At 33.4% G+C, this 115,343-nt stretch carries 97 protein-coding genes, 1 riboswitch and 1 other annotated feature (2 of these 99 running past the window's edge); of the genes, 88 read left to right on the top strand and 9 right to left on the bottom strand.

The genetic code is table 11. The features are described from left to right. The 7 genes from EDD66_RS00940 to EDD66_RS00910 form a co-directional block, all read left to right on the top strand. A protein-coding gene (locus EDD66_RS00940; protein WP_123607669.1) for a sugar ABC transporter ATP-binding protein crosses the window boundary here: on the top strand, positions 1–1,311 show its 3' portion. Its footprint begins 192 nt before the window's first position; 1,311 of the gene's 1,503 nt are visible here — the last part of the coding sequence; the start codon falls outside the window, past its left edge; the stop codon is at positions 1,309–1,311. Continuing rightward, positions 1,311–2,312 carry an ABC transporter permease gene (locus tag EDD66_RS00935; RefSeq protein ID WP_123607668.1) on the top strand — a complete coding sequence of 334 codons (1,002 nt, stop codon included), beginning with the start codon at positions 1,311–1,313 and terminating at the stop codon, positions 2,310–2,312. Before EDD66_RS00940 ends, EDD66_RS00935 begins: the two co-directional genes overlap by 1 nt. Before the next feature lie 23 nt (positions 2,313–2,335). Continuing rightward, complete coding sequence (locus EDD66_RS00930) at positions 2,336–3,262, top strand: sugar phosphate isomerase/epimerase family protein (protein WP_123607667.1); 927 nt, start codon at positions 2,336–2,338, stop codon at positions 3,260–3,262. Between the two features lie 25 nt (positions 3,263–3,287). Continuing rightward, positions 3,288–4,301, top strand: coding sequence for an inositol 2-dehydrogenase (gene iolG, locus EDD66_RS00925; RefSeq protein WP_123607666.1), 1,014 nt, complete (start codon positions 3,288–3,290; stop codon positions 4,299–4,301). Between the two features lie 15 nt (positions 4,302–4,316). Next, entirely contained in the window at positions 4,317–5,210 is an 894-nt protein-coding gene (iolE, locus tag EDD66_RS00920) for a myo-inosose-2 dehydratase (RefSeq protein WP_123607665.1), read from the top strand. Between the two features lie 184 nt (positions 5,211–5,394). Then, the gene (locus tag EDD66_RS00915; protein WP_123607664.1) at positions 5,395–7,383 is read left to right on the top strand and encodes a methyl-accepting chemotaxis protein; all 1,989 of its coding nucleotides are present in this window, start codon (positions 5,395–5,397) and stop codon (positions 7,381–7,383) included. Positions 7,384–7,435: 52 nt separating this feature from the next. Beyond that, a complete protein-coding gene (locus EDD66_RS00910) occupies positions 7,436–8,182 on the top strand; it encodes a sulfite exporter TauE/SafE family protein (protein WP_123607663.1) in 747 nt (248 codons plus the stop codon). A gap of 5 nt (positions 8,183–8,187) precedes the next feature. Here the strand turns inward: EDD66_RS00910 and EDD66_RS00905 are convergent, their stop codons facing one another. Continuing rightward, positions 8,188–8,952, bottom strand: coding sequence for a DeoR/GlpR family DNA-binding transcription regulator (locus EDD66_RS00905; RefSeq protein WP_123607662.1), 765 nt, complete (start codon positions 8,950–8,952; stop codon positions 8,188–8,190). 321 nt (positions 8,953–9,273) lie between these two features. Between EDD66_RS00905 and EDD66_RS00900 the strand changes: the two genes are divergently transcribed. The 3 genes from EDD66_RS00900 to EDD66_RS00890 all read left to right on the top strand — a co-directional run bounded on the left by EDD66_RS00900 (position 9,274) and on the right by EDD66_RS00890 (position 12,882). Next, positions 9,274–10,116: a class II fructose-bisphosphate aldolase gene (locus tag EDD66_RS00900; RefSeq protein ID WP_123607661.1), complete on the top strand. Its 843-nt coding sequence runs from the start codon at positions 9,274–9,276 to the stop codon at positions 10,114–10,116. A gap of 47 nt (positions 10,117–10,163) precedes the next feature. Then, complete coding sequence (gene iolC / locus EDD66_RS00895) at positions 10,164–11,180, top strand: 5-dehydro-2-deoxygluconokinase (RefSeq protein WP_123607660.1); 1,017 nt, start codon at positions 10,164–10,166, stop codon at positions 11,178–11,180. A gap of 205 nt (positions 11,181–11,385) precedes the next feature. Beyond that, a complete protein-coding gene (locus EDD66_RS00890) occupies positions 11,386–12,882 on the top strand; it encodes a CoA-acylating methylmalonate-semialdehyde dehydrogenase (RefSeq protein ID WP_123607659.1) in 1,497 nt (498 codons plus the stop codon). Positions 12,883–12,990: 108 nt separating this feature from the next. On the opposite strand, the gene EDD66_RS18780 is transcribed toward EDD66_RS00890, so the two are convergent. Further along, positions 12,991–13,125 carry a hypothetical protein gene (locus EDD66_RS18780; protein WP_279232873.1) on the bottom strand — a complete coding sequence of 45 codons (135 nt, stop codon included), beginning with the start codon at positions 13,123–13,125 and terminating at the stop codon, positions 12,991–12,993. A gap of 230 nt (positions 13,126–13,355) precedes the next feature. Here EDD66_RS18780 and EDD66_RS00885 point away from each other — a divergent pair, with 230 nt between their 5' ends. Together EDD66_RS00885 and EDD66_RS00880 are read left to right on the top strand one after the other, a co-directional pair. After that, positions 13,356–13,790 carry a hypothetical protein gene (locus EDD66_RS00885; RefSeq protein ID WP_123607658.1) on the top strand — a complete coding sequence of 145 codons (435 nt, stop codon included), beginning with the start codon at positions 13,356–13,358 and terminating at the stop codon, positions 13,788–13,790. 177 nt (positions 13,791–13,967) lie between these two features. Next, complete coding sequence (locus tag EDD66_RS00880) at positions 13,968–14,411, top strand: hypothetical protein (protein ID WP_123607657.1); 444 nt, start codon at positions 13,968–13,970, stop codon at positions 14,409–14,411. A gap of 169 nt (positions 14,412–14,580) precedes the next feature. Here EDD66_RS00880 and EDD66_RS00875 read toward each other — a convergent pair whose 3' ends face one another. Together EDD66_RS00875 and EDD66_RS00870 are read right to left on the bottom strand one after the other, a co-directional pair. Further along, a complete protein-coding gene (locus tag EDD66_RS00875) occupies positions 14,581–16,827 on the bottom strand; it encodes a DNA gyrase/topoisomerase IV subunit A (RefSeq protein ID WP_123607656.1) in 2,247 nt (748 codons plus the stop codon). 12 nt (positions 16,828–16,839) lie between these two features. Then, complete coding sequence (locus tag EDD66_RS00870; RefSeq protein ID WP_123607655.1) at positions 16,840–18,771, bottom strand: DNA gyrase/topoisomerase IV subunit B; 1,932 nt, start codon at positions 18,769–18,771, stop codon at positions 16,840–16,842. 894 nt (positions 18,772–19,665) lie between these two features. Here EDD66_RS00870 and EDD66_RS00865 point away from each other — a divergent pair. The 37 genes from EDD66_RS00865 (at position 19,666) to EDD66_RS00690 (ending at position 56,560) form a co-directional block, all read left to right on the top strand. Further along, on the top strand, positions 19,666–20,835 hold the full coding sequence (locus EDD66_RS00865) for an FprA family A-type flavoprotein (RefSeq protein WP_123607654.1): 1,170 nt from the start codon (positions 19,666–19,668) through the stop codon (positions 20,833–20,835). 207 nt (positions 20,836–21,042) lie between these two features. Next, complete coding sequence (gene flgM / locus EDD66_RS00860) at positions 21,043–21,321, top strand: flagellar biosynthesis anti-sigma factor FlgM (RefSeq protein WP_123607653.1); 279 nt, start codon at positions 21,043–21,045, stop codon at positions 21,319–21,321. Positions 21,322–21,344: 23 nt separating this feature from the next. Then, positions 21,345–21,860 (top strand): flagellar protein FlgN, encoded by a 516-nt coding sequence (locus tag EDD66_RS00855; RefSeq protein WP_123607652.1) that lies wholly within the window; start codon positions 21,345–21,347, stop codon positions 21,858–21,860. A gap of 21 nt (positions 21,861–21,881) precedes the next feature. Beyond that, a complete protein-coding gene (gene flgK / locus EDD66_RS00850) occupies positions 21,882–23,696 on the top strand; it encodes a flagellar hook-associated protein FlgK (protein WP_123607651.1) in 1,815 nt (604 codons plus the stop codon). A gap of 24 nt (positions 23,697–23,720) precedes the next feature. Continuing rightward, positions 23,721–25,589, top strand: a complete 1,869-nt coding sequence (gene flgK / locus EDD66_RS00845; RefSeq protein ID WP_123607650.1) for a flagellar hook-associated protein FlgK — start codon at positions 23,721–23,723, stop codon at positions 25,587–25,589. A gap of 15 nt (positions 25,590–25,604) precedes the next feature. Further along, positions 25,605–27,101, top strand: coding sequence for a flagellar hook-associated protein FlgL (flgL, locus tag EDD66_RS00840; protein ID WP_123607649.1), 1,497 nt, complete (start codon positions 25,605–25,607; stop codon positions 27,099–27,101). Positions 27,102–27,162: 61 nt separating this feature from the next. Continuing rightward, positions 27,163–27,630 (top strand): flagellar assembly protein FliW, encoded by a 468-nt coding sequence (gene fliW / locus EDD66_RS00835; protein WP_123607648.1) that lies wholly within the window; start codon positions 27,163–27,165, stop codon positions 27,628–27,630. A gap of 1 nt (position 27,631) precedes the next feature. Continuing rightward, positions 27,632–27,853, top strand: coding sequence for a carbon storage regulator CsrA (gene csrA / locus EDD66_RS00830; RefSeq protein ID WP_123607647.1), 222 nt, complete (start codon positions 27,632–27,634; stop codon positions 27,851–27,853). A 200-nt stretch (positions 27,854–28,053) separates the two neighbouring features. Next, positions 28,054–28,440, top strand: a complete 387-nt coding sequence (locus EDD66_RS00825; protein WP_123607646.1) for a flagellar protein FlaG — start codon at positions 28,054–28,056, stop codon at positions 28,438–28,440. 34 nt (positions 28,441–28,474) lie between these two features. Further along, on the top strand, positions 28,475–30,748 hold the full coding sequence (fliD, locus tag EDD66_RS00820) for a flagellar filament capping protein FliD (RefSeq protein WP_123607645.1): 2,274 nt from the start codon (positions 28,475–28,477) through the stop codon (positions 30,746–30,748). Positions 30,749–30,907: 159 nt separating this feature from the next. Continuing rightward, on the top strand, positions 30,908–31,303 hold the full coding sequence (gene fliS, locus EDD66_RS00815) for a flagellar export chaperone FliS (RefSeq protein WP_123607644.1): 396 nt from the start codon (positions 30,908–30,910) through the stop codon (positions 31,301–31,303). 23 nt (positions 31,304–31,326) lie between these two features. After that, the gene (gene flgN, locus EDD66_RS00810) at positions 31,327–31,809 is read left to right on the top strand and encodes a flagellar export chaperone FlgN (protein ID WP_123607643.1); all 483 of its coding nucleotides are present in this window, start codon (positions 31,327–31,329) and stop codon (positions 31,807–31,809) included. A gap of 210 nt (positions 31,810–32,019) precedes the next feature. Continuing rightward, positions 32,020–32,838, top strand: a complete 819-nt coding sequence (locus tag EDD66_RS00805) for a flagellin N-terminal helical domain-containing protein (protein WP_123607642.1) — start codon at positions 32,020–32,022, stop codon at positions 32,836–32,838. Positions 32,839–32,922: 84 nt separating this feature from the next. Then, positions 32,923–33,234, top strand: coding sequence for a hypothetical protein (locus EDD66_RS00800; RefSeq protein ID WP_123607641.1), 312 nt, complete (start codon positions 32,923–32,925; stop codon positions 33,232–33,234). Positions 33,235–33,268: 34 nt separating this feature from the next. Further along, on the top strand, positions 33,269–35,095 hold the full coding sequence (locus EDD66_RS00795) for a motility associated factor glycosyltransferase family protein (RefSeq protein ID WP_123607640.1): 1,827 nt from the start codon (positions 33,269–33,271) through the stop codon (positions 35,093–35,095). A gap of 30 nt (positions 35,096–35,125) precedes the next feature. After that, entirely contained in the window at positions 35,126–36,754 is a 1,629-nt protein-coding gene (locus EDD66_RS00790; RefSeq protein ID WP_123607639.1) for an HAD-IIIC family phosphatase, read from the top strand. Between the two features lie 7 nt (positions 36,755–36,761). Continuing rightward, positions 36,762–36,980, top strand: coding sequence for an acyl carrier protein (locus EDD66_RS00785; protein WP_123607638.1), 219 nt, complete (start codon positions 36,762–36,764; stop codon positions 36,978–36,980). 9 nt (positions 36,981–36,989) lie between these two features. Then, positions 36,990–37,544: a UDP-4-amino-4,6-dideoxy-N-acetyl-beta-L-altrosamine N-acetyltransferase gene (gene pseH / locus EDD66_RS00780; protein WP_123607637.1), complete on the top strand. Its 555-nt coding sequence runs from the start codon at positions 36,990–36,992 to the stop codon at positions 37,542–37,544. 1 nt (position 37,545) lies between these two features. Further along, positions 37,546–37,956, top strand: coding sequence for a VOC family protein (locus EDD66_RS00775; protein WP_123607636.1), 411 nt, complete (start codon positions 37,546–37,548; stop codon positions 37,954–37,956). Positions 37,957–37,972: 16 nt separating this feature from the next. Next, positions 37,973–38,707 carry a cytidylyltransferase domain-containing protein gene (locus EDD66_RS00770; protein ID WP_123607635.1) on the top strand — a complete coding sequence of 245 codons (735 nt, stop codon included), beginning with the start codon at positions 37,973–37,975 and terminating at the stop codon, positions 38,705–38,707. A gap of 16 nt (positions 38,708–38,723) precedes the next feature. Continuing rightward, entirely contained in the window at positions 38,724–39,779 is a 1,056-nt protein-coding gene (gene pseI / locus EDD66_RS00765) for a pseudaminic acid synthase (RefSeq protein ID WP_123607634.1), read from the top strand. 39 nt (positions 39,780–39,818) lie between these two features. After that, positions 39,819–39,962: a hypothetical protein gene (locus tag EDD66_RS18330; protein WP_170164201.1), complete on the top strand. Its 144-nt coding sequence runs from the start codon at positions 39,819–39,821 to the stop codon at positions 39,960–39,962. A 194-nt stretch (positions 39,963–40,156) separates the two neighbouring features. Next, positions 40,157–40,648, top strand: a complete 492-nt coding sequence (locus EDD66_RS00760; RefSeq protein ID WP_170164200.1) for a TylF/MycF/NovP-related O-methyltransferase — start codon at positions 40,157–40,159, stop codon at positions 40,646–40,648. A gap of 42 nt (positions 40,649–40,690) precedes the next feature. After that, positions 40,691–41,815, top strand: a complete 1,125-nt coding sequence (pseC, locus tag EDD66_RS00755; RefSeq protein ID WP_123607632.1) for a UDP-4-amino-4,6-dideoxy-N-acetyl-beta-L-altrosamine transaminase — start codon at positions 40,691–40,693, stop codon at positions 41,813–41,815. 27 nt (positions 41,816–41,842) lie between these two features. Continuing rightward, positions 41,843–42,730, top strand: a complete 888-nt coding sequence (locus EDD66_RS00750; RefSeq protein WP_123607631.1) for a class I SAM-dependent methyltransferase — start codon at positions 41,843–41,845, stop codon at positions 42,728–42,730. 40 nt (positions 42,731–42,770) lie between these two features. Continuing rightward, positions 42,771–43,802, top strand: coding sequence for a UDP-2,4-diacetamido-2,4,6-trideoxy-beta-L-altropyranose hydrolase (pseG, locus tag EDD66_RS00745; RefSeq protein ID WP_123607630.1), 1,032 nt, complete (start codon positions 42,771–42,773; stop codon positions 43,800–43,802). Positions 43,803–43,884: 82 nt separating this feature from the next. Then, positions 43,885–44,877 carry a UDP-N-acetylglucosamine 4,6-dehydratase (inverting) gene (pseB, locus tag EDD66_RS00740; RefSeq protein ID WP_123607629.1) on the top strand — a complete coding sequence of 331 codons (993 nt, stop codon included), beginning with the start codon at positions 43,885–43,887 and terminating at the stop codon, positions 44,875–44,877. Between the two features lie 40 nt (positions 44,878–44,917). Continuing rightward, positions 44,918–46,597, top strand: a complete 1,680-nt coding sequence (locus EDD66_RS00735; RefSeq protein ID WP_123607628.1) for a motility associated factor glycosyltransferase family protein — start codon at positions 44,918–44,920, stop codon at positions 46,595–46,597. Positions 46,598–46,930: 333 nt separating this feature from the next. After that, positions 46,931–47,908 (top strand): LacI family DNA-binding transcriptional regulator, encoded by a 978-nt coding sequence (locus tag EDD66_RS00730; protein ID WP_123607627.1) that lies wholly within the window; start codon positions 46,931–46,933, stop codon positions 47,906–47,908. 223 nt (positions 47,909–48,131) lie between these two features. Beyond that, complete coding sequence (locus tag EDD66_RS00725) at positions 48,132–49,427, top strand: ABC transporter substrate-binding protein (RefSeq protein WP_207667734.1); 1,296 nt, start codon at positions 48,132–48,134, stop codon at positions 49,425–49,427. Positions 49,428–49,582: 155 nt separating this feature from the next. Beyond that, entirely contained in the window at positions 49,583–50,458 is an 876-nt protein-coding gene (locus tag EDD66_RS00720) for a carbohydrate ABC transporter permease (protein WP_123607625.1), read from the top strand. Beyond that, a complete protein-coding gene (locus EDD66_RS00715; RefSeq protein ID WP_123607624.1) occupies positions 50,458–51,294 on the top strand; it encodes a carbohydrate ABC transporter permease in 837 nt (278 codons plus the stop codon). The genes EDD66_RS00720 and EDD66_RS00715 overlap by 1 nt, the downstream gene beginning before the upstream one ends. Before the next feature lie 16 nt (positions 51,295–51,310). Beyond that, positions 51,311–53,593, top strand: a complete 2,283-nt coding sequence (locus tag EDD66_RS00710) for a glycoside hydrolase family 65 protein (protein ID WP_123607623.1) — start codon at positions 51,311–51,313, stop codon at positions 53,591–53,593. A gap of 110 nt (positions 53,594–53,703) precedes the next feature. Continuing rightward, positions 53,704–54,342, top strand: a complete 639-nt coding sequence (gene pgmB, locus EDD66_RS00705; protein ID WP_123607622.1) for a beta-phosphoglucomutase — start codon at positions 53,704–53,706, stop codon at positions 54,340–54,342. A 235-nt stretch (positions 54,343–54,577) separates the two neighbouring features. After that, positions 54,578–55,024 carry a hypothetical protein gene (locus EDD66_RS18325; RefSeq protein ID WP_170164199.1) on the top strand — a complete coding sequence of 149 codons (447 nt, stop codon included), beginning with the start codon at positions 54,578–54,580 and terminating at the stop codon, positions 55,022–55,024. Positions 55,025–55,092: 68 nt separating this feature from the next. Beyond that, complete coding sequence (locus EDD66_RS00695) at positions 55,093–56,112, top strand: glycosyltransferase family 2 protein (RefSeq protein ID WP_123607620.1); 1,020 nt, start codon at positions 55,093–55,095, stop codon at positions 56,110–56,112. Between the two features lie 13 nt (positions 56,113–56,125). Further along, complete coding sequence (locus tag EDD66_RS00690; protein WP_123607619.1) at positions 56,126–56,560, top strand: signal peptidase II; 435 nt, start codon at positions 56,126–56,128, stop codon at positions 56,558–56,560. A gap of 106 nt (positions 56,561–56,666) precedes the next feature. On the opposite strand, the gene EDD66_RS00685 is transcribed toward EDD66_RS00690, so the two are convergent. Then, positions 56,667–58,271, bottom strand: coding sequence for a CTP synthase (locus EDD66_RS00685; RefSeq protein ID WP_123607618.1), 1,605 nt, complete (start codon positions 58,269–58,271; stop codon positions 56,667–56,669). A gap of 355 nt (positions 58,272–58,626) precedes the next feature. Between EDD66_RS00685 and rho the strand changes: the two genes are divergently transcribed. From rho to EDD66_RS00640, 9 genes are all read left to right on the top strand, one after another. Beyond that, positions 58,627–60,060, top strand: coding sequence for a transcription termination factor Rho (gene rho, locus EDD66_RS00680; RefSeq protein ID WP_123607617.1), 1,434 nt, complete (start codon positions 58,627–58,629; stop codon positions 60,058–60,060). 113 nt (positions 60,061–60,173) lie between these two features. Continuing rightward, complete coding sequence (rpmE, locus tag EDD66_RS00675) at positions 60,174–60,383, top strand: 50S ribosomal protein L31 (protein WP_123607616.1); 210 nt, start codon at positions 60,174–60,176, stop codon at positions 60,381–60,383. A 75-nt stretch (positions 60,384–60,458) separates the two neighbouring features. Further along, positions 60,459–61,529, top strand: coding sequence for a DUF1385 domain-containing protein (locus tag EDD66_RS00670; RefSeq protein ID WP_123607615.1), 1,071 nt, complete (start codon positions 60,459–60,461; stop codon positions 61,527–61,529). 13 nt (positions 61,530–61,542) lie between these two features. Then, positions 61,543–62,367, top strand: coding sequence for a peptide chain release factor N(5)-glutamine methyltransferase (gene prmC / locus EDD66_RS00665; RefSeq protein WP_408632097.1), 825 nt, complete (start codon positions 61,543–61,545; stop codon positions 62,365–62,367). 41 nt (positions 62,368–62,408) lie between these two features. Then, the gene (prfA, locus tag EDD66_RS00660) at positions 62,409–63,485 is read left to right on the top strand and encodes a peptide chain release factor 1 (RefSeq protein WP_123607613.1); all 1,077 of its coding nucleotides are present in this window, start codon (positions 62,409–62,411) and stop codon (positions 63,483–63,485) included. 221 nt (positions 63,486–63,706) lie between these two features. Continuing rightward, the gene (locus EDD66_RS00655; RefSeq protein WP_123607612.1) at positions 63,707–65,080 is read left to right on the top strand and encodes a TrkH family potassium uptake protein; all 1,374 of its coding nucleotides are present in this window, start codon (positions 63,707–63,709) and stop codon (positions 65,078–65,080) included. Between the two features lie 30 nt (positions 65,081–65,110). Further along, positions 65,111–65,785, top strand: coding sequence for a potassium channel family protein (locus EDD66_RS00650; RefSeq protein WP_123607611.1), 675 nt, complete (start codon positions 65,111–65,113; stop codon positions 65,783–65,785). Positions 65,786–65,801: 16 nt separating this feature from the next. Further along, positions 65,802–66,587 carry a TrmH family RNA methyltransferase gene (locus EDD66_RS00645; RefSeq protein WP_123607610.1) on the top strand — a complete coding sequence of 262 codons (786 nt, stop codon included), beginning with the start codon at positions 65,802–65,804 and terminating at the stop codon, positions 66,585–66,587. 277 nt (positions 66,588–66,864) lie between these two features. Continuing rightward, positions 66,865–67,659, top strand: coding sequence for a hypothetical protein (locus EDD66_RS00640; RefSeq protein ID WP_123607609.1), 795 nt, complete (start codon positions 66,865–66,867; stop codon positions 67,657–67,659). A gap of 220 nt (positions 67,660–67,879) precedes the next feature. Here EDD66_RS00640 and EDD66_RS00635 read toward each other — a convergent pair whose 3' ends face one another. Continuing rightward, entirely contained in the window at positions 67,880–68,800 is a 921-nt protein-coding gene (locus EDD66_RS00635; RefSeq protein ID WP_123607608.1) for a DUF2156 domain-containing protein, read from the bottom strand. A gap of 1,021 nt (positions 68,801–69,821) precedes the next feature. After that, positions 69,822–71,651 (bottom strand): translational GTPase TypA, encoded by a 1,830-nt coding sequence (gene typA / locus EDD66_RS00630; protein ID WP_123607607.1) that lies wholly within the window; start codon positions 71,649–71,651, stop codon positions 69,822–69,824. A gap of 224 nt (positions 71,652–71,875) precedes the next feature. Between typA and EDD66_RS00625 the strand changes: the two genes are divergently transcribed. From EDD66_RS00625 to EDD66_RS00525, 20 genes are all read left to right on the top strand, one after another. Next, positions 71,876–72,508, top strand: coding sequence for a single-stranded DNA-binding protein (locus EDD66_RS00625; protein WP_123607606.1), 633 nt, complete (start codon positions 71,876–71,878; stop codon positions 72,506–72,508). A 173-nt stretch (positions 72,509–72,681) separates the two neighbouring features. Beyond that, entirely contained in the window at positions 72,682–73,170 is a 489-nt protein-coding gene (locus EDD66_RS00620; protein ID WP_123607605.1) for a cob(I)yrinic acid a,c-diamide adenosyltransferase, read from the top strand. A gap of 213 nt (positions 73,171–73,383) precedes the next feature. Beyond that, positions 73,384–75,408 (top strand): methyl-accepting chemotaxis protein, encoded by a 2,025-nt coding sequence (locus EDD66_RS00615; RefSeq protein ID WP_123607604.1) that lies wholly within the window; start codon positions 73,384–73,386, stop codon positions 75,406–75,408. Positions 75,409–75,664: 256 nt separating this feature from the next. Continuing rightward, positions 75,665–75,842: riboswitch (Lysine riboswitch) on the top strand. A 144-nt stretch (positions 75,843–75,986) separates the two neighbouring features. After that, positions 75,987–76,871 (top strand): 4-hydroxy-tetrahydrodipicolinate synthase, encoded by an 885-nt coding sequence (gene dapA, locus EDD66_RS00610; protein WP_123607603.1) that lies wholly within the window; start codon positions 75,987–75,989, stop codon positions 76,869–76,871. A gap of 17 nt (positions 76,872–76,888) precedes the next feature. Continuing rightward, positions 76,889–77,644, top strand: coding sequence for a 4-hydroxy-tetrahydrodipicolinate reductase (gene dapB / locus EDD66_RS00605; protein WP_123607602.1), 756 nt, complete (start codon positions 76,889–76,891; stop codon positions 77,642–77,644). 121 nt (positions 77,645–77,765) lie between these two features. Continuing rightward, positions 77,766–78,764, top strand: a complete 999-nt coding sequence (locus EDD66_RS00600) for an ABC transporter ATP-binding protein (RefSeq protein ID WP_123607601.1) — start codon at positions 77,766–77,768, stop codon at positions 78,762–78,764. Then, positions 78,761–79,624, top strand: coding sequence for an ABC transporter permease (locus tag EDD66_RS00595; protein WP_123607600.1), 864 nt, complete (start codon positions 78,761–78,763; stop codon positions 79,622–79,624). The genes EDD66_RS00600 and EDD66_RS00595 overlap by 4 nt, the downstream gene beginning before the upstream one ends. Positions 79,625–79,640: 16 nt before the next feature. Next, the gene (locus tag EDD66_RS00590; RefSeq protein WP_170164198.1) at positions 79,641–81,077 is read left to right on the top strand and encodes a GldG family protein; all 1,437 of its coding nucleotides are present in this window, start codon (positions 79,641–79,643) and stop codon (positions 81,075–81,077) included. A gap of 184 nt (positions 81,078–81,261) precedes the next feature. After that, positions 81,262–83,133 (top strand): SpoIID/LytB domain-containing protein, encoded by a 1,872-nt coding sequence (locus EDD66_RS00585; protein ID WP_123607598.1) that lies wholly within the window; start codon positions 81,262–81,264, stop codon positions 83,131–83,133. Between the two features lie 179 nt (positions 83,134–83,312). Then, positions 83,313–84,152: a YihY/virulence factor BrkB family protein gene (locus EDD66_RS00580; protein ID WP_170164197.1), complete on the top strand. Its 840-nt coding sequence runs from the start codon at positions 83,313–83,315 to the stop codon at positions 84,150–84,152. Positions 84,153–84,270: 118 nt separating this feature from the next. After that, positions 84,271–84,504 (top strand) — a binding site (T-box leader). A 192-nt stretch (positions 84,505–84,696) separates the two neighbouring features. Further along, positions 84,697–85,716, top strand: coding sequence for a phenylalanine--tRNA ligase subunit alpha (pheS, locus tag EDD66_RS00570; RefSeq protein ID WP_123607596.1), 1,020 nt, complete (start codon positions 84,697–84,699; stop codon positions 85,714–85,716). A 15-nt stretch (positions 85,717–85,731) separates the two neighbouring features. Continuing rightward, on the top strand, positions 85,732–88,170 hold the full coding sequence (gene pheT / locus EDD66_RS00565; RefSeq protein ID WP_123607595.1) for a phenylalanine--tRNA ligase subunit beta: 2,439 nt from the start codon (positions 85,732–85,734) through the stop codon (positions 88,168–88,170). A gap of 353 nt (positions 88,171–88,523) precedes the next feature. After that, positions 88,524–91,073, top strand: a complete 2,550-nt coding sequence (locus tag EDD66_RS00560; protein WP_123607594.1) for an Ig-like domain-containing protein — start codon at positions 88,524–88,526, stop codon at positions 91,071–91,073. 161 nt (positions 91,074–91,234) lie between these two features. After that, a complete protein-coding gene (locus tag EDD66_RS00555) occupies positions 91,235–91,717 on the top strand; it encodes a VanZ family protein (RefSeq protein ID WP_279232872.1) in 483 nt (160 codons plus the stop codon). Next, complete coding sequence (locus tag EDD66_RS00550; RefSeq protein ID WP_123607593.1) at positions 91,710–92,036, top strand: DUF6142 family protein; 327 nt, start codon at positions 91,710–91,712, stop codon at positions 92,034–92,036. Before EDD66_RS00555 ends, EDD66_RS00550 begins: the two co-directional genes overlap by 8 nt. Positions 92,037–92,486: 450 nt before the next feature. Further along, positions 92,487–93,188: a response regulator transcription factor gene (locus EDD66_RS00545; protein WP_123607592.1), complete on the top strand. Its 702-nt coding sequence runs from the start codon at positions 92,487–92,489 to the stop codon at positions 93,186–93,188. Beyond that, a complete protein-coding gene (locus tag EDD66_RS00540; RefSeq protein ID WP_123607591.1) occupies positions 93,178–94,401 on the top strand; it encodes a sensor histidine kinase in 1,224 nt (407 codons plus the stop codon). Before EDD66_RS00545 ends, EDD66_RS00540 begins: the two co-directional genes overlap by 11 nt. Next, positions 94,398–96,710 (top strand): hypothetical protein, encoded by a 2,313-nt coding sequence (locus tag EDD66_RS00535; RefSeq protein WP_123607590.1) that lies wholly within the window; start codon positions 94,398–94,400, stop codon positions 96,708–96,710. Before EDD66_RS00540 ends, EDD66_RS00535 begins: the two co-directional genes overlap by 4 nt. Continuing rightward, the gene (locus EDD66_RS00530; protein ID WP_123607589.1) at positions 96,710–97,645 is read left to right on the top strand and encodes an ABC transporter ATP-binding protein; all 936 of its coding nucleotides are present in this window, start codon (positions 96,710–96,712) and stop codon (positions 97,643–97,645) included. The genes EDD66_RS00535 and EDD66_RS00530 overlap by 1 nt, the downstream gene beginning before the upstream one ends. Beyond that, entirely contained in the window at positions 97,642–98,550 is a 909-nt protein-coding gene (locus tag EDD66_RS00525; RefSeq protein ID WP_123607588.1) for an ABC transporter permease, read from the top strand. The genes EDD66_RS00530 and EDD66_RS00525 overlap by 4 nt, the downstream gene beginning before the upstream one ends. A 467-nt stretch (positions 98,551–99,017) precedes the next feature. Here the strand turns inward: EDD66_RS00525 and EDD66_RS00520 are convergent, their stop codons facing one another. Next, a complete protein-coding gene (locus EDD66_RS00520) occupies positions 99,018–99,818 on the bottom strand; it encodes a hypothetical protein (RefSeq protein ID WP_123607587.1) in 801 nt (266 codons plus the stop codon). A 601-nt stretch (positions 99,819–100,419) separates the two neighbouring features. Here EDD66_RS00520 and EDD66_RS00515 point away from each other — a divergent pair. From EDD66_RS00515 to EDD66_RS00500, 4 genes are all read left to right on the top strand, one after another. Then, positions 100,420–101,316 carry a cell wall hydrolase gene (locus EDD66_RS00515; protein ID WP_243115273.1) on the top strand — a complete coding sequence of 299 codons (897 nt, stop codon included), beginning with the start codon at positions 100,420–100,422 and terminating at the stop codon, positions 101,314–101,316. Positions 101,317–101,761: 445 nt separating this feature from the next. Continuing rightward, complete coding sequence (gene thrC / locus EDD66_RS00510; RefSeq protein ID WP_123607586.1) at positions 101,762–103,249, top strand: threonine synthase; 1,488 nt, start codon at positions 101,762–101,764, stop codon at positions 103,247–103,249. A gap of 537 nt (positions 103,250–103,786) precedes the next feature. Next, on the top strand, positions 103,787–106,225 hold the full coding sequence (locus tag EDD66_RS00505) for an Ig-like domain-containing protein (RefSeq protein ID WP_123607585.1): 2,439 nt from the start codon (positions 103,787–103,789) through the stop codon (positions 106,223–106,225). 480 nt (positions 106,226–106,705) lie between these two features. Next, entirely contained in the window at positions 106,706–108,595 is a 1,890-nt protein-coding gene (locus tag EDD66_RS00500; protein WP_123607584.1) for a ComEC/Rec2 family competence protein, read from the top strand. Positions 108,596–108,714: 119 nt separating this feature from the next. Here EDD66_RS00500 and EDD66_RS00495 read toward each other — a convergent pair whose 3' ends face one another. Continuing rightward, positions 108,715–110,571, bottom strand: coding sequence for an O-antigen ligase family protein (locus EDD66_RS00495; RefSeq protein WP_123607583.1), 1,857 nt, complete (start codon positions 110,569–110,571; stop codon positions 108,715–108,717). 150 nt (positions 110,572–110,721) lie between these two features. Here EDD66_RS00495 and EDD66_RS00490 point away from each other — a divergent pair, with 150 nt between their 5' ends. The 6 genes from EDD66_RS00490 to rfbA all read left to right on the top strand — a co-directional run. Beyond that, positions 110,722–111,444 (top strand): DUF434 domain-containing protein, encoded by a 723-nt coding sequence (locus EDD66_RS00490; RefSeq protein WP_123607582.1) that lies wholly within the window; start codon positions 110,722–110,724, stop codon positions 111,442–111,444. A 157-nt stretch (positions 111,445–111,601) separates the two neighbouring features. After that, positions 111,602–112,219, top strand: a complete 618-nt coding sequence (locus EDD66_RS00485; RefSeq protein ID WP_123607581.1) for a sugar transferase — start codon at positions 111,602–111,604, stop codon at positions 112,217–112,219. Then, positions 112,188–113,081: an NAD-dependent epimerase/dehydratase family protein gene (locus tag EDD66_RS00480; protein ID WP_123607580.1), complete on the top strand. Its 894-nt coding sequence runs from the start codon at positions 112,188–112,190 to the stop codon at positions 113,079–113,081. Before EDD66_RS00485 ends, EDD66_RS00480 begins: the two co-directional genes overlap by 32 nt. 19 nt (positions 113,082–113,100) lie before the next feature. Continuing rightward, a complete protein-coding gene (locus tag EDD66_RS00475) occupies positions 113,101–113,853 on the top strand; it encodes a glycosyltransferase family 2 protein (protein WP_123607579.1) in 753 nt (250 codons plus the stop codon). Between the two features lie 46 nt (positions 113,854–113,899). Continuing rightward, positions 113,900–114,853, top strand: a complete 954-nt coding sequence (locus EDD66_RS00470) for a glycosyltransferase family 2 protein (protein WP_123607578.1) — start codon at positions 113,900–113,902, stop codon at positions 114,851–114,853. Between the two features lie 75 nt (positions 114,854–114,928). Beyond that, positions 114,929–115,343, top strand: partial view of a glucose-1-phosphate thymidylyltransferase RfbA gene (gene rfbA, locus EDD66_RS00465; RefSeq protein ID WP_123607577.1) — the start only. It continues 464 nt past the right edge of the window; the window shows 415 of its 879 coding nt (coding positions 1–415); the start codon lies at positions 114,929–114,931; the stop codon falls past the right edge of the window.

Raw genomic sequence — 115,343 nt, 5'->3', positions numbered from 1 at the left:
GATGGGGCAAAACAGATCTTTAAATCGCCAAATGATGCAAAAGCCGCAGGAATTGCTTGTGTATATCAAGAATTAAATATAATTAAATTACTTTCAATAACAGATAATATTTTTATTAACAAAATGATTCGTAAAAAAAATAGTAGGTTTTTAGATTACAATACAATGCATAAAAAGGCACATGAGGTTATGCTTTCCTTAGGTCAAGACGTTGACGAGAAAAAACCATGCGGAAATTTTGGTATGGGAATTATGCAAATGGTCGAAATTGCAAAAGCAGTCCTTATTGATGCAAAACTGATAATTATGGATGAACCAACCTCAAGTCTTGGTGAAAAAGAGGTTGAACAGCTCATGGCTACCGTTCGTATGTTGAAAGAAAAGGGAGTTGCAATTCTTTTTGTATCACATAAACTGGAAGAATTATTTGAACTATGTGACAGAGTAACTGTAATGCGTGATGGAGAACATATTATAACAGATGATATAACTAATATGGATAACGATAAATTAATTACAGCTATGGTTGGACGTACCCTGGATAATCAATATCCGAAGATAAAAGTGAAAAGGGGCCAGGAGGCACTCAAAGTAGAAAATTTGAATTCCACAGGAGTTCTTCGCGATATTAGTTTTACAGCTTACCATGGTGAAATATTAGGAATATCTGGATTGGTAGGAGCAGGTCGTACAGAAACATGTCAGGCAATCTTTGGAGCTTTTCCAATTGACGGAGGCAATATATATATTGATGGAAGAAATGTTGTAATTAAATCACCCAAAGATGCAGTAAAAAATAGAATTGCACTATTAACAGAAGACAGGAAAGGACAAGGCCTTGTATTATCCCTTGGAATTGATACTAATTTAATACTTGCAAATCTGAAAATATTTAAAAAAGGTCCATGGCTGAATAAAAATAAGATAAAAGAAATCGGCAGTAAGAACGTGGATGATTTTAAAATCAAAACTCCTGGGTTAAAAACAGTGGTTGGTCAGTTGTCCGGTGGTAACCAACAGAAAGTGGTTATTGGAAAATGGATTAACACAGATGCTGATATATTTATTTTTGATGAACCTACAAGGGGAATTGATGTTGGTGCTAAAGTAGAAGTATATAATATTATGAATAAATTAGTAGCTCAAGGTAAGTGTGTCATTATGGTTTCTTCTGAACTACCAGAAATATTAGGTATGAGTGATAGAGTTATTATAATGAGAGAAGGTAAGATTATGGGTGAAGTTGACAGAGACACTGAAAAATTCTCTCAGGAAAACATAATGAAGGCAGCATGGGGAGGTAAAATATAATGGAAAAGACAATAAATATCAAGAAACTTCTTGGGAAACTGGGTCCTTTACTTGCGTTGGTAGTGTTATCAATCATTTTATCAATTGCCAGTTCTAATTTCTTAACAATAAATAATGTTATGAATATATTAAGACAAACTGCAGTGAATGGTTTAATCGCATCAGGTATGCTTGTAGTTTTGATCACTGCAGGTATTGATCTATCCGTTGGTGCCAATGCAGTAGTATGTGCCTGTGTTATGGGTATGCTAATAGATAAGTTTGGCATTACAAACCCTATCGTGTTATTAGGCGCATGTTTAATAACAGGAACTGCAATCGGATGTGCAAATGGACTTCTGCTTACAAAACTTCATTTACCTCATCCATTCGTTTCAACCTTAGGTATGAAGAATGTACTTTGTGGTCTGGCATTATTTGTAGTTTCCACAAAAACAATCAGTGGTTTTCCTAATGCCGTAACATGGTTAGGATCCGCAAATATTTTTAAAGGTAATAATTTTTCAGGAATTCCGATTGCGTTTATTGCAATGCTGCTATTATTTGTAGGATTCCATCTATTATTAAATTATACAGCTCTTGGAAGAACCATATACTGTGTAGGTGGTAATCCGGAAGCAACAAGACTTTCTGGTATTAATTCAGATAATATATTAATTTTTGTATATTCTCTTTCTGGATTTGTATGTGCTATAGCAGGTATCGTGATTGTAGGCCGTTCTGGTGTGGCAAACCCATCTTCCGCTATTTCTCCTTATGACACAGATGCGATTGCAGCATGTATTATCGGTGGAGCCTCCTTTATGGGTGGAAAAGGAACGATATGGGGAACTTTAATCGGAGCATTGATCATCTCTATCATCAGAAATGGTTTAACACTATTAAATGCAGCAAGTGACGTACAATATATGGTTATCGGTATCGTAATCATTGCAGCGGTATTTATCGATGTAACACGTAACAGAATGGAAGCAAAAGCAAGAAGATTAGCTGGCAAATAAGCTTTGGAAAGGTTTGGTAGAGAATGCGATTAAGCTATATTCCGGATAGTTTAGGTTATATGAAATTAGAAGATATGCTTGATACGGTTCACTCTTTGGGAGTAAATGCAATTGAGTTTACAACAGGAAATTGGTCGCAGGCTCCCCATATTAATCTGGATGAGCTGGTATCAAGTCTGGAAGCAAGAAAATACCTGCAAGATAGTTTTGATAAAAGAGATATGGAAATCATTGCGTTGAATTGTTCAGGAAATCCTTTGGCTTTTCAAAAGGATATGGATGTGACATTAAAAACATTTCAACTTGCAGAACAGCTTGGAATTAAAAAAATAGTTATGATGAGCGGACTGCCTTCCGGCTGCAGGGAAGATAAGACACCGGTATGGATCACAACCAGCTGGCCTCCTATGACTCAGGATATTTTAAAGTATCAATGGGAAGAGGTAGCAATTCCTGCATGGAAAAAGTTAGTTGATCAGGCGAAACATTTTGGGATTGAGAAAATCGCTTTGGAAAACCATGCATGGCAGCTTGTTTATAATCCGGAAACTCTTTTCAAACTCAGAAATGAAGTTGGTACAATGATTGGAATGAATCTGGATCCAAGTCATTTGTTCTGGATGGGAGGAGAGCCGATTGAAGCAGCAAGAGAATTAGGAAGTGCCTTATACCATATTCATGGAAAAGACTCCAGGTTAGAACGAGGAAAAGTAGGACCCAACGGAGTTCTGGATACAAAAGTAATAGAAGAATATAAAAATCGTTCATGGAATTATGTAGCAATAGGCTGCGGACATGATGTTAAGTGGTGGAAAGAGTTTTTTTCAGTAGCGAGAATGAGTGGTTATGATGATGTAGTATCCCTTGAGATGGAGGATCTGACGATGGATGCTCTGACCGGAGTGAAAATGTCCATAAATACCTTAAAACAGGGGTTAGGCATAATATGAAAAATGTGAAAGGATGGATTTTATTATGATTAAAATTGGTATTATTGGTGCCGGAAGAATCGGTAAAGTACATGGCGAAGGTGTTACATATGGAGTGAAAAATGCAGTTGTAAAAGCAATTGCAGACCCTTACATGAATGCAGACACAGAAAAATGGGCAAAGGAGCTAGGTATCCTTCATTGCTATTCAGATTATCATCAGATTTTAGATGATCCGGAAATTGATGCGGTTATGGTATGCTCTTCTACAGATACTCATGCTGATATTTCAATAGAAGCAATTCGTGCAGGAAAACATGTTTTCTGTGAAAAGCCAATTTCTCAAGACCTTAACAAAATTAAAGAAGTTATGGAAGAATTAAAAAAATCAAATGTAAAATTCCAAGTTGGTTTTAACCGTAGATTTGATCATAACTTTAGAGCTGTAAAATCTGCTGTAGAGGCAGGAAAAGTAGGAGATGTTCATCTTATAAAGGTAACAGCCCGTGATCCTGAGGCACCTCCGGTTGAATATGTAAAAACTTCAGGTGGAATGTTCTTAGATATGACAATTCATGATTTTGATATGGTTTGCTTCTTATCAGGCAGTAAAGTGAATGAAGTTTATGCTGCAGGTGCAGCTTTAGTAAATCCTGATATTGCAAAAGTTGGTGATATTGATACAGCAATTATCACTATGAAAATGGAAAATGGAGCAATCGCAGTAATCGACAATTCACGTCAGGCTGTTTATGGATATGATCAAAGAGCAGAGGTGTTTGGTTCTAAAGGGCAAGTTGCTGTTGCAAATGATACAGGCTCTACTGCAGTTCTAAGTACAGTAGACGGAATCACCGGTGAAAAACCATTATACTTCTTCTTGGAACGCTATATGGAATCTTTCTCAAGAGAAGTTTCAGAATTTGTAGATGCAGTTGTAAATAATTCAGAAGTTCCTGTAGATATTAATGCAGGATTACAACCTATCTTAATTGCTGTTGCTGCGAAAAAATCATTAGATGAAAATCGTCCAGTGAAGATTTCTGAGATTCAATTCTAAGAAAGGGGTAATTCTATGTTGGATAAAAATAAAGTAAAATTAGGAATTGCACCAATAGCATGGACGAATGATGACATGCCTGATTTAGGAAAAGAAAACACATTTGAACAATGTGTAAGTGAGATGGCTTTAGCTGGTTTTACAGGTTCTGAAATAGGAAATAAATATCCAAAAGATGTTGATACATTAAAAAAAGCATTGGATCTTAGAGGAATGCAGATCTGTAACTGCTGGTTTTCATCTTTTTTAATCACAAAGCCGTTTGAAGAAACAGAGAAAGAGTTCATTAAACAAGTGGATTTCTTAAAAGCTATGGGAGCAAAAGTAATTGGTGTTGCAGAACAGGGTCATAGTATCCAGGGACTGGATAAATCAGTTTTTGATGATAAATATATTATGAACGATGAAGAATGGGAGAAACTTTGTACCGGATTGAATAAATTAGGTAAAATTGCAAAAGACAAGGGAATATCCTTAACTTATCATCACCATATGGGAACTGTGGTACAAACAGAAGAAGAAGTAGATCGTTTTATGGAAAGTACGGATCCAGAGTATGTAAGTTTACTATTTGATACAGGTCATTTTGCATACAGTGGAGTAGATCCATTGAATATCGTGAAAAAGTATGTAAAACGTATTAAACATGTACATCTAAAAGATATTAGACCAGACGTTGTGAAAAAGGTGAAAGAAGAACATTTAAGCTTTTTACAAGGGGTACGACTTGGTACATTTACAATACCTGGTGATGGATGTATTGATTTTGAACCTATATTTAAAGTGCTTGAAGAATCAGGATATGAAGGATATATGTTAGTTGAAGCAGAACAGGACCCTGCCATTGCAAATCCTTTAGAATATGCAATTAGAGCGAGAAAATATATTGCTGAAAAAACAGGACTATAATTTAGGAAAGAAATGTAATTAAGGGTATATCGCAAAACAAGTACTTTGATAACTAAAAGAAACTATATATTTCTAGGAATTTGTACACAAATTATCTGTGAAATATATAGTTTCTTTTACATATGCGGTAGATACCTATTTTTGCAATCATACCCTTATTTACAATTATGAGGTGAGTGAACAAATGAAAAGTATTAAATTAAAATTAATATTCAATTTTTCAATCTTAATTGTACTATCAACGGTCACAATTGGGGTTGCCGCCACGGTAATAGCCAGTAATTCTCTTACCAAAGAGGCAAAATCTGCCCTTACTACCATGGCAAATCAAGGAGCCACAGTAACGGAAAGCAGGATGAATACACAAAAGAGAACATTGGAAACACTGGTGCAACTGGAAGAGATTCAGAGTATGGATATGGAAATTCAAAAGCCGATCTTACAGAATCAATTGGAGGCTTCTGGTTTTACGGATATTGGAGTAATGAATATGAATGGAAAAGTATTCTATTCCAATGGGTTAATGCTTCAATTATCTGAAAACGATCCTGCCAGAAAGGCATTGGAAGGCAAAGAGGATGCTTTTAATTTTGCTTTTAATGAACAATCCCGTAAAGTAGATTTAATGTATGCAGCACCGATCTTAAAAGATGGAAAAGTATTAGGTGCGTTGGTGGGCCGCAGAGATGGAAATTCTTTAAGCGAAATCACCGATGATATGGGTTATGGCAAAAAAGGCACTACATTTATTATTAATTCCAGCGGAACTGTCATTGCAAGCCGTGATAGAGAATTGGTACTTAGCCAATACAATCCCATTAAAGGGGTAGAAAAAGATCCAGGGCTAACTTCGGAAGCGAATCTATATAAGAAAATTTTAGAACAAAAAAGTGGAATTCTAGAATTTTCTTCCGGGAAAGTGAGAGAATTTTTTGGATTTACGCCAATACCAGGCACGGAATGGATCATTATCTTTACGGCAAGTGAAGATGAGGTTCTGGCAAGTATTCCGGTACTTCGCAATACAAGTATATCCATTGTTGCAATTATCCTGCTCATTAGTGTTATATTAGCTTATATTATTGGTAATTCCATTGCAAACCCTATTGTAAAAGCAGTAAAGCATGTAAAAGAAATGGCAGATTTAGACATAACAAGAGATATACATAAAAACCAATTAAAACGGAAAGATGAGATTGGTGATCTATCCAGAGCCCTGCAAAACATTATAGACAACTTAAGAATGATTATTAAGGAAGTGAGAGAATCTTCAGAACAAGTAGCAGCAGCTTCAGAAGAATTAACAGCTACTTCTGAACAATCTTCAACTGCAGTTGAGGAAGTAACGAAAACAGTTGCTGAGATTGCAAATGGTGCTATGGAACAGGCGCTGAATACAGAAGAGGGCGCAAAAAAAGCGGACCTGTTAGGTGAATCCATTCATAGCAACCTTACTTATGTAAATGAACTGAATCAAGCATCAGATCAGGTATCCCATGCGGTATCGGAAGGGCTTGAAGAAATCGAGAATCTCTTTCGCAAAACAGAAGAAAATAATAAAGCCAATAAACAGATATACGATGTCATTTTGAAAACAAATGACAGTTCATTAAAGATTGGCGAAGCCAGTGATGTAATCAATTCTATTGCGGAACAGACCAATCTATTGTCTTTGAATGCCGCAATTGAAGCAGCAAGAGCAGGGGATGCCGGTAAAGGATTTGCGGTGGTTGCTGAAGAAATAAGAAAGTTGGCAGAGCAGTCCGCAACTTCTTCAAAAATCATTGGTGAAATGGTGGCAGAACTTTGCGGAAACTCTGAGAATGCAGTGCAAACTATGGAGCGGGTATCTGTTCTTGTAAATGAACAGACTCAAAGTGTAATTCATAGCAAAGACAAATATATGCTCATTGATGAAGCCAGTGGTAAAGTATCAGAAACTGCGGACCGATTAAGTGTTTCTGGAGAAGAGATGGATAAGATGAAAAATGAAATTCTATTTACAATGCAAAATCTGACTGCAATTGCACAGGCCAATTCTGCTTCTACAGAGGAAACTTCAGCTGCTATGGAAGAACAGGCAGCATCTATAGAAGAAATCGCAGATGCAAGTGATGGATTGGCAGGCCTAGCACAGAATCTATATACTGTGATCAGCCGATTTAAAATATAAGGACAAATCAATTTATATACAGTGATTCGTAAAGACAGGAAGGAAAGTTAATATGGATATCATGAATTTTGAGATAATACAATGGATTTGGATTATAATTTCAGCTATCTTAATTGGCTTTTCTAAAACAGGTGTGAATATAGTCGCTACACTTGTTATAGCCCTGCTTGCGAATATTTTAGGGGGCAGGGATTCCACAGGAATCATGCTCCCTATGCTGATTATTGGTGATATATTTGCAGTGTATTATTATAATCGCCATGCAGAATGGGACAAGATAAAAAAATTGCTCCCATGGGTAAGCGTTGGATTATTGTTGGGAGCAATTACCGGAAAACTTATTAATGATAAGCAATTCAAGATATTTATAGCGATATCCATCATCTTATGCTTGTTAATATTAATCTATATGGAAATTAAAAAAGGAAAACTGAAAGTACCCAAGAATATCTGGATATTTATTATAGCAGGAATTCTTACCGGTTTTACAACTATGATCGGCAATGCGGCAGGCCCCATTTTCAGCATTTATTTATTGGCTATGGGACTTGATAAGAATAAATTCATGGGTACCATGTCCTGGTCATTTTTTATTATTAATATAATGAAACTGCCATTTCAAATATTCTTCTGGAACAATATTACACCTACCACTATTTTAGTTGGCATTTGTTTAATACCAGTGATAGCAGTAGGTGCAATATTAGGCTCAATATTCATTAAAAGGATCAATGAGAAAATATTCCATAAATTAATTCTGTTTATGACAGCGGTGGCAGCTCTTCGCCTGCTTATGTAAGCGGATTATTCAGGGTCAGCCAGTATGATGCTGCAATTATTATTCTCCAATGCTTCTTTAAGATCAGCCCTTGGAATTTCATCAGTAATTACTGAATTGATATTATCAAAATTGGAAAATGTCATTAAAGAGATGATTCCGAATTTTGTGTGATCTACCAGAAGATAATTTTTCTGGCTTTTCATTAATGCAGTGCGTTTGATTTCTGTTTCTGCCGGGGAGGAATTAGATGCGCCCCCATTTGTGGATATGCCTGTGGCTGCCAAAAATGCCTTGCTTATATTAAAGTGACTTAAAACTTCAGCAGAACTGGAACCTGTAAAAGAGAGGGTCTTACGATTTAAGCTACCTGATAGGGAGATAACATTAATGTTTGGGTAGGGAATAGATCGTAAAATAACTTCAACACTATTGGTAATGATTGTGAGGTTTTTCTTGTCTTTAATATATTCAACCATATGCATTGTGGTCGTTCCGGAATCAATAAATATAATTTCATTATCATTTACCAGTTCGGCGGCTTTTCTGGCGATGATCTGTTTTGTCTGGAAATTATTAATATTACGCTCGTTAAAGGAAATCATTGGTTTATAGCCTTCAACGGTGACTCCTCCATAGATTTTTTTGATTTTTTCAGTACTTACCAGTTCATCAATATCACGACGAATGGTGTTTTTTGATACATTGAATTCTTCACATAATTGATCAAGAGTTACTGTTTTTTGTTGATAAATATACTCTTTGATACTATCCAGTCGTTTTGATCTCAATGAGATACACCTCGTTTCCCTTTATTCACAATTAGGATTTTTACTAACTAATTAACTTAATTATATCTAATTATTTACTAGAAAGCAAATACAAAATTAAAAACATTATCAAAATATGATTAAAACTTTACAATGATGTAATCATAATGAAAATATTGGATTTTCTTGTGGTTTCACAGAAAAATGATAAAGATGTGTCTAAAACTTAATAAATAATGCTTGACTATTGGTTATATTTATGTTATAAATTGAGTATATTATTAATATATTTGATAAAAGTTGAGTATATTACATATAAATATATAGAATGAGGTGATTAGTTTGCCACTTGTCAATATGTCAAAGTTATTAAAGGAAGCGGAAAAAGGAGATTATGGAATCGGAGCTTTTAGTGTTGCAAACATGGAGATGGTACTGGGGGTAATAAGAGCAGCAGAAGAGTTAAAATCTCCGGTTATTCTACAAGTTGCGCAAGTCAGGCTGCCTTATTCTCCACTCAAAGCTTTTGGACCCCTTATGATCGCAGCAGCAAAAGAAGCAACGGTACCGGTTGCAGTTCATTTGGATCATGGTCTGGATCTGGATACGGTAAAAATGGCACTGGAATTAGGTTTTACTTCTGTTATGATTGATGCCTCCAGCCTTCCAATCGTGGAAAACATCCAGATGGTACAAAAAGTAAAAGAACTGGCAGATCAATACGGTGCTGATGTAGAAGCAGAGGTTGGCCAGTTGGCTGGCAGTGAAGATGGAAGTGTGGATCATGAAATGTTATATTCTGATCCGGATGAAGTAGAGAAACTTTACCAGGAGACAAAACTGGATGCAATAGCATTATCTATTGGAAATGCTCATGGTTTATATAAAGACACGCCAAGACTTAATTTTAATATATTGGAGGAAGCACATAAAAGAGTCCCAGTCCCATTAGTGTTACATGGAGGGTCGGGAATCAGTGATGAAGACTTTAGAAGATGTATCGCTGGCGGCATCCGTAAAGTTAATGTGGCAACAGCCACTTTCCTTTCCGTAGAGAATGCAGTTCGCGAATATTGTAAAAGCGAGAAACACGATTATTTTGTAATGAGTGACACCATGGTAAAAGGCACTTATGAAAATGTATGCAGACATATAAAGGTATTCCAAAGCGATAATAAAGTGTGATAGATACTATTCAATTACCTTAATGATATATTAGAAAGGAAGATTATATGGGATATATTCATTTTGATCAGACAAAAGAATTTGATCTGATATTATTAGGAAGAGTTGCAGTGGATTTTAATCCGGTGGATTATTATATGCCTCTTTCTGAAAGTACTACATTCAAAAAATATCTGGGTGGATCTCCAGGAAATATAGCTGTGGGTATGGCCAGATTAGGTAAAAAAATCGGATTTTTAGGAAAGGTATCGGATGACCAATTTGGTGATTTTGTAACAGATTATTTTAATAAAGAAGGAATTGATACCTCCCACCTGACCAAATGTAAGAAAGGTGAAAAAATCGGTCTTACATTTACAGAAATTCTTAGTGAAACAGAAAGCAGCATATTAATGTATCGTGATGGCATTGCAGACTTACAGTTAGATGTGGCGGACATTGATGAGGAATACATACAAAAATCAAAAGCTATTTTAATATCAGGTACAGCTCTTGCACAAAGCCCTTCTCGTGAAGCAGCACTGAAGGCACTTGCATTGGCAAAGAAGAATAATGTTGTAGTAATCTTTGATATTGATTATAGACCATATAATTGGAAGAGCCAGGATGAGATAGGCATCTATTATTCTATTGTGGCAAAACAAAGTGATGTGATATTAGGTTCAAGAGAGGAATTTGATCTGACAGAACAGTTAATTGAGCAAGGCAGGACGGATGAACAGACAGCGAAATATTTCCATTCCATAGGCAGTAAGATAGTGGTTATCAAACATGGTAAGGACGGCTCAACAGCATACACTAATGATGGTAATAACTATAGCATTAAGCCATTCCCGGTAAAATTACTTAAATCTTTTGGGGGTGGGGACGGATATGCATCGGCTTTTCTTTATGGATTATTTGAAGGGTTGGAAATCATAGATTGTCTGGAATTAGGAAGTGCTTCTGCAGCAATGTTAGTTGCAAGTCATGCTTGTTCAAAAGATATGCCGACTGTGGAGGCTTTAAAAGGATTTATTACAGATAGTAAAAAACAGTATGGTGAAATGATTGCCAGAGTTTAACCTATCAAGGAAGTCTCCCGCCTCAGTAGGCGGGAGTTAGGCTTACTTGTTTCAGTGGAGGTTCAAGCCTCCGCTGAAATAGCAGCATAGCTGCGTAATAGGTTATGAGCATGTAGCAAAGCGGAATGCGAATATCTGCTTTGACATATTAAATAATCAAGGTAACATCAATAAAGTGATCATCTATTAGAAAAGGAGAAATAATATGGAAATTATAAAATATTTTGCAGGTGGAGAATACCGCGAATCTAAAACAACAAAATTTACTGATGTATATAATCCAAGCACAGGTGAAATAACAGCAAAAGTACCATGTTGTACACAGGAAGAAATCGAAGAAGTAATTGGGATTGCAAAAGAAGCATATAAATCATGGTCTAAAGTTCCGGTAATCAAACGTACTCAGATTATGTACAACGTTCGTAATTTAATAATAAAGTATATGGATGAACTGACATTGCTTGTAGCACAGGAACATGGTAAAGTGTGGGATGAAGCAAAAGGTGATGTTCTTAAAGCACAGGAGGGAACAGAACTTGCCTGCTCTATGCCAACATTAATGATGGGTGAATCATTAATGAATACATCTGTTGGATTTGATACAACACTTTATCGTGAATCACTTGGTGTTTTTGCAGGTATCACACCTTTTAACTTCCCGGCTATGATTCCAATGGGCTGGATGACACCTACATGTGTTGCTTCAGGTAACTGTATGATATTAAAAGTGTCCAGTTCAACACCAAGAACAGCATTAAGGTTTGCAGAAATTTATAAAGAGGCGGGTCTTCCTGATGGTGTTTTAAATATTGTTGCATGTAGTAGAAATGAGGCTGAGATCTTCTTGACTCATCCAGATATTAAAGGTATCTCTTTCGTAGGTTCTACAGCTGTAGGTAAACATATTTATAGTACTGCAGCAGCTCATGGCAAGAGAGTGCAGGCTTTATGTGAAGCAAAAAATCATGCACTTGTAATGAATGACGCGGCTATCGAACGTAGCGCAGCAGGGATTATCAATTCTGCATTTGGCTGTGCCGGCGAGAGATGTATGGCCCTTCCGGTAGTTGTAGCAGAAGACGGAATTGCAGACGCATTAGTAGCAAAATTGGTCGAGCTTTCAAAGAATCTTAAAATTGGACCTGCATATGATAAATCTTCAGGACTAGGACCAGTAGTAACACAAAAACATAAAGAAAATGTTCTGAAATGGATCCAAAAGGGAATCGATGAAGGAGCTGAAATGGTTCTTGACGGAAGAGATGTAACGGTAGAGGGCTTTGAAAATGGATTCTACCTTGGACCAACAATCTTTGATCATGTAACAGAAGATATGTCTATTGGAAGAGATGAGATATTTGGGCCTGTACTTTGTATAAAGAGAGTTAAGAGTTTTGAAGAAGGCTTAGAAATCATGAATAATAATCCATTTGCCAATGGATCAGTAATCTTTACACAAAACGGATATTTTGCCAGAGAGTTTGCTGCCAGAACAGATGGCGGTATGGTTGGAATCAATGTAGGTATTCCGGTTCCAGTAGGGGTATTCCCATTCTCCGGACATAAGGATTCCTTCTTCGGTGATTTACATTGTCTTGGTAAAGATAGTGTAAGATTTTATACAGAATCAAAATGTGTGACAACAAAATGGTTTGATGAAGATGAAAAGAAAAAAACAAGTGTAAACACTTGGGACAACTAATATACTTTCAACTGACATATAGTCATTATATATAACCCTGCCTCCCCAATTCCTTCTTAATATACAAAGCCTCCGGATAATTTATCTGGAGGCTTTGCTGATTAAATTTTATACATCATTATTCTTTATAGATTGTCTTTTGGCATTTTTATTTTTGTTTTGATTTTCTTTGGTTAAAGGTGTTTGTCCTTTTGCTTTTTCAACCCGGACATCTTTTTTATCTATTTGGCTGTCTTTTGGCATGGAATCCTCCTAATAAGAAAATTAGTTAAAGTAACATCACTATTTAGTATGGATTTTTAAAATATAAATATACTAAAAATTACTATATTTATTTTGTCTGATTTCTTGACAAATATTATGGATTTATTAGAATAGTATTATACATGCAAATTAAATTGAGAATTTATATATCCTTTTGTTATATACCGAAACTATTGATATACTTATTGAAGATGAAAGGAAAATAAATAATGAATAAAGAAAAGATATTAATCCTTGATAACAAGCCATACTTATGTACAAAATGCGGATCCAAATATGAATATTTGAGCATGGGCGTATATAAATGTTCCCAATGTGGATTTATCACTATGGATGACTATGGAAAAGTCCGTACTTTCCTGGATGAAAATGGACCTGCACCAGCAATTAAAATTTCAGCAGGCACAGGTGTTCCAATCGAAATTATAAATCGCTTCTTAAGAGAAGGGAAACTTGAAATTCCAGATGGTTCAGATAATTATATCAGGTGTGAAAAATGTGGAAAGGCCGAAATAAGGTATGGAAGGTTTTGCCCTGCCTGTGCCCTTGAATTATCTAAAAAGATAGAAAGTGCCCTGAAAATAGAAGATATAGGAGAAGTGCCCAAATATAAAAATGGAAAGATGTATTTCTTAGGAAAATAGAAATATAAGTCTGTAATTTTTTGTAATTTTTTCTGAATTATTTCTAAAAACATTGTTTATTTATTGACAATTATTAAATATTTGTTAAAATATTTAATATATTCATTATGTTAGTTTATTCTTTTATATATTGTAAAATTTATTGCTATATTAAGTAATTATAATGGGGGAAGCAATATGGAAGGGCTTGAGAGAGTAGTTTTTAATGATGAAAAGTATATATGTGAAGAATGCGGTGGAGAATATGAGTATATGAGCCTCGGGGAGTATAGATGTCGCAAATGCGGACATACGGATAAGGATGATTTTGGAAAAGTCCGTGCTTTTATAGAAGAAAATGGCCCATCCTCTTCATTAGTAATTTCAAAAGGGACTGGTGTATCTGCGTTAAAGATCAAACAATTTTTGCGTCAGGGAAGAATCGAAATCCCGGATGGTTCCAGCTCTTATATTAAATGTGAAAATTGCGGAAGCACCGATATTCGCTATGGTAGATTTTGTTCGGCGTGTGCAAGGGAACTGGCAAAAGAGTTTGAAGGGGCGTTTAAGACGGAATATGTGGGAGAAGAACCTAAGCATAACAATGCCAAAATGCATTTTTTAGATAAATTGGATAAGTAAATAAGATTATTACTTATGACTATTTCTACATATGTACATAATTAAGAAATTAATTTTAGATGATCAATATAATAAAAAGAACTGTCCCACTAACGATTGAAAAATCGTAGGTGGGACAGTTCTTTTATTATGGATTTTGTCATAAAATAGAAATAGCGCCTCTGTTCTATTAAAGTTGTGCATTCTGACCTTTTGCACCTCGTTTACGGTTACGGACCTTCTTTGCGTTTAACTCTTTTCCTTCAAATATAAAAATTTCGCTATTGGAATCTACCGTGGTTGCAAAAGATACATTGTCTTCTTTCTCAAGAGTGATACCTTTCACTCCCCGGCTGGTTTTTTTAAGTTCACTCACTTCTTCTAATGGGAAGCCTAAGGACAAACCTTTCTTAGTAAGCATAATAACTTTTCGATTACCTGCCAAGATATCATGAGCAGAAAGCATTGTCACGCTGACCAACTCATCATTTGTGTCTAATTTTGTGGAGCTTATCATGGAACGATTAGTTTCGAATTCGGCTCCGGATACTAATTTGATATAGCCATATTTTGTTGTAAATAATAATTGTGATTCAAAAAGTGATTCAAATGAAGTATAGGTCAAGATATCTTCTTTATCTACTTTACATAAATTGTGGATTAGAGTTCCTTTATCTTTGATTTTACATTTTGGAATACTGGATGCTTTTAATTGATACATATTTCCTTGTGCGGTGAAAAAGCAGAGTTTATCTGTGTTTTTCATACATATAATATGTGAAAATTCTTTTAGGTTGTCTTCCGATACTCTTGTGTAACTTGCAGAATCTAATGACTTGGTATATCCAAAACGATCAATAAGTATATAAATATCTTCGATTTTTACTTCTTCAACATATTCAGCATTTGTAGCATTGATAAGCATTGTTCTTCTTGGAGTATTAAATAATTTTTTATATTCTTTAAGTCGATTCTTAATTACTTTATAGAGCTCCTTAGTATCTCCCAACACCTTACGATACCCTTCAATATTATTCTTAAGTTCTTCATCTTCATTATGAAGTTTGAGAATTTCTAATCCGATTAATTTGCTAAGAGGCATAGCAAGGATCGCTTCTGCTTGCCTTTCAGTAAAATCCAAAGTACTTGCCTGTTTTTTAGACTCAGCAGATTTGAAATTAATATCGGTGATATCACCATGAATTAAACAGGCTTTTGCTTGTTTTAATGATGAACTTCCTCTTAGAATCTCAATAATTAAATCAATCACATCAGTAGCTCTGATTAAACCATCTACAATTTCAAGACGGCTGATTGCTTTCTCTAATAAATGATTATACTCTTTCGTATACAGTTCTTCCTGGAAAGCTACAAATTCACGTATTAACTTACGAAGAGGAAATAATTCCGGCTGCTGCTTATGTACAGCTAAGAAATTAGCACTATAAGTATCTTCTAATGTGGTTTTCTTATAAAGACCATTCATCAAATTGTTAATATCACGATCTTTTTTTACTTCAATAACAATACGGATACCTTCTTTGGAGGATTCATCCCGTACATCAAAGATTTCATCGAATACTTTATCCTTCATTAGGGCGACCAGACTTTCTACCAGCTTGGTCTTATTCCCTGCAACAGTATAAGGAATCTCAGTGACGATAATATTTTTTCTACCATTGTCGGATGGCTCTATTTCAGTCTTTGCACGGATTTTAACTTTTCCCTCTCCGGTGGCATAGAGCGTTGACATGTCATCCTGATTTACAATAAAACCACCAGTTGGAAAATCAGGGGCAGGAATATAGTTCATTAATTTTTCAGTGCTTATATCCGGGTTATCCATATATGCTATAACACCGTCAATTACTTCTCCTGCATTGTGAGGTGGTATATTTGTTGCCATGCCGACGGCAATTCCTGTAGTACCATTTATTAGAAGGTTAGGTATCATTGCAGGTAGTACAGAAGGTTCTTTTTCGCTTTCATCAAAGTTTGGGATGAATTCTACAAGTCCTTTTTCTAAATGATCTAATAAAGTCATAGCACCCTGAGAGAGGCGGGCTTCTGTATAACGCATCGCAGCCGCTCCATCACCGTCAATGGAACCAAAATTTCCATGACCATCAACGAGCGGAACAGATAAGGAATAGTCCTCTGTCATATGAACTAAAGCATCATAGATGGAGGTATCACCATGTGGATGGTATTTACCCATAGTATCACCAACGATACGGGCACTCTTTCTATGAGGCTTATCAGGAGAAAGACCAAGCTCTCTCATGGCATATAAGATTCTTCGCTGAACGGGTTTCAGTCCATCACGAACATCTGGCAATGCTCTTGCAATGATAACGCTCATTGCATAATCTCTATAAGAATTTTTCATTTCTTCTGAAAAATCTAAGTGAATAATATTTTCTGTTATGGTTGCCATATTCTTCCCTCTCTATATATCAAGTTTTGCATATTTTGCTTCTTCCATAATAAAAGCTTTTCTTGGTGGTACATTAGAACTCATTAAAGTTGTAGTAATTTCATCAGCCTCTACGGTATCACTGATTTCAACTCTTGCAAGAATTCTCGTCTCTGGATTGAGAGTGGTTTCCCAAAGCTGATTTGCATCCATTTCCCCCAGACCTTTGTAACGCTGGATATTAAGAATCTTATTGCCAGGTATTTTACGGAATTTGTCTAATTCAAAATCATTAAAGATATATTGGGACTCTTTTTTCTTCTTTGCTTTTTGTGTTGACTCATATTCAACCAGGTATAAAGGTGGAAGTCCGCGGTATATCTTCCCTTCTAATATTAATTCAGGCATAAATCGATAGAAAAATGTAAGTAATAAAGTACTGATATGTGCTCCGTCTACATCGGCATCTGTTAAAATGATAATTTTATCATAACGAAGTTTGGTGATATCAAAGTCATCCCCGATTCCACATCCAAATGAGGCGATCATTGATTTAATTTCATTATTTACCAGAATTTTCTCAAGATTTGCCTTCTCAACATTCAGAATTTTGCCACGTAGAGGCAGGACTGCCTGAGTCTTACGGTTTCTGGCGGTTTTAACAGTACCGCCTGCGGAATCACCTTCGACGATATAAACTTCACATTCTTCTGGTTTCTTAGAGGAGCAGGAAGCTAATTTACTTTTGGTATCTATATCAGATATTTGCTTTAATACAGCATTTCTGGCTTTGTCACCAGCTTTTCTTGCGTTGTAGGATTTCATCGCATTGTCAAGAATACTTTTTAAGATTTCAATATTCTTATCAAGATAAAGCTGAACTTCCGTACTAAATACATCTTCTACAGCACTTTTAGCATCTGTATTACCAAGTTTCGTCTTAGTTTGTCCTTCGAATTGTGGGTCTGGATGCTTAATAGAGATAATAGCAAGAAGGCCGTTACGAATATCCTTGCCATCCAGATTTTCATCTTTTTCTTTCAGAACATTAAGTTCTCTTGCATACAGGTTCATAACTCTTGTAAGTGCAGTTTTAAAACCGGTTACCAGAGTTCCTCCGTCCACTACATTGATCCTGTTACAATAAGCATTTATCTGCTCGGTATAATTATTGGTATATTGAAAGGCCACTTCTACTTCAATATCTCCGCTTTTTCCTTCAATATAGATAGGTTCTTCATGTAACACTGTATTTTCACGGTTCAAATAATTAACAAAACTTTTAATACCAAATTCTTCTTGATAAGTTTTAGTGATACCAGTTGTTTCATCTATAAAATTTACGATCAAGTTTTTATTTAAATAAGCAATCTCTTTTAACTTCTTTTTAATGGTTTCAGGTTTAAATTCTGTGGTTTCAAAAATAGAAGCATCAGGATAAAAAGTAACCTTGGTACCAGTATCTGACTTATTACATTTCCCTACGACCGGGAGCAGGCCATTTTCCAATTTAGTAACAGGATGTCCCCCGTTCTCATATTCATCGCGGTATATCTTACCGCCATGTTTGATTTCTACTATCATTTTGCTTGAAAGGGCATTCACAACAGAGGCACCAACACCATGAAGTCCTCCTGAGACTTTATATGCAGAACTTCCGAATTTACCTCCAGCATGTAATATAGTATAAACTACACGTACTGTTGGAATTTTCTTGGTTGGGTGAATATCTACAGGCACACCCCTACCATTATCTTTAATGGTGATTCCTCCATCTTTTTGCAGTATTACATCTACTGTAGTGCAGTAGCCTGCAAGATGTTCATCGATTCCATTATCAAGTATTTCCCAGATTAAATGATGAAGTCCGCGACTACCAGTACTACCAATATACATACCTGGTCTTTTTCTTACTGCTTCTAGGCCCTCTAACACAACAATCTGACTGCCGTTATATTGATCCATATTGTAAATATTCCTTTCTCATTAGTTACTTTTTGTTTTGTATTATACCAATCCTAAATGCAGATTAGGAGCTCAAAAACTGGGTTTTCTCCCTCGCGTTGCACTTATCCATAATAACCAGGATATTTTACCATGCAAGCATGGAAAAGCCTTGCCCTTATGGACGAATCCTAAATGCAGATTAGGAGCTCAAAAACTGGGTTTTCTCCCTCGCGTTGCACTTATCCATAATAACCAGGATATTTTACCATGCAAGCATGGAAAAGCCTTGCCCTTATGGACGAATCCTAAATGCAGATTAGGAGCTCAAAAACTGCGTTTTCTCGCTCGCGTTGCACTTATCCATAATAACCAGGATATTTTACCATGCAAGCATGGAAAATACCTTGGTCATTATGGACTAATCTGCCTATCGTGGATATTATACCATGATTTTTTTGGATTCGTAAAATAATATTTACCATGAAAGCATGGAAAAGCGTTGTCTTTATGGACGAATCCTAAATGCAGATTAGGAGCTCAAAAACTGGGTTTTCTCGCTCACGTTGCACTTATCCATAATAACCAGGATATTTTACCATGCAAGCATGGAAAATACCTTGGTCATTATGGACTAATCTGCTTATCGTGGATAGTATATCATATTCTTATAAATTTATCTAGTTTTATACAAACATACATTCTTATTGGAATTACAAAATATATACATGGATTCCCCAAAATATAGTATAATATAATTCGTGTCATTGTTTATATTTAAGAAGTGGCAATTGACAAGGCTATACTAAGGAAATATAATAACAGTAATTAATCCTATAATAGGTTAAACTATATATTTCATAATGATTAATTTAAAATATTATAATAATATAAATTACTAAAGGAGGAGCAAGAATGAAGGTTGTAGAATTAAAAAAAGGTATTTATTCAGTAGGTTCTGTTGATTGGAATGCCAGAAGTTTTCATGGATATAGCACGAATAGAGGTATCACTTATAATGCATATTTAATTATTGATGAAAAGATAACATTAATAGATGCTGTAAAAGCAGGATTTGCAGAGGATTTATTAGATAGAATAGCAGAAATTATTGACCCGGCAAAAATTGATTATTTAGTTTCTAATCACGTGGAAATGGATCACTCAGGTGCAATACCTGCAGTTATGGAGGTCGCTAAAAATGCAACAATTGTGACCTCAGCTCCTAGTGGCTTAAAGGGATTAAAAGCTCATTATGGTGAAGGGTATAATTATTTGGGAGTAAAACCGGGAGAAACATTGTCCTTAGGAAAAAGAACCTTGTCGTTTGTGCAGACACCTATGCTTCACTGGCCGGATAATATGATTACTTATTGTCCTGAAGAAAAGATTTTATTTTCAAATGATGCATATGGCCAGCATTATGCTACAAGTAAATGCTTTGACGATGAAGTAGATCTTTCCATTGCGTTAGAAGAAGCAAAAAAATATTATGCAAATATATTAATGCTGTATAGAGCTCAGGCTCAGAAAGCTTTGGAGGCCACAAAAGGATTAGATATTGATATGATTGCGCCAAGTCATGGTGTTATCTGGAGAAGTCATATAAAAGAGATATTGAAAGCTTACGAAGAATATACCAGTGAAGAAACCAATGAAGAAGCTGTAGTTATTTACGATTCTATGTGGCATTCAACGGAAAGTATGGCGTTATCAATAGTAGAGGGCTTTGCAAAAAGAGGCATTACTGCTCAGCTGTGTGATTTGAAAGTAAACCATATTTCGGATGTTATGACAATGTTATTAAAGGCGAAATATATTGCAGTTGGATCTTCTACACTGAATAATAATATGTTACCGTCAGTAGCAGCATTCCTGACTTATTTAAGGGGTCTGACACCTAAAGGAGATAAACGTAAGGCATTTGCATTTGGATCTTATGGCTGGGGCGGTCAAAGTGTCGGTTTGATTAATGATGAATTAGCAAACTTAGGGTATGAAATCATATTAGAACCAATAAAGATTAATTATGTTCCGTCCAAAGAACAATTAAGGGAAATAGAAGCTAAGGTTGCACAGTTTTAAATGAAAAAATAATTAATTAAGATACAAAAAGAGTGAAATTTTCCATGGGATTTTTCACTCTTTAATTTTTTCTGGAATCCCTCTAAAGAATTCCAGAAAATGTCCGATAAATAAATTATAGGAATGTTAATATACTAATTTAAGGATAGTTAGTACATAATATTTTAATACATAACAATTAGTAAATTATTATAGGTGGTGAATGAGATGAGAATTGATGCGATCAATAAAGTGAGTCAATTATATCAAGCAACGAGTACGAATAAGACAACCAGATCAGAAAAGGCAAGTGCGGCTGATAAATATGAGATTTCTGAAGTAGGTAAGAATTATCAGTTTGCAAAGCAGGCAGTTGCTACAAAACCAGATGTGAGAGAAGATTTAGTGAACGATATTAAGAATCGTATTGCTACAGGAACTTATAGTTTTGATTCAGAAGAAGTTGCAGATATGCTGGTTGAGAGATATTTTGATACAAAAGCATAACTGGGCAAAGTGAGGTTTAACGATTGGCAAGTTTAATTGAAGAACTAATTATTATATTAAAGCAGGAACAGGAACTTTATGAAAGTTTGATCCCGATTGCAGAAGAGAAGACCAGGATAATTATTAAAAATGATCTTGGATCTTTACAGGAGATTACTGAAAAAGAGCAGCATGCAGTGGAGAAAGTGAATACTCTTGAGAAAAAACGGGAAGAAACAATTACAAACATTGGGACAGTGATCAGCAGAGATCCAAGTGTCCTTAATATTCAAACAATCATAAAGTTTTTAGAAAAACAACCGAAAGAACAAAAAGAACTTTCTATAATTCATGATAATCTTAAAAAGGCCATCCACAGGTTGATGGAGATTAATAATCATAACAAATCGTTAATAGAACAATCCCTTGAGATGATAGAATTCAATATGAATTTTATTCAGAGTACACGGATGTCACCAGGGAATAACAACTATACTAAAGGCGCAGCATCAGTCTATGATTCTACCAATGGAAGAGGAATGTTTGATGCGAAGCAGTAAGAAAAGGCTAGGTGATAAACAGTGGCAAATCTGATGACAAGTATGTATACAGGCATCTCTGGGCTTAATGTAAGCCAGAATGCTTTAAACACAACTGCACATAACCTTACCAATGTCAACACCGCAGGTTATGTCAGGCAACAAGTAATTATAAAAGACTGGGGCTATGAAAATATTGGCCAGGCAGCCAACTATACCAACCAGATAGGTCTTGGAACAGCTACAGAAGTAGTAAAACAAGTCAGAGACCGTTTTTTTGATCAAAGATACCGTTTGGAATTTGGAAGACAGGGCTACTATGAATCTCAATATAAAGCAGTACAGGAAATAGAAGATATCTTTGGTGAATTAGAAGGTGTAACTTTCCAAAAACCTTTGAATGATTTATGGAATTCAATACAAGAATTGGCGAAAGAGCCAGATAGTATTGTAACAAGAACGACATTTGCCAAGAATGCGGAAAGTTTTATTGAAAGAGCAGAGACAATATATGAACAATTGCAATCCTATCAGATCAATTTAAACATTCAGCTGACAGATAAAGTCAACCGTATTAATCAACTAGGGAAAGAAATCAGAGATTTAAATGTTAAGATCCGCAGTTATGAAGCATCTGGACAAGAAAGAGCGAACGATTTACGTGATGCAAGGAATAATTGTTTAGATGAACTGGGTGGATTAATTGACATTACTTATAAAGAAGACGCACAGGGAATGGTTAATATATCAGCAGAAGGCGTTCCATTTGTGAATGATACTACAGTGTTTGAGATGGGATTAAAAAAAGAAAGTGAAACTTCTCAGATGCTAAAACCAATCTGGAAAAGTACGGATACAGATGTATTCAATTTTGATAGAGTGCCGTCGGCAGAATATAATACAGACATTGGATCATTAAAAGGACTTTTAGTTGCAAGAGGTTCTGATTCTGCCAATTATACAGATATACCTGTTAGAGAAGCTTACCCTACAGAAGAAGCTTACCAAATAGGTGTAAAAGAATATAATACTATGATAGAAGCGTCTGTTATGAGAACGATTCAAGCCCAGTTTGATCAATTGATTCATGGCCTTGTTACCGCGATCAATGATGTGTTTGCACCAAACAAAGGTGCTATATTGGCTGCTGATGTAACATTACCGGATGGCAAGGTTTTAACAGGAGATTCCAAAATCAAGATTCTTGATGAAGAGAATGCGCCAGTTGGCCAGGATGAGAACCATACCAAAGGGGAGGCAATGTTTAACCGAAAGGGAATGGATCGATATACGGTTACTACTGCAACAGTATATGTATTAGATGAAAATGGAGATAAGATAGTATTAGATGACACAGATCCATTAAATATTATATATCAGACAGAGACAAAAGAAATATATATCTACAATGAAGAAGACCCGGATAATAATTATTCACTCTTTACTTTAGGTGAAATTGAGGTAAATAAAAAGGTAATGCAGAATTATTCAATTTTACCACTAAGTAATGCTAAGACTCCCGCAGCTTATGATAATAAGGCGGTAGAAAAACTTATAAATTTATGGAACCAATCATTTGCAACGCTGGGTCCTAATAATTCTACCCATAACACATTTACAACGTATTATACAGAATTTATTGGTGAATTATCCAATCGTGGTTATACACTAAAAAATATTACAGAAAACCAGGAATTTGCAGTAAATTCTCTTGATACGGACAGGCAGAATATTATGGGAGTATCATCTGACGAGGAACTGGCGAACATGTTACGTTTTCAACATGCATATAACGCAGCTTCAAGATATGTGAATGTAATAAGCGAGATGCTGGAACACATTATTATGAGGCTATAGCAAAGGATAAAAGAGGTGAGATAAATGGGATCAACATTTTTTGGACTTAATATAGGTGTTACAGGTCTTTATACATATCAGGCACAACTTAATACCACAGGACATAATATTGCAAACGCAGGAACCGATGGTTACTCAAGACAAAGAGCAATTCAAAAAGCGGGTCAGGCACTATCTGTTCATGGTACTCATGGTATGGTTGGTACAGGTGTCAATATCATTGACATCGTTCAGGATAGAGACCTTTATTATGATATTAAATATAGAAATAACAATGCCATCGGAGGGGAATATTCAGCAAAATATCATTATACTACTGAGATAGAGAATTTCTTTAATGAACTTACTTTAGATGGCTTCCATAAAACTTTTAATTCTTTCTTTGATAGTTTGCAGGAATTATCAAAGAATGTTTCAAGTTTAGATACCAGAACTCAAGCAAATAATTATGCTCTCAGTATGGCAGAATATTTTAATCAGTTAAATACTAATATTGCGTCAATTCAGGAAGAAGCCAATTTTGAGATAAAGAATCAGGTAGATAAAATTAATTCTTTAGCGGATCAAATTGCAACTGTAACAAAGCAGATCAATATGATTGAGGTAAGTGGTAAACATGCCAATGATCTAAGGGATCAGAGAAATTTATTATTAGATGAACTATCCCAGATTGCATCCATTTCTGTGACAGAAACACAAGTTGGTGAAGCTTTTGGTGTAAATTCCTTCGTGGTGAAATTAGATAATCATACATTAGTGGATACAGATTATTATAATACCTTGCAGGTAGTGCCAAGAGAGCAAAAGATGAATATGAATGACATAGAAGGCCTGTATGATATTCAATGGACAACTGGTCAGGATTTCAATGCCCTGAGTCAGACGCTTGGCGGAACATTAAAGGCATTGATCGAAGTCAGAGATGGTAATAATAATGAGAATTTAAGAGGCACCGGAGTCACAGGTTCTACAGTTGTAGATGGTGATGGAGATTTCGCGAATATTGCCGGCAGCAAAAAATTAATTATGAATAATGCTTTCGTCAATGACATAAATAAATTAAATATTCCTGGAACAGGTGTGATCACCGTAGGGAATAGAGAATATGAATATGTGGGATTCACTGCAAGAAAAGATGCGTCTGGTAATCTAGTGTACGAATTTGACTTAAAAGATGAATTAACCAAAGATGCTGTGGGAGAAAGTGTACGAGTAGGTGAAAGCATTAATTACAAAGGCATTCCATATTATATGTCTAAGTTAAATGAGTTTGTGCGTACTTTTGCTGCAGAATTTAATAAAGTTCACAATACCGGTGAAGATTTATACGGAAACAAAGGCCTTGACTATTTCAATGGTACTAATATCGTAACGGGAGAGAATTTTATATTAGAAGAAAATCCAAGCGTATTTTCCTCCTACGGTGAATCTTATACAGTAGTAGATGCAGATGGAAATACTTTGAGTTATAGAGGAAACTATTATCAGATTACAGCAGCTAATTTTACAGTCACCAAAGAAGTGGCAGAAGATCCTTCTCGCTTTGCTGCTTCTTCAGATGTGTCACAGGGTGTGGAAGGGAACAAAGTAGTTTTAGATTTGATCGCATTAAAATCTAAAACAGGCATGTTTAAGCAAGGACAACCTGCTGCATTTATCCAAACATTGTTTGATGAAATTGGTGTTGATACCAGGAAAGCAAAGAGCTTCTCAGAAAGTCAGCAGAATATATTAGCGTCTATCGCCAATCAAAGATTATCTGTCAGTGGTGTGGATGAAGATGAAGAAGCTATGAATTTAGTAAAATTCCAAAATGCGTATAATTTATCAGCAAAGGTTATATCAGTAATGGACGAAGTCCTTGATAAATTAATTAATGAGATGGGTGTATAAAAGGAGGTATGAATCTTGAGAATCACAAATAAAATGATGACCAATAATTCATTAAGTAATATTAACAAAAATAAGAACAGATTGAATTATTTGGATCAGCAATACTCTACTGGGAAAAAGATTCAGAAACCATCTGATGATCCGATAGTAGCGGTCAGAGCATTAAAACTAAGGACGACAGTGGCAGAAATAGATCAATATTATAATAAAAATATACCGGATGCCATGTCATGGATGGAAGTAACAGAAAGTGCCTTAAAAAACATCAATTCCATACTTACTAATATTCATACACAGTTTAATCAGGGAGCCAATGATACCCTAAGTAAAAGCGATAGAGATAGTATCGTAAAGAATCTTCAGGAAATGAAATCCCAGATATATCAGGAAGGGAATACGAATTATGCAGGAAGATATGTATTTACCGGATATAAAACAAATACGAGCCTGATTTTTAATGAAGAATCCTTGGATACCAGATATTCGATTGCAGAAAGCTTTTCTGGAACAGCCATTGAAACAGTAACAACAGTAGCTGGTTCTTATAAGATATCCGATTATAATGCAGGGACTTCTACTGTAAATGATTTTGCAACAGCACCTAATGTTGTAGAAAGTTATCGTATTCGGTTATCCTATGATCAACTTGATACTACGGTACCAACCATATCATATAAAGATCCTGTTACGGGAGATCCAGTAGCAGTAACACCTAATGTTGTATCTGTTACAGATTCAGATACGGCATATTCACCGGCTGCTGGTGCAGTGAATTTTATTCCTGAAACTGGGGAATTAATACTTGGTAAAGATGTATATAATGCCATGAGGCTCAATCAAACCGGTGATATAAAGATTACTTATGATAAGACTAATTTTGAAAAAGGCGATTTAAGACCGGAACATTATTTCACATGCACGACTGTTGATACCAAGGCAGTGCCTCCGGATCCGGGAACAAATTATAAGTTTGAAGATCAAAAGATTCAATATGAGATAACATTTAATCAGAAACTGACAATCAATACTCAGGGAAAAGATGCAATTTCCCATTCTATAGGCAGGGAAATCGATGAAGTTTTGGCTGCAGTTGAGGATGTAACAATTACAGAGGGAAAAATCGAAGAAGTTGAAAAACTTTTAAAAAGCCCACATACAACAGAGGAAGAAAAAGTAGTTTTAAACAAATTGAAAGAACAACTTGATACAGAACTTGTATTGAAGAATAGTATTCTTCAGGATAAATTCGGAGCAGGACTTACAGAAACTGAGAAATATCAGGAAAAAGTCAGTATCGTAATTGCAGATGCGGGCAGCCGTTATGTGAGATTGCAATTGACAGAGAGCAGACTGGACAGTCAACTGGTAGATTCAAAAGAGCTTATGTCTAACAATGAAGATGCTGACCTGGCTGAAGTCATTATTAATTACACTGCTGCAGAAACAATTTATAATGCATCACTGAATGCAGCTTCTAAGATTGTTAAAAATACACTATTGGACTTTATCTAAAATCAGCAAATGGAGTTTTGGGTACTAAATTAACAAAAGGATGATTAAAGGAGAAGATTATATGCGCTTTATGACAAAACATTTTGGGGAGATTGAATTAGGAGAGGAAAAGATTATAAACTTTGACAATGGTATTATGGGTTTCGAAGATTATAAAAGATATACAATTCTATTTGATATTGAATCCGGAGAAAAACCTGTTATTTCATGGCTTCAAAGTATTGAAGAACCAGGGCTTGCAATTCCGGTAATCAATCCATTATATGTGAGAGAAGATTATAATCCGACCGTAGAAGATGAACTTTTAATTTCCTTGGGAGAATTAAATGATGAGAATATTATAGTTCTTCTTTCGATTACAGTACCAAGTGATATCACTAAGATGACCTCTAATCTAAAGGCTCCATTTATTATTAATTCTGATACAAGAAAAGGTTGCCAAGTAATTGTTGAGAATAGTGATTACCCTGTGAAGTACAATGTCTATGAATCATTAGAGAAAATTAAAAAGACAAAGGGGGAGAAGTAGAATGCTTGCACTATCAAGAAAACTTGGCGAATCTATAGTCATAGGCAATGACATCGAAATTACAATCCTGGAAGTAAAAGGAGATCAGGTAAAAATTGGAATTAGTGCTCCAAAGTCAGTTTCAATATACCGCAAAGAAATTTATCTTCAGATCCAAGAGTCCAATCAAGAAGCAGCTAAAAGTGAAGTTTCAATAGATGATATTAAAAAGTTGTTTAAATAGTACGATTTGATATCATAATCAGCGAAATAAGACAAAATGTAGGATAATCTTACAATCATAATAAATAGCTATTAACATTTCAGATGCGAATGCCGATAAATTTCGTATAGATTATGGAAGTTACTAATCAAATATGAATAATCATATATCTTACTTAGGGCACGAAGCCTTAAGATGCAACCACATGGAGGTGGATTATTATGGCGATAGAAACAATTAAGAATACTGGTGCTTATCAAGCTGGATCAATTGATATCCAACCACTGGCTGCATCTAAGGCAAGTGGAGTCAATACAGTAGAATCTGCTATTACGAATGATAGAACAGACTCAGGCAGCAATGATGAAGGAAGTAAACAAGGAGAAGCAAGCATTACCCAGATACGGGCGGCTATTTCAGAGGCCAATTATAAAGCAACAAGGACAAGGTGTGAATTCTCAGTGGACGATGCTACCAACCGAATCTCTATTAAAGTAATTGATAAGATGTCGGAAGAAGTAATTCGTGAGATTCCACCGGAAGAAAGCCTTGAGATGCTGGCTAAGATATGGGAACTTGCAGGATTGATCGTAGATGAAAAAAGATAGGTACATTACTATTAGATAAAGGAGGGAGTATACAATGGCAATAAGATTAGCAGGGTTAGTTTCAGGTATGGATACAGACTCAATTGTAAAATCCTTAATGGATGCCCATAAATTAAAGTATAAAAAAACTACAGATAAAAAGGAACTATTAACTTGGAAGCAGGAAAAATGGAAAGATTTAAATGCTAAATTATACAAATTATATCAGGAAGATATTTCTAAAATGAGGTTGCAATCAAGTTATTTGACTAAGAAGGTGACTTCTTCTAATGAAAATTTGGTAACTGTAACAGGTAGTACAAGTGCGCCAGAAGGGTCACATAACCTCACCATAGACCAGTTAGCCAGTTCTCAATATGTTACAGGTGGTGTACTAGGTTCTTCTGTAACAACAAGTACAAAATTAAAAGATTTAGGTATGACCAGCACTAGTGGTAATAATAGTGTTATTACCATAACCAATGGTGATAAATCAAGAGAATTAATTGTAACGGATAACACAACTCTTGGCGATTTTCTTAACGCATGCAAAGAAACCGGATTAAATGCAAGCTATGACACAGCACAAAAGAGAATTTTTATTAGTTCAAAAGCTAGTGGGTTAGACAATAAGTTTTCTATTACAACTGGAGAAATATCATCTAATGCTTCTATATCATTGAATACGATTAAGAGTTATGTAAATTATTCAGGATTAACTGCAACAGAGCAAGGTAAAGTATATGATGCAATTCAATTATTGGAAGGCAAATCTGCAGCTGAAATTGATGATTTATATACAAAGGCAGAAAATGGGACTAAGAGTACAGACCCTGCAGAACAAAAGGCGATTGATGCAGTTACTACTTTACGTGATCTTGTAATAAAAAAAGCAGAAAAGGATGTAAAAGCATCCTCTACACAACAAGTGAAAGAAGAGATAAAAAATACATTAATTAGTAGCTATGGTGATCCGGATGCTGCAACGTTAAGTACACTTGAATCACAGGTTCAAGCAGAAATTGATGCAGGTAGATTACCGGCGGATACAGATGTTACTGGGACTGCAAAGGAGTGGCATAAGAAGAATCAAGCAGTTTTAGATGATATAAAAGCTCAAGTAGCATCTAAAATAGATGATGGGAAACTTACTGTTCCGGAGGATAAAACCAGAGAAGAATATATAAATGAAACAGCTCAGACTTCATATGATAAATTAACTCAAGCTAATAAGACTACATTATTTGATAATTTGGTGGCCAAAAAGTTGGCGACAGAAGAATCCCAGACAAAAATACAGGATACATATGATAACAATATAGAATCATATAAAAATGGATTATTAACTGGATCAGAAGGCCTGGTTGCGCAAATGAAGATATATGCACAAAACTCTACTATAATCAATGACAGCAGTGCCAATAATTTATCCAAGTTAAAACTTGGAGAGATTGATGGATCAGCTGTTACTGCAGCAACTACAGATGATATGACAGTAGTAGAAGCAGCAGATTCTAAAATTACGTTAGATGGAGCTGAATTAACTGGTTCTTCCAATGTTATTACAGCGAATGGATTAACTATAACCTTAAAGGGAAAAACACAAGGCGAAACTATATCTCTGAGTGTTAATAAAAATACCCAGGAAATTTATGATATGGTTAAAAATTTTGTGAAGAACTATAATGCAATCTTGAAGGAAATGAACACTTTATATAATGCGGCATCTACCAGAGGATATGATCCACTTTCTGACGATGAAAGAGAATCTATGACTGATGACCAGATTGAAAAATGGGAAACTAAAATTAAAGATTCTATTCTTAGACGAGATTCTACTTTAGGAACAGTAAGAGATGCGATGAGAAGCTCTTTGCAGACCAGTGTTGAGGTAGATGGGAAGAAATATTCGCTGGCTTCTTATGGTATTCAAACATCTACGATATATACGGAAAATGGTTTACTACATATATTTGGAGATAAAGAGGATGCTACTTACTCTGACAGAGAAGATAAACTCATGAAAGCAATCGAAGAAGACCCAGATACTGTAATGCAGGTTCTCTCAGGAATATCAAAGAATCTATATGATACTATGGCAGAAAAGATGTCTGCTATTCCTAATTTAAGAAGTGCTTTGACTTTCTATAATGATAAAGAGATGGATAAACTTCAAACACAGTATAAGGAAAGAATGTCCAAAGATGAGAAAAAATTAAAGGCTCTGGAAGATAAATACTATAAACAATTTTCAGCTATGGAGACTGCAATGGCGAAACTTCAGAAACAGCAAAGTGCCTTGTCAGGTTTACTGGGAAATACAAATTAATTTAAGGAAGTAAAAATGCCTGTTTGTAAGGGAATTTTTACGACGACAACCACGAGAAATCTTTCTTGTAGTCGACAAAATAAGAAAGATATTTACACATAATAATTGCTATGTTATATTAATTAATATAACATAGCAATTAATTTAGGAGGGGGAATTATGGCATTTAATCCAGCGGCAGCTTATCAAGGAAGTAAGATAAATACTGCTACACCGGCAGACTTAACTTTAATGCTTTATGAAGGTGCAATTAAATTTTGCAATATAGCAATTACTGCAATTGAAGAGAATAATATAAGTAAAGCAAATGCTAATATTATTAAGGCTGAGAAGATAATTATAGAATTTCGTTCTACATTAGATCATAAGTATCCGGTAGCAAAAGATTTTGATTTAGTATACGATTACATTTACCGCAGATTACTGGAGGCTAATATTAAGAAAGATAAGGATATACTGGAGGAAGTTCTAGAACACCTTCGTGGAATGCGTGACACCTGGAAGGATGTTATGAAAACAGCCAAAGTCGGAAGTGGCAGCTATTCTTATAAATAGCTTAATTAAAAGAGGAAAATTAAATGGATAATCAAAATGTGTATATAAATATTTTAATTAACACTCTTGCTAAAAAGAGTGCTGTATTAGATGACTTGATAGACATTACCTTGTTACAAGAAAGTTATTTAAAAGAAGCACCACAGAATATGGATTCTTTCGAGGAAACATTGGATAATAAATCTGAATTGATTAATAATCTTGATCAATTAGATGATGGATTTGAAGCTGTATATGAAAGAGTAAAAGAGGAATTAAAATCTAAAAAAGATTTGTTCCAAAATGAAGTTTTAAAACTTCAGGAATTAATTCGACAGGTAACAAATAAAGGTGTGAAATTGCAAGCTTTAGAGCAACAAAATAAACTTAAAATGGAAGCATACTTCTTAACCAAAAAGCAGGAAATTAAAAACTTTAAAAAAAGCAGTCAAACGGCGTCTAACTATTATAAAAGTATGATTGACAGACCTCAGGGAGATTCGTATTTTTTAGATAAGAAAAAATGATAAAAAAATTTAAAAAATTACAAAATAGATATAAAGTATTCTATAAATTATCCGATATATATTACAAGTAAGTCATTACTTACCATGTTAGATTCAAAGTAGCGTACGTACATAGAGCCTAACAATTACAAAAGATAGTTATTAAATTTAACTATAAACAAAAACAAATAGTAGCATGGATGCTACTAGAAATTCCAAGGAGGAAACAATATGATAGTACAACACAATATGGCAGCTGCCAACACAAACAGACAATTAGGTATCACTACTGGAAATCTTGCAAAATCAACTGAAAAATTATCATCAGGTTACAAAATTAACCGTGCTGGTGACAATGCAGCTGGTCTTACAATTTCTGAAAAAATGCGTGGACAAATTAGAGGTCTTGATCAAGCATCTACAAATGCTCAAGATGGTATCTCTTTAATCCAAACAGCTGAAGGTGCGCTTAATGAAACTCAAGCTATTCTTCAAAGAATGAGAGAATTAACTGTTCAAGCAGCTAATGATACTAACGTAACTGCTGACCGTGAAGCAATTGAAAAAGAATTAGATGCATTAGAAAAAGAAGTATCTCGTATTGCAACTGAAACTGAATTCAATACTATGAAGTTAATAGACGGAACATTCACTGGTAAGAACCTTCAAGTTGGAGCAAATTCAGGACAAAGTATTGAATTTTCAATTTTGACAATGACAGCTACAGCTTTGGGTGTAAATAGTATTTCAACTAAAATTAGCAGCCATGGATCTGCAACAGCAGCAATTACAATTATTCAATCAGCACTTAATCAAGTATCTACTCAAAGATCAGCACTTGGTGCATTACAGAACAGATTAGAACATACAATTGCTAATGCTGATAATACTTCTGAGAATTTACAAGCGGCTGAATCACGTATCCGTGACGTTGATATGGCGAAAGAAATGGTTAAGTACTCTAAGGATAACATTCTTCAACAAGCAGCTCAGTCAATGCTTGCTCAAGCTAATCAATCAACTCAAGGTGTGTTATCATTATTACAATAATCATTACCAAGTATTAATTAGTAGGACTGACTCTAGGTCAGTCCTACTTTTTTAAATATTATAAGATAGGATGGGGATAATAAGATGAGAGAACTGAAGGATATAATAAAAGAGTCAATACAATCAATAAATCAGACAACCGAATTATTTTATCAACAAAAAACAAAAGAGGGTTATGAGCAGTTAGAAAACACATTAATATTATTATCTAATACAATGAATAGTGTTTTTTCGTATATAAAAGAAGGCAATGATATTGGCATAAATGAGAATGAATTGGTACAATTATTATCAGATGCAATGAATGCAATGGAAAAGAAAGATATAATTTTACTTTCTGATATTCTACAATATGAACTAAAAGAGTTATTTGAAAATATTTTACAAGTTATTTAAATTTTAATAAATTATAAGAGCAGGAGTAGCTATTATGACATATTATGAAAAAAATGTAGAATGTATTAAAAAGAATAGAAAATATATGTATAGCTGTCTTAAAGATTTAGATATGTCAACAACTTTCGAACAGATAGAAGAAATTCGTTCTGTAATTGCAAAGGATGGAGAGCAAGCGGTTATCATTAAATATAGAGGAATAGATTATCGCCTGAATAGTTTATACAGGCCAATGGAAGAAGCTAATAAATGGGTAGATCAGTTTTCGTTTAATAATTATAATAATATAATATCAATGTATGGATTTGGGAATGGTATATTTGCAAGGGCAATTATTGAAAAGATGGGAGAAAAAGATACATTCTTAATTTATGAACCATGCCCAGAAATATTTTTTCATGTCTTAAATAATTATGATTTAACAGATATTCTATCTAATCAAAAAGTATCCATTGCTGTTGAAAAAATTAATGATTTTGAATTTCATAATGTCTTAAGAGGATCTATGGATATTACCAATATGAGCGGACAAATCATGTGTGCATATCCCCAATATGATAAGATTTTTCCTGAAAGCTGTGTTGAATTTTGGAAAGAAATTAAAGAGGCATATATTCATACGAAGACTAACGTTAATACTGAAATAGTTTTTGGGAAAAGGTTTATAGAAAACACGCTCAATAATATAAAATATATAAGTAAGAGCAATACAATAATTGAATTTAGAAACGATATACCGACAGATATACCTGCAATTGTTGTGGCAGCAGGGCCTTCTGTTGAAAAACAAATCGATGAAATAAAAAGGGCAAAAGGCAAAGCTGTTATTTTTGCGGTAGATAGAATACTTGAGTATTTACTAGATTCGGGTGTAGAGCCTGACTTCGTTGTTACCGTAGATCCAATGAAACCTGTAAAATGTTTTTCCAGTAGGACAAATGTTACTATTCCTTTAATGTGTTTTATAGAGTCGAATTATGAGATATTAGATCGCCATATAGGAAGAAAAATAATATGCAATTGCAATAGATTTTTGGATAAAATATATATTGATGCTAATAAAATACCACCGAGAACAAGATCTAGTGCGTCCGTTGCAACAGTAGCTTTTACACTTTGTGTTGTATTAGGGTTTGAAAGAATTATTTTAGTTGGTCAGGATTTGGCATATAGCGAAGGAAAGAGTCATGCTGGGGGAATAAAAGAAGAGTATAGTCTCGCAAGAGAGGTAATGGTTGAAGATATTTATGGAAAACAGGTTAAATCAAGATATGATTGGAAAGAGTTTGCAATATGGTATCAAGATATGCTAACAGTTTGTCCGAATCTAAAAGTAATTGATGCAAAAGAGGAAGGGGCTAAGATTAAAGGAACAACAATCATGTCTTTAAAAGAAGCTATAGATACGTATGGCGGTAAAGAAGCTGATTTCAGTCTGAATATTGATGAAAAAGCAGTAACGTTTGGTGATGAGGAAATGGTATCTATAAAAAAATATTTAAAAGATAATCTTGAAATATTAAATAAGATGAAAAAAAAATCAAATGAAGCTATTAAAGTTTGTAATATCTTGATTAAAGAAAGTAAAAAGTTTAAAACAGAAACTCATACGGCAAAAGAGGCCCTAAAAAAACTGTCTAAAATAAATACCTATATTCTTGAACAGCCGATTAATTCCTTGATGGATCAGTATGTTACAGCAGTAGCGGCCCAACAACTTGTAGATATATATCAATTTTCTGATGATGTTCAGAAAAATAGTATTAAAACATATGAAAAAGCAAAAAATGTTTTTGAAGCAATTCTTAATGCTGTGGATTATGTAAAACCTAAATTGGAAGAATCAATTGATAATCTATAATTTATGTAATAGACAATTAGGAGATTAATTATGCAGAAAATAGCATTGTTATCTAATGTAAATATGGAACCGGTCATTCAAAATATTACCAAAAAACATAATATTTTTAAAACAACAGGCTATGGTAATGTATTTGAAGAAATGGCAAATAAAAATTCTCAATTATATAAATATAATCCTGAAGTGATATATATTATTATTGATATAAAGGAGATATGTATTAATTGCGAAAGTATAGAACAGATTCATTTAGAGGTTTCAAACTGGTTTTCTTTATTTAGAAAATGTATAAATAGTCATATAGTATATTTTATTTCAGATGTTGATTTTCGTTCATATGATATGGAAATTGGAACTGATGATTTGGATACGTTAGTTATTGAACAAATCTGGAAAAAAGAGTTAAAAAATGTAATCAATGATTTTACTAATATACATCAATTTTCATATAAAAAACAAGTTGAGAAGATAGGTAAAGATAATTTTTATACGAATAAACTATGGTATTTAGGAAGAATTATTCATACAAACCTTGCCAAAGATTCTTTAATCAAGGAAATTGATAATTGTTTACAACTTTTAAAAGAAACTCAAAAAAAAGTTCTAATTCTAGATTTAGATAATACTATTTGGGGGGGGATTATTGGCGAAGGAGAATACAACAATATAGAACTTTCAGATGAAAAAATTGGTTTGATTTATAAAGACCTGCAAAGAATAATTAGAAGGATAAAAAACACAGGAATACTGCTAGCTATTGTTTCTAAAAATAATTATGAGGATGCCATTTCAGTTATAAGAACAAATCAACATATGATTTTAAAAGAAGATGACTTTATTGCAAAGAAAATAAACTGGATTCAAAAGGATATTAACATTTTAGAAATATCAAAAGAAATTAATCTTGGATTAGATTCTTTTGTATTTTTTGATGATAATCCAGCAGAGCGAGAATTAGTAAAAAATTCTTTACCAGATGTGACTGTTCCTGAATTTCCAAATAGAATAGAATTACTTCCTAAAGCAATGGAAGAGGTTTACACTAAATACTTTAAAAAATTAACATTTACAAATGAAGATAAAGAAAGGTCATTACAATATTTAGCTAATTCAAAACGTTTAGAATTACAAAAAAAAACAATGGACTTTACTTCATACCTAACAGGTTTACATATTACTGTGAAACCCGTTGAACCATTTTTAAATAGACAAAGACTGTTTCAACTAATTAATAAAACAAATCAATTTAATTTAACTACTCAGCGATACACGATGGTAGAATTAGAAGAAATAATACAAGCTCCAAATAAAAAAATATATGCATTTGAGATAAGTGATAAATTTGGCAATAACGGAATTACGGCTGTAGTGATAGTTAATTTGTTAAATCAGGCATTTATAGATACATTTATATTAAGCTGCAGAATTATGGGAAAATTTATAGAAAACTATATAATTGATTTTGTAGAAAAAGATTTATTAAAGGATGGATATCAAATTTTATTTAGCAAATATATAAAAACATCCAAAAATAAGCCAGTTGAAGATTTTTATGATAGGATGGGATATCAAATTATTGAAGCAACAGAAGATTATAAAATATATCGCATCAGTTTGGAAACAAAATTAGATCGAGAATACTATATTAAAAGGAGTTAGTTCAATAATGAGAGAACAAATATTTGAAATTATTGCAAGAATATTAGAGATGGATATTAAAGCCGTGAATGAAAAACTATCAATTGAAAGCACAGAAAAATGGGATTCATTGGCACACTTAATGATTATAGGCGAAATCGAGGAAAAGTTAAAAGTAAATATACCATTAGAGACAGTACTTGAGTTAAGTACAGTACAAGATTTGTTGGATGCAATACAAAAATAGGAGTATCTTATGAATGTAAAATTACGTAGGATTAATGAAGATGATTTGGAAAGAATCATAAAATGGAGAATGGATACTGACATTACAAAGTGGATGAATACAGATCCAACATTAACAATAAAGACACAAAAAGAATGGCTTAAAAATATTCAAAATAGTCAAACTGTTGAATACTGGATGATTGTAGTAAATAATCAACCAGCAGGTATTATTAATATAACTGATATAGATAAAATAAAAAAAGAAAGTTCTTGGGGGTATTATATAGGTGAAAAATCTCTTCGCTCTCTACAATTAGCTATGTATTTAGAGTGGAATTTATATGATTATGTTTTTGATGTTCTGAAGTTAAAAAGATTATATAATGAAGTACTAAGTTTAAATGAAGGTGTTATTAAATTGCATCAGCTATGTGGCAGTAAAGTAGAAAAAGTGATTAAAAATCATGTTATTAAAAACAATATAGAGTATGATGTGACTATAATGAGCATTATTGATACTGTTTGGAAAGAATTACGTTCAAGCAAAAAGTACGATTTTATTAAATTTGAAATGGAGAGATAATATGAAGATTCATCATATAGCCTATGCGGTTAACTCAATTGAAAAGTCGAAAACTCATTTTAAATCACTTGGATTCTCTGAAATAGAAAAAACAATTGTAGATATAAATAGAAAAATAAATATATGTTTTTTAGAAAACAAAGAAGGGAATAATAATACAGTAATTGAATTAATAGAATCTGTTGATGAGACAAGCCCTATTAGTAATTTAATAAAAAAAATGAGTGGAGCAGCAACTCCTTATCATATCTGCTATGAGGTTGATTCAATTGACAATGTGATTGAAGAATATAAAAAAATGGGATTTATACTAACGCAAAATGTAGCACCAGCAATTGCCATTGGTAATCGAAAGGTGGCTTTTATGTTTCATAAAGATATGGGTATTATTGAATTTGTTGAAAATAAGTGAACTGGGAGATAATGAAATGAAAATATTATGTATCATACAAGCAAGAATGGGTTCAGAACGTTTACCAGGAAAAATCATGAAAATGATCTTAGATAAGCCAATGATTACATATACTTTAGATCGTACAATGACCAGTAAATACATTGATGAAGTAGTGTTAGCTACTACAGAAAATGATTGTGAAGACCCAATGGTAGAATATTTAGAAGCAAATTATTATAATGTTTTTCGTGGTGATGAAAATAATGTATTAAAACGTTACGTAGATACTGTTAATTTATATAATGGAGACATTATTATTCGTATTACAGGAGATTGCCCATTTATTGATCCTATTATTATTGACCAAGTTATTACCTATTTTTTAACTAATAATTTTGAATTTGTTAGAGTTGATGTGCCAGAAAATTTTATTCGTGGATTTGATGTTGAAGTATTCACCAGACAAGCATTGGAAAAGGTTTATGATATCTCCAGAAATATAGAGGGAGATTCTCCATACAAGGAACATGTTACACTATATATGTATAAGCATCCAGAAGAATTTATTGTTGGTAAATTTGAAGGATCAGAATTTTATCAAAAAGACTATCGTTTATGTGTAGATACAAAAGAAGATTTTGAATTAGTAAGATTGATTTATGAACATTTTAAAAATAAATATGTTACTAGTAAAGAAATTGTTCAATTTCTTGATGAACACAAAGAAATTTCTCAAATAAACCAAGGCATTAAACAAAAGCACGTTTAATCATCGGGGGGATGCCATGAACAATAACATTAGATTAAAAGGAAGAAATATTAATAGTGAATCACAAACATTTATAATAGCAGAAATGTCAGCAAATCATTTAATGGACTATGACAGAGCAGTTGAAATTATTAAGGTATCAAAAGAGGCAGGTGCAGATGCTATAAAATTACAAACATATACACCTGATACAATAACGCTTAATAGCGACAAAGAATATTTTCAAATTACTCAAGGGACAATATGGGATGGTACTACTTTGCATAAATTATATCAAACTGCTTACACACCATGGGAATGGCAACCAAAATTGAAAAAAGTTGCACAGGACCTTGGATTAATGTGTTTTTCATCTCCATTTGATTTTACGGCAGTTGATTTTATGGAAGAAATGAATATGGATTTATATAAGATAGCATCGTTTGAAATAACCGACATTCCTCTAATACGAAAGGTGGCAAGGACAAGCAAACCAATAATTATGTCTACTGGTATAGCATATTTAGAAGATATAGAAAGAGCGCTGAATGTATGTAAAGAAGAAGGTAATGATAATGTAATCTTGCTGAAATGTTCATCTGCGTATCCAACACCGTATGAAGATATAAATTTAAAAACTATGATTGATATGAAAGATAAATTTAATTGTATCGTAGGTCTATCTGACCATACTATGGGATCTGCAGTTGCAGTTGCAGCAGTTTCCTTAGGAGCAAGAGTTATTGAAAAACATTTAACTCTGAGTAGATCAGATGGAGGAGCTGACGCAGCATTTTCTATGGAACCAGATGAATTTAAGAAAATGGTAGAAGATATTCGAGTTGTAGAAAAAGCAATAGGTACCGTTACTTATAAATTGACAGACAGGCAACTAAAAAGTCGTGAACATTCAAGATCTTTATTTGTTGTACAAAGTATTAAAAAAGGAGAGGTTTTTACCTCTGATAATGTAAAATCTATACGCCCAGCATTTGGTTTGCACACTATGTTTTATGAAGGAATATTAGGAAAAACTGCAGCAGTAGATATTGAAATGGGGACGCCTTTAAGCTGGGAGTTAATAAAAAAGTAATAAATTTAAATTAGTAAAATTAATTCAAAGGAGAAAATTATGAATGTATTGATATGGGGAGCTGGGGACGGTGGATTACGTACTCAAACAATGTTGCAATCGCATATAAAGGTAAGTGCTTTTATGGATATTGATAAGAATAAGATTAGGGAAAACACTCAATGGTATTCCAATTATTTCTGAAAATGAAATTATAAATTATTGTTTTGATTATATAATTATAACAGATTTATATAAATCTGAAATTACAGAGATTCTAACGAACCAATATTCTGTTTCGCCTCAAAAAATTTTGGATATTTATCAAGAGGGAATAATTGATGTACGACCAGGAATACTTAAAGCAATATGTCAAGAAATAAATGAAAAAGGAGTCAATGGCTCAGTTGCTGGGTGTATATAAAGGAGAATTTGCTAAATATATCAATTATTTTTTCAGTGATAGAAAGATATATTTATTTGATACTTTTTCTGGTTTTAATAAAAGAGATATTACTTTCGAAGAAGAATTCCATTTTTCTAATTCATCAGAAGGGGAATATTATAATGATAGTATACAATTAGTACTTGATAAAATGGTATATAAACAAAATTGTATTATAAAAAAGGGTTGTTTTCCTAAAAGCACTGTTGGAGTTGAGGATATTTTTTGTTTCGTTAGCCTTGATATAGATTTATACAAGCCGATACATGAAGGACTTATATATTTTTATAAACGACTGATAAAAGGAGGATATATAATGATCCATGACTATAGCAGTACTAGATTTGATGGAGTAAAAAAGGCGGTTCGTCAATTTGCAGAGGAAAAGGGAGTTAACTATTATCCTGTTATGGATTTAGGAGGAAGTGTGATTCTTTGTAAATAATGTACTATAGTAAAAAGCTAAAGTAAGTACAAGGAGGAAATTATGTATATTCCGTATGGTAGACAATATATTGATGATGATGATATTAATGCTGTAGTCGAAGTATTAAAATCTGATTATTTAACAACAGGCCCTAAAGTTGTAGAATTTGAAAATATGGTAAAAGAATATGTTGGAGCAAAATATGCAGTTGCTGTTTCAAATGGTACAGCAGCATTACATGTAGCTTGCCTTGCAGCAGGAATAGGAGAAGGTGATGAAGTTATTACAACACCTATTACTTTTGTTGCTTCTGCGAACTGTATTTTATATTGTGGAGCAACACCAATTTTTGCAGATATAAATCCCAATACATACAATATTGATCCAGAAGATGTTAGAAGAAAAATAACAAATAAAACGAAAGCAATAATTGCAGTTCATTTTACTGGGCAACCATGTGAATTAGATGAATTACGTCATATTGCTAAAGAGTATAATTTACTAATCATTGAAGATGCGGCTCATGCTTTGGGAGCTGATTATAAAGGGGAAATGATAGGTAATATTTCGGATTTAACAACTTTTAGTTTTCACCCAGTAAAACATATAACAACTGGAGAAGGGGGTATGATAACTACGAATGATAAAGAATTATATAATCGCCTTGTTCTATATAGGAGCCATGGAATTACAAGAAATCAATCACTAATGTCCTCCTATGATGGACCATGGTATTATGAACAGCTAGAATTGGGATTTAACTATCGTGTTACAGACATACAATGTGCATTGGGTATTAGTCAAATGAAGAAATTAGAACAGTTTGTGGCAAGAAGAAGAGAAATAGCTAATAGGTATAATGACGAGTTTTCTAATATTAAAAACATAATAATACCAAAACAACTAGATGGTTGTAATAATAGTTGGCATTTATATGTGATCCAAATTATTAATGAGAATAGAAGAGAAGTGGTTGAGTCGCTTTTAGCTCAAAACATAGGAGTTAATGTTCATTATATTCCTGTATATAAGCAACCATATTATCAAAATAATGGATATAAAAATACTGTATGCTCTAATGCCGAGGAAGTGTATTCTAATTTCATTAGTTTGCCAATTTATCCAAATTTATCAGATGAAGAACAAAATTATGTAATTAACAAAGTTAAAAAGTTATGTATGTAAATAATAAAATCCTTTTGAGGTGATAAAATGTATGATTTAGTTTTTAAAAACCAATTTGGTTATTATGAGTTAAAAAAACAAATGTCTGAAGTAGAAAGAAATGAATTTTATAGCAATAAATATTTTCAGAATAGTCAGGTATATACGAAGCAATATTCTGATGAAGAAATAAAATATTTCAATATAAAATTGGAAGAAAAAAAATATGTAGTGGATCAATTACGAGAAGAATTTAAAACAGTAGAAAAAAGAAAAGAGTTTCTTGATATAGGATGTGGGGAAGGTTTTGCACTGAAATATTTTAATGATAAAGGTTATAATGTAACAGGGATTGATTATAGTAGTTATGGTTGTAATCAACATAACCCAGATATGTGTAACAGAATATTGTTTGGGAATATCAATGAAAAATTGGATAAATTAATTAGGAAAAATTATAAATTTGATATCATAAATTTGGATAATGTTTTGGAACATTTATTTGAACCAGCTTTAACACTTGAGAAGTGTAAACAGGTTTCTGATGACAATACAATTCTCTGCATAAAAGTTCCAAATGATTTTTCAGCAGTGCAAGAATATCTATATAATAATAGGTTTGTAGATAGTCCATATTGGGTAGCAATGCCAGATCATATATCGTATTTTAACAAAGATGGTCTAATGGAATTGACTAAGAGTAAAGGATGGACTGGAGTTAAATTCCTATGTGATACGCCTATTGATTTTAATTTATTAAATGATAATGTTAATTACATTAAAAATAAAACTGTTGGAAAATCATGCTATAAGGCAAAGATAAAAATTGAAAATCTACTCCATGAGATTTCAATTGATGAAGTAATAAATTTATATGAAATTATGAGTAATATGGGTATTGGGCGAGAAATTATAGGCTACTTTAAATTAAGTTAGATAAAGAGGTGTTCGATTTTTATTTTAAGGGAGCAAGATAATGATATATTTTAGAGTTGATGGGAATGAACAAATTGCAACAGGACATGTAATGCGATGTATATCAATAGCACAAGCAATTGTTGAAAATGGTGAGGATTGTACTTTTATAATTTCTGATGATTATCCCAAGAAATTAATTCAATCTAAAGGATTTCCAACATTAAACATCAATAGCAAATGGAATGATCTTGAATTAGAGATAGAAAGATTAATAGAATTGATACGAGAAAAAGAAATTAAGAAATTGATTGTAGATTCTTACTTTGTGACAAAAAAATACTTGAAAGAAATAGGCAGACATGTTCGAATTATTTATATCGATGATTTGAATTTATTTACGTATCCTGTTGATATGATAATCAATTATGCCAACTATTATCCGAAATTTAATTACGAATCTTTATATAATTTAAAGAATATAAAATTATTGCTAGGCTGTGAATATGTTCCTCTGCGTAAAGAATTTTCTCAATTGGAACGAGAAAATGAAATAAATAATCCAGCAAGGACTGTTTTAATAACAACTGGTGGTTCAGATACTTATAATATAGCAAGTAGATTATTGATTGAAATTATTGAGCAAAAGAAATATGAGAATATCAATTTTCATGTTGTGTCAGGTGTATTTAATCAACATCTATCGCAATTACAAATGTTAGAAAAGACTTATAATAACATTTTTTTGCATTATAATGTTGAAAAAATGTCAGAATTAATGATGAAATGCGATATAGCGGTATCTGCGGGAGGAACTACTCTTTATGAATTATGCGCTTGTGGGGTTTCAACTATTTGTTTTGCAATTGCAGATAACCAAATCAATGGGGTAGAAGACTTTGGACACAATAATATTATGATCTATGCAGGAGATGTAAGTAAAAATATTAATATTGTTATACAAAATATATTAAAAGGTATTGCTTTACTTTATCAAAATGATCAATTACGAGAAATTTATTCTAAAAGAATGACAAATCTTGTAGATGGATGTGGTGCTAGCAGAATTGCATACGAAATATTAAGATTCTAGATATTTGTGACGATAATTTAATTAGTGAGAAAATAATAAAATTATTAGATTTAATGAAAGATAAAGTCATGGAGGAAAAACTATGTTAAATGGTAAGACTATTTTAATCACTGGAGGAACAGGATCTTTTGGAAAGAAATTTTTAGAGATGATATTTGCAAATTATAGTCCTAAGAAAGTGATTATATATTCAAGAGATGAATTTAAACAAAGTGTGATGAAATCTGAATATCAAGATAAAGTTGATTTATCTAAGGTTCGCTTTTTTATTGGGGATGTAAGAGACAGAGAACGTTTATATAGGGCTTTTGAAGGAGTTGACTATGTTATACATGCTGCAGCTATGAAGCAAGTGCCAACATGTGAATATAATCCTTTTGAAGCAATAAAAACTAACATCCATGGAGCACAAAACGTTATTGATGCTGCTCTAGATAAAGGTGTTAAAAAAGTAGTGGCGTTATCTACAGATAAAGCAGTAAATCCTATCAATTTATATGGTGGAACAAAACTTGTATCAGATAAATTATTTATTGCGGCAAATGCATATTCAGGTGAAAAAGACACTAGATTTGCAATTGTTCGATATGGAAATGTTGCAGGAAGTCGAGGTTCCATTATTCCAATATTTAAAAACTTAATTGAAAAAGGAGAGAAAGTATTACCAATTACAGATTTTAGAATGACACGTTTTTGGATAACGTTAGAACAAGGTGTAGAGCTTGTATTTAAAGCTTTAGAAGAATCAAAAGGTGGCGAAACTTATATTTCTAAAATACCCTCTTTTAAGATAACCGATTTAGCAAAAGCTATGTTGGAGAACGTTGAACTCAAGGAAATAGGGATTAGAGAAGGTGAAAAGCTGGATGAAGTTATGGTAACAAAAGATGATTCCAGAAAGACTTATGAATATGATAAACATTATATTGTGTACCCACATTTTGAATGGTTAGATCTTGAAAAGACATTATTGCCCGGAGGGAAATTAGTAGAAGAAGGATTTGAATATAATTCAGGAACAAATAAGGAGTGGCTGAGTATAGAAGCTTTAAAAATAGAATTATCTAAATTATAATATATTTGTGACTGATACATTTTGATTTTAAGGAGATAAAGTGTTAGAGAATATAAGAGAAATATTTATTAAAAATATAAAATTACTTGGTTATACTGATAAAACAATTACGTATTTAAGATTACAAAACTTTTATCAAGCGTTAATATATTCAACCAAATCTATAGAGACAATTTTGGAAGTAATAGAAAATATTCTAAATAATGAAATATACTTTAATGATGGTATAAATATTGTAGATGCAGTGAACATTAATCAAATGCTTGGAGATTTATTAGAAGCTCAAGAAAATAGAGATTATATACTACTAGCTGATTTATATGAGATGCAATTAAATCCATTTGTTTTAAGTCTGCAAGAAATGATTATTAGTAAAGAGACATTTACCTTAGACCAAAGCCTGTATAAAAAGAATATAGAATTGATTTTAAAAAAAGATTTTCAACTGGGAGAAAAATTGAAAAAATTAGATTCTCCTTTAACTTTATTAGAAGAGGGGTATTCCGTAGAATATACTTCTTGTGGATTAATGACATTGGCTCTATTTGATAATGGGAAAAAATATTATCTCCATAGTAATGGGCAGATTCTTCATGAGGCAGGAATGTTAGCCAGAGAATGGTTTTCTAATAATATTTCGAGATATACTGTCTATGGTCTTGGATTAGGCCATCATATTATTGAACTGATGGAATTAGATGATAGTATTAATATTACTGTTTATGAAAGTGATATTAATGTAATTCTTTTGGCGTGCGCTTTTGTTGATTTAAGACAGATGATTTCTAGTGATAGAGTAAATCTGATATATGATCCCTCTTTTGAAAAATTAAGTACTTGTATTAAAGATTTAGATGCTGAGAATAGATATATTATTCATTATCCTTCATTAAGAAACATAAAAAATATCAACATACGAGAACAATTAGAGGACTACTTTATCTCCTATAGCTCTGTGAATAATCAATTACACAAATTAAATAACAATTTCAAGAAGAATATCAAGATATATGATGGCTACATTGAGTCTCTCAAGGAAATGTTTAAAGGTAAAGACCTATACATTATAGCAGCTGGACCTTCCTTAGATAAAAATTATAAGGAACTTAAAAATCTTGGGAAAGATGTTATTATATTAGCAACAGGCACCGTATTAAAAAAGCTATTGTCAGTTGGAATAACACCACATTATGTTATTATAATTGACGCAAATGATGGAGTATACACACAAATTAAAGACATTAATACGAAAAATATACCATTACTCTATTTGTCTACTGTCTATTATAAAATTCCTGAAGACTATCTAGGGGAAAAATATCTCATCTGCCAGGAAGGATACAAAAAGGCAGAAGAGTTCGCAAGTGAACATAATTATCACCTTTATCAAACAGGAGGTTCTGTCAGCACAACAGCACTTGATCTAGGAATACAATTCGAATGTAAGAGAATAATTTTTCTGGGACTTGATCTTGCTTATACAAATAATCAAGATCATGCATCAGGTACTGCTTCATTTAATACAGTGGAGTCAAATGATTTAAGGCAAGTTGAGGACATATATGGTAATATGGTTGGAACAAGTAAAAATCTGGATATTTATCGTAAATGGATAGAACGTCGTATTAAGGAAGTAAAAAATATAGAATTTATTGATGCTACCGAAGGTGGTGCTAAAATAAAAGGTATGAAGATAAAGAAATTATCAGAATGTTTATAGTATAAGAGAGGTTGAGAGTCAACCTCTTTTGTTATTAGTTGAACTAAAGTTTATACTAGTTATATATATTGCTACATAAAAGTAAAATCACAATATATTTTACTAAAATCTCTTGTAAAATCCCTCGACATCAAGTAAAATGATTTTATAAACAGTTCAGCCATGCAGAAAGTAATGTACAAATTGCACGTGGATGCCTGCATACTAAGGGCAGATTATACATTACTTTCTATATGGCGCTCTGCCAAAGCGAGATGTAGCGGAGCAAAATCGAGCTTATAGCTGAACTGTAAATACAAATTCAGAGATAAAATTCACTTAGGGGGTATTACAATGGTTGGAATCAAAGACATTGCAAAGGCTGCAGGAGTATCCATATCCACAGTTTCCAATGTACTAAACGGTAAGAAGAATGTTGGAGAGGATACGAAAGAACGTATTCTACAGTTGTGTAAAGAGATGTCCTACTATCCTAATACCATTGGAAAAACCTTGAAATCTGGCACTAGTGATACGATTCTCTTTAATTTCAGTGATTTTGATCGTAGCTTTTATCTTCGAATTATTAAGGGGATTAGTGATTATGTGAATGATAATGATTTTGATTTAATTATATGTACTGAGAAATCCTGTGAGAAATATATGAGGAGTAATTTAACCAGTGGAGCAATTATATTAGATGCTAAGATGAAAGATAATGTATTAAATGGGATTGCAAGTGAAAGATATCCAATCGTAACCCTGGACAGGATTACGGATAATCCCTACATAAAGAGTATAGTTGTCAATAATTATGATCCTATGTATGAAATGGTGCAGCAGCTGGTGGATAATGGTTATCGCAGGTTTGGCTTTCTTGGAGGACCAGAGCATACGGCAGATAATCAGGAACGTTATAAGGCCTTCTCAGATGTTTTAGAGAATAATAATATTGTATTTCAGAGAAAGAATTATTTCTCTGGAGATTATCGTGAAAAGAGTGGTTATTCTGCAGCCAAGATCATTATGCTGGGAGAAGAATTGCCGGAGATATTAGTTTGTGCCAATGATAACATGGCGATTGGTGCCATGAAGGCATTTCGCGAAAATGGGATAAAAATTCCGGAAGATATAGCAATTACAGGGTTTGATAATTGTGATCTGGCAGAAGCAATGGAGCTTACAACGGTGGCAATACCAAATTATGAGAGAGGGTTCTTAGCCGCAAGGTATTTAATTGAGAATGTGAAAGGGAGGAGAAACGTAGAACCGTTTCGTATCTCTGCAAAAGTAAAATGGAGAAACAGTGTTCTTGTTAGTAAAATAAAATAAATATTTTACTAAAAGTTTTATGAAATCATATATAACTTGCTGATAAAAGGCGGTTATATATGATTTTTTTTGATTCTGATTTGTGAATAATAATCAAAATTATACATATATACTAAAAACAAATGGTTTTATATTGACATATTAAGCAATATGTCATATTATATTAGTATAACGTTTTACAAAGAATACATAGTTAGTAGAACATAAAAAAGGAGAGGGAATCATGAAATTGAAAAAAGTAATAAGTCTTTTCGTAGTAACTTCTATGGTAGCAGCAATGGCTCTTACAGGTTGTGGAAAGAAAGAAGAAACAAAACCTGAAGTTGAAACATCTACTGAGGTAGAAGGGGCAGATGAAGCTGAAACTACTGAACCTGAAAAAGAGATGGCAAAAAAAATCGTAGTATTCCAATCTAAAGTTGAAATTTCAGATCAATTGGAAGCGTTAGCAGAAGCGTATGAAGAAGAAACTGGAGTAGAAGTGGAAGTTTGGGGAACAACTGGTGATGATTATCCACAACAAATAAAGACGAAATTAAGCAATAATCAAGGTCCTACTGTTTTTTCTCTTCAACCGGGTGCTGAAGTAGAACAGTTAAAAGCTTATGTTGCAGATTTAAGTGATCTATCATTTGTTGGTGACATCGCTGAAGGTATGGCTCCACAGGCAGATGGTAAAGTTGTTGGTGTTCCTTATACAGTAGAAGGATTTGGACTTGTTTATAATAAATCCTTAATTGATCCTGCAAAGGTTAACAACTATGATGCCTTTGCCAATATGTTAAAAGAAATGAAAGCAAAAAGTATCAATGGATTCAGTTTATCACAAGAAGCTTATTTCCTGATTGGACATATTCTTAATACACCATTTGCTTTACAAGCAGATCCAGCAGGATTCCTTGCAAAATTAAATGCAGGTGAAGTAAAGATGGCTGATACACCAGAATTCCAAGAGTTTGGAAAATTTATGGAAGCTATCAGAGAAAATACGAACAATCCATTAGAAGTAAATTATGACAAAGAAACTGGCGATTTTGCAACCGGTAAATCAGCTTCTATTCATCAAGGTAACTGGTCATATGGTATGTTCAAAGATTATGATGTTGACTTTGAAATGGGAATGATGGGATTACCACTTAACGGAAACGATAAGATCGCAGTTAGCGTTCCAACTGCCTGGTTCGTGAATTCTCAAGCGTCTGAAGCAGAAATTAATGCAGGTAAAGCATTCTTAGAATGGTTATATACAAGTGAGACAGGTACAAAATATCTTATGGAAGAATTCGGATTTATTCCAGTTGTCAAAGGTATGGAAAGTCCACAACTAGATCCTTTATCACAGGAAGTAGCAAAATATGCAGCAGAAGGTAAGACTATTTCCTGGCCAATGACAAACTGGCCGGCAGGTATTGTTGATGTATATTTAGTTCCAGTAGCAGAACAATTCTTTACAACAGATATGACAGGGGCAGAATTCCTTGCAGCATTGGATGAAGCATGGGTTCAGGCAAATAAATAATTAATTTTGAACTAATAATGAAAGAAATCTAACATCTTCTTAATAGCTTAATCTATGGCAGTAGAATGTTTAAGATCCATTCTATGAATAAGCAGGTGTTAGATTTCTTACATTATAGTTTGCTTGGAAAGACTAAAAATAAGGAGGAATGATATATGAAGAGAAAAAGTGATAAATTCTGGTATGGACTATTTACGCTGCCGTTGGTATTTGTATTTACAACTGTTGTGTTGATTCCATTTATTATCGGTATTGGTTATTCTTTTTTCTCATGGGATGGGTTGCCTTTAAACCCGAAGGTTTTTGTGGGAGTTGATAATTTTATAAAATTGTTTTCAGATACAAGATTCCTATCTTCTGCAGGTCACACGATATTTTTTACGTTATTAGCCATAATCATTATTAATGTTTTAGGACTTACATTTGCACTTATTGTTACAACAAAATTAAAAGTACGCAATTTGGCAAGAACGATGTTATTTATGCCTTATCTTATTGGTGGTTTGATTCTGGGATACATATGGAAGTTTATATTCAGCGATGCATTTGCGAATATAGGAGAACAAACGGGACTTACAAATTTCTTTTTCAATTGGCTATTAGATTATGACTATGCTTTGGTTGCCCTTGTAGTGGTGGCTACATGGCAGATGGCAGGTTATATTATGATCATATATATTGCGGGGATTCAGGGAATACCAGAAGATGTGATAGAGGCAGCAGCTGTGGATGGAGCAGGATTTTTTAATACATTATTCCGTATTAAATTTCCCCTCATCATGCCTTCCTTTACAATTTGTCTATTCTTAACCCTATCCAACTGTTTCAAGATTTTTGATGTGAATTTATCATTAACAGGTGGGGGACCAAACAATGCAACGGAAATGTTTGCCATGAATATCTATAATGAAATCTTCCAATTGAACAATTATGGATATGGTCAGGCTAAGGCAATTATTTTCTTTATTGTAGTAGCTTCTGTAACATTAGTTCAAGTATCCATTACAAAGAAGAAAGAGGTGTCAATGTAATGAATAAAATAAAGAAATTTCTATTGAATCTATTGGCTGTTTTAGTTTGTGCATTGTACCTGTTTCCTATCTATATAGTTATTGTGAATTCGTTTAAGAATAGAGCAGAGCTATATGAAGATATGTTAGCATTACCATCAAAATTCAGTTTTGAATTTTATGAAAAAGCTATGAAGAAGATGGAATTTTTAAAAGCATTTGGTAATTCCTTTATTGTTACAGGGATATCCATATTATGTATTGTTATATTGGCTGCTATGACAGCCTGGATGTTGGTTAGAGTAGATAATATGTTTAGCCGGATTTTATTTATGACTTTTGTGGCAACCATGCTAATTCCTTTTCAAACATTAATGATGCCATTAATGCAGGTAATGGGATGGATCAGAGACACATTGCATATTCCAATGATTGATACATTAGGTGGATTAATATACATGAATATTGGTTTTGGTGCGAGTATGGCTGTATTTTTGTACCATGGATTTATCAAGTCAATTCCTGTTTCTTTGGAAGAAGCAGCTACCATTGATGGATGTAATAAATTTCAGACATTCTTCAAAATCGTATTTCCAATGTTAAAACCTACCACGGTAACTGTTATTATCCTGGATGTAATATGGATATGGAATGATTATTTGCTTCCATCATTAGTTATTTCCCAAAAGAATTTACGTACGATTCCTCTATCTACCGCTTCTTTCTTTGGACAGTTTACAATTCAGTGGAATTTAGCGATGGCAGGTTTAACACTAACGATCATTCCGGTTATTATTTTCTATCTATTAGCACAAAAGCACATTATTAAGGGAGTTGCAGCAGGAGCTGTGAAATAGCCAAAAGGAGCAGACAATGAGTAACAGACAATCAATTTATGAAATAAAAGACTTAAGCTTGAATAATGAAGATTTAATATTAAATGAGACAGTATTTCATAATGCCAATGGATATATAGGAGTGCGCTCTAATTTTGAAGAAGGATATCCTGAGGGGTTTGATTCTATTCGCGGTTCTTATATTAATGGGTTCTATGATATTGCACAGATGAAACAAGCTGAAAAATTATATGGTTTTGTAGAGGAAAAACAAACCATGCTAAATGTGGTAGATTCTCAAAGTATTTATCTGTTCCTTGATGATGAACCTTTTAATATGTTTGAAGGGACTGTAATGGAAAGTTCAAGATGGCTGAATATGAGTGAAGGATATACAGCAAGAAGAGTTGTTTGGAGATCTCCAAAAGGAAAAGAAGTAGAGATTATAATAAAAAGAATGACTTCTTTTTACCAGTTGTCTTTATTTACCATAGAATATTCAGTAAAGGCTTTAAATTTTGAAGGAAATATTACATTTAAATCAAACCATATTGGAGAAGTAATGAACTATTGCAATCCAGAGGACCCTCGGGTAGCGGGAGAGAGCTTTAGGCACTTATTTCCTCATAGTGCCAAAATAATTGAGGATGCTTCTTTTATTGTGACTCATACATCCAAATCCGGATTAGCTGTGTGCACTGGTGTAAAAAACTGTTTATCCAAAACAGGAGTCATGGATGTTTGTATTGAAGAACATAAGGCAATTTGTACCATAGAGAGCAATATTGTATGCAATGAAACCATAACCCTTACGAAATATACAGTTTTTAGTGATTCTATCAGGGAACAGGATTGTGAGCAAAAAGCTATGGAAGAGATGGACTGTGCTCTTAGTCTGAGTTTAGAAGAACATTATAAGAAACAAAGAGAATATTTAACGGATTACTGGAATCAAACATCTCTTGAAATTGAAGGTGATGATGAACTTAGTCTGGCAGTGCGCTATAATCTATACCAGCTAATCCAATCTGTTGGAAAAGATGAACATAGCAATATTGCAGCGAAAGGGCTAAGTGGAGAAGGGTATGAAGGTCATTTCTTCTGGGACACAGAGATGTATATCCAGCCATTCTTTACCTTGACGAATCCCAAGATAGCTAAAAATTTAATAGAATATCGTTATTCCATCTTGGAAGAGGCCAGAGAAAATGCCAGAATTATGGGCCATAAAAAAGGAGCGTTGTATCCTTGGAGAACTATTAATGGGAAAGAATGCTCAGGATATTTTCCCGCTGGTACCGCCCAGTATCACATTAATGGTGATATTGCTTATTCCATTGTCCAATATTATCTTGCAACCAAAGATATGGATTTCATTGCCGGGAAAGCTGGAGAAATTATTTTTGAAACCGCCAGGCTTTGGATTGATGTTGGGAATTATGTGAATGATGAGTTTCATATTAATGGGGTAACTGGACCAGATGAATATACCTGCATGGTCAATAATAATTATTATACGAATTCATCAGCGAAGAACCATTTAAACTGGGCAGCGAAGTTTTATCATTTATTGGATGAATTTAATTTGTTAAAACCGGTGGCAGATAAGATTGACTTAAGCCAGTCAGAAATAGAAGAATTTAAAATGGCAGCAGAAAAAATGTTTCTCCCATATGATGAGAAATTAAAGATCAATCCTCAAGATGATTCTTTCCTTCAGAAAAAGATGTGGGACATAAAGAACACGCCTAAGGAGAAATTCCCGCTACTATTAAATTATCATCCATTGCATTTATATAGGTATCAAGTGTGCAAACAGGCAGATACGGTATTGGCTCATTTTATTTTTGAAGATGACGAGAAGATAGAAACAATTCGTAATTCTTTTCTCTATTATGAAAAAGTCACCACTCATGATTCTTCCCTGTCAACATGTATCTATAGTATTGTGGCTTCTAAGTTGGGAATGGAAGAGAAAGCATACGATTATTTTGGAGATTCTGCCAAGTTAGATTTGTTTAATACCCATCATAATACGAAAGATGGCATCCATACAGCTAATATGGGCGGCAATTATATGGCAGTTGTATATGGTTTTGCAGGACTCAGATTAAAGGAAAGTGGATTATTTTTATCTCCATCCCTTCCAAAAAAGTGGAGTGGCTATCAATTTAAGGTTACTTTTGAGCAGAGCCAGATTAAAATTGAAGTAACAGAAGATATGTGTATAGTTACATTAGTAAGTGGAGACGAAAAGGTGATTCATGTATATGGAAGAGAGTATCATTTAAAAGATACAATCAGTATAGAAAGAATTTAATGAGCAATAGACAAATAAGTACGAAGCAACAGCATAAGCAGTACGGGATATTTTATCATTCAGTGAATTTGTCCATTATGACATCAAGTTTTAACAAGAAAGGGTTACATATGAAATATAAAGGAATTATCTTTGATTTAGATGGTGTAATATGCCATACAGACAAATACCATTACCTGGCATGGAAGCAGCTTGCAGATAAACTGGGGATTTATTTTGATGAAAAAATTAATAATAGACTTCGAGGTGTAAGTAGAATGGACAGTCTTGAAATCATATTAGAAAATTATAATGGAAGTCTCACAGCAACAGAGAAAGAAAACTATAGTGAGGAAAAAAACAATATTTATAAAAGGCTGTTAGAGGATATGTCACCAAGTGATTTGTCCAAAGAAGTAAAGGATACACTGGATCAATTGAAAGAAGATGGACTTAAGTTAGCCATTGGTTCATCAAGCAAAAATGCCAGATATATTCTGGAACAGTTAGGACTTGAAGGGTATTTTGATGCCATTTCAGATGGTAATAATATTGAGAAATCAAAACCAGACCCGGAAGTATTTTTAAAAGCATGTGAATATCTTGGACTTTCTCCAAAAGAATGTCTGGTCGTTGAAGATGCAAAATCAGGATTAGAAGCTGCAATTGAAGGCGGGATGGATCAGGCTGCAATTGGGGATGCAGTATATACCCAGTTAGCAACTTATGATCTGGCAACTTTTTCAGATTTATTGAAGTGTATCAGATAAAATATGATATATTATAATTAGAATAATAAAACCTTAATGAATATGAATCATGGATTGATTTAATATATATTAAGGTTTTTGGTCTTAAAAATACCTGGTTCAATATAAAATACCTGGTATTTTTTTGTTAATGATAAGTTTATGATTAAGGTACAAGCTACTATTGAATTCTAAAAAAAATTATATTATACTTTACTCAGAGAGATGCTGTGAAATGAAAGAAAGGAGGAGTTATATGGAAAAACAAATACTGAATATTCTTGGTGAAATTCAAGGTCAAATTAGTTGTATTCAAACAGACGTACAAGGATTGAAAACAGACGTACAAGGATTGAAAACAGACGTACAAGGATTGAAAACAGACGTACAAGGATTGAAAACAGATGTACAAGAATTGAAAGTGGATGTGTCTGAATTAAAATCTGACATGGCAAATGTAAAGTCTGACATTAAAGATTTGCAGATGAATCAATCACATTTTGACAGTGAACTTAGAAATGTACGGATTTTCATTGAAAATGATGTAATGCGTAAAATTGATCTGCTGTATGAGAATCGGGATACTGTTATTTCCAGAATTGATAAAATTGACCGGATGGATAAAACAGAAGAAGATATCGCATTGCTAAAGATTGCTGTATCGGCAAACAGCAGAGATATCAAAGAATTACAGAATCGATAAGTAAATATGAGAAAAAGAATGTCTACATTTGGGGAATGTAGACATTCTTTGAATGAGAGGTACTTAAAATGATAACAATTAGTGTGTGCATGATAGTGAGAAATGAAGAGGCAATACTTGCCAGATGTTTAGATTGTATAAAAGGGATTGCAGATGAAATTATTATAGTCGACACGGGCTCAACAGATCAAACAAAAGAAATTGCTAAAAAGTATACGGATAAGATTTATGATTTTAAATGGATCCATGATTTTGCAGCAGCCAGAAATTTTTCATTTTCTAAAGCAACAAAAGATTATATCTATGTGGCAGATGCGGATGAAATGATTGATAAAGAAAATATAGAAAGATTTCAAGGATTGAAGCAAGTTTTATTACCGGAGATTGAGATTGTTCAGATGTTATATACTAACCAACTGGAATTTGGGACAACATATAATTATGATTCTGAGTATAGGCCAAAACTTTATAAAAGGATTCGGACCTTTCAGTGGGTAGATCAAATTCATGAAACAGTGGAAATAAATCCTGTAATATATGATAGTGATATAGAAATCATTCATAAACCATCAGAAAACCATGCTGGCAGAGATTTTCGTACTTTTTTAACTTTGCTTGAAAAAGGAGAAAGGCTTTCTAAAAAGCTGGTCAATATGTATGCGAAAGAATTATTTATAGCAGGATCAGATAAGGATTTTATTGAAGCAAAAGAGTTCTTTTTAAATGTCTTAGAGGATGATGAGAGAACAATGGATGAAAAGAAAGATGCTCAGTGTGTTGTATGTAAATGTTGTAGAATACAAGATGATATACACAACCTATTAAAAAATTCAATCAAGGGTATCGCGGATAAAAATCCATCTTCTGAAATATGCTATGAATTAGGAGAATATTTTTATGAAATGAAAGATTATAAGGAAGCAACTATCTGGTTCTATAATGCAGCCTATGAGGCTGGAAGTAGTTTAAACATTCACTACGGTGGTGATTATCCGCTAAAACGGTTATCGGATTGTTATAGAAAGATAGGGGATGAAGAACAGGCAAAAATATATGAGGAATTAGCAAAAGAATGGAGTGTAAAATAAAAGGAGGTATCTTATGATTTATGTTATAATTATCTTATCGATTTTTATTGGTGATGGTTTTATTAAGAAATATATTGAAGAGACAAAGCAATATGGTAAAGATGAGAAAATCCTTAAAGGAAGGATTATTCTAAGTAAATATCATAATAGTGGAGCTATGTTAAATTTTCTTGAGAAACAAAAAGAAGTGGTGCTCGCTTTATCCTGTTTCATACTGGGAATTGTTCTCACATTATTTGCAATCCTTTTGCCGAAGAAAGAAAATAAGCTATTAAAATTTGGCTTATCTTTGATCATTGGTGGTGCGCTAAGTAATACTTATGATAGAATCAAGAAAGGTTATGTAGTAGACTATTTTAGTTTCTCCTGGCTGAAAAAGGTGATCTTTAACATATCAGATATCTGTATTTTTATAGGTACTTTACTGGCATCATTAGCCAAGCGGTAAGTAGTTTTACAAATTTAAAATAAGGCTTTTCAGGAAGAGTCATTAAATTAAGAAGAGACATATTTTCTTTTCGTTATTTGACGTTTTTCCTGAAAAGCCTTATTTTTTATTTATTATATTCCAGAGAAGCTCCAATGAAGCCTTTGAATAAAGGATGAGGTCTGTTCGGTCTTGATTTGAATTCTGGATGAGCCTGGGTGGCGATAAACCAAGGGTGATCCGGTAATTCAATCATCTCCACAATTCTATCATCTGGAGATAGACCGGACAATTTCAAACCATGTTTCTTGAATTCATCACGGTATTCGTTATTTACTTCATATCGGTGCCTATGTCTTTCTTCTATTATTTTGGTACCGTACACTTCAAAAGCTTTACTTGCTTCATTAAGAACACAAGGATAAGAGCCAAGTCTTAATGTACCGCCTATATCCTCCACTCCATTTTGATCAGGCATAAGAGCAATAACCGGATGAGAAGTATCAGGATTAAGTTCAATGCTGTGCGCATCTTTTAATCCAATCACATTTCTGGTGAATTCAACAATTGCCAGCTGCATTCCAAGACATAGACCTAAGAATGGAATCTTATGTTCTCTGGCATAACGAATTGCTGTTATCTTGCCTTCTACACCTCTGTCCCCGAAACCACCTGGGACTAAAATACCTTTTACATCACCAAGCAGCTTGTCTGAATTTTCATCTGTTAAGTCTTCAGATGGAATCCATTTGATATCTACACTGGATTTATGTGCTACAGCGCCGTGTTTTAAAGACTCTACCACGCTGATATATGCATCATGCAATTGAGTGTATTTTCCTACTAAAGCTATTTTTACGTTCTTTTCTGGGTGTTTCAGGGAGTGTACCATGTCTTCCCATTCCTTTATATCAGGAGCAGGACAGTCCAGTTCAAGACATTTACAGACTACATCAGCAAGATGCTCTTTTTCCATGGCAAGGGGAGCTTCATAAAGGGTATCCACATCAAGATTTTGAAGTACATGGCTGCTAGGTACATTACAGAAAAGTGCAATTTTATCTTTGATACCATCTTCTAGTGGATGTTCCGTTCTGCAAACAATAATACTTGGTTGGATTCCCATGCCTTGAAGTTCTTTTACGCTTGCCTGGGTTGGCTTTGTTTTCATTTCACCAGATGCTTTTAGATATGGAATCAGGGTTACATGTATTAGTATGGCATTTTCCCGTCCAACATCGTGCTGAAATTGTCTGATAGATTCTAAAAATGGCTGACTTTCAATATCACCAACAGTGCCGCCGACTTCGATAATTGCAATTCGGTCTTCTGCTGAATCTTCATTGCGATAGAAACGGCTTTTAATTTCATTAGTGATATGAGGGATAACCTGAACAGTTCCTCCTCCAAAGTCTCCTCGTCTTTCTTTTTGAATAACAGACCAGTATACTTTACCGGTAGTAACATTGGATTTTTTTGTAAGGCTTTCATCGATGAACCTTTCGTAATGCCCAAGGTCTAAATCTGTTTCAGCTCCATCATCCGTCACAAATACCTCGCCGTGTTGAATAGGGTTCATCGTACCTGGATCAACATTAATATATGGGTCGAATTTCTGCATTGTCACATGATATCCCCGCATCTTTAGTAATCTTCCTAAGGATGCAGCAGTAATACCCTTACCAAGACCCGATACAACACCGCCGGTTACAAATACGTATTTAACAGCCATTTTTTTCCTCCTTGTTTTTGAAATAATAAAAAAAGATGTAAAAAAAGTGTAGAAATCCCCCTACACTAACATCTTTGTTAGAGTTCTTTAATAAATTAACCTCAATATTATAACTCACATCGGCAAAAAAATCTATTAATTTTTTTAATAATCTTTATGAAAAAAATTGATTTGTATTCAAAAATGTGTATAATAAAGTTAGATGCAAATTTTTATAGATTTTTTAATTTATCTATGTATGAATAACATTACTTTCTGTATATTTTCCTAATATTAAAGATCTTATATGAAATAATCTTAATCGAATCTTATAAAACCCTAATTTGAACAATGAGTATGTAAAGGAGTAAATTATATGGCAAATAAATATGAAACAATGTCTCTTACTGCGTTAAAGGAAGAGGCCAAAAGTAAAGGGCTTAAAAACTTTTCTTCTATGAGAAAGCAGGAATTAGTTGATGCCTTAAATGAGTTGTCAGATGAAAATAATGCTAGTATTTCGGCAGCAGAAACAACTGGAATCAGTGAAAGTCAAAAGAGTTCCGTAGTGGCAGAACATGGGGGGAACTATAACACCAATAACACAGCGGGAACCCAGAACAATTCCCACCATGGAGTAAATAATAATCGCACTGGAATGGGTGCAGATATGGAACAACTGGATAGCGGAGAAACAAAAGAGGGCATTCTGGAAGTATTACCAGATGGATATGGATTTATTCGATGTGATAATTATTTGCCAGGAGAGAATGATGTATATGTATCTCCGGCCCAGATCAGACGTTTTAATTTGAAAACCGGAGATATCATCACAGGAAATACCAGAATCCGTAATCAAAATGAGAAATTTAGTGCTTTGTTATTCATAAAATCAGTAAATGGGTTTCATACTGCAGAGGCAGCAAGACGTAAGAAATTTGAAGATTTAACGCCAATCTTCCCAAATGAGAGAATTCATTTAGAGACTTCCGGTTCAACAGTTGCCATGAGAATGGTAGATTTGATTTCTCCAATTGGTAAAGGACAGAGGGGGATGATCGTATCTCCGCCAAAGACAGGTAAGACAACACTTATTAAGCAAGTAGCCAAAGCAGTAACAAAGAATTATCCGGATATGAGTCTGATCATCCTTTTAATTGATGAGCGGCCGGAAGAAGTAACGGATATCAAAGAATCTATAGAAGGAAAAAATGTTGAAGTAATCTATTCAACTTTCGATGAACTTCCTGAGAATCATAAAAGAGTTTCAGAAATGGTTATTGAGAGAGCTAAAAGATTAGTGGAACATAAAAAAGATGTAGTTATTTTACTTGATAGTATAACCAGACTTGCAAGAGCGTATAACCTAACGGTACAGGCCAGCGGCAGGACATTATCAGGAGGTCTTGACCCGGCAGCCCTTCATATGCCCAAGAAATTCTTTGGTGCGGCCAGAAATATGCGGGAAGGTGGTAGTTTAACCATTCTTGCCACTGCTTTAGTTGATACCGGAAGTAGAATGGATGATGTAGTATTTGAAGAATTTAAAGGGACTGGTAATATGGAAATCGTTCTTGATCGTAGTTTATCTGAGAAGAGAATTTTCCCAGCCATCGACCTTGCAAAATCCAGTACCAGAAGAGATGATCTGTTATTAAATCAATCAGAGCTGGAAGCGAATATCCTGATGCATAGAGCTTTAAGTGGTATGAAATCAGATGAAGCATTAGAAAGAATCCTTGAAATGTTCCTTCGGACAAAATCAAATTCTGAATTTATTGAAATCATTAAAAAGACTAAGTTGGTATAAATAACTATTGCAATCACTCATGACCTATGCTATAATAAAAAAGCTGTTTATAAGATAGGATAAAATTGGTGCAAGCCAACTTTAATACGAAAAGTTTGTAAAGAGGTGAAAATATGAGAGAAGGAATCCATCCTAATTACTATCAGGCAAAAGTAGTTTGCAACTGTGGTAATGAATTCGTAACTGGTTCAACAAAAGAAGATATCCACGTAGAAATTTGTTCAAAGTGTCATTCATTCTACACTGGTCAACAAAAAGCAGCTGCAGCTCGTGGTGCTATTGATAAGTTCAACCGTAGATACGGTTTAAGTCAAGAAAACTAAAGTAATGATTAAAACAGGTTGAGGTTTGTTAATCTCAGCCTATTTTTAAATGATAAAAGAAAGCGGTGAAAAGGTATGAAATCTTCTGGCATTGGAGGACAAGCGGTTATCGAAGGTGTTATGATGAAGAATAAAGATGTGTATGCAGTAGCAGTTCGAAAACCGGGGAAAGAGATTGCAATTGAAAAGAGTACATTTGTAAGTATTTCAGAAAAATATAAGCTTTTTAAGCTTCCTATATTTCGAGGTATATTAGCATTCATTGAGTCTATGATGATAGGTATGAAGACTCTTACCTTTTCAGCCAGTTTTTATGAAGAGGAAGAGATAAAACCAGGGAAAATAGAGACTGCATTCACGAAAGTATTTAAAGAAAAAGCAGAGAAGATTGTCATGGGATTTACAATACTTTTATCCATAGTAATGGCAATAGGAATCTTTATGTTACTTCCTTTTTTTATAGCGGAATTTTTCCAAAGCCATATTGAATCCCAGGTAACATTAGCAATTATCGAAGGCTTTATTCGTATATTAATATTTATTACTTATGTAGTAGCAATCTCACAAATGAAAGATATAAAACGTGTGTTTCAATATCATGGTGCGGAACATAAAACGATTAACTGTATTGAACATGGGTTGGAACTTACAGTAGAGAATGTGAGAATCCAAAGTAAAGAACATAAAAGATGTGGTACAAGTTTTATGTTAATAGTTATGTTTTTTAGTATATTATTCTTTCTGTTTATAAGAACAGATACAGTATGGTTACGTGTGATAATTCGTTTGTTACTCGTTCCCGTAATTGCAGGAGTTTCTTATGAGTTTATCAGACTGGCAGGGAAAAGTGATTCTAAATTGGTTGGGATACTAAGTAAACCGGGGTTATGGCTTCAAGGCCTCACCACGAAAGAACCTGAGGATGATATGATAGAAGTTGCAATTCAGTCAGTAGAAGCTGTTTTCGATTGGAAGGCATATTTGGCTGAAAATACGACAGTGGCAGAACAAGAACCTGTAAAGGTAAATGAAGAATTTAGCGTAGCAAAAGAAAGTCTTCTACAGGATGAAGATGAAGATGAGGACGATGAAATACTTCGTGCCCTGGATAAATATTTTATAGAGAATCAGAAATCAAATGAATGATAAAAAGAACAAAATCACATTAGCTACAGCTTTAGCTAAAGGAGTAAAAACTCTTGAAGAAGAAGGTATTAAAGAGGCAAAGTTAGATGCCTGGTATCTGATGGAATACTATTTTAATGTGACCAGAGCAGAATTTTTCCTCCACTCTGACAGAGAAATCACATCTCTTCAAATGGATGAATATACTGCATTAACCCAGAAGCGTGCAGATAATGTTCCGTTACAATATATTACTGGGGAACAGGAATTTATGGGACTAAAATTTAAAGTTGGTCCGGGTGTTCTAATACCAAGACAGGATACAGAAATTCTGGTTGAAGAAGTGCTGAAAGTGGCAAAAGATAAAGAAATTCTTGATCTATGCACAGGCTCTGGATGTATAATCACCAGCTTATCTAAATTAGGCAGGCTAAAGAGAGCAGTTGGAACAGATATATCAAAGAAAGCTCTTGAAATAGCCAAAGAAAATATTAAAAGCCATCAGGTAGATGTAACTCTTTTACATGGAGATTTATTTGAATCTGTCACAGGCAAATTTGATATTATCGTATCCAATCCACCGTATATTCCTACTGCAGATATTAATGGACTAATGGTAGAAGTAAAAGAACATGAACCGTTTATTGCACTGGATGGAAAAGAAGATGGATTGCATTTTTACCGTAGGATCGCAGCGGAAGCCGGAAAATATCTAAATCCGGGTGGGATGTTATTCTTAGAAATAGGATATGACCAAGGGCCTGATTTGGTACAACTATTGAAAAAATCGGGATACTATGATGTGGAAATAATAAAAGACCTGGCAGGGCTTAATAGAGTTGCATATGGAAGAATATAATGATTAAGAAGATTCATTTTATATAAATGGAGGAATAACGTATGTTTGATAAATTAGAGGATACGCTGAACAGGTATCTGGAAATTACGGATGAATTAAATGAACCCAGCGTTGTAAATGACCAGACGAAATTCAGACAACTTATGAAAGAACAAGCAGATCTTACGCCTATTGTTGATAAATATAAGGAATATAAAGCAACAAAGGAAGGAATCGAAGATAGTCTGGCAATGTTAGAAGAAGAATCGGATGAAGAACTTAGGGAACTTGCAAAAGAAGAGTTAAATGAATGCAAAGCAAGACTTGGTAAAATCGAAGAAGAATTAAAGATTCTTCTTTTGCCAAAAGATCCAAATGATGAGAAAAATGTTATCGTAGAAATCCGTGCAGGAGCAGGTGGAGATGAAGCAGCTCTTTTTGCAGCTGAATTGTTTCGATTATATTCCAAATATGCTGAGAAAAACCGTTGGAGAGTTGAAACTATGAGTTTAAATGAAAACGGATTAGGCGGATTTAAAGAAGCAATCTTTATGATTACCGGTTTTGGTGCATATTCCAAATTAAAATATGAAAGTGGTGTGCACCGGGTACAAAGAATTCCAGTGACAGAATCCGGTGGACGTATTCATACTTCTACTGCCACAGTTGCAATTATGCCGGAGGCAGAAGACGTTGATATTGAAATTGATATGAATGATTGTAAATTTGATGTATTCCGTTCGTCAGGGAATGGTGGACAGTCAGTTAATACTACTGATTCCGCAGTTCGTTTGACTCACATCCCAACAGGAATAGTTATTTCCTGTCAGGATGAGAAATCACAATTAAAGAACAAAGATAAGGCACTTAAGGTCTTACGTTCCAGATTATATGATATGGAAATACAGAAAGCACAGGATGCAGAAGCAGAAGCAAGAAAAAGCCAGGTTGGTACGGGAGACCGTTCAGAAAAAATCAGAACATATAATTTCCCACAGGGACGTGTTACTGACCATAGAATAAAATTAACTGTTCACAGGCTGGATGCAATAATGGATGGAGATATTGATGAAATTATTGATAGCCTGATATCCGCTGATCAGGCAGCAAAATTGAGTAATATGCAGGAGTCAGCCTAAATAATTATTGATTGAATAATAAGTAAATCCATTTTAACAAAAGGTAAGCCTTAAATATATTTTTAAGACTTACCTTTTTGCGTATATTTTAGTATTTATAATGGAAAAAATGATTAATATAATAACCAATGTTAAGATTCTGTTAGAAAATGAAAAATGTATTGCATATTTATATAGATGAACTATAATAGTGGATATGCCATAAACCAGAGGTGACAAAAATGTTATTTTTTAAGAAAAAAAAGTTTACAACCACCCAGATGATAACCGGAGGTTTTCTTATAGCAATCTTAATTGGAGGATGTGTATTAACGTTACCAATAGCATCAAAAAATGGAGAGTTTACCCCATTTATAGATGCTTTATTTACGGCTACTACATCCATATGTGTTACCGGTCTTACAACAGTAGTTACAGCTGAGCATTGGAGTTTTTTTGGACAGGTTGTAATATTGGCCTTAATACAATTTGGAGGGTTTGGAGTTGTTACCTTTACAACTACAATACTATTAATACTTCGAAAAAGAATTACTTTGATGGACCGGCTATTAATACAGGATGCATATAATCTTGATACTTTAAGAGGACTTGTAAAATTAACTATTAAAATCATGCAGGGGACCCTCATAGTTGAAGGAATTGGAGCAATTTTTTATTGCTTCCAATTTATTCCGGAGTTTGGAGTAATAAAAGGGATATGGTATTCTATTTTTCATGGGATATCAGCATTCTGCAATGCAGGTATTGATTTAATTGGTCCAACAAGCTTTGTACCTTATCAAACAAACCCTTTGATCAATATTAATACAATGGTATTAATTATATTAGGTGGTATTGGTTATCCGGTTTGGTGGGATATTATTAAAAAAAGCAGATTGGCAGTGAAAGAACAATTTTCAATGAAAAAATATATCAAAAAACTAGATTTGCATACCAAAATAGCATTAACAGTAACTGGAATGTTAATCTTATTTGGCGCAGCTTTTATATTTTTAAATGAATATAATAATGAACTTACCATTGGAAAGCTTTCCTTGGGCAATAAGGTAATGGCTTCTTTCTTCCAGTCAGTAACTTTAAGGACTGCCGGATATTTTACAATACCTCAAGAAAGTTTAAGAAATGGTTCCGCATTCATTGGTGTCATTTTTATGTTCATTGGAGGTTCACCATCCGGTACGGCAGGTGGTATTAAAACAGTAACGATAGCAGTGTTAATCCTTGCTGCTTTATCAAGTATTAAAGGGAAACAAGATGTTGAGATTTATCATCGAAAAATAATAGATGGTTATATAAAGAAAGCCTTAGCTGTTTTCTTGTTCAGCTTCACAACATTAATGGTCTCTACTATATGCTTATCCGTAGTAGAGAATAGAGATTTCATTGATATCTTATACGAAGTGGCATCCGCATTAGGGACGGTAGGCCTTTCAAGAGATGTAACTTTGTCATTATCTCCAATAGGTAAAATTATTATCATTATTACTATGTATTTAGGACGTATTGGCCCAATTTCATTGGCATTAGCTTTAAATGTAAGTAAAGACAAAAGTAAAGGATTACGTCTTCCGGAAGAGAAGATATTAGTTGGATAATTGACAATATAGGTAAGAAAGGGATATAGTATGGATAAAAAGGAATTTGTTGTATTTGGACTTGGTAGATTTGGATGGAGTGTAGCGACTACTCTGGCTGAAAGTGGCTGTGAAGTTCTGGCAGTAGATGACAATGAAGATAAAATTAAAGATATTGCTGACATTGTTACTTATGCAGTAAAAGCAGATGCTACAGATAGTGAAACTCTTTCAACCTTAGGGCTCAGTAATTTTGACGGTGCTGTTATAGCAATGAGTGAAGACTTAGAAGCAAGTGTAATGGCAACAATACTTGTGAAAGAATTAGGAATCCCATATGTACTTGTGAAGGCTCAGACGGATCTCCATGCAAAGATTTTAAAAAAAGTTGGAGCAGATATGGTAGTCTTTCCAGAGAAGGAAACGGGCATGCGTGTTGCCCATAACCTCATTATGGGGAATTTCTTTGATGCAGTGGAACTATCATCAACATATAGTTTAATGGAATTAGAACCACTTGACGAGTGGGATGGCAAGAGTTTAAAAGATTTAAATTTACGTTCCAGGTACAAGCTAAATGTAATAGGCATTAAACAAGATGATGAGTTAAACATTAATCCGGATGCGGATGATTATATTACTAAAAACGATGTTCTTATTGTAATAGGTAAGAATGAAATATTAAATAAGCTTAAAATACTAAAGAATAAGGAAGTAAATTCATAATAAGGAGATATAGCAATTGATTAGTAGCAGCAGCAATGGACAGATAAAAAATTTAATGCAGCTTCAGAAAAAGGCAAAGGCACGTAATGAACAGGATGTCTTTGTTATTGAAGGAATAAAAATGTATGAGGAGGTACCAAAGGATAAAGTTGTAAAAGTATATATATCCGAATCCCTCTATAATGATATCCTATTAAAATATAGTGAGGAATATTTTAATAACGTTTCCTATGAAGTTGTAAAGGATACTGTCTTTAAAGAAGTTTCAGATACGATTACCCCTCAAGGAATTATGGCAATTATTAAGAAACAACATTATGATCTTAAAGATATTTTGAATCAAGAGGCTGCTAATCTTGTTATACTGGAGGATTTAAGGGATCCAGGAAATCTTGGAACAATTATTAGAACTTCAGAAGGGGCAGGGGTAACCGGCATCATTCTGAGCAAATCCTGTGTAGACTTATATAACCCTAAAGTAATTCGTTCTACTATGGGTTCCATATACCGTATGCCATATATATATGTGGAAGATCTCAAAGATACATTGGAAAAGGCCAAGAAATGTGGAGTTGCCTTATATGCGGCACATCTTGCAGGAAGAAAGGATTATGACAAAGAGGACTATACGAAGAAATGTGGAATTCTAATTGGAAATGAGGCCAATGGTCTTAGTGAGGAGATTGCTGAGCTGGCAGACAGGTATATAAAGATTCCAATGGAAGGCAGGGTGGAGTCTTTGAATGCTGCTATTGCAGCAGCTATTCTTATGTATGAAATCTACCGGCAAAGACGTTACTAATTTATAAAAATCCTAAATGACTTATAAGAATCTTAAAGCCCATAAGAATTAAGAGAATGCCGCCCGTAAGGGTGGCTCTTTTTTAAAATTTACCACCAAATTTATTACCTGTCAGCAAAAGCATCCATTAATTCTAACAAAATTTAACTGATATATAATAAAGATATTACCAGAATTTTGTCGAAATAGTGCTAATTTACTATTTTTTTGGGTTGAACAATTGAATAAAATGACATATTATTAAGATGAGGTAAAATTAATAAGAAAGGGTCATAATATGGAAAAAAATAAACAAATAAAGAATGAGGAACCGATTATAACGTCGGATGATATTTTTGTTATATTAAATGAATATCGCATTGGTAAAAAACCTCTTGCAAAATTGTTGGGTTGGGGTGAGACAACAATAATCAGATACATAGACGGAGATATACCAACAAGCGAGTATTCTAATAAGTTACGCACGCTGCTTAATAATCCTGTGTATTATCTGAAAATACTGAATCAGAATAAAGATAAATTGACAGGAGTGGCTTATCGGAAGAGCAAAAATGCAGTTCTTAATAAGCTCATGGGTTCTAAGTTAGATGTTGTAGCTCAGTACATAGTAAATATTACAGAGGGGCAAATTTGTGCATCAGCAGTACAAGCAATGTTATATTATACCCAAGGTTTTTCACTGGCAATTTATGATGTGGAATTATTTGAAGAAGATTACATAATTAGTGAAGAGAATATGCCTTATCCAAAAATATATAAGAATATGATATCGAAAGGAATCTCTCCTTTGGATATTGGTGAAGAAGCATTGTCCAGTCGTGAAAAAGAACTGATACAAGGGGTAGTAGAAGTTTTTAACTGGTATGGACCAAAAGCTTTAAAAGCAATACTGTCTTATGAGAAAATAGCTCTTAAAGTTAGTAAAGATAAATTTAATAATAATATCATTTCTAAAGATACGCTAAAAGATTATTTCAAAGATATTATTGAACAATATAACATTAATTCGATTGTCAAGATTGCTGGATATACAGATCAAAGAATGTTTCAAATTAAATCATTGATTCGTTAACACAATTGATTTATAAAACTATATAAGATTATACATATAATAATTAAATATAAAAAAGGTCTGAGATTACTGATATCATCCCTACATAAGAATGTTATTATAGTTACTAATAACAGGGAGAGCATATCAGGTTTAATCTGGACCTTCTTTAAATTATAGGAAAGACTTTATTGCTATTATAAGCATATGACTTCCTATAATTTAAAAAGATTGAATGTATTTATTCGTTTTTCTGGAAAGCATGAAATTTATCAACTAAATAAATTGGATTATATGACATTTTAGACTGCCTTAATCCTTCATGCCCCAGATCATCTTCACGATTTACTAATTTGGCGTCTGGAAATTCATGAATTAAGAATTGCTGGTTAATAAAGTTATAAAGACCGTTCATAGTAGTATTTGCTTTCTCTATATGTATGAAAGCACAGTTGGTGTAAGGAGAATAACTGCCGATAGAATAAGCAGAAAGTTTCCCGTCCACATAGATGCCCCCCATTTTAGAATCCAATAAGGAACAATTTTCAAATATTTTAAAGACACCAGTTTCTTCACTTTCAATTAAATTTCTCTCATCAACAATTTGTCTTTTCTCTAACCACTTTAGATGAAATTCCTTGATTGCATCAATATGCTCGCAGTTTAATGTTTTATACTCATATCTTCCATCATAAGTTTTAAGGAAATTGTTCAAATGATTCTTCTTTTTGTGCAAAGCCCGCCCACTCAGGGACCTTAGTTTATCTCCATCATACATATAATCTGAAGTATCTCTGCTTGGGATTACTTTAAATTCCTCATTAAACTCTTTTGACTCCTGTAATACTTCCAGGGTAGGCTTATCTATATTATAAATTTTTAGGGGTAAATGTAACTCCTCGTTAAAATATCTCTTCATTTCTAGAAAGGCGTCTAAAATATCCTCTTTTTTACAAAAGGGAATCATAGTCGCAGGTTGTTTATTTATTTTCATTAAAAAAAACAGATATTTTTCATTTACGTAATATTTGGTTTTATAAAAATTAGACCAAATAAATTGATTTATGAATGTGCCTTCACTCATATATATATCACGCATGGCAGAGTAATGTTTAAACTCCTCCATGGATTTTGCATCTAAGGTTTTAAACTCTAGATTCATTCTTTATCCTTCCTATCTTTCGTTAAAGTCTTGTAACAAAATAACCAATCTTTATTCTACCACATTTCCACAAATAAAAAACATTTTTATAGTTTTTTTATAATTGAGACTGGTATTATGACTCCTTGCCTTTAAATTTATTTGAGAATAGTCTATTGCCTAATTCTCTTTTTTCACACTTAAGTATCCTAGTGGTTCGCCTTTTAAACTTAAGAAAAACTCCGTTTTTCTTAAGTTCGTGGGCAGTCGCCCACTATCAGGATAATTAAGCCTCAATCTCTATGTAAACATGAGATTTTAGCTTAACTATCCTGATGATCAGCTCGTTGCCTTCACGAAAAAACCAACTCGCTACGCTCAAACAGAATTTTTTGCCGAGATTGGCGCAATCAAAAAAGAATAAGAACCACATGAATCCTTAAAGGTTCTAAAAGGAGAATTAAGTAAAGACTATTCTAATATAAATCTCGAGGCAAGGCTGACATTCTATGGATCAAGTTAACTACATTTATCATTCTGTGACATCAGAATTGATTTAAATCATCCATTTAAATTATATTAATCTATAAAATGTACTTCTATATAATATCAATAGTATATGGATAACGAACAATTTTTATATAGAGATTACATGGTAGATTATAAAAAAAGTTATTATTATTTCCCCAATATTAAAACCAGAGAATAAAGCAGCCAAATAGTTAATCATTAATTCTTTCATTTTCTCAATATCAGCTTTGCGTCTCAGTCTATATAGAAGCGACTGGTGATTGTTTGATTTTATTGGATTTTAAGGTTTTGTGATGTTCTTATTCTAATATAAGAGCGACAATCACTTTGAAAAATTCTGTCTGAGCGAAGCGAGTTGGTTTTTCAAAGTGATGTTATAAGCAATTATATTAGAATTAGAACAACTAAAAACCTTAACTGAGATAAAATCAAACAATCACCAGCCGCTTGGTATACCCTGGGGCAAAGCGTCTGTTTGTAACAAGCAAAGCGTCTGTTTGCAAGGCAGGAATTAACTATTTCTTTTGGCACGCATACGTTGGGTTGGATCTAATATTTTCTTACGGATTCTTAAACTAGTCGGAGTAACTTCTAATAGTTCATCTGTGTCAATAAACTCAAGGGCTTGTTCCAGGCTAAGAACTTTTGGCGGTACAAGTTTTAGGGCATCATCTGCACCGGAAGAACGAGTGTTTGTTAATTGCTTACGTTTACATACATTAACTTCGATATCTTCCGCTTTTCCGTTCTGTCCAATAACCATGCCGGCATAAACTTTTTCTCCTGCACCAATGAATAAGACACCACGTTCTTGTGCATTATACAATCCATAAGTAATAGACTCGCCGGATTCGTATGCAATAAGGGAACCTTGCTTTCTATATTGGATATCCCCCTTATAAGGACCATAATCGTCAAATAATGTATTGATAATACCATTTCCTTTTGTATCAGTCAGAAATTCACCACGATAACCAATAAGGCCTCTGGATGGTATAGAGAATTCCAGTCTTGTATAACCGCCGTTTGAGGCTGACATACCTTGTAATTCTCCTTTTCTTTGACTTAATTTATCAATTACATTTCCGGTAAATTCATCAGGAACGTCAATAATTGCTCTTTCCATTGGTTCAAGTAATTTACCCTTGTCATCATTCTTATATAACACTTCTGCTTTACTTACCGCAAATTCAAAACCTTCACGCCTCATATTTTCAATAAGAACAGATAGATGTAACTCACCACGGCCAGATACTTTATAGCTTTCTGTCGTGTCAGTTTCTTCCACTCGAAGACTCACATCCGTATTTAATTCCCGGAATAAACGTTCTCTTAAATGGCGGGATGTTACAAACTTTCCTTCTTTTCCAGCAAGGGGACTATCATTTACAATAAAATGCATTGCAATGGTAGGTTCTGATATCTTCTGGAAAGGAATTGATATGGGGTTAGCAGGAGAGCAGATCGTGTCCCCTATGTGAAGTTCAGATACACCAGAGATAGCTACAATGGCACCAATTGTTGCTTCATTTACTTCCACTTTTTTAAGACCATCAAATTCATATAGTTTATTAATTTTTACTTTATAATTTTTTTCTGGCTCATGATGATTTACAATTACAACATCTTGATTTACTTTAATCGTTCCATTATCCACTTTACCCACACCAATGCGTCCCACATATTCATTATAGTCGATGGTGCTGATAAGTACTTGTGTATCGGCTTCTGGATCTCCTTCAGGAGCTGGGATATAATCAATAATAGTTTCAAATAATGGTTTCATATTTTCAGGGGATTCATCAAGTTCCAGAATAGCAATACCATTTCTTGCAGAAGCATATACGAAAGGACAATCCAATTGCTCTTCAGATGCATCAAGATCAATAAATAATTCAAGAACTTCATCAATGACCTCCTGAGGTCTGGCTTCCGGTCTGTCAATTTTATTGATACATACAATTACAGGTAATTCCAGTTCTAATGCTTTTTTTAGAACGAATTTGGTCTGGGGCATAGCACCTTCAAATGCATCAACTACTAAAACTACACCGTTGACCATTTTTAAGACACGTTCTACTTCACCACCAAAATCAGCATGTCCCGGTGTATCTATGATATTGATTTTAACATCATTATAATAAACAGCAGTGTTCTTGGAAAGAATTGTAATTCCTCGTTCTCTTTCAATATCATTGGAATCCATAACTCTTTCTTGTACAACTTGATTAGAACGAAAAACACCACTTTGTTTTAGTAATTCATCAACTAATGTTGTTTTACCATGATCAACATGTGCAATAATTGCAATGTTTCTGACGTCTTCTCTTTTGATTTTCATATATTAATCCTTCCTTTATATAGATGGGTTTAGCATACCCCAATATACACACTATTACAACTTTACTATTGTAACATATAATTTTAATAATACAAGAAAAAATTTTTTCTAAATTTACAAAAATTTACTTCTAAAAATGACTTTACCTGAATATACATAGTAAAGGAATTAATTCATAGCAGAAGGTAAATTCTGTGCGGAAAAAGAGAGAGGAGTCGTACTATATGACAGATAAAGTATTTGATAATAATCAAGTAAATATTGCAGGAGAGGTAGTAAGTGGCTTTACATTTAGTCACGATGTATTTGGAGAAGGATTTTATATTTTAGAAGTTTCAGTTGATCGCTTAAGTAATTCTTATGATATTATTCCACTTATGATATCAGAAAGACTTATAGATGTGAAGGAAGATTATAAGGGCAAGTACATAGAAGTAACAGGTCAATTCAGATCCTATAATCGACATGAAGGAAATAAAAATCGATTAGTATTATCGGTATTTGTTCGTGAAATTAAAATTCTGGAGGAAGATTATGTAAGTTCCAAACCTAATTCAATTTTCTTGGATGGTTACATCTGTAAGGCTCCAGTCTACCGAAAGACTCCTCTGGGTAGAGAAATTGCAGATATCCTGCTTGCTGTAAACCGGCCTTATGGAAAGTCAGATTATATTCCGTGCATCTGCTGGGGCAGAAATGCCAGATTTGCAGAAAAATTTACTGTAGGTGGACATATACAGGTATGGGGAAGAATTCAAAGTAGAGAGTATCAAAAGAAAATAGCAGAGAATGAATTCGAAAAAAGAGTTGCCTACGAGGTTTCTGTAAGTAAATTAGAATATATAGAAGAAGAATAATAAAATAATAGATTTTTTTAAAAATCTATGTTACAATACCACGTATCAGTACTAACTTAAAGTGCAGCATTTCAATTTATAAAAGGAAGCGTTACAGTTGGTAGTCATCAGATAAAGATACGAGTAATGATGTACAGTTACGTCTTGCGGCGTGTACAATGAGGTGAAAATAAATGGATAAAAAGAAAGTTCAGGTATATTTTGGGAAGGGAAAAGGTAAGACAACTGCTGCAGTAGGGCAATGTATCCGGGCAGCAAGTCAAGGTAAATCAGTGATCATGATTCAATTCCTAAAAGGAAAGGACACAGATGAATTTTCTTTTCTTTTAAAACTTGAACCAAGTATAAAATTATTCCGATTTGAAAAGGCACATGAATATTATCGTGATCTGAATGAGGAAGAGAGGAATGAGGAGAGAAAAAACATTCTAAATGGTTTTAATTTCGCAAGAAAAGTGATTGAAACAGGGGAATGTGATGTCCTTGTACTAGACGAAATACTGGGCCTTATTGATTTAGACATTATCACAGTAGATGATATAATAAAGTTAATTAATTTAAAAGAAGATTATTATAAACTTCTTTTAACGGGACAGAATCTTCCGGAACAATTAGTTCCATATATGGATCGAATATCAGAGATTGTTCCAATTAAAGAATAAAATTTAAAATTTAATAAATATTATTAGAGAGCAATGAAGCATTTTTCTTGCTCTCTTTTTGTTATCAATAAACCATATTTGAAGAATAATGTAAAATTCAACAAAAGATAACAGTATTCAACAAATTTTTCTTGACTAAAGTTAAGAATGAATATAATATCTTACTAACAACTTAAGACAAATTTAAGAAAAATTTAAGAAAGAAGGATTATTATGAAAAAAAGTCGAACAAATGATAATGAAAAAACAAAACGGGGTAGCATTAAAGCAAAATTAATATTTATTGTAATCCCAATTATGATTATTTCAATAGTGACTCTTTTAACGATTACTTTTCAAGCTGCAAAAAAGATAATCGTAGGTTATGGCAATCAGACAATTGAATCAGTTTCTTTGGCAAATGCCAATCAGATTGAAACTTGGTCACAAGATATCTTATCTTTCCTGAATTCTGTTAAGAATACATTAGACACAGTAGCCTTTAATGAAGATACCCAAATGTCATATCTGATTTCTACCATGGATCAAAACGATAATTTTCCTGATGGTGTTTATATAGGTACTGATAATCTGGAATTTATCAATCCATTTAATTATATTCCACCGGATGATTTTGTAGTAACGGAAAGAGACTGGTATATAAGAGGATTAAAAAATGATAGTTTTGCCTATGGACCGTCTTATATTGATGTAATTACAAATAAACCAGTTGTAAGTGCATCGGCTAAAATAAAACCGGTCAATGGGGTAAATAGAGTAGCTGCTGTGGATATTTCACTTGAAGAAATATCAAATATGGTGAAAGAAATGAAGGTTATGAAAACAGGGACAGCTTTTTTGGTTGATACCTCTACGAATACAATTATTGCACATCAGGATCCAGATCTTATGAACATGGAAATTAATGAGAACAGTGAAGATATTTTTTTAGCAGAAGTAGTAAAACATATGAATGCAAAAGATTACAATGCATTCCATGTGAAACAGAATAAAGACACATATATTGTAGATTTGGAAATGGTGGAGAATTCTAACTGGGTATTAGTATCCACAGTTCCCCAGGCTGAAGTATTAGGCTCGTTACAGGAACTACAGTTATTAGTTATCATACTTGCAATTGTTTCGATTCTTTTAGTTATGGTTATTATAGAAAGAGTGATCCATGTAATCATTCATCCAATCAAGAAATTAACAGTAGCAATTACAGAGATTACAAAAGGTGATTTTACTGTAAATGTAACTGCAAAAGGGAATGATGAAATTGCTGTTATGAGCCGCAGGATGCAGAAATTCATTGAAACGATGCGGGGAATTCTGAAAGAGATTGGAAGTATGTCTGATAAGTTAAGCGGGCAGGCAGAAAACAGCAGTAAAGTAGCAGAAAACTTATACAATTCTGCACAAAACCAATCCAGTTCCATGGGAGAACTTAATTCAACGGTAGATGAACTTGCAAGGTCTGTAAGTGAAATCGCAGAAAATGCAACTACATTGGCAATGGTGGTTTCTGAGACCGGTGTGAAAGGAAAAGAAGCCAGCGGAAAAATGAATGAGACAGTTAATGTTTCCGAACAGGGACGTAAAGATATGGAACAGATAAATCTGGCCATGGAAGAAGTGAAGGACACGGTTAGCTCATTAGTAAAATCGGTAGAAGAAGTTGGAGAATCTACTGGAAAGATTAATGATATCGTAACTTTGATCGGTGAGATTGCAGAGGAAACAAATCTTTTATCATTAAATGCAGCAATTGAAGCGGCAAGAGCTGGAGAAGCCGGAAAAGGTTTTGCAGTAGTAGCGGAGGAAATCAGAAAGTTAGCAGAAAACAGTGAAAATTCCGTTAAGAACATTTCAGAATTAACAAATAATATAAGCAGATTAGTTAATAATACAGTGGATAAGACAAAAGAAAGTGCAGATAGTATTAAGAAGAGCATGACATTGATCGATACTGCAAGTGAAACTTTTGGAACCATTTATTCAACGGTAAGTGAAACGAGTACAATTGTACAGGATATGATTGAAAAAGTGCAGCATGTAGATAATGTAGCGACTTCTGTTGCAGCCATAACAGAAGAACAATCTGCAGGAGCAGAGGAAATCCTTGCAACATCTGAAAGTCTGTCGGAACAGGCAACTCAGGTTACTTCTAATAGTGAGACTGTAGGTAAAGATGCCATGGAATTAGCAGAGACTGCTGAGAATCTTGATAAACAGATAAAAACATTTAAGATATAATCGAATGTCTATAATCACACATAGAATTCATTGGATTAAATATTTAAGACAAGATACAGGACATACCGTATCTTGTCTTTTTTAGAGAACAAAATCTAAACAGATAATAGGAGTAGAATATTTATTTTATATAATTAAATATAATATTGAATTACTTAATTAAATTAGCTTTATTGGTTGACAAAAGAAATAAGGAATGTTAGTATAAGAGGCATAAATAATAGAAGATATTGTACATATCTGTTATTAATTTAATATTTTTGGTAGAGGCGCATTTTTTAAGAGTAAATTGCAGGATATGTTCAGCCATAGTCGAATGCAATGGAAAGGAAAAGATGCCGAAGGAGTAGTAACCCTGAATTTCTATTCCTGGGCATATGGTTAAGAGCCATATGACTGTCATCAATGCAACATGATGGAGTGCTACCTAGAGAACATTTTCGGTCTTTTTGACATACGGAAATTCTTTAGGAGTCGACCAGGTGTCGGCTTTTTTTACGGAAAGAAATAGACATTTAATGAATATAATAAAGTATAAAAGCCGAACAGTAACTTAAATACTTATAGGAGGGCTTCTTATGGCAATTTTTAAAGGTGCTGGTGTTGCACTAATAACACCGTTTAAGGACAATGGGGAGGTAGATTACGAAGGGCTTGAAAAATTAGTAGATTTTCAGGTGGAGGAAGGAACAGACAGTATTATTGTATGTGGAACGACTGGAGAAGCTTCTACCTTGACCCATGAAGAGCATTTAGAATGTATTAAAGTGGTTGTTGATAAAACCAATAAACGTATTCCCGTAATCGCAGGAACTGGTTCAAATTGCACAGAAACAGCCATTTATCTATCCAAAGAAGCAGAGAAGTTTGGCGTAGATGGATTGTTGCTGGTAACACCATATTATAACAAGGCAACACAGGGTGGATTAATAGAACACTATACAGAAATAGCAAAATCTGTTGATGTACCTATTATATTATATAATGTACCTGGTCGGACAGGATGTAATATTTTACCTAAGACAGTAGCTGCGTTAGTAAATACTGTGGATAATATTGTAGGAATGAAAGAAGCCTGTGGAAATATTTCTCAGACTGGGGCCTTAATGGCATTAACAGATGGAAAGCTTGATCTATATTCGGGAAATGATGATCAAATAGTACCATTACTCTCTTTAGGGGGAGTTGGAGTTATTTCTGTCTTGTCCAATATTGCACCAAGAGAAACACATGATATAGTGGCTAAATATTTATCTGGAGATACAAAAGGAAGCCTTGAGTTACAATTGAAATATTTTCCGTTAATTGAAGCTCTATTTAGTGAAGTGAATCCTATACCAGTGAAAGCAGCTGCACATCTCATGGGATTATCAGGGCCAAAGCTTAGAAGACCTCTTACACCAATGGAACCAGCAAATCTAGAGAAGTTAAGTAAATTAATGAAAGAAGCAGGATTACTATAATTGAAGGAGCAACGCATATGACAAGGATAATAATGCATGGATGTAATGGCTCAATGGGACAAGTGATTTCGGAACTTGCAAGACAAGATGAAAATGTTCACATTGTAGCAGGCATTGACTTAAGTGGAAATAAGAATAACTACTATCCTGTATTTAATTCAGTAGCTGAATGTGATATAGAAGCAGATGTGATCATTGATTTTTCTTCCGCTGCAGCGGCTGATAAGCTACTTAAGGATGCAGTAAAAAAGAAGATACCAATCGTTCTTTGTACTACAGGCCTATCCAGTGAACAAATTGAATCAATCCAGGAGTCAAGTAAAAAGATTGCCATATTAAAATCTGCTAATATGTCATTAGGAGTAAATACTCTTCTTAAATTATTGCAAACAGCGACCAAAGTTCTTAATGGAGCTGATTTTGATATTGAAATCGTTGAAAAACATCACAACAGGAAAATTGATGCACCTTCAGGAACCGCTCTTGCATTAGCGGATGCTATAAATGAAGTATTAAATAACGAGTATGCTTATCAATATGATCGTTCTGCTTTAAAGGAGAAAAGAAATAAAAAAGAAATTGGCATTTCTGCTGTTCGCGGTGGGACCATCGTTGGAGAACATGAAGTAATATTTGCTGGAGTGGATGAAGTAATTGAATTTAAACATACAGCATATTCTAAAGCTATCTTTGCCAAGGGAGCAATTAGTGCTGCAAAATTCTTAGGGGGAAAAGAACCGGGAATGTATGATATGTCCCATGTAATTGGCTGAAATTTAATAGTGTTCACGAAATTTTCACAGAATGTTAGATAAAAAAACACACATTTTTCCTATAATTGGGTAATAGGAATAATGTGTGTTTTTTGAATTTATAAATACAGGAGGAATTAATTTGATTGAAGTTAAAAATCTGATAAAACAATATGGAAATCAAAGGGCAGTTGATGATTTGAGTTTTTCTCTGGAAAAGGGGAAGATTCTAGGATTTCTTGGACCCAATGGTGCCGGTAAATCTACAACAATGAATATCATCACTGGTTATATATCTGCTACCAGTGGCAGTGTAATCATTGATGGAAATGATATTTTGCAAGAACCAGAAAAAGCAAAAAAATCCATCGGATATCTTCCGGAGATACCACCTCTTTACCCTGATATGACTACCAAAGAATATCTTAATTTTGTTGCTGATATTAAAGGTGTTAAAAAACCAGTGAAAGAGAATATGATTCTTGAGATTATGGAATTGACAAAGATCACAGATATGGCTGATCGGCTTATAAAACATTTATCTAAAGGATACAAGCAAAGAGTTGGTCTGGCAGGAGCAATCATGGGTTATCCTGATTTAATTATCCTTGATGAACCAACAGTAGGATTGGATCCAATGCAGATTATTGAGATCAGGGATTTAATCAAAGAGTTGAGCAAAGAGCATACAGTCATACTCAGTTCTCATATTCTTTCAGAAGTCAGTACATTGTGTGATCTGGTTATGATTATAAATAAAGGAAAATTAATTGTGTCAGATACTCCGGAAAACTTATCAAAACATATGTCAGCCACCAATCGGATTTATCTTATGGTTCATGGTGAGAAAGAGACGATAGAATCTGTTCTTAAAAATATTGATGGAATTATACATATAGAATTTGAGGAAGAAAAAGAAGACGGATATATTACTTTAACAGTGGAAAGTGAAGGTAGTATAGAAATCAGGGAAGATATTTTTTATGGATTAGCAGCAGCACAATGTCCTATCTATGAATTAAAAGTAACTAAAAAATCCTTAGAAGATATCTTCTTAGAACTTACAAAAAGTGAAGTAGAAGATGACGACCAGGAGAAACCGGAAGAGTATGGAGAAATCAAAAAGGAGGAGAATCAATGATAGCTGTCTTAAAAAAAGAATTAAATTCCTATTTTAAATCAATGACAGGATATATTTTCATGGCCTTTTTTCTTGTTATTATAGGAATTTATTTCATCGTTTATAATTTATCCTATGGGACTTCTAATTTTGAGTATACACTCCAATCCTCATCTTTTGCATTTATTATTCTGATACCTATTTTAACTATGAGGATCTTAGCTGAGGAGAAGAAACAAAAAACAGATCAATTATTGCTGACCTCTCCTTTATCTATTGAGAAGATAATTCTGGGTAAATATTTAGCAGTGCTAATGGTTTTCCTGGGTACAATGGCAATAGCCTCTTTTTATCCACTTATATTAACTGGATTTGGAGAAGTAGATCTGAAACTTGCCTATAATGGGATTTTAGGATTTGTCTTAATGGGAGCGACTTATCTGGCAATTGGATTATTTATATCTGCATTGACGGAAAGCCAGATGGTAGCAGCAGTCATTGGATTCATTGTGATGTTGATAACTTATTTAATTTCAGGATTGTCGACGCTCCTCCCAGCGGATCATAAATCTGCAGTTATAATTTTTACTCTATTTATCCTTATCATTTGTTGGATTGCATATCACATGATGCATAATTTGACAGTAACAATTAGTGTGGGTCTGATAAGTGAAGTAATTCTTATATTTATTTATTTTAAGAAATCATTTCTGCTGGATGGGGCGGTATCAAAACTTTTGAACAGTTTTTCTATGGTAAATCACTTTGATCGTTTTACCATGGGGATATTAGATCTTTCAGCAGTTGTTTACTACGTGAGTGTTACATTTTTGTTTGTTTTTTTAACAATACAATCCCTGAAAAAGAGAAGATGGAGCTAGGAAAGGAGGTAGTATCTTGAATAAATTATTTCAACGTATAAAACAGTCGTTTATAAATAAGAAATTTAAAAGTGGAGCATATAGTGCAGGGATCAGTGTCTTTGTAATTGCTGTTATAGTATTTGTAAATATAATTTCAAATCAATTGAATTTAAAGATAGATTTAAGTAAGGATGATAAATATTCACTAACAAGTCAAACAAAAAATATGATAAAAGATATATCCGATGAAATTAAATTATATTACATGGCAGGAGAGGACAGCCAGGATATTATAGTAAAACAAATTGTAGATCAATATGATGGAATTGTAAAAAATATTGAAGTTGAGATGAAAGATCCGGTCCTTTACCCCCAATTTGCTTCAAAATATTCAGATGATGAGGTGGCTGCCAATAGTGTTCTTGTTGTAAATTCTACTAATGGAAGAAATAAAGTAGTCAATTATAACGACATGCTTGTTACGGAAATTGATTACAATACCTATACGGAGCAAACAACAGGTATCGATGTGGAAGGGCAGATTACATCTGCTATTGAGTATGTAACTACGAAGGATTTACCGGTTATGTATCAGGTAGAAGGACATGGTGAATTAGAAATATCAACATCTCTTGCCATTTCCCTGGCAAAAGAGAATATAAATACAGAAAAACTGAACACATTGACTGGGGAAGTGATTCCAGAAGATTGTGATATACTGCTGATTAATGGCCCGCAGCATGATTTTACAAAAGAAGAAACCTCCATGATTCGTGAGTATTTAATGCAAGGTGGAGATGCTATTATACTAACTTCTTATTCTACTGAAATTATGCCTAATTTTGAAAAAATTTTATCAGCTTATGGAGTGACCATGGAAGAAGGTATTGTGGTTGAAGGAGATAATAGTCATTTTATGTCAGGAACTCCCACATATCTCATTCCTAATATAAATCACCATGATATTACCGCTGAAATCATAGGTAAAAATATGCCGGTTGTAGTACCGGTAGGAAAAGGGTTAAAAATATCAAAATCCTTAGAGGAATCCATTGCAGCAGAATCACTGCTAGATAGTACAGATGCTTCCTACTCAAAGGTGGATGTGAATTCTTCTACTTATACAAAAGAAGAAGCAGATATCAGGGGACCATTTTCACTTGGGATAGCGATTATAGATTCTAAGAATGATAGCGAGACAAAACTTGCTGTATTTTCATCCCAATATCTTATTGATGACAGTATGGTAAGACTTACCTCACTTGGGAATACAGATATATTTCTAAACAGCATTAAATGGATTACTGGGGCAAAAGCCGGTCTGTCTATCCCTTCAAGAAGCCTGGAACCAACTTTTCTATCTCTGAATGCAGCGGCGGTTAATTTCTATAGTGGGTTGGTCTTGATTGTGATACCTTTTGTTATATTAATTACAGGAGTAATAGTGACAATAAGGAGAAGGAAAAAATAATGGATTTATGGCGATAAATGGAATAATATTGATTCATTTCGATTCTATATTTTATTAGGAGTAATAAAATAAGGTTGTACATAATATATTAGCATATGGAGTAATTCAGTATTTCGTAATTGAAATAGGTGTGGTATTATAAATATTGTGTGTATACAGGAACCACCAGATACAGGGGGAAATAATGAAAAAGAAACTAATGCTAATTCTAATCGGAATAATCATAATTATAATAATATTAGCGATTGATTTGATGAACGACCATGAGTTATTGGATAATATAATAGATAGAGAACCTGCAGAGGTTCATGAAGAGGTGACTTATTCCAATGTTTGGATCATTGGAAATGATGGTAATATAATTGAAGCATTTGTAGAAGGGAAAAAACAAAAATATACATCCCAGTATCCATTATCTGAAGATATAGGTAATGTGATTGGCGATATTGTTGTTAAAGATAAAGAAGTAATAAAGATAACAATAAAGCCTGATAAAATGAATGGAAAGGTTCTGGCTTATACAGATGAGTATATAGAAATTGAAGATTTAGGAAAGATAGACACAGATAAAGATTTTAAGATATATAAGATATATGATGATATTATGATGGAAATGTCTTCGGGGATCTTGATTGGTTACAGTTCCACAGATTTCATTTTTTCAGATGGGACCATATGTGCGGCTATTATTAAAGAAGAAGCAAAACCGAAGAATATCAGGGTAGTTTTAAAAAATAATGATACGGGAGACATTTTTCATAATTCAGTAAGGCTTACCTCTGACAGCGATTATGTTCTATACTACGGAGATAAGAAGAAGGAATACAAAGCTGGTCATAAAATCAATGTAAAACCAAATAATAAATTATTATCAGAAGGAAGAATCAGAATTGAACCAAAATCAAAAGATGCTAAAATAGAGGTCCTATCTTTAACAAGATCTTCAGGAATACCCAAATATAGAGGGAAAATTGAAATTGGCAAGAACAAAGAAGGACTTACCATTATTAATGAATTAACCATTGAAGAGTACCTTTACAGTGTAGTTCCAAGTGAAATGCCATCCTCTTATGGTTTAGAAGCCCTTGAAGTGCAGGCTATCTGTGCAAGAAGTTATGCATATACACAACTGTCCAATAATGCCTATCACACGTATGGTGCTCATGTAGATGACAGTGTTTCTTACCAGGTATACAATAATATCGGTGAGAATGAGGTAACGGTAAAAGCTGTAGATGAGACCAGAGGTCTCATTATGGAATATAAAGGGAATATAATTTCAGCCTATTATTTCTCTACATCCAGTGGACATACATCCAGTGCGAAGGATGTGTGGATGAGTGAAAATACGATTCCTTATTTGGTAGGAAGCTTACAGGCTGTTGAAGATAAAAAGGCTGTAGAAGCTGTAAATAACGAAGCGATCGAAGTGGATGAAGAACTTGATCTTACCAAAGAAAGTAATTTTAGAAACTTTATTAAGAAAAGTGATATAAAAACATATGATAGTGATTTTGCATGGTATCGTTGGAAAGTGACAATTGATGCAGGAGATTTGAAGAAAGTTATTGATAAAAATCTGGCAGGCAGATATAATGCCAATCCAGCACTGATAAAAACACTTCAAAAGGATAACACGTACTCAAGTGTACCTATTGATACGGTTGGAAATGTTGAAAATATAACGATAAGTAAAAGAGCTACCGGTGGAATTGCAACCGAAATGACAATAAAAGGCAGTAAAAATACTATCAAAGTCATGACAGAATATAATATTCGAACTATACTGGCACCTCTTTACAGTAAAGTCATCCGTCAGGATAAAAGTGTAGTTGATAATCTGAGTATGCTCCCCAGTGCGTTTGTGGTCGTTGATCATAACAAAGAAGGAGGAAAACTTAAGAGTATAACTTTCACAGGTGGGGGATATGGTCACGGTGTCGGTATGAGTCAAAATGGTGTGAAAGCAATGGCAGAACTTGGTAAGAGTTATGAAGAAATTTTAAAACATTATTATCCGGGTATTGATATCGTAATGAATGGAGAAGTGAAATAAATTGAATAAAGCTGCTGCAAAACAAAGTTTCTTCTTTGCACAAGAGAACTCCATATGTTTTGCAGCAGCTTTTTATAGTATAAATTTTTAATAAATGTATTAAACTTAAATAAGAGTATTAGAATTAAGTATTAACATATATTATGATAAATGGTAATTTTAGAGAAGGGGTAAAAAAGATGACGATACAAACGATTGTTAATTTTATAAAATCGATGCTTCGAAAAATGAAAGAGGATTTCATAACAGCTTTTTCTGCGCAGGCAGCTTTCTTTATCATTATATCATTCTTTCCTTTTGTTATGTTTTTGTTAACAATGATTCAATCTGTATATACTGAGAGTACATTAATGAGAACATTCACCGATATTATACCGGGAGCATTTGATGCTTATGTAATATCTATTATTGATGAGATATATGATAAGACTTCTGGAACTATAATCTCAGTAACTGCACTTACAACACTATGGTCTGCTTCAAGAGCTTTTTTAGCCATAGTAAGAGGATTAAATTCTATTTATGATATTGATGAAAGCAGAAACTATTTTAAGCTTCGGATTATTGCAACAATCTATACTTTTGTTTTTGCTCTGATGCTTATTGTAAGCCTTGGATTTCTGGTTTTTGGTAATAGGATATATATTGAGATATCAACAAGATTTCCTGTACTGAATGACCTGGCATTACTTATTATCAGTCTTCGTACCATTGTCGGCCTATGTGTATTAGCAATCTTTTTTACAATCCTATATGTGTCTGTACCTGACAGGAAATCAGGCGTCTGGCGGGAAGTTCCAGGGGCATTACTGGCAGCAGTGGGTTGGATGGGTTTCTCCTATATGTATTCTTATTATATTGACCACATGGGTAACTATTCCAATATGTATGGAAGTCTTACAGCAATTGTACTTTTAATGCTTTGGTTATATTTTTGCATGTACATTTTATTTGTTGGGGCTGAATTCAACGTAGTACTGTCTAAAAAGAAGGAATTGAATGATATCTATATCAAATAAGCTGCAGTTGAGCCATAAGCTCGATTTCGCTGAACTGTAACAAAAATAAACTTGACACATATTTAAATTATGTTAGAATAAAACATAGATTTAACAACATATATCTGGTAGTGATCAGATAAAGGCTTAGAAAGTGTAAGTAGAGAATTAACTTCTAACAGAGAGAAGAAGTCATTGGCTGTAAGCTTCTTCAAGTTCAGTTAATTATTGAATTTCCCACTGGAGCTGCATCTCCTAATTTCAATGGAATAGTAAGAGATGACGATTATACACGTTACGTATAGCTTAAAGTGCTCATGTTCAAAACATGGGAATTTGGGTGGTACCGCGGAATATTAACTCCGTCCCTTTTTTAGGGACGGAGTCTTTTTTTTCGTGATGGCAACGAGCCGAGCAGCAGAATAATCAAATCGAACTTCATGTTTACATGAAAGTTCGAATTTGATTATTCTGATAGTGGGCGACTGCCCACGAACCTTAGAAAAACGAAGTTTTTCTAAGGTCTGCCCGGCTCATTAACCCCGTAATCAGAAAGGAGATTATAATGAAAGAAAAATTACAGTCCATTATGGAAGAAGCTCTTGCTCAAATTAATGGTGCAGAGAATCTTGAACAATTAAATGACATTAAAGTTGCGTTCCTTGGTAAGAAGGGAGAATTGACTTCCGTATTAAAATCTATGAAGGATGTGGCTCCGGAAGATAGACCAGTAGTAGGCCAATTAGTAAATGATGCCAGGGCTGCTATTGAAGAAAAGCTGGAAGAAAAGAAAAATGCCCTTGGGAAAAAAGCAAGAGAAGAACAAATTAAAAGGGAGACGATTGATGTTACATTACCTGCAAAAAAACCTATGGTTGGACATCGTCATCCAAATACAATAGCTCTTGATGAAGTGGAGAGAATCTTCATTGGCATGGGATATGAAGTGGTAGAAGGACCAGAAGTAGAATATGATTATTATAATTTTGAGGCCCTTAATATTCCTGCAAACCATCCAGCGAAAGATGAGCAGGATACATTCTATGTAAACAGTAATATTCTTCTTAGGACTCAGACTTCGCCAGTTCAGGTCCGTGTGATGGAACAGGGTCATCTTCCTATCAGAATGATCGCACCTGGCCGGGTATTTCGTTCTGATGAAGTAGATGCAACTCATTCTCCATCTTTCCATCAGATTGAAGGTCTTGTAATCGATAAGAATATTACATTTTCAGATTTAAAAGGAACATTAGCAGAATTCGCGAAACAGCTGTTTGGAGAAAACACAAAAGTGAAATTCAGACCCCATCATTTTCCATTTACAGAACCAAGTGCGGAAGTTGATGTAACCTGTTTTAAATGCGGCGGAGATGGCTGCCGTTTCTGTAAAGGCTCAGGATGGATTGAAATTTTGGGATGTGGTATGGTTCATCCGAAAGTCCTGGAAATGAGTGGAATCGATCCAAAGGTCTACTCAGGCTTTGCATTTGGTATGGGTCTTGAAAGAATTGCATTATTAAAATATGAAATTGATGATATGAGACTATTATATGAGAATGATACTCGTTTCTTGAAACAGTTCTAGGAGGAGGAGAAAGATATGAATACACCATTATCATGGATTAAAGCATATGTCCCTGATTTAGATGTAACAGCCCAGGAATATACGGATGCTATGACTTTATCAGGCTCAAAAGTAGAAGGATATGAAAAACTGGATGCAGATTTAGATAAAATAATCGTAGGAAAAATATTAAAAATAGAAAAACACCCTGATGCAGATAAATTAATTGTCTGCCAGGTACAGATTACAAAAGATGGGGAAACTGTTCAAATTGTAACAGGTGCACCTAATGTAAAAGAAGGAGACATTATTCCGGTAGTTCTTGACGGTGGACGTGTGGCCGGTGGACATGATGGAGAAAAAACACCAGGTGGAATTAAGATTAAAAAAGGAAAACTTCGTGGAGTAGAATCTTGTGGAATGATGTGTTCCATAGAAGAACTTGGTTCCACAAAAGAAATGTACCCGGATGCGCCTGAAAATGGAATCTATATTTTTAGTGATAATAAAGAATATGACGGAATCGAAATTGGCTCAAGTGCAATAGAAGCTCTTGGCTTAAAGGATGTAACAATAGAATATGAAATCACATCGAATCGTGTTGATTGTTTCAGCGTTATCGGCCTGGCAAGAGAAGCGGCAGCCACCTTTAGAAAGAAATTCATTCCTCCGGTAGTAACGGTAAAAGAAAACGATGAACAGGCAAAAGATTATATTAGCGTAGTGGTAGAAGATAAAGATTTATGTCCTCGCTATATTGCCAGGGTAGTGAAGAATATTAATATCGGACCTTCTCCACTATGGATGCAAAGACGACTTGCAGCAAGCGGAATTCGCCCAATTAATAACATTGTGGATATTACCAATTATGTTATGGAAGAATATGCTCAGCCAATGCATGCTTATGATCTGGATTTAATAGAAGGAAAGAAGATCATTGTACGTCGCGCTAAAGATAATGAAGAATTCCAAACATTAGATGGAGTGGAACGTAAATTAGATTCTTCTATCTTAGTAATCTGTGATGATGAGAAACCAATAGGTATCGCCGGTATTATGGGTGGAGAAAATTCAAAGATCACAGAGGATGCAAAAACATTGCTTTTCGAGGCTGCTTGTTTTGATGGAACCAATATTCGTTTATCTTCGAAAAAAATTGGACTTAGAACAGATGCATCTGGTAAATTTGAAAAAGGACTTGATCCTAATAATGCAATGGAAGCAATTAACAGAGCTTGTCAGCTAATTGTTGAGCTTGGTGCAGGGGAAGTAGTGGGCGGATGTGTAGATATCTATGATAATGTGAGACAGCCAAAGCGTATTCCTTTTGAGCCGGATCAGATTAATAAATTATTAGGGACAGATATTGATAAAGATACACAATTAGGATACCTTAAAAGTGTTGATTTAGAATTTGATGAAGAGACACAGGAAATCGTAGTACCTACCTGGAGACAGGATCTTGAATGCAGTGCAGATATTGCAGAAGAAGTGGCTCGTTTTTATGGATATGATAAGATACCAACTACATTACCTTGTGGAGAAGCGACCACCGGAAAGCTCTCCTTTAAGCTTAGAATTGAAAATATTGCAAGAAGTGTTGCGGAGCAATTTGGCTTTAATGAAGGGATGACATATTCTTTTGAAAGTCCTAAGGTATATGATAAATTATTAATATCTAAAGATGATAAACTTCGTCAAAATGTTGTAATCTCTAATCCTCTTGGAGAAGATTACAGTATTATGAGAACAATTCCGCTAAATGGGATGCTTACTTCTCTCTCTACCAATTATAATAGAAGGAATAAAGATGTCCGTCTATATGAAATAGGCAATATATATCTGCCAAAAATACTTCCGGTAACCGAACTTCCAGAGGAGAGGACAGAATTAACCCTTGGAATGTATGGAGAAGGAGACTTCTTCAGTTTAAAAGGAGTAATTGAAGAAATTCTTGAAAAAATCGGTATGAAAAAGATTACTTTATATGATCCAAAAGCAGGAAAACCTTTCCTTCATCCAGGACGACAGGCCAATATAATCTATGATAATGTTGTGATCGGATATATGGGAGAAGTACACCCGGAAGTTCTGGACAATTATGATATTGGTGAAAAAGCATATATTGCAGTTCTTGACATGCCTGAACTGGTAAGCAGAGCAAGCTTTGATACAAAATATACAGGAATTGCAAAATATCCGGCAGTCAGCCGTGATATCAGTATGGTCATGAAAAAAGAAATCCTGGTAGGAGAAGTGGAAGAAATCATTCGTAAGAATGGCGGCAACTTATTAGAAAGCTATAAATTATTTGATATCTATGAAGGTGCCCAAATTAAGGAAGGGTATAAGTCAGTTGCTTATTCCATAAGCTTTAGGGCAAAAGACAGGACTTTAGAAGATAAAGATGTAAATGCAGTTATGGCCAAGATCTTAAATGGTCTGCAAAAACTTGAAATTGAATTAAGACAATAGTAAAATGGGACTGTTGCAAAATACAGTTTTTGAACTTAGAAGAACTTTATATTTCTCGAAATTTGTGCTCCATCGCGCGAAAGGCAGCGGCATTCTCTATCTTGCCGCTTTTCGCACATACATCGCACAAATTATCTACGAAATATAAAGTTTCTTCTTATATATAAAGATTCTTATATTTTTGCAACAGCCCCATGTATCAATATGAGCGACAACCGAGTGAGAATGTGTCTAGACAAATTTTTTATTTGGACATACAATTGACAAAATTATTGGATAATATTACAATGAATACAAAATATTTCATAGTACATAAGCGTTTTTTCTAATATAGTGTATGAGGAGGAAGAAGAATGAAGAAAAATGTAGTGAAACATTTGGCATTTACTTTAATGTTATCTTTGCTTACGCCGATGGTTGCAGTACCTAATAACGCAATCGTTGTTCAGGCAGCAAAGAAAACAGCAGCTCCAAAGCTTAATAAAACAAAGGTGACTTTAAAGGGATTAAAAGACTCAGAGAAACTTACAGTTCTCAATCCGGTTTCAGGAGCAACATATTCCTGGTCATCAACTAATACTAAGATTGCAACAGTAGATTATAAGGGAGCGATCACTCCTGTTGCAAAAGGAACGACAACAATAAAATGCCGTATAAAATATCCAAATAAGACACAGAAGTTATTATCCTGTACGGTTAAGGTAGAGATTCCTGTGACAGGAATTAAGATTAATAACGCTGATTTAGGCGATAACAATGCTCATGTTATCGTGGTAGGCGAAAAGTATGATTTCAATTTTAATTATGTTCCGGCTAAGCCTTCATCAAAAGCATATTGGTTTATTGAAGATAAACAATTTGCATCTGTAAATGGTACTGGTGTTGTTACTGGTATAAAACCAGGAATCACAAGGCTTAAGATAGTTGCTGCACCAAATAGGGCAGGTGTAGATAAGAGTGATATTTATCATGCAGTTAATATCAGTGTTGTTGATAAAGAATTAAAAGCAACTCGTGTACAATCGGTAACTTTAGCCTCTGCAGGAGAACTTGTAATTAAATTTAGTGATCCAATTGATGCGTTATCAGTACTTAACCCAGATACGAAAGAACTAAAAGACACCATACGTATCTATCAGAATAAAACAAAAGAACCAACAACAGTGGATCCAGGGAAATTAACAGGTTCCTTATCCACAGATCTGAAAACATTAACAATCACTCCAGAGAAGACATTCTCCGGTGCATATGACATCAGAGTAACAAGTAACGTAAGATCAACAGAAAATGTTGCTGCGGCAGTTTATGATGAAACACTTACCCTGATTGATAAAACAGGACCAAGTTATTCAGGAACAACTCTTGATGATTCAGGAGTCATTTCAGTAATAAACTTTAATGAACCTGTAGATATCAGTGATATGGAAGTCCTGGATGTACTCATTGGTAACGGCAAAGCAAGCTCTTCAACAGAGAGTATGATTAAGAATAAGAGCAATTATGTATTAGCTAAAGATAAGAAATCATTAAAGATTGATTTATCCGGTATCTCAAGTACTGAGAAGAACCAGACGATTACAGTAATGTTATCTAATATCAAAGATTTTGCCGGTAACTATTCTAGTCCATATATAATGCCGGTTAACTTATATACAGATACTACACCAAAACCACAGGCTAAAATTGTATCAGTAAAACGTACTTCTTACAGTGTACTTTCTGTTCAATATGATAGGGCGATCAGATCGCCTGGTATTGCAATGGTAGGTGGAAATTCAATATATGGACAAGTGGATATTGACAATAATAAAATTGTTAATTATGCATTAAGCAGCAGTCAAAGTTCACTAAGAGGGAATCAGACAGTATCTATTGGGTATTGGGATTCTTACAATGTTCCATATACAGATACATCTGCTGATAAATATACAAATATAACAGTTAATTTTGATGTAGATAACAGCGCGCCATACATTGTTGATTATCGTTTGGATCCTGTAGTAGTGGGCACTACAACTACTTATAAATTAAACTTGACCTTTAATGAAACGGTGACTACAAACTCCACAAGCGGATATTTAACCTCAACCGTTTATACATCAAATGGTAATGTGCTTCCAAATACAAATCTATACTATACATTAAGTGTAAATGATAAGGTAGTAACAGTTTCATTTACAAGTACACAGTTAACTACCGGTAATTATAAAATTTCAATTCCAGCGGGATTTGTAAAAGATGTATTCTTTAACTCAAGTGTGGCAAAAGATATTACAGTGAATCAAAATGGTGCATATGGAACAGAACTGCCGGCACCGACAAGCATACAACAATCCAATACAAATCCAAGTGAAATTATAATCACTTTTGCTAATAAGCTGGACAGGGCCAGTGCAGAGACTGTGGCAAACTACAGTATATATGGAGCTACTGTAACAAAAGCTGTTTTAACAGAACAAACAGATACAAAAGCTGTGGTAACCTTAACCTTACAAACGGGAAGCATTAAATATGATGCAAGCTATCCAATTGTTCTTACAGGAATAAGAGGATATAGCGATAACCACGGACCAATATCTAAATATGAGACAATTATTCCTTTAAAAGAAAATACAGCACCAGTTGCATATACTGCAAAATATAAGAGCTCAAATAATTCGATAGAAATTACTTTTAGTGAGAATATTCAAGGTACTGCAAGATTCAATGTATACCAGAATAATACATTGTTCAATTCCAGTTCTGAAGTCAGTGCGTTTATAAGTAATAATACTGTTTATATCATGCTTAGTAAGACACCTTATAGTCCAAGTAAATTAACAGTAGCACCGGATACCAATAATGTAATTACAGATGTAAAAGGTAATGTAGCATTGGTTCCAACAATGTATGTACAAAATTAATTCTTTAGAAATTAATTTTTAAGAATAACAAAAGAGCTGAGAAATTATGGATATGATATACATATATATCCAAAATTTCTCGGCTCTTTTATTGTTATTTAATTGACTTGTTTCTGGGGATTGTATATAATTGAAAACGTACACAAAAATAGCTTTTAGGGGTGAAAATATTGAAGAAATCTCGCAAAACAGTAAACCATATTGCATGGTTACTTTTTGTAATATATATTATGTTGCTTTCTTATTTTTTGTTCTTTAGCGAGAAGTATGGCAGAATGGAAAATAATTCAGAATACAGATATAACTTACATTTATTTCAGGAAATTAAAAGATTTATAATATATAGAAAAGAAGTAGGATTTGAAAGTTTTATGGTTAATATACTAGGTAATGTATTAGCTTTTACACCATTTGGATTTGTATTGCCCATCATCAGTCCCAGTAACAGGAAGTTCTTCAATATTTTGATTTTAAGTTTTGAATTGACCCTTGGAGTTGAACTTATGCAACTGCTTCTTAAAGTTGGAATCTTTGATGTAGATGATCTCTTAATGAATACAGTAGGTGGAGTACTTGGATATATCTTATTTATCATTGCAAGGAGTATTTACTATAAAGTCTGGAAAGGAAAAAGTAATGTTTAAATTAAAGAAATCGAATTTTATGTTCTCAAATCGAAACCATTCTAAGAAAGGCATGCTTTCCACCGCATTGGGAGTACTTTCTATTATTGTTCTGATCATACTATCCATACTTTCCAGTACAAGCGGAGGCAATGGGAATATGCTTTTTGGGGGAATTGGATTATCAGCCCTCATTTTTTCTATTGGAGGACTTATTATAGGAATGCAGAGTTTAAATGAAGAAGAGGTGTATTATTCATTTCCGGTTGTAGGAACATCATTGAATACAATTATATTTGTTGTCTACATAATTATATATATTATGGGGATTTTGTTATAAAAGAGGAGAGGCCAAGTATTTAAATACTTGGCCATGTTAATGAAAAAAATAAATTTATATAATAGGGGGAATAGGTATTCATTAAGATTGTTTATTCTTAATAATTACTATGATTTTATTATACACAGAATATATGAAGATTGTTTGTAGAAAAATTGAACAATTTGTGAACATTACTTAAAAAATTGCAGGATTTCATGGAAGACCCAGTTACAGCTCAGCCATAAACCTGATTTCACTTCGTTACATTTCTATATGGCCAGACTGCGACAAAATCCAAGAATATCTTAAGGTTTTTGTAAGGATTTTTTATGATGCATATGCTAATATAATTTATATTAATGTAGGAAAATCAATATTTTGCTGGAAGAATTAGTTAAACTTGCTAAAAGTTATCATAATTAAAATAGTACACTTGTATATGTTTAATGATTTGAAAGAGGAGAAGACATGGAGCAGATAAATATTCTGGTAGTGGATGATGACAAGGATATCGCAGACCTTGTAGAGATTCATTTAATAAGCGACGGATATCGTATCTTTAAAGCTAATAATGCAAAAGATGGATTAGCGATACTGGAAAATGAAGATATAAAACTTGCTATCTTGGATATTATGATGCCAGGAATAGATGGACTCAGCATGTGTAAGATCATTCGGGAAACGAGTACGATTCCAATCATAATGCTGAGTGCAAAATCCAGTGATTTTGATAAGATCGTGGGGCTCAGTACAGGAGCAGATGATTATGTAATCAAACCTTTTAATCCATTAGAACTTACCGCCAGAGTAAAATCACAGCTTAGAAGATATACGAAGTTCAATCCGGATTCTCATGGTGAGAAATCAGATAGAGAAATTCAAATAAAACATTTGATTATTAATAAGGAAAGCCATAAAGTCATTTCAGGTGACAAAGAAGTAAAACTGACACCTATTGAATTTGATATATTATATCTGCTTGCTACTAATTTAGGAAGAGTATTTAGTACCGATGAAATATTTGAGCGAGTATGGAATGAAAAAATGTATGAAGCAAATAACACTGTAATGGTTCATATCAGAAGACTTAGAGAAAAAATTGAGATGGATTCAAGAAACGCACAAATCATAAAAACAGTTTGGGGAGTTGGTTATAAAATTGAGAAATAAAATATTTCACAGCTTTCGATATGAGGTTATCATATATGGTTTGCTAAGCCTGTTTTATGCCATTCTTACTGAACTTGGAATCTTTTTAATTATAAAGGGAGTAAAAACTTTTTTGGATCACATATCTGATGGCAGTATCCAGATGAATGAGGAACTGAATAATCAGGTTTTTTATGGAACTGCAGTAAATAATGTAAATCGGATTATGGATCAGCCAGAAGTCGGAAACCAGCATATCTTACTTACAGTCGTTGTTGTTATTATTGCCATCATATTATTTGTAGCATATTTCTTATTGCTCACCAAGGACTTTGCCAGTTATCTAGATGAAATAGTGGTTGGGATCAATGAAATTTCAGCAGGAAATTTTGATACAAGAATAGACATAAAAAATGAAGATGAATTCACTTTGATTGCCAGCAGGATCAATAAGATGGCGGATGACGTAAAACGAATCATGGAAAATGAACGTAAAAACGAACATGTTAAGAATGATCTCATTACTTCAGTGGCACACGATTTGAGAACTCCCCTGACATCTATCATTGGATATCTTGATCTGGTATCCTCAGGAAAAGAGCTGGATGATGACACGAAAAACCAATATGTTACCATTGCCTATAACAAATCGAAGCGTCTGGAAAAATTAATCGAAGACCTTTTCACTTATACAAAATTTAGTACGGGAGAGGTTTCAATGCACCCATGTGAGGTGGATATGGTAAAATTTATGGAACAGCTCGTAGATGAATTCTATCCAAGTTTTCAAGAAGTAGGACTCGATTATGAATTTAAATCAAGTCACAATCAGGCGATTATTATTGCGGATGGAGATTTATTAGCAAGGGCAATTGCGAACCTGATAAGTAATGCAGTAAAGTATGGAAGAGATGGGAAAAGCATTAAAATTGAAATTACAAAACATATAGAACATGTTGTTATTACCGTCACCAATTATGGTGAATTAATACCGGATAAAGATATCAGCAATATATTTGACCGTTTTTATCGTGTTGAAACTTCCAGATCAAGAGAAACAGGCGGAACTGGTCTGGGACTTGCAATAGCCAAAAATATTATAAAGATGCATGGTGGTTCAATTACTGCAAAAAGTGATTTTAATGGGACTGTATTTGAAGTTATACTATTGAATCAGCTTCCAGGGGGTCAATTCAACCTTGATTCTGTGGAAAGAAGGGAAAGACAATCATGAAACATAAATCTCTTATTATACTTGCCCTTACAATAATTTTCATGATTCTTCTTTCCGGTTGTATGAGAAAAATGATTTCTCAAACATCTGCTCTTCCTACTACGGAAGAAGAAACCAATGAAGAAGGGTACCGGGATCTAAAAGGAGTAGAAACTTTTAAAGTTCAAGATATGGAATTTGTGGTGAACTATGGAATCGATGGTTATGTAAAGTATGGACAATATTTCAGTGTTCAAGCCAGAATTGTTAATCATGGGGAAGATCATGATGGAGTCTTTCAAGTAATCATTCCGGGAGAAGGGAATGATAATGCACTCTATGAACAAAATGTAAAAGTGAAAGCAAATGAAACTACGGATGTAGAATTTGTGATTCGTATGAATGGGATAGGAGATCAGTTTCAATATAGGTTTGTTGATGAAGACAATGAGACAATAGTAGAAAAAGTGGCTGCTATAAAATTGTTGGAAGATCAGAAAGATATCTTTATTGGAGTGCTATCTAATGGACAATCGGAGTTTAGATATTTAGAAGACGGAGATACAGAGTTAATTTATCTAAAAAAAGATAATATTATGAATGATTATCATGCACTTGAAGCTCTCGACGGAATCATTATCTATAATTATGATCTGGAATTGCTTACGAAAGACCAATATATCTCAATTGAAAAATGGGTGCGGGAAGGTGGCAGTTTAATTCTTGAGAAGAACAGCAAGAATTATTTCCTGGACCTGTTGAAGGAGAGGACAGGAACAAAAAAGAATTTCTTTACAAAATATAATGTAGAATTTGGAAATGTCCTTGTAGCAGATGAAGATTTAAATATTCAGACAGACCAGTTTCAAACAATTGGAATGGAAATACAAGAAGAAATCATCCATGACCTTGGGGAAGGCAAGCTACGAAATAATTCAAACAGATATGGAGGGACTTTTTATAATTACAGGATCAATGATATACTCAGTATACCTGAATCGAAAGAGGTACCAGAAGTAACAGGGTATATTATAGTTTTAAGCATTTACATTCTTCTTATTGGGCCTGTTTTATATGTTGTATTAAAGAAAAGGGATAAAAGACATCTTGTTTGGATGTTGGTACCCATGACTGCTATAATATTTACTTTTATAGTCTATGCTCTAGGCTTTCATACAAGGATTACGGAACCATATGCGAAATATTTAACCTATACTAAAATTGGAGAAGATGGAAAGGCAGTAGAAGACACTTATTTTAGCCTGACATCTCCTTATAATATAGAATATAATGCTATATTTAATAGTAAATATCCTGTTGGGATCATATCAAATGAATATGGGTATATGTATGGGAATTTAAAAAAACATGATTATACGGAATATACAAAGGCAGTTGAATATAAAGAGGACAGTACCAATATTTTCATGCAGAAGTTCTCATCTTTTTCCCCTCTATATTTTATAGGAAGCAGAGAAACGACAAAGCAAGGGGGATATCAATATTCTATTAAAGATAACATAAATGAAATCAGTGGAGAATTTACGAATAATCTTGGATATGATTTGAGCCATACAGCTATTATGTGTAATGGAACAATCATACCGGTGGGTGATATTAAAGATGGAGAAACAACCCGGATTAAGAGTGATTCAGGGAACAGTTATTCAACATTAAATAGTATCTATTATACAGATGTAATAGAAAAAATTGCCGGAGGAAGCCTTAAAAGTAAAAATCTTGGTGTCTTAAAAAGATATAAAGCCCTGGAAATTTATTTAGAGGACAGCATGGTAAATTTGACAAAAGATAATTACCTCATTGGCTTTTCATCAGAAAAAGATACTCAGAGCATAATGAATACTCTGAGTATTAAGGGAAAAGGAATTGAAGTTGTTGTAATTCCTCTTGAAATTGGTGAGATTAATGATGATGGAGATATGAACATATCCAATTTAGATTGTTATATCACAGATACAGATGGATATTCCATTGATATCTACCGATATATGCCAAATGATGTAGTTGATGTGAAATATACATTTGGAAAATCAGATAAAATTAAGAGCATCCAATATTCAGATCGGGGTAATTTAGAGTTTAACCCAAATAGCAAAGCAGGATTTATTGGTTCCATCTATTTTTATAATAATCGGATTAAAAATTATGAACTTGTCTTTGAAAGTGGAAAAGCCAGAAGCATTACTGATATTGCTCCATATTTAGATGACGAAAACAATCTATTAGTGAAATATAAGGCAGAAACTGAAAAATTAAGGGAAGTCCCAGTTACGCTGCCGGTATTAACTGCCACAAAGGAGGCGTACTAATGCTTGATTTAGAGAATGTTCATAAAAATTATGGAAAAGTAACTGCTCTGGATGGCCTTAATATAACAATCAGTAAAGGTGAAATATTTGGATTTGTTGGGCCAAATGGTGCGGGAAAAACAACAGCAATGAAGATCATCTCCGGTCTTCTTCTGCCGGATTCAGGAAGAGTCAAGGTAGCAGGAGTAGATGCTTTAAAAGAAAACCATGTATTAAAAGAAAAGATAGGTTATATACCGGATTTCTTTGGAGTCTATGATAATCTGAAGGTAAATGAGTACATGGAATTCTTCGGGTCTATCTATGGGATGGAAGGAGAAAAAGCAAAAAAATTATCTCTTGAATTACTGGAGTTAGTAAATCTTTCTGATAAAGCAGAACAATATGTGGATCATCTTTCCAGAGGGATGAAACAAAAACTATGTTTAGCAAGGAGTCTGCTTCATAATCCGGAACTTCTTATCCTTGATGAACCGGCTTCCGGACTGGACCCCAGGGCCCGTTATGAGATGAAAGAGATTCTTAAGAATTTAAGACAATTAGGCAAAACAATTCTGATCAGCTCCCATATACTGCCTGAGCTTGCTCAGATGTGTACTAATATTGGTGTTATTGATAAAGGTAAGATGGTTATGACAGGCACAGTAGATCATATATTTCATGAAATGGAATCTGCCAATCCATTAGTGATCCGATTCACCAGAAATCATGAAAGAGCTTTAGAAATATTGAAAGAGAATCCTCTGGCAGATAATATAGCAATTAGAAATAAGAGTATTTCCATCACATTTAAGGGAAATGAAGAGGAAGAAGCAAGACTATTATCAACATTCATCCAAGAAGGGGTAATGGTATCTTCATTTACAAGAGAAGAGGGAAGCCTGGAGTCCTTATTTATGCAAATTACTGCAAAAGAGGAGGCTGAATTTACATGAAAATAAATCCTGTATATAAAAAAGAATTAAAGATTAGCGTCCGAACAGTAAAAATGGCTTTTATAATTTTCTTTTATAACCTTTTACTTGCTATCATCGGATTGTTTGCATTTTACCTTTCTTTTGAAGAGAGCGCAATGTATGGTGGAATAGATTATTCCAATATGCTTAGTATCTATACCACTATTGCAGTTCTTGAAATATGTCTTGTACTATTTATTGTTCCTGGATTTACTTCCAGCTCCATAACAGGAGAAAGGGAACGACAGACCTTAGAGATATTACTGACCACAAAGTTAAAACCAATCGAAATAGTTTTAGGGAAATTAGGTTCTTCCATTAGTTCATTATTATTGTTAGTATTTTCCAGTCTTCCTATTTTAGCAATCTCCTTTGCAGTTGGAGGAATCAGATTTATAGATTTATTGCAGCTCATGCTTCTTGCAATCGTAATAGCTGTTTTTATTGGAAGCATAGGTATTTTCTTCTCAACAATAGCCAGAAAAACTACCTCTGCCACAGTTTTTACTTATGGAACAGTGATCGCATTGATTCTTGGAACGGCGGCCATTGTATTTGCAGCATATCTCCTAATATCTTTTAAGATGGGGAAACAGTATGCATCGGTTGGAGTGTATAATCCACCTGATGTAGGTAATCTGATATTAATATTACTGGTGAATCCAATTGTGACTATGATAGCCATGATTACAGATCAATTTGGAAATTATTCAGAATTTTCAAAAATATTAAGTGAGTATGGAAAAGGAAATTCTACAATTATAGAAAACTGGTTTGCAGTAAGCGTCATATTGCAGTTAGTTTTATCAGCAGTGTTTATATTAGGAGCAGCAAAGTTTTTAAATCCATTGCGTAAGAGGAGAAGGGGCAATTCAAAAGAATAGATTTTAGACGTATAATAATATTTATTTAAATAATAAAGATTTCTAAATGATTATAGCCAACAAGCCAAGGGACTGTCTGCTCACCCCCTTAAAAATTATAGCCGCTATCATAATGATAGCGGCTATAATTTTTAATTGGTTCGCGGACAGTCGCCTAATGCACAAAAAGAGAAAAGGATTCTTTCATGCAAGCATGAGAATCCTTTTCTCTTTTTGTGCGCTTGGCTTGTTGTTTGCGCGAAAAATGAGCCACTTGGTTCTCATATGGCAATTGATTCTTTCCGAAACGAATCTTACTAACTTACCAAATTGAGCCAACGTGGCTTCAAATTCTGGAACTATGAAAATGGAAGAAGAAAAATATACATTTATTATAACACAAAATGTAAAAAAAGGTACCCCTTTTTTAAAAAAAATAAATATTTATCCATTAAAGGTATTTTAATGATATCTATTGGCTTTTTCCTTCACTTTATATCTATATAGTTTCTTATTTTTTTACTTAACCTGATTTGATGATATATTCTGGCATATTCGATTTCATCCACTTCCACAATATAATTTTCATAAAAATTTTTCTTAATACCCTGCTCTTTTAAAAGATTCACAGCTTTGTTATAAGCAATTGCGGCTTCTACTTCTGTAGGATATCTTCCTATTATAATATCTCCATTTACATGAATCTTCGCAAGATAGAAAGGTAACCCTCTTGTGATAATTTTAGATACTCCATGATATTTATTAATAATTTCGATATTGCCATATCGTAAATCTGTGGAGTCTCCATTTGCAAATTTATAATCTCTGCCAACCACTCCATAATTTTTAATTCCATAACGGGATAATATATTTATCTGCATTCCGTAATCAGAGACGAACAGGTGACCTCCTCTTTTCATAATTTTATGGGTAGAATAGTAGAACAAGTCATCTACATCAAATTTGAAAAAAGTATTTATATTAATATAGTAGATAAAATATCGATTCATTATATAAATTGGATTTTTAATATAAATTTTGTTGTCACGAAAATTAATTAATACAACCCATTTATCAAAAGAAAGAAAATGAATCCCTTTATTATAATTATCAATCTCATAAGAATAATCTTTAAGAAGATTATATGCTTCTTTATAAGCTTCATGAGCTGCATTTTCATCAGAGAAACTTCCGAGACTAATATGTTTATTGGAAAAGGTGATAGAAGAACGATAATATAAGGTACCGTTCTTTTTCTTAGCGATATAAACACCTGGCAGTAGTTTCATTCTCATCACCTCCTGTTTCTTACTTACAAAATATATAATAGAATAAACTTTACCCCATGACCACCGAATTAAGGTTTACTTTATCTATAATATCGTGTCACATGTCATACATTCATAATATATTATTAATATATTGTTTTTTACAATTTTTCACATATATATAAAAGGCTTTGAAGCCATGAAACGCAACAGATTGATTCCAGTTAAGTATACCACAATCAGAGTTTTCATTCAATTTTTGTATAGCTCATTGACGAATAAAGGAAGTGGAACGCGAAATAAAAAGATGAAAAATTTGGGATTCATTCCTAAAAATATTAAAAAAATATTACGAAATGAATAAAAACGTAAAATGTTGAACACAATATTTAATATAAATGTAATATTTATCTAATTAAATTATGTTGATATTGTATATAAAATCGGCAAATTCATTACAAACAATTGTTAAAAAAGCCGATTGATGGATAATTGTGGGAGAAGAAATTCAGAGCATATTCCAAAATTTAACGATTCTTATTGACAGTGATAAGTTAGATGATATAATGCAACTATGCCCAAAATGTGGCATAAAAATTTTTAAGAAAAGAGGAAGTATATTATGCTAAACATACACTCGTTTCTTCCAGGAATAAAAAAACGTATTAGAAAAAGCATGGAATCATGTTATAAATCAAGCCTGCTTGTGGTAGGTTATACGTTGGTAGCGATTATTATCCTACTTAATTCCGACGTTTCAGAGGAAAAGGACAAAAATGTCATTGAAGCCTATGCAAAGACCGAAGATATTGTAGGTTCATTTGTAGGAACGCACGAAGAAACAGCCAAGAAAGCAAACATACGAGTCGATCAAAATCCGCAGGATACAATCATTCAGAAAGAAACTATATCAGATGTCTATAGCATGGGCGCTGTTAATACAGTGGTAGTGAGCGCTATAGATGAAGCATTCGAAGAACAGCAAAAAGAAGAAATAGAAGAGAATAGAGCTCGCAGATTGGAAGCAGATGAAGAGGCTAGAGAAGCAGCAGTAGTAAAGACTCAACAAGAAAAGGCGAAGAAATCAGCGAAAATAAAAGAAGGGAAAAAAGCTGTAAAAAGCAACGCAATTACCTTATCTGCATCAGAAAGAGAAATATTGGAGCGCATTGTAGAGGCAGAAGCAACTGGAGAGGATTTAAAAGGCCGTATCTTAGTAGCCAATGTTATATTAAACCGGGTAAAAAGCAAGAAGTTTCCGGATACAGTAAAAGGAGTAGTATTCCAGCGAAATGGAAGTCGTGTTCAATTCTCTCCTACCAAAGATGGAAGGTATTGGTCAGTTAAAGTTACAAAGAAAACGAAACAGGCAGTAGATGAAGTCCTGGCCGGAACAGATTATTCAAAAGGAGCACTTTATTTCTCAGCAAGAAGTAAAGCAGATCCAAGTAACATGAGTTGGTTTGATAGAAATCTTACATGGTTGTTCCGGTATAAAGGCCATGAATTTTATAAATAAGGTAGACTCAGATTGGAGAGACTGCTGCAAAACTATCATGAATAGTTATAAGGCTAGGAATGCCACATCTCCTACTAAATTTTAAAATCAGAGTAATATAAAAGATTCTTAATTACAGAAATAGGTTTCTGCAATTAAGAATCTTTTTATTATGTAAAAATTGGGTGATAGTTCAGATAATATTTGAACTGGGCTTCATTTGATAAAAATTTAAAATTCCAGATACATATTTATTATAGAAGAAACTCATATAAAAATGTTTCATAGTATAAAAATCTGGTTATTTATTGCACATTTAAGCCTTTCAAACATATTATATAAAAGTGAATAAAAATACAAGTATATTCACCTAAATTCTAAATATTAATATTGTATCCCCTACTTAAACATGTTATAATTCATAAAACACGAAACCCAATACTATAATAAAAAGGAATGAGTAAATATGAATCTCTTATACAAAAGTACTAGAAGTGATGACACATTAGTAACTGCTTCACAGGCTATCCTTAAGGGGCTTGCAGAAGATGGGGGTCTTTTTGTGCCAACGGTAATCCCAACTCTTGATGTAAATATGGACGAACTATCAAAAATGACATATCAGGAAGTTGCGTATGAAGTGATGAAATTATTCTTTACGGACTTCACAGAAGAAGAACTTAAGAATTGTATTCATAAAGCTTACGATGAGAAATTTGATACTGAGGAGATTGCTCCCTTAGCGAAAGCAGAAGGTGCTTATTATTTAGAATTATTTCATGGGGCGACCATTGCATTTAAAGATATGGCATTATCCATTTTACCTCATTTACTAACTACTTCAGCGAAGAAAAATAATGCAAAGAATGATATCGTAATATTGACTGCAACCTCTGGTGATACGGGGAAAGCAGCTTTAGCAGGATTTGCGGATGTAGAAGGAACTAAGATTATAGTATTCTATCCCAAAGATGGAGTCAGCCCTATTCAGGAAAAGCAAATGGTGACCCAAAAAGGTGATAATACCTACGTAATAGGAATCAAAGGTAATTTTGATGATGCCCAAAGTGGTGTTAAGGCTATGTTCAATAATAAAGAGCTTGCTGCTAAAATGGACAAAGGCGGTTACCAATTCTCTTCAGCTAATTCTATTAATATTGGAAGACTGGTACCTCAGATTGTCTATTATGTATATGCTTATTCAAGATTATATAAGAATGGGGAGATTGCCAAGAATGAACTCATCAATATAGTCGTTCCAACAGGTAACTTTGGAAATATCTTAGCAGCTTATTATGCCAAGAATATGGGAGTGCCGGTGAACAAGCTAATCTGCGCTTCCAATGATAATAAAGTGTTATTTGATTTCTTTTCCACAGGAACTTATGACAGAAATAGAGATTTCATATTAACATCTTCTCCATCCATGGATATTCTGATTTCAAGTAATCTGGAGAGACTGATATACCGCATTACCGGATCTGATGCATCTAAAACAAAAGAGTTAATGGATTCTTTAAGTAATAAAGGTAATTATGAAGTTACAGTTAAAATGAGAGATCAATTGAAAGATTTTGAAGGCGGATATGCAAGTGAAGGTGACACAGCTGATATTATTAAGAAAATTTATGAAGATACAGGATATGTAATTGATACACATACCGCAGTTGCTGCCAGTGTATATGAACAATATAAAGAGGCAGCAAAAGATTCCAGCAAGGCAGTGATTGCATCTACTGCGAGTCCATATAAATTTGCCAGAAGTGTCATGAACTCCATTGATATGAAATATGATAGTCTGTCAGACTTTGAATTGATTGATGAATTAAGTAAGATATCTAATACAGATATCCCTAAGGCGATAGAAGAGATTCGAACTGCGCCGGTTCTTCATGATAAAGTTTGTGATGCAGCAGATATGCAAAGTACAGTAGAAGATATATTAAAGTTATAGAGTGATACTAATTGGAATTTAGTGTTAACTCCATCTGAATATGGCCGATTGTCCAATAAATGTTACAAAAAAATTAAAATATACCACTTATGACAAATCCTTGACATAAAATTGACACAAAGTTAGGGCATTATAAATACATGTCAAGGATACAGCACAAGATCATTATCAACGAGGTCATGATTCTTAGCTGATGACTATGACTGAAATATAATCGTTTCATAGAGAAGAGTGTAATAAGGTATGGGGGGTTTGTACTACTGGTAATAATCAGTTAAAGCCTAGAATTATCAATGCACGACAGTTATACAATATGTAATCTTTGGAAGAAAAAAGACTTGACCTTTAGATTGAATATTGTTATAATCATCTTGTTATTGGAAAGATTATATTTAAGTATGCTTTGTATACTTTTCTTAGTAAGTACATAGGAAATCTATTATATATAGTAGATATTCCTGAAAATCATCTCTAAGAGGTGTGAAAGCATGAGAAAATATAATACTCAACCATATATTTTAAGGAGGAAGAAAGAATATGAAGAAGAATTTCTTTAAGAAATTAGCTGCCACTCTTGCATTCGCAATGGTAGTAACTTCTGTAGCTCCAGCAGCAACTGCTTCAGCGGCAGCAGGAATTACTCAAAAAAATGGTAGCACAGCAAGCACAGTATATGTGACTAAGTCATATGGCTTAAAGCTTGGTAAAGGCGTTAATGCAAAATGGACTTCAAGTAACAAGTCTGTAGCAACAGTTGGTTTAACAGGTGGTGTTTTAAAACCAGTAAAACCTGGTAAAGTAACAATCACTGCTAAGAGCACAAAAACTGGAAAATCTTACAAAAAGACTTTCACAGTAAAACAAAGAGCAACTAGCGTTGAACTTGGTGATGATATCTCTTTAGCAGTTGGTGATACAGCTCAACTTGATGCTGAGTTAACTCCATCTACTTCAACTGACGTAATCAGATATTTCTCTGATAACAAAGAAGTAGCTACAGTTGGTATGACTGGTGGTAAAGTTACAGCTAAAGCTAATGGTGAAGCTACAATCACTGTATATGCTAAAGCAACTACTGCAAGCAGCAATGCAAGCACAATGAACAAAGTTGACACTATCAAAGTTAAAGTTGGTACTTTCATTGAAAGCGCAACTCAAAACTCCGATACAAAACTTGATGTAACATTCAATACTGATATGAAAGATGCAAAAGCAGCAGATTTCAAGATTACTGCAGATGATACAAAGCTTGATATCGCAATTAAAGAAGCTAAAGTTGATGGCAAGAAAGTAACATTAGAAACTTTTGCTGAAATCAATGATGGTAAAACTTACACAGTAACTTATAAAGATAGCAGTTATCAATTCACAGCAACTGATAACAAAGTAGCAAGTATTGCTATTACACCAGCAACAGTTTCAGCTGAAACTAAAACTGAAATTAAAGTATTAGCTAAAGATGCTAATGGTGTTATCTTAAGTGAAAATCCATATGGTGATGTAAAAGATTCTAAGATTGAATTTAATATTGAAACATCTAATGGATATACTGAAGGAAGTAAATTATATTTATTCAAAACAGGTGACACTGCAAAAGCAACAGCTAAATATCATACTTATGACTATGTAGATGGTAAAGAAGTTGGTTTATTAGAAACTGAACTTACAATCACTGCAGTTGACAAGAGTGCTGCTGGTTTCCAAGAATACAAATATACTGTAGCTGAAACAGGTAAGGGACCTTCTAATTGGTCAACTGCAACACTTAACGATAAGTTAGCAGTTGAAGATACTGTTTCTAGATCAGTTTATGTTTACTTAAAAGATAATAATGGTGATGAAGTGACTGAAGGATATTCATTATCTTCATCAAATGAAAATGTATTATTAGTTAACGGTAATGGTCTTGAAGCTAGCTTAACAGCTGTAGCTACAGGAACTGCTTATGTACTTGTTAAAGATGTTGATGCTGATAAAGTTGTATTATCACTTCCAATCAACATTGTAGCTAAGAGAAAAGCTGCTTCATTAAGCTTAGATAAGAATTCAGTTACACTAGCACTTAACTCTACTCCAGCTGATTCTGCAACTGTTAAAGCAACAGTTAAAGATCAATATGGTGATAAGATTGCAGCAGGTAATTGGGGAACAGATAACTTAGATCCAGAATCAATTTCAAATGCTCCTGATATTGCTTTGGCTGTTGTTAGTGATGAAATCAGATTAAATACTAGTTACTTTACAGGTGATGGAGCTGGAACTTATAACTATAACGTTAAATTTGCTGGCTTAGTACAAAATCTTAAAGTTATTGTTAAAGATCAAGCTGCACCTACAAATAAATCAGTTTCATATAGCCTTGGCTTAAGTGATGAAAAGATTGATTTATTAGTTAATGATGATGTTACATCTAATAAGGTTTTCACTGCTGATGTTAAAGTTCTTAGAGGTGGTGTATTTGCTCAATATGCAGACATCGTATCTTATGAAATTAAGAATGTATCAACTAATAAAGTAGTAGCTAGCAATGGTGCAGTTGATTTACCAGTAGGAACAACTTCTATTTCAAAAACTGCTGTTACAGTAGGTGCTCCAGCTGTTAAAAATCTTGATGCAGGTAACTATTCTGTTACATTAAAGATTGCACAATACAAATGGGATGGTAATACTCTTAGTAAAGATTTAAATACTGATGGTAGCGTTAAAACAATTAAACTTAATAGAAGTTTTGTTGTTGTAGATACTCAACCTAAAGTTGAAGTTAAACAAGTTAAGACTACTAATTGTGATGATATCAATGATGCATTCGAATTCTACTACAATGGTAAAAAGCAAGATAATCCAGGTACAATTATAGTAGACGAAGTCGTATCAAACAAGACTCACTATATTAAGAAAGTAACTATAGATGTTACTGAAGGAACTACTCCTGTAAGAGTAACAGTTGAAGTTAACAAATCATTTACAGTTAAATAATTTTTAAAATTATTTAAGTAATATGAGTGAAAAGGAATGACCGTAGGTCATTCCTTTTTTGTTCTACGTCAAGTGTTGGGGGTTATTGGACTCATGCGCTTTTACTGATGCTAGGGCTATTTCTATAGTTAGTATTTCTAATAGTCTCTTGAAGATTTTAAAATTTCTTGAGGATAAAAGAATTGAATTACATTATTTAAGTAATAAGAATAGACACTAACGTTTCTTTAGAAAAAACATCTTCCAAGTTTTATTTTAAATATATATAATATATAAATAAATGGTCAAAAAAAATGATATATATTAGAAGGCTTTGTGTATTGATACAATTCCCAATATAGTATATAATTGACATACTTATAACATATTTATATACTAGACTCATATTATGACAATAATTATGTGGGAGATATCATCTTGCAACAATTATATGATGATTCTGCTGTATGCGTAAATTTTTGAAAGGTTAGGTTTATATCCATGCTAAAGAAACAGACACAAAAGAATCCAAAGAAACTAGTTAGAACACTAAAATCCTTATTCATTACTTTCATTTTAATAGTATCTTTTTTTAGCCCTATGGCTACAAAGGCTGAATCAGGGGATAACTTAAAAGTATCCTTTATCGATGTTGGACAAGGCGATGGTGCATTACTTGAGAGCAATGGGAAATATATGTTAATAGATGGAGGGCCAGTAGCTGCAGGACCAACACTCAATGCATACCTAAGAGCCAGGGGAGTTAAAAAACTAGAATATGTATTAGCAACTCATCAACATGAAGATCATATAGGAGGATTGATTAATGTATTAAAGAATTTTGAAGTAGAAAATTTGATAATGACTAATACTACTTTTCCTCACCAATCCTATTATGATTTTAATAATGTAATATTAAATAAGAAGGTTAATATAGTAAGACCTGTGATGGGTAAATCATTTCAGTTTGGCTCAACCACAATAACATATGTAGCACCAAATAACACGAATTATGCAAGCTATAATGACAATTCAATCGTCGTAAGAGTTGTCAATGGAGAAAATTCATTTCTATTTACAGGAGATGCTGAAAGTGTTTCAGAAAAAGAGATGATTGCTAAAGGACACAATCTAAAATCAGATGTATTAAAGGTTGGGCATCATAGCGCATTAACCTCTACCACTCAAGCTTTTTTAGATGCAGTGGATCCATCTATCTCAGTTATATCTTGTGGCAGGGATAACAGAGCCGAGTTTCCTAGAATAACTACCTTGAAGAAATTGGAGAAGACCAATATTTATCGTACTGATATATCCGGTACTATTACAATGGTAAGTGATGGAAAAGAAATTACTGTTGATCAAGAGCCATATTCTTATGCAGGTTCTAATATTGATATATTAACTGGTAATACAACAATATCAAATATAGTTGAGAGTAAAAATCTTACGAAGCTTCAAGCTGAAACTGCTCAGGGGAGTCTGGCCTTGAATGGTATCTATGGCGATGAAGATTATGATATGATTTTTGGAGGTAAACTTAAGATTGATTTCCTTGCAGATTATGGAGTTAGCTCTTTAAAGAGAATTGAATATGCATTTGCTCCATCAGATAAAATAAATAATATAAGTAATGTGAATTGGAATGTATTAACTGGAAATAGTTTGATTTTAACTGAGGATTTTGAAGGAAGTATCTATGTAAAATATATTAATAAATTAGGTAATACAGTCATTCGCAAGACACAGGGATTTACATTAGATGCTACTTCTCCAACGAATTGTTCCGTTGTTTCTAATCAGTCTAACCTTAACATTGTAGACATCAATGCGAAGAATTCATATGCAAACAAAGCATCAACTCCTATTACTTTGCAATTCAGTGCGGACTTTGGTATAAGTGGTAAAGGTAATGTTGAATACATGTTAGTAGAAAGAGGCAAAGGTTTTAGTAAAAACTGGCCTTGGACAGCAGGTAATTCTGTGACTATCAGCAATGATTTCATCGGCAGGGTATATGTAAGATATACAGATGGTGCAGGCAATGAAACAATAAAGAAAACTACTGGTTTTAGTTATGTTTCAAAAGAACCTATTAATACAAAAATAGTTTCTAAAAATGAAGAAATTAAATTTGTAAAATGGGGAGAAAAGAATTCGAAAGATATTATTATTAAATCGGAAATCACATTAAAATTTACAGCAGATTTTGGTGCAAGTGGCAAAGAAGCCATTGAATATGTTTTAGAGAATAACGGAAAGAAAACTAAATGGACCAAAGGTGATTCTGTAACAATTAAGAAAGGTTTCTCTGGAAGGATTTATGTAAAATTTACAGATAAAAATGGTAATTCTATTACTCGTAATTCTAATAGTTTTAAAGTTAAATAGAGTATATATAGAATGCCAGGAATATGATTTTAAATGAATGAGTTAAAAACCCAGTAGCTGTTGTATTTCAAATAATACAACAGCTACTGGGTTTTTATTAAATAACGTTTAGATATTAATTATTTAAATTTTTTTAGCTTATAGTTTATAGCCATACCCATACCCATCAATAACCAAAAGATTGGGGATACTGTTATTGTTGAATCATTGAAGAGCCCAGATACCATATATCCAATGGTACCAACAAAAATTGCTGCACCAATCTGCATATAATAATTCTCGAAATTACTTTTAAAATAAAGTCTAATGCAAGATATGAAATACATAATGTAAAATGTTAAGAAAGCAATAAGTGATAATACCCCAGTTTGTAATGCCATTTGTAAATACATATTGTGAGGTCTTGTTATTAAACTTGAAATATAATCATTATGATATCTTCCAATATAATCATTCTGTGGAAATACTAAGGAGAAAGTATCAGCACCTGAGCCTAATAGTACATGATTCTTTAAGAGAGGAAGTGTTCTTGACCATATATAACCTCTTCCAGAACCCATCTTTTCAAAGTCAGTGAATATAGCTGATTCAGCATTAATTATCTTATCAAATCTCCCATAGTTATTAATATAATAATAAGTATTATCACCTAGTTGATTCGTAAAGTACCAATTAACTCCATCAATAATTACATTAAAACTAGCGACAGAGTCTAAATGTGCTTGTTGTAATGTTATTGTATTAAAACGGGTATTATCGATGTAATAGGTACTACTGGATCGGTCTAATGTAGTTTGAATCTCATCACCATTTTCATCAGTTAAGGTAAAATCGAACAAGTTTTGGTCATTTAATTCTGTTTGTATCAATAGTTTATTATTATTATAAATTATTTCAATATTGTTATCATTTGTAAGAATAGAAGATAATGGATACTCAGGGGTCTTTACGTCTGTAACTATAGAGTGAAGCCTTTGTATAAATACATTTCCTGTAATTGCGTTAATTGATAAGAAGGCTATTATTAGAAAACTTATAATTCCAATCGAGAATTTCCAATGCTTTATTATTAGCTTTCTAAATAAAATAAGAATAAATGCAAGTGACACACATAATGCAACAAAACCATTTCTTGATGAGGAAGCAATCATACAAAGAATTAGTCCTGCAATAGCAATGCTATATAGGATTTGTAATTTACGTTGTTTGGTAAATAGCAATAATACTAAAAGTATAGGTGATATCAATGAAGTATATAAACCGACATAGTTTGGATTATATAATGTTAAATATACACGATTATCTTCAAAATTAAACTTTAATTGGTCAAGAATGTTCCAATGTTCTGAAGGAACAATTAATCTTTTGCCAAGATCAGAAGCAAAAAAATCATGGCTTGTAGCCTGGGTTAAACCAAGTACACATAATATCATTATACTTACCAAGAGGTATTTAACAATCAGTTTTATATCTTCTTCCGAGTTAGTAATAAGAAATACATAATACACTAAAATACAATAGCCCAGGATAACAAAAATTGATTCAAATTGTTCAAAAATACCTGTGTAACCAAAGGATGAGTACTCTGAAAATATAGTGGAAAGTAAAGCTAATAAAGCATACATACCCAAAGGAATTAACGAGAATGTAAATTTATATATGCCATTTTCTTTAAGGATATTAATACCTTTAGAATTAAAAAATTTATGACTAATTATATTCCAAATAAGTAACATAGTAATAATAAAAGTTATTATCGTAAATACCATACTTTTATTATATAGAAAGAAATCAAATTGAGTATCATTATTCCAAAACCAGTTAAAACCAGATAATCCGGTATTATATACTTTCATTCTTACGATTAAAGGAAGGATTGAAACAATGAAAACTATAGGAAGAAGGTACCAGTTTCTACTCATTTGCTTTGATGATGCATATGAGTTATTTTTCGAATGACGATTATTCTTAGACATAATAACTCCTTTAAAATATGTATTTTAATAATTCAATTAATAAGTATTGCATTATTAATTATACTATATAATGTGAATTGTTCAATATAAGTTTTGGTATAATATGAAAGTTTAATAATTGAATTAGTGGTTTATGAAAGGTGGATTATTATGAGCAAATTTAGTAGAAGAGGGTTCATTGAATCAGACACTCAGGAATTTGGACCGGAATCAAAGGATAAACTATATAATGCAGCTCATGATATTCTTTACCTTATAAATCGAGGTTATAACATAAAGAATGCCTCTACCTATGTAGGAGATCATTATCTCTTATCTGCAAGACAAAGGTTGGCATTAATGAGGGGGCTGACATCCAAAGAAATGTTGGAACGAAGAAAATCCAAAGAAATAGTAAATGAGCTAAAGAATACCATTATTCATATAGATAGTTTAAATACAATTATCACCTTAGAGGTAGCACTATCTAATTCACTTATATTGAAATGCATGGATGGAACGATTAGAGATCTGGCGGGGCTTAGAGGGACTTATCATTTAATTGATAAAACGAATGCAGCTATTAACTTAATTGGAGAAGAACTAGTAAAACAAGGAGTTAAAAAGGCTGTTTTCTATATTGATGCACCGGTATCTAATTCGGGAAAATTGAAGATAAAAATTATAGAAATTATGAGGCATTATGATATTGATATAGAAGCGATTGTTACGAATCAGGTAGACTCATTATTAGAGCAATTTAGCAATGTGATCACGAGTGATTCTATCATTCTTGATAGATGTATTAGTTGGTTTAATCTAAATAAAGTTATTATTGAAAACAATATTCCAGAGTGTATGTACTTTGATTTTGAAAGATATTCAGAAGACTGAGAATAATGGGAACGGACATTAAAATTGGCTGGTATTTTTTTATGTTGGATGAAGGTACATATATCCTAAAATCTGTCGCCTCAAAATTAGTCCTATCATTGTAAAGAGAGTGATTTTGTGATAATATTATTATAATATTGTCTAAAGAGGAGTAGTTATGTATAAAAAGTATGTAAAGCGATGTATTGATATTTTACTATCTTTTATAGGTATCATAATAGTTGGATGGATCATTCTAATTATTATGGTTTTAATTAAGTGCACCTCAAAAGGACCGGCTTTCTTTCGACAAAAAAGGATTGGCAATCAAAAGAGGGAATTCTATATATTAAAATTCAGAACTATGAGAATTGATGCACCAAAAGATACTCCAACACATTTACTTGAGAATGCTAATAGTTATATTACTCCAATCGGAAGATTCCTTCGTAAAACAAGTTTAGATGAACTGCCACAGATATTTAATATCCTGTCTGGAGAAATGAGTATTATAGGACCAAGACCTGCTCTCTGGAATCAATATGATCTGATTGCTGAGAGGGACAAGTATGGTGCCAATGATATTCGTCCGGGACTTACCGGATGGGCCCAGATCAATGGCAGAGATGAGATCCCAATCGATGTGAAAGCATGTTTGGATGGAGAATATGTTAAGAGATTAAGTTTTGTATTCGACGCAAAGATATTCTTTCTCACATTTGCAAGTGTATGGAAGAAAGAAGGAGTGAAAGAAGGGAAGAACTTTGAAGAAAGTCTTGATTATAGGAGGGAATAGTTATATAGGTAATTCTTTCATACAATACATAGGGCAATTGGAAGAGAAACAATTTTTAATAGATAAGATAAGTGTAAAACATAAAGAATGGGAACAGTATGATTTTACCGGGTATGATACGGTCATTCATTTGGCCGGAATTGCCCATGAAAGAGAAACCAGGCAAAATGCCCAGTTATATTACAGAGTAAATAGAGATCTTGCAATTAGTGTCGCGAAGAAAGCAAAAAAGAGTAAAGTAGGACAATTTATCTTTATGAGTACGGCAGCAGTATATGGTTCCAATGTAAGTGTGATAACAAAAGATACTTTGTCCCAACCTAATACACATTATGGAAGATCAAAGTTAGAAGCAGAACAAAAGATCATAGATCTAAATAGTGATGAATTTAAAGTTGCAATCGTCAGACCACCAATGGTATATGGCTATGGATGCAAAGGGAATTTTGAGAGATTAGTTAAGTTAGCTAAAATTACTCCAATCTTTCCAGACATACAGAACAAAAGAAGTATGATATATATTGAAAATCTGTGTGAATTCTTAAGATTATTAATAGACCAGAGTGAATGGGGTTACTTCCATCCGCAGAATGAAGAGTATGTATGTACCAGTGAGATGGTAAGAGTAATTGGTGAAAGTCTGGGAAGGACAATATATTTTACGAAGGCATTTAACTGGGGAATTAAGGCTATGCAAAAGAAAATTGGAATGGTAAGTAAAATATTCGGTGATTTATATTATGAAGTAGATGAGGAACATCACATAAAGATATTAGAAATTAAAGACATTAGTTTAGTACAGTCAAAATATTCAGTTGTGAATTTTAAAGAATCGATACATGAAAGTATTGAGCGTAAATAATAGATTGAGGTGCTCAGTGATGGAAAAACCAAAAGTTTCTGTGATTATACCAGCATATAATTGTAGCCAATATATTGAAAAAGCAATTGAATCTGTATTAAGTCAGAATGTACCTCTTGAAATTATTCTTATTGATGATAATTCTCAGGATAATTTAGGACAAGTAATAGAGAAATATATGAAATTAGACAACTTTATATATTTAAAGAATGAAACAAATATAGGTGTTGCAGAAGCTAGAAATAGAGGAGTACAAATTGCTACTGGCGATTATATTGCTTTTTTAGATGCGGATGATTGGTGGAGACCTGATAAGTTAATAAAGCAGATTAATTTAATGAAGCAGAAAAAATATGTATTATGTTTTACAGCCAGAGAAATAGTAAATGAAGATGGTATAACAACAGGTAAAATAATTCATGTACAAGATGAGATTAATTACAATAATTTGCTATATCATAATGGTATTGCTTGTTCTTCTGTTATTCTTAAGCGAGATGTAGCTTTAAAAAATCCTATGAAGTATAGTCATTTACATGAAGATTACCTAGCATGGCTTACTATACTAAAGAAGCATGGAAAAGCTTGTGGATTAGATGAACCTTTATTATTATATAGATTAAGTAATAATGGAAAATCAAGAAATAAATTAAAGTCTGCAAGAATGACGTATGGAGTTTACAGAGTTATGAAAATTGGCAGGATAAAAGCTTTCTTCTTAATGAGTTCACATTTATTACATGGTATTATTAAATACAATAAATTAGATTAATATAATTTATATATCAAAATGAAAAAACAGGAGAAATGGTAATAAAATGCGAATATCAGTAGTTATGGCTACCTATAATGGAGAAAAATATATTGTTGAGCAGATAGATTCTATTCTGAATCAATCAGTCAAACCCGATGAAATCGTAATTTTTGATGATGGCTCCCAGGATGGCACTTGGCATATTTTAAATTTATATAAGAAAAAGTATCCAGATATAATATATATCAGTCAGAATGAGAAAACCCTTGGATATGGTAAAAATTTCTGGGATGCTATTCATTTTGCAACGGGAGAATTTATATTCCTATCCGATCAAGATGATATATGGTATCAGGATAAGATAGAGAAAATGAGTAGAGTACTGGTAAATAATTCAGGAATCATGTCATTGTCTACAGCCTATGAATTGATTAATGAATGTGGTAATGTTTATCAGGATATAAGAAATGTAGTATTTAAAAATAATGGAGCATTAAAACGTATTTCTTGGAAAAAATTTATGATACATCCAAAGTATCCTGGCATGGCAATGGCAATTCGAAGAACATTATTAGATAATATTCCATCAATGCTACCAAATAATATTTCTCATGACTGGTTTCTTAATCAGTATGCATCTATGAATGGAGCGATGTATTTATGGGATAGAATTTTGACTCAATATAGACAGCATCAGGCTAATGCTGTTGGCTCTTCAGCCAGTAATCGAAAAATAGATGAGAAGATTCGGCGTATTCGTATTGTGACAGAGATAAAAGATTCAATGGAGCAATTATTGGAGATATTCAATCAAGAAGATGTTTCAACCACCATCAAAAAATTTATAGACAAATTGATTTACGTAAGCAAAATTCGTATTAAAAATATAGAAGATGAACGTTTTTTGATCTTGATTTTACAAGATCTAAGATTTCATGCATATCTAACAAAACGTGCTATACTAGGGGATATTTATATAAGTTTTAAGGTAATGAAAGAGAAGAGGAAGAAACAGTGATTCATATGATAAAATATATAGAGCATGTTTATTTAAAGATACAATAATAAAAATTATGATATAAGGAGAATTATAATGAAAGGAATTATATTAGCTGGTGGATCTGGAACACGATTATATCCACTTACTATGGTAACATCAAAACAATTACTTCCAGTATATGATAAGCCAATGATTTATTATCCGCTTTCAACACTTATGTTAGCTGGGATAAAAGATATCTTAATTATATCAACACCTCAAGACTTGCCTAATTTTACTAAATTATTAGGGGATGGTTCTAATTATGGAATTAATCTTAACTATGCAGAACAACCTTCTCCAGATGGGCTTGCACAAGCATTTATTATAGGAGAAAAATTTATTGATGGAGATTCCTGTGCCATGGTACTAGGTGATAACATCTTCTATGGAAATGGTCTAACGAAGCATCTTAAGGAGGCTGCTAATAGAGATATGGGAGCAACTGTATTTGGTTATTATGTAGATG

This window comes from Mobilisporobacter senegalensis, from assembly GCF_003752155.1.
GTDB lineage: Bacteria > Bacillota > Clostridia > Lachnospirales > Lachnospiraceae > Mobilisporobacter > Mobilisporobacter senegalensis.
Note: the sequence above shows the minus strand (reverse complement) of the source record. Positions and strands in the feature narration are given on the sequence as shown.

Excerpts from the sequence above, each read along its gene's own strand:
- EDD66_RS00935 (WP_123607668.1), top strand. The coding sequence starts at position 1,311 with ATGGAAAAGACAATAAATATCAAGAAACTTCTTGGGAAACTGGGTCCT.
- EDD66_RS00930 (WP_123607667.1), top strand. The coding sequence starts at position 2,336 with ATGCGATTAAGCTATATTCCGGATAGTTTAGGTTATATGAAATTAGAA.
- iolG (WP_123607666.1), top strand. The coding sequence starts at position 3,288 with ATGATTAAAATTGGTATTATTGGTGCCGGAAGAATCGGTAAAGTACAT.
- iolE (WP_123607665.1), top strand. The coding sequence starts at position 4,317 with ATGTTGGATAAAAATAAAGTAAAATTAGGAATTGCACCAATAGCATGG.
- EDD66_RS00915 (WP_123607664.1), top strand. The coding sequence starts at position 5,395 with ATGAAAAGTATTAAATTAAAATTAATATTCAATTTTTCAATCTTAATT.
- EDD66_RS00910 (WP_123607663.1), top strand. The coding sequence starts at position 7,436 with ATGGATATCATGAATTTTGAGATAATACAATGGATTTGGATTATAATT.
- iolC (WP_123607660.1), top strand. The coding sequence starts at position 10,164 with ATGGGATATATTCATTTTGATCAGACAAAAGAATTTGATCTGATATTA.
- EDD66_RS00890 (WP_123607659.1), top strand. The coding sequence starts at position 11,386 with ATGGAAATTATAAAATATTTTGCAGGTGGAGAATACCGCGAATCTAAA.
- EDD66_RS18780 (WP_279232873.1), bottom strand. The coding sequence starts at position 13,125 with ATGCCAAAAGACAGCCAAATAGATAAAAAAGATGTCCGGGTTGAAAAA.
- EDD66_RS00885 (WP_123607658.1), top strand. The coding sequence starts at position 13,356 with ATGAATAAAGAAAAGATATTAATCCTTGATAACAAGCCATACTTATGT.
- EDD66_RS00880 (WP_123607657.1), top strand. The coding sequence starts at position 13,968 with ATGGAAGGGCTTGAGAGAGTAGTTTTTAATGATGAAAAGTATATATGT.
- EDD66_RS00875 (WP_123607656.1), bottom strand. The coding sequence starts at position 16,827 with ATGGCAACCATAACAGAAAATATTATTCACTTAGATTTTTCAGAAGAA.
- EDD66_RS00870 (WP_123607655.1), bottom strand. The coding sequence starts at position 18,771 with ATGGATCAATATAACGGCAGTCAGATTGTTGTGTTAGAGGGCCTAGAA.
- EDD66_RS00865 (WP_123607654.1), top strand. The coding sequence starts at position 19,666 with ATGAAGGTTGTAGAATTAAAAAAAGGTATTTATTCAGTAGGTTCTGTT.
- flgM (WP_123607653.1), top strand. The coding sequence starts at position 21,043 with ATGAGAATTGATGCGATCAATAAAGTGAGTCAATTATATCAAGCAACG.
- flgK (WP_123607650.1), top strand. The coding sequence starts at position 23,721 with ATGGGATCAACATTTTTTGGACTTAATATAGGTGTTACAGGTCTTTAT.
- fliW (WP_123607648.1), top strand. The coding sequence starts at position 27,163 with ATGCGCTTTATGACAAAACATTTTGGGGAGATTGAATTAGGAGAGGAA.
- csrA (WP_123607647.1), top strand. The coding sequence starts at position 27,632 with ATGCTTGCACTATCAAGAAAACTTGGCGAATCTATAGTCATAGGCAAT.
- EDD66_RS00825 (WP_123607646.1), top strand. The coding sequence starts at position 28,054 with ATGGCGATAGAAACAATTAAGAATACTGGTGCTTATCAAGCTGGATCA.
- fliD (WP_123607645.1), top strand. The coding sequence starts at position 28,475 with ATGGCAATAAGATTAGCAGGGTTAGTTTCAGGTATGGATACAGACTCA.
- fliS (WP_123607644.1), top strand. The coding sequence starts at position 30,908 with ATGGCATTTAATCCAGCGGCAGCTTATCAAGGAAGTAAGATAAATACT.
- flgN (WP_123607643.1), top strand. The coding sequence starts at position 31,327 with ATGGATAATCAAAATGTGTATATAAATATTTTAATTAACACTCTTGCT.
- EDD66_RS00805 (WP_123607642.1), top strand. The coding sequence starts at position 32,020 with ATGATAGTACAACACAATATGGCAGCTGCCAACACAAACAGACAATTA.
- EDD66_RS00800 (WP_123607641.1), top strand. The coding sequence starts at position 32,923 with ATGAGAGAACTGAAGGATATAATAAAAGAGTCAATACAATCAATAAAT.
- EDD66_RS00795 (WP_123607640.1), top strand. The coding sequence starts at position 33,269 with ATGACATATTATGAAAAAAATGTAGAATGTATTAAAAAGAATAGAAAA.
- EDD66_RS00790 (WP_123607639.1), top strand. The coding sequence starts at position 35,126 with ATGCAGAAAATAGCATTGTTATCTAATGTAAATATGGAACCGGTCATT.
- EDD66_RS00785 (WP_123607638.1), top strand. The coding sequence starts at position 36,762 with ATGAGAGAACAAATATTTGAAATTATTGCAAGAATATTAGAGATGGAT.
- pseH (WP_123607637.1), top strand. The coding sequence starts at position 36,990 with ATGAATGTAAAATTACGTAGGATTAATGAAGATGATTTGGAAAGAATC.
- EDD66_RS00775 (WP_123607636.1), top strand. The coding sequence starts at position 37,546 with ATGAAGATTCATCATATAGCCTATGCGGTTAACTCAATTGAAAAGTCG.
- EDD66_RS00770 (WP_123607635.1), top strand. The coding sequence starts at position 37,973 with ATGAAAATATTATGTATCATACAAGCAAGAATGGGTTCAGAACGTTTA.
- pseI (WP_123607634.1), top strand. The coding sequence starts at position 38,724 with ATGAACAATAACATTAGATTAAAAGGAAGAAATATTAATAGTGAATCA.
- EDD66_RS18330 (WP_170164201.1), top strand. The coding sequence starts at position 39,819 with ATGAATGTATTGATATGGGGAGCTGGGGACGGTGGATTACGTACTCAA.
- EDD66_RS00760 (WP_170164200.1), top strand. The coding sequence starts at position 40,157 with ATGGCTCAGTTGCTGGGTGTATATAAAGGAGAATTTGCTAAATATATC.
- pseC (WP_123607632.1), top strand. The coding sequence starts at position 40,691 with ATGTATATTCCGTATGGTAGACAATATATTGATGATGATGATATTAAT.
- EDD66_RS00750 (WP_123607631.1), top strand. The coding sequence starts at position 41,843 with ATGTATGATTTAGTTTTTAAAAACCAATTTGGTTATTATGAGTTAAAA.
- pseG (WP_123607630.1), top strand. The coding sequence starts at position 42,771 with ATGATATATTTTAGAGTTGATGGGAATGAACAAATTGCAACAGGACAT.
- pseB (WP_123607629.1), top strand. The coding sequence starts at position 43,885 with ATGTTAAATGGTAAGACTATTTTAATCACTGGAGGAACAGGATCTTTT.
- EDD66_RS00730 (WP_123607627.1), top strand. The coding sequence starts at position 46,931 with ATGGTTGGAATCAAAGACATTGCAAAGGCTGCAGGAGTATCCATATCC.
- EDD66_RS00725 (WP_207667734.1), top strand. The coding sequence starts at position 48,132 with ATGAAATTGAAAAAAGTAATAAGTCTTTTCGTAGTAACTTCTATGGTA.
- EDD66_RS00720 (WP_123607625.1), top strand. The coding sequence starts at position 49,583 with ATGAAGAGAAAAAGTGATAAATTCTGGTATGGACTATTTACGCTGCCG.
- EDD66_RS00715 (WP_123607624.1), top strand. The coding sequence starts at position 50,458 with ATGAATAAAATAAAGAAATTTCTATTGAATCTATTGGCTGTTTTAGTT.
- EDD66_RS00710 (WP_123607623.1), top strand. The coding sequence starts at position 51,311 with ATGAGTAACAGACAATCAATTTATGAAATAAAAGACTTAAGCTTGAAT.
- pgmB (WP_123607622.1), top strand. The coding sequence starts at position 53,704 with ATGAAATATAAAGGAATTATCTTTGATTTAGATGGTGTAATATGCCAT.
- EDD66_RS18325 (WP_170164199.1), top strand. The coding sequence starts at position 54,578 with ATGGAAAAACAAATACTGAATATTCTTGGTGAAATTCAAGGTCAAATT.
- EDD66_RS00695 (WP_123607620.1), top strand. The coding sequence starts at position 55,093 with ATGATAACAATTAGTGTGTGCATGATAGTGAGAAATGAAGAGGCAATA.
- EDD66_RS00690 (WP_123607619.1), top strand. The coding sequence starts at position 56,126 with ATGATTTATGTTATAATTATCTTATCGATTTTTATTGGTGATGGTTTT.
- EDD66_RS00685 (WP_123607618.1), bottom strand. The coding sequence starts at position 58,271 with ATGGCTGTTAAATACGTATTTGTAACCGGCGGTGTTGTATCGGGTCTT.
- rho (WP_123607617.1), top strand. The coding sequence starts at position 58,627 with ATGGCAAATAAATATGAAACAATGTCTCTTACTGCGTTAAAGGAAGAG.
- rpmE (WP_123607616.1), top strand. The coding sequence starts at position 60,174 with ATGAGAGAAGGAATCCATCCTAATTACTATCAGGCAAAAGTAGTTTGC.
- EDD66_RS00670 (WP_123607615.1), top strand. The coding sequence starts at position 60,459 with ATGAAATCTTCTGGCATTGGAGGACAAGCGGTTATCGAAGGTGTTATG.
- prfA (WP_123607613.1), top strand. The coding sequence starts at position 62,409 with ATGTTTGATAAATTAGAGGATACGCTGAACAGGTATCTGGAAATTACG.
- EDD66_RS00655 (WP_123607612.1), top strand. The coding sequence starts at position 63,707 with ATGTTATTTTTTAAGAAAAAAAAGTTTACAACCACCCAGATGATAACC.
- EDD66_RS00650 (WP_123607611.1), top strand. The coding sequence starts at position 65,111 with ATGGATAAAAAGGAATTTGTTGTATTTGGACTTGGTAGATTTGGATGG.
- EDD66_RS00640 (WP_123607609.1), top strand. The coding sequence starts at position 66,865 with ATGGAAAAAAATAAACAAATAAAGAATGAGGAACCGATTATAACGTCG.
- EDD66_RS00635 (WP_123607608.1), bottom strand. The coding sequence starts at position 68,800 with ATGAATCTAGAGTTTAAAACCTTAGATGCAAAATCCATGGAGGAGTTT.
- typA (WP_123607607.1), bottom strand. The coding sequence starts at position 71,651 with ATGAAAATCAAAAGAGAAGACGTCAGAAACATTGCAATTATTGCACAT.
- EDD66_RS00625 (WP_123607606.1), top strand. The coding sequence starts at position 71,876 with ATGACAGATAAAGTATTTGATAATAATCAAGTAAATATTGCAGGAGAG.
- EDD66_RS00620 (WP_123607605.1), top strand. The coding sequence starts at position 72,682 with ATGGATAAAAAGAAAGTTCAGGTATATTTTGGGAAGGGAAAAGGTAAG.
- EDD66_RS00615 (WP_123607604.1), top strand. The coding sequence starts at position 73,384 with ATGAAAAAAAGTCGAACAAATGATAATGAAAAAACAAAACGGGGTAGC.
- dapA (WP_123607603.1), top strand. The coding sequence starts at position 75,987 with ATGGCAATTTTTAAAGGTGCTGGTGTTGCACTAATAACACCGTTTAAG.
- dapB (WP_123607602.1), top strand. The coding sequence starts at position 76,889 with ATGACAAGGATAATAATGCATGGATGTAATGGCTCAATGGGACAAGTG.
- EDD66_RS00595 (WP_123607600.1), top strand. The coding sequence starts at position 78,761 with ATGATAGCTGTCTTAAAAAAAGAATTAAATTCCTATTTTAAATCAATG.
- EDD66_RS00585 (WP_123607598.1), top strand. The coding sequence starts at position 81,262 with ATGAAAAAGAAACTAATGCTAATTCTAATCGGAATAATCATAATTATA.
- EDD66_RS00580 (WP_170164197.1), top strand. The coding sequence starts at position 83,313 with ATGACGATACAAACGATTGTTAATTTTATAAAATCGATGCTTCGAAAA.
- pheS (WP_123607596.1), top strand. The coding sequence starts at position 84,697 with ATGAAAGAAAAATTACAGTCCATTATGGAAGAAGCTCTTGCTCAAATT.
- pheT (WP_123607595.1), top strand. The coding sequence starts at position 85,732 with ATGAATACACCATTATCATGGATTAAAGCATATGTCCCTGATTTAGAT.
- EDD66_RS00560 (WP_123607594.1), top strand. The coding sequence starts at position 88,524 with ATGAAGAAAAATGTAGTGAAACATTTGGCATTTACTTTAATGTTATCT.
- EDD66_RS00550 (WP_123607593.1), top strand. The coding sequence starts at position 91,710 with ATGTTTAAATTAAAGAAATCGAATTTTATGTTCTCAAATCGAAACCAT.
- EDD66_RS00545 (WP_123607592.1), top strand. The coding sequence starts at position 92,487 with ATGGAGCAGATAAATATTCTGGTAGTGGATGATGACAAGGATATCGCA.
- EDD66_RS00535 (WP_123607590.1), top strand. The coding sequence starts at position 94,398 with ATGAAACATAAATCTCTTATTATACTTGCCCTTACAATAATTTTCATG.
- EDD66_RS00530 (WP_123607589.1), top strand. The coding sequence starts at position 96,710 with ATGCTTGATTTAGAGAATGTTCATAAAAATTATGGAAAAGTAACTGCT.
- EDD66_RS00525 (WP_123607588.1), top strand. The coding sequence starts at position 97,642 with ATGAAAATAAATCCTGTATATAAAAAAGAATTAAAGATTAGCGTCCGA.
- EDD66_RS00520 (WP_123607587.1), bottom strand. The coding sequence starts at position 99,818 with ATGAAACTACTGCCAGGTGTTTATATCGCTAAGAAAAAGAACGGTACC.
- EDD66_RS00515 (WP_243115273.1), top strand. The coding sequence starts at position 100,420 with ATGCTAAACATACACTCGTTTCTTCCAGGAATAAAAAAACGTATTAGA.
- thrC (WP_123607586.1), top strand. The coding sequence starts at position 101,762 with ATGAATCTCTTATACAAAAGTACTAGAAGTGATGACACATTAGTAACT.
- EDD66_RS00505 (WP_123607585.1), top strand. The coding sequence starts at position 103,787 with ATGAAGAAGAATTTCTTTAAGAAATTAGCTGCCACTCTTGCATTCGCA.
- EDD66_RS00500 (WP_123607584.1), top strand. The coding sequence starts at position 106,706 with ATGCTAAAGAAACAGACACAAAAGAATCCAAAGAAACTAGTTAGAACA.
- EDD66_RS00495 (WP_123607583.1), bottom strand. The coding sequence starts at position 110,571 with ATGTCTAAGAATAATCGTCATTCGAAAAATAACTCATATGCATCATCA.
- EDD66_RS00490 (WP_123607582.1), top strand. The coding sequence starts at position 110,722 with ATGAGCAAATTTAGTAGAAGAGGGTTCATTGAATCAGACACTCAGGAA.
- EDD66_RS00485 (WP_123607581.1), top strand. The coding sequence starts at position 111,602 with ATGTATAAAAAGTATGTAAAGCGATGTATTGATATTTTACTATCTTTT.
- EDD66_RS00475 (WP_123607579.1), top strand. The coding sequence starts at position 113,101 with ATGGAAAAACCAAAAGTTTCTGTGATTATACCAGCATATAATTGTAGC.
- EDD66_RS00470 (WP_123607578.1), top strand. The coding sequence starts at position 113,900 with ATGCGAATATCAGTAGTTATGGCTACCTATAATGGAGAAAAATATATT.